The 115343-nt window shown below is 70.4% G+C and carries 100 protein-coding genes and 1 pseudogene (2 of these 101 only partly in view); 51 read left to right on the plus strand and 50 right to left on the minus strand.

Annotated features, from left to right (window positions below; genetic code table 11):
* The 3 genes in view from IC605_RS06500 to IC605_RS06510 are tightly spaced (each overlapping or abutting the next) and all read left to right on the plus strand, a layout consistent with a single transcriptional unit that may run on beyond the window.
* On the plus strand, positions 1 to 388 hold the 3' end of the coding sequence (locus tag IC605_RS06500; RefSeq protein ID WP_216320629.1) for an LLM class flavin-dependent oxidoreductase. It extends 734 nt beyond the left edge of the window; 388 of the gene's 1122 nt are visible here — the last part of the coding sequence; its start codon lies beyond the left edge, outside the window; its stop codon occupies positions 386 to 388.
* Complete coding sequence (locus tag IC605_RS06505; protein ID WP_216320630.1) at positions 385 to 984, plus strand: NADPH-dependent FMN reductase; 600 nt, start codon at positions 385 to 387, stop codon at positions 982 to 984. Before IC605_RS06500 ends, IC605_RS06505 begins: the two co-directional genes overlap by 4 nt.
* On the plus strand, positions 981 to 3377 hold the full coding sequence (locus IC605_RS06510; protein ID WP_216320633.1) for a beta-glucosidase: 2397 nt from the start codon (positions 981 to 983) through the stop codon (positions 3375 to 3377). Before IC605_RS06505 ends, IC605_RS06510 begins: the two co-directional genes overlap by 4 nt.
* A 17-nt stretch (positions 3378 to 3394) precedes the next feature.
* Here IC605_RS06510 and IC605_RS06515 read toward each other — a convergent pair whose 3' ends face one another.
* Complete coding sequence (locus IC605_RS06515; RefSeq protein ID WP_216320635.1) at positions 3395 to 4081, minus strand: GntR family transcriptional regulator; 687 nt, start codon at positions 4079 to 4081, stop codon at positions 3395 to 3397.
* A gap of 210 nt (positions 4082 to 4291) precedes the next feature.
* Between IC605_RS06515 and IC605_RS06520 the strand changes: the two genes are divergently transcribed.
* From IC605_RS06520 to IC605_RS06590, 15 genes are all read left to right on the plus strand, one after another.
* Entirely contained in the window at positions 4292 to 5539 is a 1248-nt protein-coding gene (locus tag IC605_RS06520) for an ABC transporter substrate-binding protein (RefSeq protein WP_216320639.1), read from the plus strand.
* Between the two features lie 73 nt (positions 5540 to 5612).
* Positions 5613 to 6554 carry a carbohydrate ABC transporter permease gene (locus IC605_RS24475; protein ID WP_216320641.1) on the plus strand — a complete coding sequence of 314 codons (942 nt, stop codon included), beginning with the start codon at positions 5613 to 5615 and terminating at the stop codon, positions 6552 to 6554.
* Positions 6551 to 7375, plus strand: a complete 825-nt coding sequence (locus IC605_RS06530; protein WP_216320644.1) for a carbohydrate ABC transporter permease — start codon at positions 6551 to 6553, stop codon at positions 7373 to 7375. The genes IC605_RS24475 and IC605_RS06530 overlap by 4 nt, the downstream gene beginning before the upstream one ends.
* A gap of 83 nt (positions 7376 to 7458) precedes the next feature.
* Positions 7459 to 8463, plus strand: a complete 1005-nt coding sequence (locus tag IC605_RS06535; RefSeq protein ID WP_216320647.1) for a sugar phosphate isomerase/epimerase family protein — start codon at positions 7459 to 7461, stop codon at positions 8461 to 8463.
* Positions 8456 to 8851, plus strand: coding sequence for a C-glycoside deglycosidase beta subunit domain-containing protein (locus IC605_RS06540; RefSeq protein WP_216320650.1), 396 nt, complete (start codon positions 8456 to 8458; stop codon positions 8849 to 8851). Before IC605_RS06535 ends, IC605_RS06540 begins: the two co-directional genes overlap by 8 nt.
* Positions 8848 to 10395, plus strand: a complete 1548-nt coding sequence (locus tag IC605_RS25355) for a GMC oxidoreductase (protein ID WP_216320652.1) — start codon at positions 8848 to 8850, stop codon at positions 10393 to 10395. Before IC605_RS06540 ends, IC605_RS25355 begins: the two co-directional genes overlap by 4 nt.
* Positions 10396 to 10496: 101 nt before the next feature.
* On the plus strand, positions 10497 to 11528 hold the full coding sequence (locus IC605_RS06550) for a VOC family protein (protein WP_216320654.1): 1032 nt from the start codon (positions 10497 to 10499) through the stop codon (positions 11526 to 11528).
* Positions 11529 to 11537: 9 nt separating this feature from the next.
* On the plus strand, positions 11538 to 12296 hold the full coding sequence (locus tag IC605_RS06555) for a cyclase family protein (RefSeq protein WP_216320656.1): 759 nt from the start codon (positions 11538 to 11540) through the stop codon (positions 12294 to 12296).
* Positions 12297 to 12367: 71 nt separating this feature from the next.
* Positions 12368 to 13369 carry a fumarylacetoacetate hydrolase family protein gene (locus tag IC605_RS06560; protein ID WP_216320658.1) on the plus strand — a complete coding sequence of 334 codons (1002 nt, stop codon included), beginning with the start codon at positions 12368 to 12370 and terminating at the stop codon, positions 13367 to 13369.
* Positions 13370 to 13371: 2 nt separating this feature from the next.
* Positions 13372 to 14529 (plus strand): alpha/beta hydrolase family protein, encoded by a 1158-nt coding sequence (locus IC605_RS06565; protein ID WP_216320659.1) that lies wholly within the window; start codon positions 13372 to 13374, stop codon positions 14527 to 14529.
* Positions 14530 to 14543: 14 nt separating this feature from the next.
* Positions 14544 to 15671, plus strand: coding sequence for an FAD-dependent oxidoreductase (locus tag IC605_RS06570; protein ID WP_216320661.1), 1128 nt, complete (start codon positions 14544 to 14546; stop codon positions 15669 to 15671).
* The gene (locus tag IC605_RS06575; RefSeq protein WP_216320662.1) at positions 15668 to 16687 is read left to right on the plus strand and encodes an SMP-30/gluconolactonase/LRE family protein; all 1020 of its coding nucleotides are present in this window, start codon (positions 15668 to 15670) and stop codon (positions 16685 to 16687) included. The genes IC605_RS06570 and IC605_RS06575 overlap by 4 nt, the downstream gene beginning before the upstream one ends.
* Entirely contained in the window at positions 16680 to 17456 is a 777-nt protein-coding gene (locus IC605_RS06580) for an SDR family NAD(P)-dependent oxidoreductase (protein WP_216320664.1), read from the plus strand. The genes IC605_RS06575 and IC605_RS06580 overlap by 8 nt, the downstream gene beginning before the upstream one ends.
* The gene (locus tag IC605_RS06585) at positions 17453 to 18370 is read left to right on the plus strand and encodes an NAD-dependent epimerase/dehydratase family protein (RefSeq protein WP_216320666.1); all 918 of its coding nucleotides are present in this window, start codon (positions 17453 to 17455) and stop codon (positions 18368 to 18370) included. The genes IC605_RS06580 and IC605_RS06585 overlap by 4 nt, the downstream gene beginning before the upstream one ends.
* A gap of 267 nt (positions 18371 to 18637) precedes the next feature.
* On the plus strand, positions 18638 to 19117 hold the full coding sequence (locus IC605_RS06590; protein ID WP_216320668.1) for a hypothetical protein: 480 nt from the start codon (positions 18638 to 18640) through the stop codon (positions 19115 to 19117).
* A gap of 78 nt (positions 19118 to 19195) precedes the next feature.
* Here the strand turns inward: IC605_RS06590 and IC605_RS06595 are convergent, their stop codons facing one another.
* The gene (locus tag IC605_RS06595; RefSeq protein WP_216320670.1) at positions 19196 to 19870 is read right to left on the minus strand and encodes a hypothetical protein; all 675 of its coding nucleotides are present in this window, start codon (positions 19868 to 19870) and stop codon (positions 19196 to 19198) included.
* Between the two features lie 267 nt (positions 19871 to 20137).
* Between IC605_RS06595 and IC605_RS06600 the strand changes: the two genes are divergently transcribed.
* From IC605_RS06600 to IC605_RS06615, 4 genes are all read left to right on the plus strand, one after another.
* Entirely contained in the window at positions 20138 to 20701 is a 564-nt protein-coding gene (locus IC605_RS06600) for a tetratricopeptide repeat protein (protein ID WP_246580501.1), read from the plus strand.
* Entirely contained in the window at positions 20698 to 22050 is a 1353-nt protein-coding gene (locus IC605_RS06605) for an O-antigen ligase family protein (RefSeq protein WP_216320672.1), read from the plus strand. The genes IC605_RS06600 and IC605_RS06605 overlap by 4 nt, the downstream gene beginning before the upstream one ends.
* Before the next feature lie 697 nt (positions 22051 to 22747).
* The gene (locus tag IC605_RS06610) at positions 22748 to 23107 is read left to right on the plus strand and encodes a replication initiator protein A (RefSeq protein ID WP_216320675.1); all 360 of its coding nucleotides are present in this window, start codon (positions 22748 to 22750) and stop codon (positions 23105 to 23107) included.
* Between the two features lie 3 nt (positions 23108 to 23110).
* Positions 23111 to 24043, plus strand: coding sequence for a plasmid replication initiator protein (locus IC605_RS06615; RefSeq protein ID WP_216320678.1), 933 nt, complete (start codon positions 23111 to 23113; stop codon positions 24041 to 24043).
* Between the two features lie 167 nt (positions 24044 to 24210).
* Here the strand turns inward: IC605_RS06615 and IC605_RS06620 are convergent, their stop codons facing one another.
* From IC605_RS06620 to IC605_RS06700, 17 genes are all read right to left on the minus strand, one after another.
* Complete coding sequence (locus IC605_RS06620; protein WP_216320680.1) at positions 24211 to 25425, minus strand: glycosyltransferase family 4 protein; 1215 nt, start codon at positions 25423 to 25425, stop codon at positions 24211 to 24213.
* Positions 25422 to 26390 carry a glycosyltransferase gene (locus IC605_RS06625; RefSeq protein WP_216320682.1) on the minus strand — a complete coding sequence of 323 codons (969 nt, stop codon included), beginning with the start codon at positions 26388 to 26390 and terminating at the stop codon, positions 25422 to 25424. The genes IC605_RS06620 and IC605_RS06625 overlap by 4 nt, the downstream gene beginning before the upstream one ends.
* Positions 26391 to 26644: 254 nt before the next feature.
* Positions 26645 to 27610 (minus strand): D-glucuronyl C5-epimerase family protein, encoded by a 966-nt coding sequence (locus IC605_RS06630; protein WP_216320684.1) that lies wholly within the window; start codon positions 27608 to 27610, stop codon positions 26645 to 26647.
* Positions 27597 to 28772 carry a glycosyltransferase gene (locus tag IC605_RS06635; protein ID WP_216320686.1) on the minus strand — a complete coding sequence of 392 codons (1176 nt, stop codon included), beginning with the start codon at positions 28770 to 28772 and terminating at the stop codon, positions 27597 to 27599. Before IC605_RS06635 ends, IC605_RS06630 begins: the two co-directional genes overlap by 14 nt.
* Positions 28729 to 30108: an O-antigen ligase family protein gene (locus tag IC605_RS06640; protein ID WP_216320688.1), complete on the minus strand. Its 1380-nt coding sequence runs from the start codon at positions 30106 to 30108 to the stop codon at positions 28729 to 28731. The genes IC605_RS06635 and IC605_RS06640 overlap by 44 nt, the downstream gene beginning before the upstream one ends.
* Positions 30105 to 31418 (minus strand): lipopolysaccharide biosynthesis protein, encoded by a 1314-nt coding sequence (locus IC605_RS06645; protein ID WP_281416214.1) that lies wholly within the window; start codon positions 31416 to 31418, stop codon positions 30105 to 30107. The genes IC605_RS06640 and IC605_RS06645 overlap by 4 nt, the downstream gene beginning before the upstream one ends.
* 12 nt (positions 31419 to 31430) lie before the next feature.
* Entirely contained in the window at positions 31431 to 32558 is a 1128-nt protein-coding gene (locus tag IC605_RS06650) for a DegT/DnrJ/EryC1/StrS family aminotransferase (protein WP_216320693.1), read from the minus strand.
* The gene (locus IC605_RS06655) at positions 32555 to 33133 is read right to left on the minus strand and encodes an acyltransferase (protein ID WP_216320696.1); all 579 of its coding nucleotides are present in this window, start codon (positions 33131 to 33133) and stop codon (positions 32555 to 32557) included. Before IC605_RS06655 ends, IC605_RS06650 begins: the two co-directional genes overlap by 4 nt.
* Before the next feature lies 1 nt (position 33134).
* The gene (locus IC605_RS06660) at positions 33135 to 34073 is read right to left on the minus strand and encodes a Gfo/Idh/MocA family oxidoreductase (protein WP_216320699.1); all 939 of its coding nucleotides are present in this window, start codon (positions 34071 to 34073) and stop codon (positions 33135 to 33137) included.
* On the minus strand, positions 34070 to 35395 hold the full coding sequence (locus IC605_RS06665; RefSeq protein ID WP_216320703.1) for a nucleotide sugar dehydrogenase: 1326 nt from the start codon (positions 35393 to 35395) through the stop codon (positions 34070 to 34072). Before IC605_RS06665 ends, IC605_RS06660 begins: the two co-directional genes overlap by 4 nt.
* A gap of 34 nt (positions 35396 to 35429) precedes the next feature.
* Entirely contained in the window at positions 35430 to 36620 is a 1191-nt protein-coding gene (locus IC605_RS06670) for an exopolysaccharide biosynthesis polyprenyl glycosylphosphotransferase (protein ID WP_343216533.1), read from the minus strand.
* Positions 36621 to 37115: 495 nt separating this feature from the next.
* Entirely contained in the window at positions 37116 to 37298 is a 183-nt protein-coding gene (locus IC605_RS06675) for a hypothetical protein (RefSeq protein WP_216320705.1), read from the minus strand.
* A gap of 80 nt (positions 37299 to 37378) precedes the next feature.
* Complete coding sequence (locus IC605_RS06680; protein ID WP_216320708.1) at positions 37379 to 37630, minus strand: hypothetical protein; 252 nt, start codon at positions 37628 to 37630, stop codon at positions 37379 to 37381.
* A 192-nt stretch (positions 37631 to 37822) separates the two neighbouring features.
* Positions 37823 to 39496, minus strand: coding sequence for a thiol reductant ABC exporter subunit CydC (gene cydC, locus IC605_RS06685; RefSeq protein ID WP_216320710.1), 1674 nt, complete (start codon positions 39494 to 39496; stop codon positions 37823 to 37825).
* Entirely contained in the window at positions 39493 to 41139 is a 1647-nt protein-coding gene (gene cydD, locus IC605_RS06690) for a thiol reductant ABC exporter subunit CydD (protein ID WP_343216527.1), read from the minus strand. The genes cydC and cydD overlap by 4 nt, the downstream gene beginning before the upstream one ends.
* Positions 41140 to 41141: 2 nt before the next feature.
* A complete protein-coding gene (gene cydB, locus IC605_RS06695) occupies positions 41142 to 42179 on the minus strand; it encodes a cytochrome d ubiquinol oxidase subunit II (protein ID WP_216320712.1) in 1038 nt (345 codons plus the stop codon).
* Positions 42180 to 42274: 95 nt separating this feature from the next.
* On the minus strand, positions 42275 to 43705 hold the full coding sequence (locus IC605_RS06700) for a cytochrome ubiquinol oxidase subunit I (protein WP_216320714.1): 1431 nt from the start codon (positions 43703 to 43705) through the stop codon (positions 42275 to 42277).
* 461 nt (positions 43706 to 44166) lie between these two features.
* Between IC605_RS06700 and IC605_RS06705 the strand changes: the two genes are divergently transcribed.
* Complete coding sequence (locus IC605_RS06705) at positions 44167 to 44574, plus strand: DUF1622 domain-containing protein (RefSeq protein WP_216320716.1); 408 nt, start codon at positions 44167 to 44169, stop codon at positions 44572 to 44574.
* A complete protein-coding gene (locus IC605_RS06710) occupies positions 44561 to 44923 on the plus strand; it encodes a DUF1622 domain-containing protein (protein ID WP_216320719.1) in 363 nt (120 codons plus the stop codon). The genes IC605_RS06705 and IC605_RS06710 overlap by 14 nt, the downstream gene beginning before the upstream one ends.
* A gap of 651 nt (positions 44924 to 45574) precedes the next feature.
* On the opposite strand, the gene IC605_RS06715 is transcribed toward IC605_RS06710, so the two are convergent.
* From IC605_RS06715 to IC605_RS06785, 15 genes are all read right to left on the minus strand, one after another.
* The gene (locus IC605_RS06715; protein ID WP_216320722.1) at positions 45575 to 46375 is read right to left on the minus strand and encodes a class I SAM-dependent methyltransferase; all 801 of its coding nucleotides are present in this window, start codon (positions 46373 to 46375) and stop codon (positions 45575 to 45577) included.
* 26 nt (positions 46376 to 46401) lie between these two features.
* Complete coding sequence (locus IC605_RS06720) at positions 46402 to 47823, minus strand: FAD-binding oxidoreductase (protein ID WP_216320724.1); 1422 nt, start codon at positions 47821 to 47823, stop codon at positions 46402 to 46404.
* Between the two features lie 218 nt (positions 47824 to 48041).
* Positions 48042 to 48860 carry a methyltransferase domain-containing protein gene (locus tag IC605_RS06725; RefSeq protein WP_216320728.1) on the minus strand — a complete coding sequence of 273 codons (819 nt, stop codon included), beginning with the start codon at positions 48858 to 48860 and terminating at the stop codon, positions 48042 to 48044.
* A 26-nt stretch (positions 48861 to 48886) separates the two neighbouring features.
* Positions 48887 to 50290, minus strand: coding sequence for an aminotransferase class V-fold PLP-dependent enzyme (locus IC605_RS06730; protein ID WP_216320731.1), 1404 nt, complete (start codon positions 50288 to 50290; stop codon positions 48887 to 48889).
* On the minus strand, positions 50287 to 50556 hold the full coding sequence (locus IC605_RS06735; RefSeq protein ID WP_216320735.1) for a hypothetical protein: 270 nt from the start codon (positions 50554 to 50556) through the stop codon (positions 50287 to 50289). The genes IC605_RS06730 and IC605_RS06735 overlap by 4 nt, the downstream gene beginning before the upstream one ends.
* A 4-nt stretch (positions 50557 to 50560) precedes the next feature.
* Positions 50561 to 53611 (minus strand): Calx-beta domain-containing protein, encoded by a 3051-nt coding sequence (locus IC605_RS06740; protein WP_216320738.1) that lies wholly within the window; start codon positions 53609 to 53611, stop codon positions 50561 to 50563.
* A gap of 100 nt (positions 53612 to 53711) precedes the next feature.
* On the minus strand, positions 53712 to 54071 hold the full coding sequence (locus IC605_RS06745; protein ID WP_216320741.1) for a hypothetical protein: 360 nt from the start codon (positions 54069 to 54071) through the stop codon (positions 53712 to 53714).
* A 181-nt stretch (positions 54072 to 54252) separates the two neighbouring features.
* Complete coding sequence (locus IC605_RS06750; protein ID WP_216320743.1) at positions 54253 to 54495, minus strand: hypothetical protein; 243 nt, start codon at positions 54493 to 54495, stop codon at positions 54253 to 54255.
* Between the two features lie 94 nt (positions 54496 to 54589).
* On the minus strand, positions 54590 to 58069 hold the full coding sequence (locus tag IC605_RS06755) for an ATP-binding protein (RefSeq protein WP_216320746.1): 3480 nt from the start codon (positions 58067 to 58069) through the stop codon (positions 54590 to 54592).
* A gap of 355 nt (positions 58070 to 58424) precedes the next feature.
* Positions 58425 to 59177 (minus strand): SDR family NAD(P)-dependent oxidoreductase, encoded by a 753-nt coding sequence (locus IC605_RS06760; RefSeq protein ID WP_216320749.1) that lies wholly within the window; start codon positions 59175 to 59177, stop codon positions 58425 to 58427.
* Positions 59174 to 60199: a LacI family DNA-binding transcriptional regulator gene (locus IC605_RS06765; protein ID WP_216320752.1), complete on the minus strand. Its 1026-nt coding sequence runs from the start codon at positions 60197 to 60199 to the stop codon at positions 59174 to 59176. The genes IC605_RS06760 and IC605_RS06765 overlap by 4 nt, the downstream gene beginning before the upstream one ends.
* Positions 60200 to 60244: 45 nt before the next feature.
* Positions 60245 to 61543, minus strand: coding sequence for a histidinol dehydrogenase (hisD, locus tag IC605_RS06770; RefSeq protein ID WP_216320755.1), 1299 nt, complete (start codon positions 61541 to 61543; stop codon positions 60245 to 60247).
* Between the two features lie 40 nt (positions 61544 to 61583).
* Positions 61584 to 62381 carry an HpcH/HpaI aldolase family protein gene (locus IC605_RS06775; RefSeq protein ID WP_216320758.1) on the minus strand — a complete coding sequence of 266 codons (798 nt, stop codon included), beginning with the start codon at positions 62379 to 62381 and terminating at the stop codon, positions 61584 to 61586.
* The gene (locus IC605_RS06780; RefSeq protein WP_216320761.1) at positions 62374 to 63045 is read right to left on the minus strand and encodes an alpha/beta fold hydrolase; all 672 of its coding nucleotides are present in this window, start codon (positions 63043 to 63045) and stop codon (positions 62374 to 62376) included. Before IC605_RS06780 ends, IC605_RS06775 begins: the two co-directional genes overlap by 8 nt.
* A 4-nt stretch (positions 63046 to 63049) precedes the next feature.
* Positions 63050 to 63661: a cupin domain-containing protein gene (locus IC605_RS06785; protein WP_216320763.1), complete on the minus strand. Its 612-nt coding sequence runs from the start codon at positions 63659 to 63661 to the stop codon at positions 63050 to 63052.
* A 600-nt stretch (positions 63662 to 64261) separates the two neighbouring features.
* On the opposite strand from IC605_RS06785, the gene IC605_RS06790 reads away from it, so the two are divergent.
* The 21 genes and pseudogenes from IC605_RS06790 to IC605_RS06890 all read left to right on the plus strand — a co-directional run bounded on the left by IC605_RS06790 (position 64262) and on the right by IC605_RS06890 (position 92794).
* Positions 64262 to 65629, plus strand: coding sequence for an ABC transporter substrate-binding protein (locus tag IC605_RS06790; protein ID WP_216320766.1), 1368 nt, complete (start codon positions 64262 to 64264; stop codon positions 65627 to 65629).
* A 79-nt stretch (positions 65630 to 65708) separates the two neighbouring features.
* Positions 65709 to 66647, plus strand: a complete 939-nt coding sequence (locus tag IC605_RS06795) for a carbohydrate ABC transporter permease (RefSeq protein WP_216320769.1) — start codon at positions 65709 to 65711, stop codon at positions 66645 to 66647.
* Positions 66647 to 67498 (plus strand): carbohydrate ABC transporter permease, encoded by an 852-nt coding sequence (locus IC605_RS06800; RefSeq protein ID WP_216320771.1) that lies wholly within the window; start codon positions 66647 to 66649, stop codon positions 67496 to 67498. Before IC605_RS06795 ends, IC605_RS06800 begins: the two co-directional genes overlap by 1 nt.
* 112 nt (positions 67499 to 67610) lie before the next feature.
* Positions 67611 to 68693, plus strand: coding sequence for a nuclear transport factor 2 family protein (locus IC605_RS06805; protein WP_216320774.1), 1083 nt, complete (start codon positions 67611 to 67613; stop codon positions 68691 to 68693).
* Entirely contained in the window at positions 68690 to 69787 is a 1098-nt protein-coding gene (locus tag IC605_RS06810; RefSeq protein WP_343216528.1) for an ester cyclase, read from the plus strand. Before IC605_RS06805 ends, IC605_RS06810 begins: the two co-directional genes overlap by 4 nt.
* Before the next feature lie 52 nt (positions 69788 to 69839).
* Complete coding sequence (locus tag IC605_RS06815) at positions 69840 to 70859, plus strand: ester cyclase (RefSeq protein ID WP_216320777.1); 1020 nt, start codon at positions 69840 to 69842, stop codon at positions 70857 to 70859.
* A gap of 10 nt (positions 70860 to 70869) precedes the next feature.
* Complete coding sequence (hisD, locus tag IC605_RS06820) at positions 70870 to 72153, plus strand: histidinol dehydrogenase (RefSeq protein WP_216320779.1); 1284 nt, start codon at positions 70870 to 70872, stop codon at positions 72151 to 72153.
* Complete coding sequence (locus tag IC605_RS06825) at positions 72153 to 73058, plus strand: carbon-nitrogen hydrolase family protein (protein WP_246580503.1); 906 nt, start codon at positions 72153 to 72155, stop codon at positions 73056 to 73058. The genes hisD (IC605_RS06820) and IC605_RS06825 overlap by 1 nt, the downstream gene beginning before the upstream one ends.
* A 58-nt stretch (positions 73059 to 73116) precedes the next feature.
* Positions 73117 to 74241, plus strand: coding sequence for a nuclear transport factor 2 family protein (locus IC605_RS06830; protein WP_343216529.1), 1125 nt, complete (start codon positions 73117 to 73119; stop codon positions 74239 to 74241).
* A gap of 8 nt (positions 74242 to 74249) precedes the next feature.
* Positions 74250 to 75425, plus strand: coding sequence for an N-methyl-L-tryptophan oxidase (solA, locus tag IC605_RS06835; RefSeq protein WP_216320782.1), 1176 nt, complete (start codon positions 74250 to 74252; stop codon positions 75423 to 75425).
* 70 nt (positions 75426 to 75495) lie between these two features.
* Positions 75496 to 76878 (plus strand): annotated as a pseudogene (locus IC605_RS06840) (ethanolamine ammonia-lyase subunit EutB).
* Positions 76875 to 77678, plus strand: coding sequence for an ethanolamine ammonia-lyase subunit EutC (gene eutC, locus IC605_RS06845; protein WP_216320785.1), 804 nt, complete (start codon positions 76875 to 76877; stop codon positions 77676 to 77678). Before IC605_RS06840 ends, eutC begins: the two are co-directional and overlap by 4 nt.
* A gap of 562 nt (positions 77679 to 78240) precedes the next feature.
* Positions 78241 to 78546, plus strand: coding sequence for a hypothetical protein (locus tag IC605_RS06850; RefSeq protein ID WP_216320788.1), 306 nt, complete (start codon positions 78241 to 78243; stop codon positions 78544 to 78546).
* A gap of 116 nt (positions 78547 to 78662) precedes the next feature.
* Positions 78663 to 80177 carry a hypothetical protein gene (locus IC605_RS06855; protein WP_216320792.1) on the plus strand — a complete coding sequence of 505 codons (1515 nt, stop codon included), beginning with the start codon at positions 78663 to 78665 and terminating at the stop codon, positions 80175 to 80177.
* A gap of 419 nt (positions 80178 to 80596) precedes the next feature.
* The gene (locus IC605_RS06860) at positions 80597 to 81322 is read left to right on the plus strand and encodes an SDR family oxidoreductase (RefSeq protein WP_216320795.1); all 726 of its coding nucleotides are present in this window, start codon (positions 80597 to 80599) and stop codon (positions 81320 to 81322) included.
* 1049 nt (positions 81323 to 82371) lie between these two features.
* Positions 82372 to 82860, plus strand: a complete 489-nt coding sequence (locus IC605_RS06865) for a hypothetical protein (protein ID WP_216320798.1) — start codon at positions 82372 to 82374, stop codon at positions 82858 to 82860.
* Between the two features lie 186 nt (positions 82861 to 83046).
* A complete protein-coding gene (locus IC605_RS06870; protein ID WP_216320802.1) occupies positions 83047 to 84570 on the plus strand; it encodes a DUF11 domain-containing protein in 1524 nt (507 codons plus the stop codon).
* Positions 84571 to 84644: 74 nt separating this feature from the next.
* A complete protein-coding gene (locus IC605_RS06875; RefSeq protein WP_216320805.1) occupies positions 84645 to 86066 on the plus strand; it encodes a DUF11 domain-containing protein in 1422 nt (473 codons plus the stop codon).
* An 85-nt stretch (positions 86067 to 86151) separates the two neighbouring features.
* A complete protein-coding gene (locus IC605_RS06880; protein WP_216320809.1) occupies positions 86152 to 87990 on the plus strand; it encodes a DUF7507 domain-containing protein in 1839 nt (612 codons plus the stop codon).
* Positions 87981 to 91172, plus strand: coding sequence for a hypothetical protein (locus tag IC605_RS06885; protein ID WP_216320812.1), 3192 nt, complete (start codon positions 87981 to 87983; stop codon positions 91170 to 91172). The genes IC605_RS06880 and IC605_RS06885 overlap by 10 nt, the downstream gene beginning before the upstream one ends.
* Positions 91169 to 92794 carry a DUF7933 domain-containing protein gene (locus IC605_RS06890; protein WP_216320815.1) on the plus strand — a complete coding sequence of 542 codons (1626 nt, stop codon included), beginning with the start codon at positions 91169 to 91171 and terminating at the stop codon, positions 92792 to 92794. The genes IC605_RS06885 and IC605_RS06890 overlap by 4 nt, the downstream gene beginning before the upstream one ends.
* Before the next feature lie 96 nt (positions 92795 to 92890).
* Here the strand turns inward: IC605_RS06890 and IC605_RS06895 are convergent, their stop codons facing one another.
* Positions 92891 to 93118, minus strand: coding sequence for a hypothetical protein (locus IC605_RS06895; RefSeq protein ID WP_216320818.1), 228 nt, complete (start codon positions 93116 to 93118; stop codon positions 92891 to 92893).
* A gap of 59 nt (positions 93119 to 93177) precedes the next feature.
* Positions 93178 to 94344 carry a S8 family serine peptidase gene (locus tag IC605_RS06900; protein ID WP_216320821.1) on the minus strand — a complete coding sequence of 389 codons (1167 nt, stop codon included), beginning with the start codon at positions 94342 to 94344 and terminating at the stop codon, positions 93178 to 93180.
* A gap of 604 nt (positions 94345 to 94948) precedes the next feature.
* Between IC605_RS06900 and IC605_RS06905 the strand changes: the two genes are divergently transcribed.
* On the plus strand, positions 94949 to 95836 hold the full coding sequence (locus IC605_RS06905) for a diacylglycerol/lipid kinase family protein (protein WP_216320824.1): 888 nt from the start codon (positions 94949 to 94951) through the stop codon (positions 95834 to 95836).
* A gap of 167 nt (positions 95837 to 96003) precedes the next feature.
* Here IC605_RS06905 and IC605_RS06910 read toward each other — a convergent pair whose 3' ends face one another.
* Positions 96004 to 97407 carry an alpha/beta hydrolase family protein gene (locus IC605_RS06910; protein WP_216320827.1) on the minus strand — a complete coding sequence of 468 codons (1404 nt, stop codon included), beginning with the start codon at positions 97405 to 97407 and terminating at the stop codon, positions 96004 to 96006.
* A 175-nt stretch (positions 97408 to 97582) separates the two neighbouring features.
* On the opposite strand from IC605_RS06910, the gene IC605_RS06915 reads away from it, so the two are divergent.
* The 3 genes from IC605_RS06915 to IC605_RS06925 all read left to right on the plus strand — a co-directional run bounded on the left by IC605_RS06915 (position 97583) and on the right by IC605_RS06925 (position 101073).
* Positions 97583 to 98701 (plus strand): glycosyltransferase family 2 protein, encoded by a 1119-nt coding sequence (locus IC605_RS06915; protein ID WP_216320831.1) that lies wholly within the window; start codon positions 97583 to 97585, stop codon positions 98699 to 98701.
* A gap of 253 nt (positions 98702 to 98954) precedes the next feature.
* A complete protein-coding gene (gene dgt, locus IC605_RS06920) occupies positions 98955 to 100226 on the plus strand; it encodes a dGTP triphosphohydrolase (protein WP_216320834.1) in 1272 nt (423 codons plus the stop codon).
* 76 nt (positions 100227 to 100302) lie between these two features.
* Entirely contained in the window at positions 100303 to 101073 is a 771-nt protein-coding gene (locus IC605_RS06925; RefSeq protein WP_216320837.1) for a RusA family crossover junction endodeoxyribonuclease, read from the plus strand.
* A gap of 338 nt (positions 101074 to 101411) precedes the next feature.
* Here the strand turns inward: IC605_RS06925 and IC605_RS06930 are convergent, their stop codons facing one another.
* Entirely contained in the window at positions 101412 to 102398 is a 987-nt protein-coding gene (locus IC605_RS06930; RefSeq protein WP_216320840.1) for an acetylxylan esterase, read from the minus strand.
* A gap of 112 nt (positions 102399 to 102510) precedes the next feature.
* Here IC605_RS06930 and IC605_RS06935 point away from each other — a divergent pair, with 112 nt between their 5' ends.
* On the plus strand, positions 102511 to 103023 hold the full coding sequence (locus tag IC605_RS06935) for a hypothetical protein (RefSeq protein WP_216320843.1): 513 nt from the start codon (positions 102511 to 102513) through the stop codon (positions 103021 to 103023).
* 135 nt (positions 103024 to 103158) lie between these two features.
* On the opposite strand, the gene IC605_RS06940 is transcribed toward IC605_RS06935, so the two are convergent.
* From IC605_RS06940 to IC605_RS06950, 4 genes are all read right to left on the minus strand, one after another.
* Positions 103159 to 104199: a GAF domain-containing protein gene (locus tag IC605_RS06940; RefSeq protein WP_216320847.1), complete on the minus strand. Its 1041-nt coding sequence runs from the start codon at positions 104197 to 104199 to the stop codon at positions 103159 to 103161.
* Entirely contained in the window at positions 104196 to 104321 is a 126-nt protein-coding gene (locus IC605_RS25020) for a hypothetical protein (protein WP_281416216.1), read from the minus strand. The genes IC605_RS06940 and IC605_RS25020 overlap by 4 nt, the downstream gene beginning before the upstream one ends.
* Complete coding sequence (locus IC605_RS06945; RefSeq protein ID WP_216320850.1) at positions 104318 to 106609, minus strand: PAS domain-containing sensor histidine kinase; 2292 nt, start codon at positions 106607 to 106609, stop codon at positions 104318 to 104320. The genes IC605_RS25020 and IC605_RS06945 overlap by 4 nt, the downstream gene beginning before the upstream one ends.
* A 173-nt stretch (positions 106610 to 106782) precedes the next feature.
* Positions 106783 to 107634, minus strand: coding sequence for a CBS domain-containing protein (locus IC605_RS06950; protein ID WP_216320853.1), 852 nt, complete (start codon positions 107632 to 107634; stop codon positions 106783 to 106785).
* A 333-nt stretch (positions 107635 to 107967) separates the two neighbouring features.
* Here IC605_RS06950 and IC605_RS06955 point away from each other — a divergent pair, with 333 nt between their 5' ends.
* Positions 107968 to 108159 (plus strand): hypothetical protein, encoded by a 192-nt coding sequence (locus tag IC605_RS06955; protein ID WP_216320857.1) that lies wholly within the window; start codon positions 107968 to 107970, stop codon positions 108157 to 108159.
* Positions 108160 to 108198: 39 nt separating this feature from the next.
* On the opposite strand, the gene IC605_RS06960 is transcribed toward IC605_RS06955, so the two are convergent.
* The 8 genes in view from IC605_RS06960 to IC605_RS06995 are tightly spaced (at most 55 nt apart) and all read right to left on the minus strand, a layout consistent with a single transcriptional unit that may run on beyond the window.
* The gene (locus IC605_RS06960) at positions 108199 to 109077 is read right to left on the minus strand and encodes a hypothetical protein (protein WP_216320859.1); all 879 of its coding nucleotides are present in this window, start codon (positions 109075 to 109077) and stop codon (positions 108199 to 108201) included.
* Positions 109078 to 109132: 55 nt separating this feature from the next.
* Entirely contained in the window at positions 109133 to 110002 is an 870-nt protein-coding gene (locus IC605_RS06965; protein WP_216320863.1) for a hypothetical protein, read from the minus strand.
* A 54-nt stretch (positions 110003 to 110056) separates the two neighbouring features.
* On the minus strand, positions 110057 to 111253 hold the full coding sequence (locus tag IC605_RS06970) for a DegT/DnrJ/EryC1/StrS family aminotransferase (protein WP_216320866.1): 1197 nt from the start codon (positions 111251 to 111253) through the stop codon (positions 110057 to 110059).
* 45 nt (positions 111254 to 111298) lie between these two features.
* Positions 111299 to 112351, minus strand: a complete 1053-nt coding sequence (locus IC605_RS06975) for a GNAT family N-acetyltransferase (protein ID WP_216320869.1) — start codon at positions 112349 to 112351, stop codon at positions 111299 to 111301.
* 50 nt (positions 112352 to 112401) lie between these two features.
* Complete coding sequence (locus tag IC605_RS06980; protein ID WP_216320872.1) at positions 112402 to 113238, minus strand: formyltransferase family protein; 837 nt, start codon at positions 113236 to 113238, stop codon at positions 112402 to 112404.
* A complete protein-coding gene (locus IC605_RS06985) occupies positions 113235 to 113840 on the minus strand; it encodes a sugar transferase (RefSeq protein ID WP_216320875.1) in 606 nt (201 codons plus the stop codon). The genes IC605_RS06980 and IC605_RS06985 overlap by 4 nt, the downstream gene beginning before the upstream one ends.
* On the minus strand, positions 113837 to 114961 hold the full coding sequence (locus IC605_RS06990; protein ID WP_216320878.1) for a glycosyltransferase family 4 protein: 1125 nt from the start codon (positions 114959 to 114961) through the stop codon (positions 113837 to 113839). Before IC605_RS06990 ends, IC605_RS06985 begins: the two co-directional genes overlap by 4 nt.
* A protein-coding gene (locus tag IC605_RS06995; protein ID WP_216320881.1) for an NAD-dependent epimerase crosses the window boundary here: on the minus strand, positions 114958 to 115343 show its end. It continues 649 nt past the right edge of the window; 386 of the gene's 1035 nt are visible here — the last part of the coding sequence; its start codon lies beyond the right edge, outside the window; the stop codon is at positions 114958 to 114960. Before IC605_RS06995 ends, IC605_RS06990 begins: the two co-directional genes overlap by 4 nt.

Here is a 115343-nt window from a genome sequence, read left to right on the forward strand (position 1 = left end):
CACCTACCAGTGCGTGCATGTCGCCGAGACGGACGAGCAGGCGCGTGAGGAACTGGAGGTGATTCTGAGGGGCTACCAGGCGGCCATCGACCGCGAGATGGTCTACAACAAGCGCGCCGAGGAGATCAGCGACGTGAAAATCCACGGAACGCCGGACGCCCTGAGCGAGGACTGGATCGGGACGTGGTGCCTGTACGGCAGCCCGGAGACGGTGCGGGCGCACCTTCAGGAGTACCGGGACCTCGGGATCGGCAACGTGTTGATGGGCTTTACCAACGGGCCGCTGACCGACGAGCGTTTGCGGCTGGGGCGGCAGTCCATGCGGCTGTTCGCCGAGCGGGTCATGCCGCACTTCAAGGCGCAGGAGCGGGTCGGAGTCGGCGCGTGACCGCCCCGTTCATCGTGGGGATCGGCGGCACCACCCGGCCCGGCTCCAGCGGCGAGAAGGCGCTCAGGGTGACGTTGGGACACGCCGAGCGGGCGGGAGCGCGCACGCAGCTCTTCGGCGGGGCCGAACTCGCCGGGCTGCCCCTCTACGCCCCCGAGAAGCCGGAGCGCAACGCCGCCGAGGTCGCGCTCGTCGAGGCCGTGCGGCAGGCGGACGGCCTTCTCATCGCCACCCCCGGGTATCACGGGGGCGTCTCGGGGCTGGTGAAAAACGCGCTCGACCTGCTCGAAGACCTGCGGGGGGACGAGCGGCCCTACCTCGACGGGCGGGCGGTGGGGTGTGTCGTGGTGGCGGCGGGCTGGCAGGGGTGCGGGGTGACGCTGAGCGCCCTGCGCGACATCGTGCACGCCCTGCGCGGCTGGCCGACGCCGCTGGGCGTGACGATCAACACGGTCGCCGTGCAGGCCTTCGCCCCCGGCGGGGAGTGCACCGATCCGGCCACCGACGCCGGGCTCGCCACGCTCGCGGGTCAGGTCCTGCACTTCGCGCGGGCGACCGTTTCCCTGCGTGGGCCGACGGCGGGGGTGCCCGCGTGACCGCCGGGCCGCCGCCCGTGCCGTGGACGCTGGACGAGGCGGCCACCCTCACCGCCGGGGCGGACCTGTGGTCGACGCCTGCCCTGCCCGACCGCGGCGTCCTGCCCGTGCGGATGGTGGACGGCCCGATGGGGGTCGCCAGCCCCCACATCGACGAGCGGGACGTGTCGCTGCTGATGCCCTGCGGCACGGCCCTGGCGGCGTCCTGGGATGTCGGCCTGGCCCACCGCGTCGGCGAGGTGGTGGCCGCCGAGTGTCATCGCCGGGGGGTGCAGGCGATCCTCGGCCCGAACCTGAACCTGCCCCGCAGTCCGCTGGCGGGCCGGGCCTTCGAGACGTACTCGGAAGACCCCTTCCTGACGGGGGCCGTCGGCGCCGCCTGGATTTCCGGGGTGCAGTCGCGCGGGGTCTCCGCCGTCGCCAAACATGTCGTCGGCAACGACTCCGAGACGCAGCGGCACTCCATGAACTCGGTGATGGACGAGCGGACCCTGCGCGAGGTGTACCTGAAGCCCTTCGAGCTGGCGGCCCAGGCGGGCGTCCGGGCGATGATGATGGCCTACAACCGGGTGAACGGGGTGCCCTGTGCCGAGCAGGGGCACGTCATGGGCATCCTCCGCAAGGACCTCGGGTGGAACGGCGTGCTGATGTCCGACTGGTTCGGTGTGCAAGGCGGCGCGCGCAGCCTGAACGCGGGTCTGGACCTGGAGATGCCCGGCCCGCCGCGTCAGATGGGGCCTCAAGTCGCGGAACTCGTCGGGCAGGGCCGGGTGTCCGGGGAACGGGTCGTGGAGGCGGCGCGGCGCGTGGCGACCTGGGCGGGGCAGGTGGACCGCTCGCCCCGGCCGAGCGAACTGGACCCCCAGGCGGTGCTGACCGAGGCCGCCGCCGCCGGGTTCGTCCTCCTGAAGAACGAGGGCGCGGCCCTGCCCCTGCGGGCGGACCGGCCCCTCGCGGTCATCGGCCCGAACGCGGCGGTCCCCTGCTACCAGGGCGCGACCTTCGCCCGGATCGCCCTCGCCGAGGACGTGCCCACCCCCCTGGAGGCGCTGCGGCAGGGCTTCGGCGAGGTGACCTACGAGGATGGGGTCGCCCCGGAATACCGCCTGCCGCCGCTCTGGGCCCTGCCGATCACGGCGGACGGCGGGGAACGGGGCCTGACGGTGGAGTACGTCCCCGGCACGGACGCGGGCGCGGAGCCCACCTTCCGCGAGGTGCGGCGGACCTCCACCCTGGTCTGGTTCGCCGGGATGCCGGGGGGGCTGGCGACCGGGCAGCCCGGCACCGTGCGGGCGCGAACCCGGCTGAGGCCCGTCCTCAGCGGCACTTACCGCCTCTTCTACGGCGGGACGGGGGACGTGACGTTCCTCGTGAACGGGGTCGAGCGTGGCCGCCGTCCCTCCCCGGTCGTGTCGGGGGACGTGATGGGTCACCTCCTGCGCGGCGAGGCGGATCACCTCGATCTGGACCTCACGGCCGGGGAGGAGGTCAGGCTGGAGTACGTGATGACCTTCGGGCCCGCCCGCGCCCAGGGGCTGTGGTACGGGGCCCGGCCGCCCGGGGTGCCGGACCTGCTCGCCCGCGCCGAGAGGCTGGCGGCCCGCTCGGAACAGGTGGTGCTGGTGGTGGGAGAGACCGCCGACTCCGGCGTGGAGAGCCGCGACCGCACGACGACGCGGCTGCCGGAGGCCCAGGTGGACCTGATCCGCCGCGTCTGCGCTGCCCACCCGGGCACGGTCGTGGTGGTGAACGCGGCCCACGCCGTGGACACGAGCTGGGCGGCCCAGGCCGCCGCCGTGCTGCACGTCTGGTTTCCGGGGCAGGGCTTCGGGGTGGCGCTGGCCGAGGTCCTCGCGGGCCTGCGGGAGCCGGGGGGACGCCTGCCCGTCACCTTCGCGCGGCGGGAGGCCGACTACCCCGCCTTCGACCTCACCCCGGACGCCCAGGGGGACCTCCGGTACGAGGAGGGCGTGCTGATCGGCTACCGCTCCTTCGCCGCTCATGGGACCGCGCCCGCCTTCCCGCTCGGGCACGGGCTGGGTTACGCGGAGTTCGAGTACGGCGAGGTGAACGTGCGGCCGCAAGCCGACGGAGCTCTTCAGGTGGCCGTGCCCGTCACCAACACCTCGGGCCGTGAAGGGAAAGAGGTGGTGCAGGCGTACCTCGAACAGCCGGAGTTCGAGGGCGTTCCCGCGCATCCCGAACTCGCGGCCTTCGCGGCGACCGTCGTGCCCGCCGGGGAGACGCGGACCGTGACCCTGACCATCCCCGCCCACGCCCTGCGCCGCTGGTCGGAGGCGGAGGGGCGGTGGGTCACGCCGCCAGGGCCGCGGACAGTGAAGGTGGGGCGCTCAATTCAGGACATCCGCTGGACGGGGCACCTCTCCCCCTGAGGGCTCGCCCCGCTTCCTCAGCCCCGGCGTGCCTGTGCCTTTGTAGCCGGGTGCGCCGCCTCTTCGGTGTCCATCAGGTCGGCGATCTTGAGGCCGGTGCTCAGGATGTGATGGTGCATCTCCCGCCCGGCGTCCCCGGCCTTCCCGGCGCGCATCAGCCCCACGAGGCGCCCGTGTTCCACGTTGCCCGAGAGGCTGTAGTTGGTGCTCTCCAGGTGCTTGTGGAGGTAGTGCTGCACCCGGTAGCGCAGGTCGCGGATTTGCGCCGCGAGGTGCGGGCGCCCGGCCCGGTCGTAGATGATCCGGTGAAACTCCATGTTGTTCTGCGAGAAGCGCGCCATGTCAAACTGCCCCTCCGGGTGCTCCATCTCCGCGACGAGGGCCTCCAGGCGGGCGAAGTCCCCGGCGGTGAGGTGCGGCACCGCCTTGACCGTCGCGAGCTCCTCCAGCACGGCCCGCATCTCGTAGATCTCGCGGATTTCATCGGCGGAAAAGCGGGTGACCTGGGCCCCCCGGTGCGGCTGGATGGTCACGAGCCCCTCGGATTCCAGGGTGCTCAGCGCCTCCCGGATGGGCATGGTGCTGACCTCGAAGCGCGCGGCGAGTTCTTCCAGCCTTAGGCGCTCGCCCGGCCCGAAGGTGCCGCGCACGATCTCGTCGCGCAGCACGTTCACGAGCGAGGTCTTGACCGTCCTGGGAAACATGGGGCCAATCTACCACCAGATTTGATCATATATCTCTAGGTGGGTGGACCCGGGTCACGACTTGCAAAAAATCAGAACGTGGATTATGTTTGATCAAACATCAAAGACGAGCAGTCGGAGCGGGCTCAAGGCCCGCCCCGGGGTGACCTTCGGCCCACGTCGGCCCGGTGTCTCCCACGCCCCCCGTTCTCCCGCGCCGGAGGTTCAGCCATGAAACGCACCCTCGCCCTGCTCTCCCTGACCGCGCTGCTCTCCTCACCCGCCCTCGCCCAGAGCGGCGAACTGCGCCTCATCGCCCAGGCGAGCGAGCAGGGCAACCCCACCATGCAGGCCCTGGTGGACGCCTTTATGAAGAAGTACCCGAACGTCAAGGTGCGGACCGAGTTCTTCCCCATCGGCACCGGGTACCCGCAGGTGCTGCGCACCCAGCTTCAGGGTGGGAACGCGCCGGACCTCTTCTATGTCACGGCCGGGTCGGGCGGGCAGGTCTCCGTGCTGCCCTTTCTGGAGGCGGGCTACGTGGCCGACCTGAGCAAACGCCCCTGGGCGCGGACGGTCATTCCCACCGCCTCGCGGGGCCTGTACTGGAAGGGCAACCAGCTCGCCGCCGTGCCCCTGGGGATGACGCCCATCGCCGCCGTGTACAACGCCGACCTGCTGGGGCAGTTGGGCGTGAGCGCCCCGAAGACGATGCCCGAACTGCTCAAGACCTGCGCGGCCATCCGGGCCAAGGGCAAGAGCATGTTCGCGCTGGCGGGCGCCAACCCGCAGAACGCGGGTCTGCTGGCCGCCACGCTGGCCGAGAACTACGTGCTGGGCAGCGATCCCCAGTGGAACGCCAAGCGCGCGGCGGGCAAGGTGACGTTTGCCGGAACGCCGAGCTGGAAACGCGCTCTGCAAGCCCTGCTCGACATGCAGAAGGCGGGCTGCTTCATCCCCGGCGTCGAGGGGGCCGACCTGCCCCAGGCCGCCCCGGCGCTGGCGAACGGGCAGGCCCTTGCCTTCGTGATTCCCACCGGCGCGATCTCGGCGCTGAGGGGCATCAACCCGAAGCTCAACCTGGGTGCGTTCGTGCTCCCCGGGCCGACCGCCGCGAGCACCGTCATCGCCGTGTCGCCGACGGACGCCATCGCGGTGTCCAAGAACTCGAAAAACCTCCCGGCGGCGCTGGCGTTTGCCGACTTTATCGCCACGGGCGGGGGCTCGGAGCTCTACACCAAGGCGACCGGGGACATTTCCACCCAGCAGGCCGCGACGGGCCGGAACCTGCCCCCCGAGCTGGCGGGCCTTGCCCCGGCCCTGGCGCGCAAGAACCGCGTCTTCTCGCTTATCCAGATCGAGTGGAACAACCCGCAGGTCTACACCACCCTGGGTGAGGGCGTGCAGGGCCTGCTGACCGGGCAGCTCACGGTGGACGCGCTGCTCGCCCGCATGGACGCGGCCTGGAACCGGAAGTAGACCGAGGGGGCGGAGTGCGGTGCCTGGCCCCGCTTTCTCCCAGGACGAGGTTCAGCCCACCGGAGGACTTCCCGTGACCAGTCAGCATTCCCGCGACGTTCAGAGGGTGGCCCGCTCGGCCAGCGAGCGCCAGCGGCCCACCCCACCCCGCCACGTGCCCCCCTGGGCCTGGGCCGTCCCGGCCGTCATCCTGGTGTTCCTGGCCCGCTACGTCGCGGCGGTGGCGGGCGGCTGGTACGCCTTCACCGACTGGAACGGGCTGACGCCGAGCGCCACCTTCACCGGGCTGGCGAACTTCCGGCAGGTATTCGCCGACGAGGGGGCCCGCGGCGCCCTGCTGAACACCGTCAAGTTCGCCGCCTGCTTCGTCGTCCTCACCAACCTGGTCGGGCTGTTCCTGGCGGTCGCGCTCAATCAGCACCTGCGGACGCGCTACCTGCTGCGCACCGCCTTCTTCGCCCCGGTGGTGATGAGCCAGCTCGCCACGGCCTTTATCTGGCGCTTCCTGTTCGACTACTCGGGGCCGGTCAACGGGGTGCTCGGGGCGCTGGGGCTGGAGTCCCTCAAGAAGACCTGGCTCGCCAACCCCACGTGGTCGTTCTGGGCGGTGGTCGTCGTGCTCGTGTGGCAGTTCTCCGGGTTGGCGATGGTGATCCTGCTCGCGGGCCTCCAGGGCATCCCGCAGGAGGTCGAGGAGGCTGCCGAGATCGACGGGGCGTCCTCCTGGCAGCGCCTCACGCGCGTCACCCTGCCGCTGCTGGCGCCCGCCCTCGCCATCAGCGTCCAGCTCTCGGTGATCTCGGGGCTGGCGATCTTCGATCAGGTCATGGCGCTGACGGGCGGCGGGCCGCTGGGCGCGACCGAGACGCTGGCGACCCAGGTGTACAAGCAGACCTTCGTGTTCGGGCGCTACGGCTACGGCACGGCGCTCGCCCTGCTGCTCACGGTCCTGATCGCCACGGCGGCCATCATCCAGCAGCTCACCACCCGCGCCGTCGAGCGGAGGAACGCATGAGGAGCCGCCAACGTGGCCTGCTGGCCCGCGAACTCGGGCTGTGGGTCCTCGCCCTGGTCTGGAGCATCCCCTTCTTCTTCCTGGTCGTGGTGTCGGTCAAGCCCACCGCCGAACTGTTCACCTCGGCCCTCACGCTGCCCAGCCGCATCGACCTGAGCAGCTACACCGGGGCGTGGCAGCGCGGCAACCTGGGGCAGGCCCTCCTGAGCAGCGTCGTCATCACGGGCGGCAGCGTGTTCGGGATCGTGGCGCTGAGCTCGGTCGCGGCCTACACGCTCGCGCGGCGGCAGGGCAGCCTCGCCGTCGTCATGGGCCTGCTCTTCCTGATCGGGATCGTGCTGCCCTCGCAACTGGGCCTGATCCCGATCTACTCGCTGTTCAAGCGGCTGGGCCTGCTGGGCACCTACACCGGGCTGATCTTGCTCAACGTCTCCACCTGGCTGCCGCTGGCGATCTTCCTGTACACCGGCTTCCTGCGCCAGCTCTCGCACGAGTACGAGGAGGCCGCGCAGATCGACGGCGCGAGCGTCTGGTACACCTTCCGGCGGGTGGTCTTTCCGCTGCTGCGCCCGGTGACGGGCACGGTGGTGATCCTCTCGGGCATCCTGATCTGGAACGACTTCTTCAACCCGCTGATCTTCCTGAGCGGCACCGGGAAGTCGCCCCTGCCGGTGGCGGTGTACTCGTTCGTCGGCAACTACGCGACCCAGTGGAACTACGTCTTCGCGGCGGTGGCGATTGCCCTCGTGCCCGCGCTGCTGTTTTTCATCTTCGCGCAGCGGCAACTGATTCAGGGCTTCTCGGGCGGCGTGAAGGGGTAGGGACGTTCCCGGTCCCTGAGCCGATCTCGACACCTCACCACGTTTCGGGCAGGGCTCCACGCCTGCTTCCAGGAGGACGTTGCATGACACAGCCAGCACAGATCAAACGCGGCGTGAGCCTCTACAGCTTTCAAGAAGAGTTCTTCCTGCGGAAGATGACCCTCGAAGATTGCGTCGCCGCCTGCGCGAGGATGGGCGCCTACGGCATCGAGACGCTGGCCGAGCAGATGATGCCGGGCTTCCCCCACCTCGACGACGCCTTCTACGACGGCTGGCACGCGATGATGGCGAAGTACGGCACCGTGCCCGTCTGCCACGACATGTTCCTCGACACGAAGCGGTTCAAGGGCCGCACCCTGACGCTCGACGAGCAGGTGGAGTCGGTCGTGCGGGACCTCAAGCACGCGAGTCGACTGGGCTGCACCGTCATGCGGGTGCTGGTGTTCGTGACGCCCGAGGTGCTGGAACGCTGCGTGCCCTATGCCGAGCAGTACGGCGTGCGGATGGGGCTGGAGGTCCACGCGCCCCTGCACTTCGACCACCCCTGGATTCTGCGGCACCTGGAGAACATGGAGCGCGTCGGCTCGCCCCTGCTGGGCTTCGTGCCGGACATGGGCATCTTCACCGATCACTACCCGCCCGTGATGATCGGCCGCTTCCTGCGGCAGGGGGCGACGCCCGAGATCGCCGAGCACATCCGGCGGGAGTACGACCGCCGCACCCTCGCCGAGTACGTCATCAACGACGTGCGGGAGATGGGCGGCAACCGCGTCGATATTGCGATGGCCGAGGTCCTGCGCCACAACCTGTGGTCGAATCCCCGGCACCTCCTGGAGCACATGGACCGCATCTTCCACGTCCACGCCAAGTTCTACGAGATGGACGAGAACGACCAGGAGACGAGCCTGGGGTACGAGCAGGTCATCCCGATTCTGAGGCAGGGCGGCTTCTCGGGCTACCTCGCCAGCGAGTACGAGGGCAACCGCCACATTCAGGACGCCTTCGAGGTGGACAGCGTGGAGCAGGTGCGCCGCCACCAGCGGATGCTCGCCCGCCTGATCGGCGAGCGGGAGGTGCAGCATGTTTGACCGCTACATCGTCGTGGAGGACACGCTGAGGAACGTGGTGGAGGGCGGCGATGTCGTCGGCGTGCAGTTCGGCGCGCGGCTGCCGTACTACCGGGGGCTGGGGCTGTCCATGATCGAGGCGGTGGACGTGACCCTGGGCGGCGAGCCCGTCCCGGTGGAGGACGTGTCGGTCACGCTGGGTGGCCGGACCTATCCCGTGCGCGAGATGGATCACGAGCCGGAAGCCGTCTGGAACTTCGGCGAGGTGGGCACGGTGACGGTCAGGAAGCCGGGCGGATTGCCAGAAGGCGAACATTCAGTCGGCGTCCTCTTCCGCCTGCGCGTCTCCTACCTGCCCATGATGCTGACCGGCCAGGACCGCAAGACCCTCCCGCTGGTGGGGACGTGACGGGCCCACTCGAAACCGACGTGCTCATCGTCGGCAGCGGTCCGATAGGTGCAACCTTCGCCCGGGTGCTGTCGGAACGTTCCCCGCAGACCCGCGTGCTGCTGATCGACGCCGGGCCGCAGCTCACCGCCCGCCCCGGCCTGCACGTCAAGAATATCCCCGACCCCGCCGAGCGCGAGCGGGCGCAGGTGCGCTCCCAGGGGCCGACCCAGTACAGCTACGGCACCCCGACACCGGCACAGCGGGCCGAGGCGGGGGAGGAGGCGGGCGGGGGGGCCCCCACGCGGCCCGGCCTGCTCGCCCGCCCCGGCACCTTCCTGCTCGGCAGCCCGGAGATGCCCGCCGCCGCCCTGTCCACCAACGTGGGCGGGATGGGGGCACACTGGACCTGCGCCTGCCCCCCGCCCGGAAATACGGAGCGCATCGACTTCATTCCCGAAAAGGAGTGGCAGGCGGCGCTGGACCAGGCCAACCGCATCCTCGGCGTGACACAACAGGCCTACCCCGACACCGACGCGGCTCGGGCGATCCGCCGGGCGCTGATGGACGCCTTCGGGGAGAGGTTGTCCCCCGAGCGGCCCGTCCAGCCCATGCCCCTCGCGGCGCGGATGGAGGGCGGCGAGCGGCGCTGGGCGGGCGTGGACGTGGTGCTGGGTCCGCTGGCGGAGGAAGGGCACGGCGCGAAGTTCACCCTCCGGTCGGAGACCCTCTGCCGCCTCCTCCTCGTGGACGGCGACCGCGTGACGGGCGCGGTCCTCGAACACCTCCCCACGGGAGAGCGGGATGAGGTGCGGGCGCGGGTGGTCGTGGTGGCCGCCGACTCGCTGCGGACCCCGCAACTGCTGTGGGCGTCGGGCATCCGGCCCCCGGCGCTCGGGCACTACCTCAACGACCAGCCGCAGGTGCTCGGCGCGGTGCAACTGAACCCGGCCCTCCTGCCCGAGCATCCGGGACCGGCGGCGGGCGGCGTGTCCTGGGTTCCGTTCCACTCGCCGGGGCACCCCTACCACGGCCAGGTGATGGAGCTGGAGGCCTCCCCCATCCCCATTCCCGTGGAGCACGACACCGGCACACCCGTCGTCGGCCTGGGCTGGTTTTGCGCGAAGGAGGTGCGCCGCGAGGACCACGTGGCCTTCTCAGAGAGCGAGACGGACCACCTGGGTCTCCCCCGCATGACGGTCCACCACACCCTGACCCCCGCCGACGAGGCCGTGATCGAGGGGGCGCGCGCCGAGATCGAACTCGCGACCCGCGCGTTGGGCCGCCCGCTGACGAACGACCGGCCCTTCCTGCTGCCCTCCGGCAGTTCCCTGCACTACCAGGGCACCGTCCGCATGGGCGAGCGCGACGACGGGGAGTCCGTGTGCGACGGCCACTCGCGGGTCTGGGGCTACCGGAACCTCTTCGTCGGGGGCAACGGCGTCATCCCGACCTCGACCGCCTGCAACCCCACGGTCACCAGCGTGGCCCTCGCCGTCCGGGCCTGCGACGGCATCACCGCCCTGCTGGCCGAGCGTTCGGGGGAGCGCGTCGGAGCGGGCTGACCGGCAAGAGGGGTTGCGCCCGCCCTGCTCACGTGTCATATTTGATCAAACATCAAAGATAAGTCAGTATGGTGGGCGGAGCCCCACCGGAGAGGACGATCATGATCCAGTTGCTGTCTCACCTCGCCCACCTGGAAGTCACCACCCCCGACCTCGACGCCTCGGTGCGGTTCTACGAGGAGCAGATGGGGATGCGCGAAGTGGAGCGGGACGGCGATTCCGTGTTCCTGCGCTGCTGGGGCGACTACTACACCTACAGCCTCGTCGTGACGAAGGGCGAGCAGGCCGGCCTCGCCCACATGGCCTGGCGCACGAGCAGCGCAGAGGGATTGCAGGAGGCCGTGCGGCGCATCGAGGCCGCCGGCGTGCAGGGCGAGTGGCGCGAGGCCGGGCACCGCCACGGGCGGGCCTACCGCTTCACTGGCCCCTACGGGCACGTCATGGAGCTGTTCTGGGAGGTCGAGAAGCACCGGGCCGAGGGCCAGCACCAGTCCCAGTACCCCGACCGGCCCTCCCGGCGCACGAACCACGGGGTCGCCCCCCGCTTCCTCGACCACGTGACGGTCGCGGCGAGCGACGTGAAGGGCTTTGCGCGGTGGTACAGCGAGACGCTGGGTTTCCGCATCATGGCGTATACCTCGCTCGACCACGCGCCCGTCACGGTGTTCAGCGTGCTCACGACCAACGAGAAGTCCCACGACCTCGGCGTGGTGCTCGACGGCTCGGGCGTGCCGGGCCGGGTGAACCACATCGCCTTCTGGGTGGACACCCGGGAAGAGCACCTTGTCGCCGCCGACGTGCTGCTGGAGAACGGCACCCCCATCGAGTATGGCCCCTCGATCCACGGCATCGGCGAGCAGACCTACCTGTACTTCCGCGAGCCGAGCGGGCTGCGCGTCGAGCTGAATACGGGCGGCTACCGCAACTACGTGCCCGACTGGGAGCCCTACGACTGGAAGCCCGCGCAGGGGAGCAACAGCCTGTACCGCAACTCCGCCATGCCCATGAGCATGACCGAGAGCTTCCCGCCCGCCCCCGGCCCCAGCGCGACCGAGGAGGGGGCCCTCCCCGGCACCGAGGACGACCTCGCCCGGGAACTCGCCAACCCCTACGGCGCGCACGGTCGCGGCTAAGCCTTCCCCATGCGCGTCATCGATCTGTCCGTCCCCATTCAGCCCTCGCCGCCCGGCGTGCCCGAGTTCCAGCGGGTGAGCATCACCTACAGCGGCAACGCGCAGGGCGGCGCCGAGATCGAGCAGATGTTCGGCGTTCCCCGCGACCTGCTGCGAGGCGGAGAGGGCTGGGCGACCGAGACCTTCACCAACTTCGGCACCCACTCCAGCACTCACGTGGACGCGCCGCTGCACTACAACTCGACCATTCAGGGTGAGCCCGCGCAGAGCATCGACCAACTGCCGCTGGAGTGGTTCTTCGCGCCCGGCGTGGTGCTCGACTTCCGGCACAAGGCGGACGGGGACGCGGTGACGGCCCAGGAAGTGCGGGCGGAACTCTCCCGCGTCGGCCACACGTTGGAGGAACGCGACATCGTGCTCATCCGCACCGGGCGCGACGAGTTCTACGGCCAACCCGACTACTGGCTGCGCGGGCCCGGGGTGAGTGCCGACGCGACCCGCTGGCTCTTCGCGCAGGGCGTCCGGGTGATGGGCATCGACGCCTGGGGCTGGGACGCGCCGCTGGACAAGCAGGCCGCCGCCGCCCGCGAGGGGAACGCCCCCGGCGTCTTCTGGGCCGCCCATCAGGTGGACCTGCCCTACTCGCAGATCGAACGGCTCGCCAACCTCGGCGCGCTGCCCTCCACCGGCTTCCAGGTGGCCTGCTTCCCGCTGCGGCTGGTCGGTGGGAGTGCCGCGCCCGCCCGGGTCGTCGCCATCCTGAACTGAGCTGTTCGACGTCCGGGGCCGCTGGCCGTCCCCCCGGACGCCACGGCCCCTCTCCTTCCCCTGGAGTCCCCATGCGTATCGCCCGAATCTCCCTTTCCACCCCCGACGGACCCCAGGCACGGATCGTCGTCCAGGAGGGCGAGCAGGCCCCCCTGGTGGACGTGCGCCGCCACTACGGCCTGAGTTTGCAGCGCCGGGGCGCCACCCCACAGGCCGCCCTCGACCTCGCCCGCCTGGTCGTGCCGGGCAGCCTCGCCGCCGCCCTGACGCACGGCGACCTCTTCCTCGACGTTCTGCGTGCCGCCGCCCACGACACGGGCGGGGACGCCGTGGCCGGAGAAGGTTCTCTCCTCTCCCCCATCGACCCCGCCACCTTCCGGGACTTCCTCGCCTTCGAGGAGCACATCGTCAACGCGTCGGCCCGCAGCGGCGGCACCGTCGATCCCGTGGTGTACGAACTGCCCATCTCCTACCTCGGGAGTGCGCCCGCCTTCATCGGCCCGGACGCCACCATGCCGTGGCCGACGTACGCGCAGTCGCGGATGGACTACGAACTCGAACTCGGCATCGTGATCGTGCGGGGCGGGCGCAACATCCTTCCCACCCAGGCGGACGCACACATCCTCGGCTTCACGGTCCTGAACGACTTCTCGGCGCGCGACATCCAGCTTCGGGAGATGAGGGGCCGCCTGGGGCCGAGCAAGGGCAAGCACTTCGCCTCCGCCTGCGGCCCGGTGATCGTCACGCCGGACGAACTCGATCCCCACGACCTGCGTATGACCGCTCGGGTGAACGGCGAGGTCTGGTCGCAGGGCAGCACCTCGACCCTGATGTGGACGGTGCAGGAGATGGTCGCGTGGGCCAGCGCGAGTGAGCCTCTGGTGGCGGGGTCCCTGCTCGGCAGCGGCACGGTCGGGCGCGGCTGCGGCATGGAACTCGGGCGGGAAGTGAAGCCCGGCGACGTGGTGGAACTCGACATCGAGGGCATCGGCGTGCTGCGCAACCGCATCGGCCACCCCGACGGGCAGGGCTGGACGCCGACCCGCCGCACACCCCGTCTCACCGAGGTCTGAGCATGTTCGAGTACTTCCCCAAGAACTACGTCTGGAACCTCGCCCTCAACCTGGCGATGGAGATGGGCGCCAGGATCGGCGAACTCGACGAGATGTGCCGCCCCCTGCTGGAGGTCTCCCAGCGCGGCGACGACGAGGGCACACGGATGTTCCTTCAGTCCTGGGAGCACATGGGCGACAAGCTGATCGGTCAGGCGCGGGAGGACGAGGCGAGGGGCCGACTGATCAGCGCCGGGACCAAGCTGGGCCGCGCCGCGGTCTACCTCCTCACCGCCGAGCGGATGCAGGCCCGGGACTACGAGCCGAGGAAGGCGCTCTACGCCAAGTTTCAGGACTGCTTTCAGCGCGGCGTGAGGCTGGCCCACGAGAACTGCGAGCGGGTCGAGATTCCCTACGAGGGGGCTCATCTCGCCGGTCTGTACACGAGGGCGGAGGGCGTCTCGGGTCCCGCTCCCCTCCTCGTGCAGGTCAACGGCCTGGACAGCACGAAGGAGATGCTCTACCGCGTCGGATTGCCACAGCATCTGGCGAAGCGGGGCATCTCTTCTTTGTGCCTCGACCAACCGGGCACCGGGGAAGCCCTGCGCCTGCACGGCCTGACCGCCCGCCACGACTCGGAGGCGTGGGCGAGCAAGGTCGTGGACTACCTGGAGACGCGGGACGACATCGACCCCAAGCGGATCGGGTTGCAGGGCGTGTCGCTGGGCGGCTATTACGCGCCGCGTGCGGTGGCTTTCGAGCCCCGCTTTGCCCTCGGCGCCGTGTGGGGGGCGAACCACAACTGGGGAGAGGTCCAACTCGCCCGCCTGAACCGTGAGGGCGAGCGTCCGGTGCCGCACTACTGGGAGCACGTGCAGTGGGTGTGGGGCGCGGGCAGCATGGACGAGTTCATGGCGCTGATTCCCAAGATCACGCTGGACGGCGTACTGGACCGCATCCGGGTCCCCTTCCTCGTCACGCACGGGGAGCAGGACCGCCAGATTCCGCTGAAGTACGCTCATCAGACCTACGAGCAATTGGTGAACAGCCCCGACAAGGAACTGAAGGTGTTCACCGAGAAGGAAGGCGGAGTGCAACACAGCAGCGTGGACAACAGCGCCTACGGGCTGGACTACATCTCGGATTGGGTGGCCGAGCGCTTGGGCGGGCACGTCACCTGAGAGGAGCGGGGGACATGAGTGAGGTCAGGAAGGTCTTGATCGTGGGCGGGGGCATCGCCGGGCTGGTGCTCGCCTCCATGCTGCGTGACCGCGGCATCGGCGTGGACATGGTGGAGATGAACCGGGCGTGGAATGCCTACGGGGTGGGCATCATCCAGCAGGGCAACGTGGTGCGGGCGATGGCGCAGGCGGGGCTGCTCGACCGCTACCTGAGCGCGGGCTTCCCCTTCGAGGACGTGGAGTTCTACAGCCCCGACGGGGTGAGGCGGGCCCGCATTCCCGGCGAGCGGCTGGCCGGGGCCGAGTACCCCGCCAACATGGGCGTGCGCCGCTCGACCCTGCACGAGACGCTGAAGGAGGCCGCGCTGGAAAAGGGGACGGACGTGCGGCTGGGCGTGACCGTAGAGGACTTCGACCAGCACGAGGGGCATGTGGACGTGACCTTCACCGACGGCGAGGCGGGGCGCTACGACCTCGTGGTCGGCGCGGACGGGGCGTACTCGAAGGTCCGGACGCTGCTGTTCGGGGACCGCTACCGCCCGCAGTTCGTCGGCCAGTCGGTGTGGCGGCACAACTTTCCGCGCAGGCCGGAGGACGACGCCCTCCAGACCTACCGGGACACCCAGGGGAACTCGGCGGGCGTCGTGCCGCTCTCGCAAGACCTCGTGTACCTGTACGTGACCACCAAGGAGCCGGGGAACCCCTTTCACCCGAAGGAGGAGCTGGCGAAATTGATGCGCGACCGCCTCGGGCAGTTCGTCGGGCGCGTCGCCGAGTTGCGGGAACAGATCACGGACCCGGCAGAGGTGGTCTACCGCCCGATGGAGGTGACCTTTATCGAGGAGGACTGGTTCAGGGGCCGGGTGCTCCTCATCGGGGACGCCGCGCACACCACCACGCCGCACATGGGTCAGGGGGCGGGGATGGCGATTGAGGACGCCGTGGTGCTGAGTACCCTGCTGGAAAAGGATCAGCCCCTGGGGCAGACGCTGCGGGAGTTCATGGACCGCCGCTTTGCCCGCGCCAAGTACATTCAGGACCAGTCGCTGATGATCTGCCGCGCCGAGATGGAGAACGACCACACCCTGAACCACCCCAAGGTGATCGGGGAGATGCTGCACTACACCGCTCAGCCCATATGAGCAACCCCCTCAGGGGCTGGCAGGTCCGGCGGGGGGACATCGGCTTTCTCGGGCGCGACCTGCAAAGGCCCGAGTGCATCCTGGCGGAAAAGGACGGCACGGTCTGGACGGCAGATGGGCGGGGCGACGTGATGCGGCTGGGCAGCGGTGGAGAGCAGCGGCTCATCCTGCCCCAGTCCGCGGGCGTGACCTCCCAGGACTTCGAGACGCGCTACGTGCAGGCCCGGGGCTCCCTGCCGAACGGGCTGGCCTTCACGCCGGAGGGCGACTTTATCGTCGCCAACTGGGGCACGGACGTCATCGAGATCATGTCGCGCTCGGGAGAGGTGCGGACGGTCTGCGCGGAGATCGGCGGGCAGCCGCTCGGCAAGGCGAACTTCCCGCTGCGGGACTCGAAAGGACGTATCTGGTTCAGCGTGACCACCCGCGAGCAGCCGTGGACGAACCAGCTCAACTCCCGGGCGAACGACGGCTACGTGGCGCTGATCGACGAGCGCGGCGCCCGCATCGTGGCGGACGGCTTTTGCGGCACGAACGAGATTCGCCTGGGCGCGGACGAGGAGTGGCTGTACGTGGTGGAGAGCACCGGGCGGCGCATCTCGCGTCTGCGGGTTCAGCCCGACGGGTCGCTGACGGGCCGGGAGGTCTACGGGCCCGACGATCTGGGCGGCCACCCGGACGGCTTCGCCTTCGACGCGCACGGCAACCTCTGGATCACGCTGATCTTCGCCGACCGGCTGGTGGCCCTCACTCCCGAAGGAGAGCTGCTGACCCTGCTGGACGACGGCGACGCGGCGGCGAACGCGGCCTACGAGCGGGCGTTCGCGGCCCGCCAGGTCACCCCCGAGGTGATGGCGGCCAACCACGGCACCCTCTGCCCCTGGATGGCGAGCCTGACCTTCGGCGGGCCGGACCTGCGCACCGTGTACCTCGGCAGCCTGCGGGGCACCACGGTCCCCTTCTTCCGCAGCCCGGTCCCCGGCGCCCCGATGATCCACTGGGGGGACCGTGCCTGACCTCTTCAGCCTGCGGGGCCAGGTCGCCCTGATCACCGGCGGTTCGAGCGGCATCGGCCGGGCCACCGCGCGGGCGATGGGGGAAGCGGGCGCGGCGGTCGTCGTGTCCTCCGAGGACGAGGCGGCCTGCCGGGAGACGGCGCGGGACCTTCAGGGCCAGGGCATCGAGGCCCAAGCGATGCCCTGCGACGTGCGGAACCGGGCTGGTCTGGCCGAACTGGTGGCCGGGACCGTCCGTCACTTCGGGGGGCTCGACGCCGTGGTGCACGCCGCAGGGGTCGCGCCGCACGCCGGGCCGATGGGGGAAGCCACCGAGGACGAGTGGGCGCTGACCATGCGGGTCAACCTGGAAGCGGCGTGGCACCTCTCCACGCTGGTCCGGGGCCCCCTGTTCGCCCGGGGGAGCGGCAGCGTCACCTTCGTCTCCAGCATCGCGGGGGTGCGCGGCAACCGCTCGCTGAGCGTGTACGGCGTGTCCAAGGCGGGAGTCACGCAACTCGCGCGCAACCTCGCCGTCGAGTGGGGCCCGCAGCACATCCGCGTCAACAGCGTCTCGCCGGGGCTGATTCGCACGGCCTTCGCCCGCCCGATGCTGGAGCGCCCGGAGGTGATGGAACGGCGCCTGGCCCTGACCCCTTTGCGGCGGGGAGGGGAAGTCCACGAGGTGGCGGGCGTCGTGGTCATGCTGGCCTCCCGGGCAGGGGCCTTCATCACCGGGCAAAACCTCATCGTGGACGGCGGCACGACGGTCGGGGACGGGAACCCATGACGCGGTACCTCATCACAGGAGCCGCCGGGTTCGTCGGCCGGAACCTCGGGCACGCCCTGCTGGCCCGGATGAGCCCGGAGGATAGGCTGACCCTGCTCGACCGCGAGGTCCCGTCCCCACCCCCAGGGGCGCGGGTGATCGAGGGCGACCTGAGTGAGGCCGCCGGGCTGGAGGCCGCCCTGGCGGCGAGGCCGGAGGTGGTCTTTCACCTCGCCAGCGTGCCGGGGGCCCTCGCCGAGCGGGAGTACGCGCTGGGGCGGCGGGTGAACGTGGACGCCACGCTGGACCTGTTTCAGGGGCTGGCAGACGCCCCGCGGCCCCCCACGGTGGTGTACGCCAGCAGCGTCGCCGTGTACGGGGCCCTCGGAACGTCGCCCGTGGACGGCCGGACTCCCCTGCGCCCGCAGCTCAGCTACGGCACCCACAAGCGCATGATGGAACTCGCGCTGGAGGACCTCTCCCGGCGGGGTGAGCTGGTCGGGGTGGCCCTGCGTCTCCCGGGACTCGTGGCCCGCCCGGGAGAGGGTTCCGGGTTCGGCTCGGCGTTCATGGGTGACCTGATCCGCTCCCTCTCGGCCGGGGCGCCGTCCATCTGCCCGGTGTCGCCGGACGCCACCGCGTGGTGGATGTCGGCCTCCTGCGCGGCGTGGAATCTCCTGCACGCCGCCTCCCTGGGAACGTCCGGCACGTTCACGCTGCCCGCCCTGCATCTGTCCGTGGCGCAGGTCGTCTCGGCCCTCTGCGACCTGTTCGGGGAGGACCGCCGGGCTCTGGTAAGGTACGAGCCGCTGGAGTCCACCGAGGCCGTCTTCGGGCGCTTCCCCCCCTTGCAGACTCCAGAAGCGCAGGCGCTGGGCTTTCGGCACGACGGCAGCGCGGCGCAGCTCGTCCAGGCGGCGTTGGCGGCGCGCTGACCATGCAGCGTGACGGGAAGTGCGAGGTCGCCCACCCTGCGGCATTCGACACTCCGGGTGCGGTGGAAGGAGTCGGGATGCCCGTCGGCCGGTGCGGCGCAAGAAAGCTCACGGGCCGGATGGAGATCGAGACGGGACACCCGGGGCTTCTCCGAAACAGGCCGGCCTTCACCCAGAGGGGGGGGGCGTGTAAAAAACTTGTGAGCGTCGTGAGGGGAGACTCCCTAGGATCAGTGAGGGCGCCCCTCGCTTTTTCAAAGGAGCCGAATGAACAAGCTTTCCCTGGTCCTTGCCGCCACCGCCACCGCCTCCGTCTTCGCCACCTCTGCCGCCGCCCAGACCTCGCAGGTCAGCGGGTACACCACCCTGATCGCCATCGGCCAGGCCCGGGGCATCCAGCCGCCCCTGACCGTCGCCCGGTTGCAGAAGGTGCAGCCGAACACCGCCGCCGCCCGATTGATCGGCGAGAAGCTGCGGATTTCGCCCGCCGCCCTCGCGGGCCTGCTGCGGTACGGCAACACCCTCGCCCCCACCACGCTCGTCACCCAGGCCGTGCTGGAATCGGCGACGGGCAAGACCCTCTTCGAGAGCGCCGTCGCCGGTCTGATCAAGCAAAACCCCAGCCTCGCCGTCAACAACCAGCAGAGCCTCAACTCCCTGCTCGGCGACCCCGCCGCCCTCGCCGCCGCCAACCAGGCCGCCCTCGCCGCCGGACAGCCCGTCACGCCCCGTGGCGGCGGGAACTGACCTCCGCCCACCAGCAGGCCACTTGAAAAGGGAGGGGACGCGCCACGAACGCGTCCCCTCCCCTCTTGTGCCTGAATCTTACTTCGCCAGAGCACGCTCCAGCACGGTCCGCACCGCTCCGAGGGGCGCGGCCTGCTGGGCACCCGGGGCGCGGCCCTGCACCAGCGCCTGCGCGGTCTGGAGGGCCTGCGCCTTAACCTGCTGGGTGCCGAGCTTGGATTCGGTGTTGACCTGCACGAAGGCGAAGGTCGCCGCCTGTCCGGTGCCCGCCGCACCGATCCACGAGCCCTGGCCGCTGATCGTCGCCTGGTTGTTGGTCTTCTCGACGCGGCCGTTCGTGTCGATCATCCAGAAGCGGGTGGAGGTGCTGCCTTCCGGCACCATGCCGATGGTGAGCTGCGCGGTCCCCGAGGCGCTGGCCGATCCGATCAATCCGGTGCCCTGCTCGTCGTCCTTCGCGCAGTCGCTCTGCACGCACCAGGCCATGAAGCCGCCGCCCGCGTTCTTGATGCTGGCGTCCGAATATTTGGTCGTGATGCTCGCCACCCCGTACCGCTTGCTGCCGTCGGCGAGGACCGCCACGAAGACCCAGTCCCCCCGGTAGGGAATGCGGGCGTCGCTCGACTGGGTCACGCTCGCGTCGGGGTTGTAGGGGTAGGACGTGTCGGGCGTGACCGTCCCGCCTCCGCCTCCGCCGCCTCCACAGGCGGTCAGGCCCAGCAGCAGGGCTCCCAGCAGAAAAGCTCTTTTCATCTCTCTTCCTCCTCTTGCAACATGCGGGCCGAATGGGCAAAACGGGGCGCCTCCACATTCGTCTCGGCCCGAGACGGAACGTGAATGGAAAGAGGTGGAATTCTGAACCGTCGTCCGTGGTGAAGATCAGAGGGGGTGTGGGCTACCTCATGAAGATCATCGTCGGAATGGGGATTCTTCGCCGTCAAAAATTTCTCTCTGCCCTCGGCGCGCGCTCTTTACAATGGCGGCACGCTGACCGCTTCACCCGGTCGCGCGTCTTCATTTATGACCAGAACCTTATCCCTCCCCTGGTATGTCTGCGTGCCCCTGGTCTTGCCGCTCGCCTTTCCCATCCGGGGGGCCCTCACCGACCTGCGGGCCGGGCAGCTCGCCCGCGAGGCACAGGCGCGTCAGGACCTCGCCCTGTTCGACGAGGCGCAGGCGCTGCGGCGGCGGGCGGCCCTTCTCAGCCCGGGGGACGCGGGGCTGCACCTGGACGTCGCCGAGGGGGCGCGGGGCCTGTGGTACTTCCGCGAGACCCCGGCCCTCGGGCGGGAGGCGGACGCGGCCTTCAGTCGGGCGGCGGCGCTGAGCCCGCACTGGCCCGTGCCGCACTACGAACACGCCCGGATGTACGCCTTCAAGGGCCAGCACGAACGCGCCCTGAGCCTGCTGGCCCCGGCCCTCGACCTCGATCCCAACAACGCCGGGTACTGGCTGGAGCGTGCCCGCTCGCTGGAGGCGCTGCGCCGCCTGGAGCCCGCCCGGCAGGCCTACGAGCGGTGCTGGGCCATCGACACGGTTCGGGAGTGCGAGGCGGCCCTGAAGCGGCTGGGAGGAGCCTCGTGAGGCCCCGACTCGCCACGGGCCTGGAGGGACTGGCGCTGGCCCTCGCCTGTCTCACCCTGGCCTGGGGCCCGCTCGCGCAGGGCAGCACCTTCGGGTGGGGCCTGCGCGGGCTGACCCTGCTGGGAAGCGTCACCCTCGCCGTCACGCTCGTGGCGCTGGGTGTTCGGGGACAGGTGCGCGCCTCGAACCCCGGGTGGCTCGCCCTGGCGCTGGCCTTCCTCGCCTGGGTCTGGGCGAGCACGGGCTGGGCGCCGTACAAGTGGGAGGCCTACCGCTGGGCGGGCGTGTGGACGGCGGTGATCGGCATGGCGGTCAGCCTGCACCTCCTGGCGACGACCCGGGCGCGGCAGGCGGTCGTCCTGACGGTCATGGTCCTGACGGGCGTCGCCGCGCTGGCGCTCGCGTACCTGCAAACGCGGGGCGTGTTCGTGCCGGGTTTCGAGTATTACCCGGGGGCCGGACCCAACCTCGTGACGGGTCCCTACTTCAACCCCAGCCACTTCAGCGGCTTCCTGATCCCGGTCGCGGCCCTGCTGACGAGCCTGATCCTGTTGACGCGCCCGCACCTGCACACGCTGGCCCTCGCCGGGCTGCTGGCCGCATTGCACTGGCTGAACCTCAAGACGGACGCCAGCAGCATTCCGGCTGTATTCCTCGCCACCGCCCTGCCTTTTCTTGTCTGGGTGTGGACGAAGTGCAGATGGGTTGGGGCGACCCTGACAGGGCTGGCTCTGGGTACGGCCGTTTTCGGCGGTGTGTTTTTCCTGTCTCCCCAAGGCCAAGCACTGTTCGCCCAGCACAAAAGCCAGATCGGTCTGGCAAATAGCTGGCAGCGTTTCGTCGTCGTACGACAGGCGGTGTGGCGGTACGGCGAGGACATGTGGCAGCAGCACCCGCTGACAGGGACAGGTGTGGGACAGTTCCTCGTCGAAGCGCCCAGGTATCGCGCGGTAGAGCGCGTTGTCGGCACAGGAATGGATGCCAAGGCTGTCAACTACGCCCACAGCGATTACCTTCAACTTCTCGCAGAACTCGGTGTGATCGGCTTGGGCCTCTTCTCGGCTGTGCTGCTGACCCCTTTTCTGCGCCCGCGAAACGCGCGCTCTTTTCTCCTCTGGCCGTCCGCCCTGATCGCCCTGGCCTTCGCCAGCGTGTACGACGGGCACCTGACTGTCCTACCCGGCACCTTTCTGACAGCTTTCGGGCTGCTGGCCCTTGCCGCGACAACGACAACCCGCAAACCTCGTGCCTGCTCGTCGCTTCATAGGGTTCCGGTACATGCTCGCCCGTCCGCACGGGGTAACTTGACGGGGGCTGAGGAGGCAATTCTCCATGTCGACGAGCGCTGAGCACTGAAGAAGACTCATTCTGGGCCAAAGCCTCTTGGCTCGTAACAGAGAGGACATCACGACACCCTGGGCCGTGCCCCTGCCCAACACAGGCCAGATCTTGGGCGGTGGATAACCCACACCAACGGCCTCTTCTATTCACCGAGCCTGGAAAGCGGCCTCCCGAAGGGTGAGTCCGCCCCTCCGACTGATACCAAAACGTCACGTTGGAGCAAAAGATTGTGCGACATGCCCGATGACCGGGCGGGCCATCCTGCGCTCCAGTAATCAGTCCTCCGCTTGGGGCTCGGAGGTGATCAGGAGGGTGGTTGTGAGACTCCCAGCCGTGCCAGCCCAGCATCACCCAGTGATCTCTGGATCGGGCAGCTCGCTGCGCCCGTTCTCTTCCACACTTTTCCCGCGACTTCTCCACACTTTCCCCGCGCCATTGACACCTTTCCCCCGTCCCCGTACCACACTTCTCCCGCGGTAACACGACACTTTTCCCGCGCCATAGTCGCGAGTCAGCCTGGGATAGTGCGGGAAAAGTGTGGCATTTGAGCGGGACAACTGTGGACATCGGGCGGGAAAAGTATGGTTCTTTTGCGGGGAAAATGTGGGATTTTGGCGGGGAAAGAGTGGTACTGAAATCGAGAAACAGCGTCCCAGACGATCATGGGGTATGCCCTTGATTGATCATCAGTTCAACCCTTTGTCTTTGACCTTACTTACAATCAAGGACGTGGACGATCCACGGATCAGTGAATTGGACCTCGCCCGGGCGGGGATCGTCTCGGCCTCGCAGCCCGCGCCCCGGGAGCGCGAGTGGCTGGCGCACTTTGAGGCCAACGGCGTGCGCTATGCGGTCTCTGGACATTCCCATCGCGGGCGGCCCTTCGGAGTGGACGGCGACATCCTGCTGGCTTTGCAGACCCTCTTTTTCAAGGCGGGCTGCCCAGACAGCAACCGCATCCGGGTGCCTCCCAGCGTGCTGCTGGGCATGGTCAACCTCTCGCGCTCGGCCAAGGACTACGTGCGACTGCGGGAAGGGCTGTTGCGGCTCGCCTCGGTGCGCTAGGAGATGTCGGCCACCTGGGGCGGCATCAACACGCGGCGTGAGAGCCGCACGACCTCCACCGGCATCATTTCCGACCTGTGGCTCGACGACGACATGGGGACCGAGGACTTCGTGGGGGTACAGGTGAGCGCCGACTCTCTGGTGGACGTGGCCTTTACGATCACATTCGCCTCCTTGATCCGCGACGGGCTATACCAAATCCTCGACGGAGACCTGATGGCGAGACTCGGGAGCAGCCCCAGCCGGGCGCTGTACCGGGCACTGGCCGCCCACCGCATTCGCGGTGACCACCTGGCCCAGGTAATGCGAGTCAATCTGCGCGAGTGGACTGTCGCGTGCGGGCTGAGTGAACGTACCGACGCAGCGCTAGGCACCCTGGAGGCCTCGCACGAACGCTTGATCAACGAGGGCTACCTGGAGGTCGTCGAGGACGAAGGACGGGGCGCGGCCCGCAGCCTGACGTACCGTTTCCGCGCCGCCTCCCACCCCGAGCAGGTGCGTGAACTCACCTTACGCGGCGTAGTCCCGGCGGTGGCGGCTTCAGTGTCGGCTGACCACCCCGAACGAATCATGCCAGCCATCCAGGCAGTAGAGCACCGGGTGCAGGGCGGGTGGAAGCCGCGCTCGCTCTCGGCGGCCATCGTCGACGCGATCAAAAATCCGCAGAAGTGGGAATACGCACCTCAGGAACCGCTCCCCTCACCTCGGAAGGAACGGGCCCCCCGGCCCGCGCCCGCCCAGGAGACGGCGGCCGATCCCCGGGGGGCGGTGGCGGTGATGCTTAAGCTCAAGCTCAAGCGCGACCCCTCACCCCTGGCGCAGGAGGCGCTGGCGACCCTCTCACCGGAAGGGGTAGCGGCGCTGGTCGCAGCGGTGAAGCGCCCAGGCCCCGAGGCCCTGGAGTTGGCGGTGGGCATCCTGGGTACACCCCTGTAAGGCATGGGCTGGTCGAGACAACCGGCGACCGGGAAGATGGGGAGCTGCCCAAGACGTTCTGGTGATCTATCTGAAGGAACGCAGCAATTTGTCTGAGGGAGTGGGAGTGCCAGCGTCCCAGTTCGCCATACGCGTAGGGATTCTCAAATTAGAAGGACGTTATGCTGTTACGACCTTCTCGTCGCAGTTTGCAGCACCTGTTCGAGACGAGCGGCAAGGGCAATGAGGCTGTAATTCTCCTCCACAAATCTACGGCCACGCCAGCCCATCTCAGCCCGCTCCTGCGGCGTTGCCTTGGCGAGCGCCATGACTCCTTCTGCCATCTGCACAGCATTCTCAGGCTCCACGGTAATTCCAGCCAGCACATCGGCGACAGGATTGTTTGGCGTGTTACTTCCAAAGACGACCGGCCGAGCACAAGCCAGGTAATCATATAGCTTGTTGAAACTTATGCCATGTTGATAAAGGTTAATGTTTCGCATAGTTACAATGAAAGCGTCCGCTTTGACGAGTTCTTCGTAAATACAATTCTTTGACACCGGGCCCATAAAAGTTAAATTGGTGATATTTTCGCTCGAAGCTCGTGCCTCAAGACGTCGACGCTCGGGCCCATCACCGTAGAACACAAATTCAACGTCTCTCTGTTCACGCTCACAGACAATTTTTGCTGCGTCAAGAATAGAATCAAGTCCATTTGCAAGCCCATGTGTTCCCGCGTAGACCACCCGGAAAGACTTTCCCTCAACAACCCCTTCCGAAGGAAGAACGTCGTCTAGCGAAACACCATTCGAAACCCACGTCACCCGACCCTTCTTTCCACCACGCTGCTCGATATAATTCACCGCTCCAGGAAGCAACGTGACGATCTGATCGGCTGTCGAGTACAGATGACGCTCAACTACACGCAAAGCATGGACGAGCGGGTGTCCCTCCGACACGTTCCCAAGGTCAATCAGGGACTGCGGCCAGAGATCGCGAATCTCCAGGACGAAGGGCACGCGCAGCGAGTACGCCCTCCACCGCGCCGCCAAAGCACCAAACAGGTGAGGGCTGGAGCCCAGGATCACGTCAGGTTTGCCCAGGCGGTGAGTCTCTCGCAGCACACGCCACGCGAACACCGCCATGTTCACCATCCGCGCTTTGGAGTTCCCCTTGTACGGGGGTGTTCGTAGCCAGAAGAACCGGACCCCATCGGTCATCTCGAACTTCCACAGTGCCCGGCCTTGAAGCCGTGTCTCTCTCTGTGTCACATGGTCGAAGCTCGAAGCGATGATGGTGACGTCGTGTCCCTTTTCCACCAGCGCTTTCGCGAAGGAGAAGTGCCGGGTGATCCCCGCCTGCTCCGGCGGAATCGCGTACTGGTTGACCATCCAAATTTTCATGTCGTGTTCTTCCCGTGTGATGCTTGCGTGGTCGGAGACATTTCCTGCCACAAGGCTTCGAGGCGATCTACGACGCGGGCAATGGAAAATCGACCGACGACTGCTTCTCGTCCCGCGCGACCCAACGCTCGTCGCGTGGAAGGCTCGGTGTGTAAGCTTCTCAAAGCGTCCGCCAGCGCGAGGGCATCTGCTGGCGGAACGAGTACCCCTGCTCCACCGTCCAGCAGTTCCGGAATGCCCCCCGTTCGCGTCGATACCACAGGCAGCCCGTGAGCCATCGCCTCCATCAGCGACACGGGGATTCCCTCGTGCAGCCCTCCGCCGAGGTCCAAGCTAGGTAAGACGACCACGTCCACCTCGCCCTCCTGGTACAGCCGCAACAACTGCTCGTGGGGCAGTTGACCCATGAAGCGCACGCGGTCGTTCAACTGCAAATGTGTTGCCTGCTCACGCAAAGCATTCTCCAGTTCACCCTGGCCCGCCAACCACAGTTCCACGGGCTCGTCCTGCAGAAGGGCCATCGCTTCCAACAGGTACCGATGGCCTTTCACAGGCAGCAGGTTCGCAGGGCAAAGCACCCGCATCTTGTGGCGCTGATGGTCCTCTGCGGGAAGTTCGTCGGGGAGAACGGCACCCATGTGAAGCACCTGTGCTCGATCCTGTGCACGGAAGTTGCGTTCCAGCGCCAGCCGAAGGCTGCTCTCCGAGATGAAACGCACGAACAGCGCGTGCTGGGCCTTGCGCATGAGCAGGTTGTTCTCAACGACATCCCAACGATGCGCCGTGAAGCTCCACGGTACGCCAGAGACCTCACTCGCCACCATGCCCATGCTGGCGGTCGTGGCAGCCCAATGAACGTGAATATGTTCGACTCCCAGTCGTCTTACCTCACGAGCGATCCACAGACCTTTAGGCAGCACACTCAAATTCTTGGCAAAATGCCTTGGCTGGAGGGTCCATAACAAGCGAAAAGCTCTTAGAGACGCCCCAGGAGATCGGACAAACTCTGCTATCGCGCCACAGAAGATATGCCTGTCAAGCAACCGGGGCAATAGACAATGGGAAAGCAATTTGTGCACATCTGTATGCATGAACTTGCCACGTCCATGTAAAGGCACGACCCAGACCTGATACCCCCGCTTTATCAACTCAGCCAACTCCGGCAGGACAAAGGCTTCTCCGGGACCGTAGGGTAAGGACGTTGTCACGTAAAGAATATTCAATGGACCACCACGGCGGGGGGCTTGATTAACTTTTGATAGAGTTTAACAACCATTGCTCGCGTTTTGTTTGGGGTCGAAGACGCATAGCTTTCGAAAAGCAGACGCGCTCTTCTGAAGTTCGCCTCGTGTTCCGGGAATGATAATTCAAGAGCACTCAGTTGGGCAATATGAAGTTGGTGATAAAATGGACTTGCAACCTTCCCCGTCAAATCATAATACGACCAATAGCTCATTTCATACTTAGGTAGTAACTTTACAAGTGTTGAAATAGACTCCTTCAACATCATCCTTGCGTCCGGATGATCAGTCACCATCAATAGGTCTCTTAATCCAAATAGAGCAAAAATCCAGCCGTTCAAAACCCCATCAGTCTGTAGACGCGGGAACTCTTCTAAGATAACTCCTTCCGGCACCTTTCGCGCTACTCCACCTTCTGAAACCTCGATTAACATGGGTCGAACAGCCTCCTCTGCTGCACGTAGAAAACGGACATCACAGCTCAGAGAGTATGCTCGAACAAGTACCGAAATTCCTTCTCCTTGAGTCATGGCTGAGTAGAGGGAAGGAAAGCTCATGTGTAACAACGGCCAGATTGTCCAGCCTCCATGGGCATCTTGAGTCTTCAATGCCCACAACGCGAGTTTAAGAAACTCGTTCTCATGGTGTTCTCGCTGATGCTCTCTACTGAGCATCTGATCCCAGTGACCCAAGGCCTTCTGGAATAACGTGGTCGGAAATAGAATAAGTTCTCCGTGGGCGTCAACTAACGGGAAGCCCTGCTCACTCCTGGGGCCCTGCCACTCAGTCTTTGCTTTCATATCATTGAAATAGCCTGCTAACTTATGAGATTCAAACTGACTTCCCAAACTTTGCGGGGCATGCCAATAGCTTCTTCCCATCAGCATTTTTCTCCAATGTTTAAGCATTGGAGGAAGGATTTTAACCATATCACCGTTGCTCATAGAGAGTTAGATACCTTTCGGTCATTTTTGCGACGCTGAATCTTCGGGAAGACGTGCGTGCAGCCTGACCCATTCGGGTCCTCAACTCTTCACTCTGCCCTAAACGGAGCATAGATTCCGAAAAGGCCTCGACGTCTCCAGCGGCCACCAGCAGGCCCGTTTCCTCTGAGACAACGAGTTCCGGCACTCCACCCACATCTGTCGAAATGGCGGGGAGCCCAGCGGCGAGAGCCTCCATAACGGACAGAGGATGGCCTTCCCAATCTGAGGACATGACAAAGACGTCGGAGGCGGCCAGCACATCGGCGACGTCACTCCGGACGCCCAAAAGACGCACCCGTCCCCCCAGTCTCTTCTCGGCGACCTTCCTCTCCAGTTCAGGACGCAGTTCGCCTTCTCCAGCGATGAGCAGTTGCGCCTGCGGAAGGGCATCGGCCACCCGGGAAAAGGCCTCCAGGAGCAAGGCGTGGTTCTTCTGGACGGTGAGACGTCCCACGGCGACGAAGAGGATTCGGTCGTCCGCAATCCCTTCCCGCTCACGCCAGGACAAGCGCACACCATTAACCACGCCGAATGAAGTGAGGTCGATCCCATTGGGAATTAACGGCACCTCCCGCAGTCCATAAAGCGTGCGAACACTCCTAGCGACCTCTCCAGCAATTGCAACGGGAACTACCCCTGCTGCGAATGCGGCGCGGTGAACCACTCGTCCGACACGGTCCACCTCCTTGTGCGCAACGTTATGTACGGTGTGGACCCATCTGCGCTTTGATATAGGGAGATGAGGCAGAAGATAGCGCAACACATATCTATGGGTATGAATTACGTCCGGCTGCCATTGCCCAAGCTCCTTTCCTAAAGAGCGGAACATCTTGCCGTCGAATCCCGCACTTTTTGAAAGATACACACTATCAATTCCCCCCGCATCCAGAGCAACTTCGTTCATCGTACTCTTCCGATCATAGAGACTGATCACCTTCACGTTTACGCCCAGATACGCTAGAGAAATGGACAACTGAGTAACCATACGCTCAGCGCCCCCAACACCTAGATCAGGAACAACTTGTAACACTCTCATGAAAATATCCTTCGTATGAGCATAATTTTCTCCTAAGTCCTTAGACAGCTTGCCTTCGCAGAGGAAGTTGTCGATAAGATTCATTGCATATTGACAGAGAAATTACGCTACCCAGCAATAAGAAAGGTAGCTTTGAATATTCCCAAGAGAGCGTACTACCCATTACAAAATAAACCAACAGGCTGACGAGGCAAGCGGTCGCCATCTGACTTCTTTGAGATAAGCTATAGGCCGTGCGTATAGCTTTAAATAAAATCGCTACAAATAATACCAAGCCAACTACCCCTAACTCCGCCAGGATAGATAAAAACATGTTGTGTGCCACAGCTCCTCCAGGACGGAGAAAATCAAGGTGAGCGGCAGCAAGAGAATACTCAGGAGATAGGACGGCAAAATTTCCAGCACCAACGCCCAACCAAGGGTAGTGGGCGACCATTTGTAGCCCTCCCTGCCAGATTCCCAACCTGCCTGCCCAGGTATCCGCGCTCTGATAGTTCGACAGGGTCGAATAGCGGTCCACGAGCGGCGCGGTTACCTCGGGCCAGGCACTAAGCACGCCCACGACCAGCGCCACGAGGAGGGCATAGGGCAGCAACGTCCTTGCCAGTACACGTGTTCCTGAGAAAGTCAGGATGATTGCCGAGAGTAGGGGAGCCGCAGCAAGTGCTATCAGGCCCGTACGAGACTGAGTGAGGAGTGCGCCGATCAACAGGACTGCGACGAGAATCCACCTCAGGGTCCCGAAGCGCCGGAACACCCCGCCGTAGCTCAGAAAGGCAGCCAGGATCAGGACCAGCCCGGCGAACTCGTTGGGGTCTTCACTCGCGGCTGTGAACCGCCCGACGGCCGCTCCGCCCGCTGCGGCGGCGCCGACGACAGCGGCGACTCCCGAGAGGATTCCCACGAGCCACATTCGTTTGATCAAGCGTGCCTCAAGTGCCGCGACCATGATGAAGAGCAGCAAGACGCCCAGGAAGGTGATCGACCGCTGTAGTGCGACTCCTGGATTCACCGCCCACAACATTGAGATGCAAGACCACGCCACGAGCGTGAGCAGCAGCAAAGTGAGCTTCCGCTGCATAACCTGAACCAGTTTCTCGCGAACGGACGCCGTTCTCAGCGCCTTGAAGATCAAGGACACGAAGGTGACTCCCGTCAATAGCTTCATGCCGTCTCGAAATCCACCGACGATGAAGGACGCCTCGAAGGGCAACATGGCAACGAGCAGGAAGAGGCCCAATTCCCAGCGCCACATCACCAGTCCAAAACTTACGGCGCTAGCCAGCAGGAGTAAAAGCACGAGAGAGTCCACACCTTGCTGAGCCACGACGAAGAGCACCAGCAACAAGGGCAGCAGGCCAATGAAGGCCATGTGGAACAGGCGAACATTCCCACTGTGCGGCAATCTGACAAAGCTCATTCCTTCATCTCCTTGGCCCCTTCGGCCTTCGCCTCCAGACGGCTCACGAGGAAGTACAGGACCACTTCTCCCAAAATCTGGGTTACTGCCAGGGCAGCGGCGGCCCACAGCGGCGTGGGGGGAACCGTGAGGAGGAGAGCGAGCAGCACCACCAATCTCCCTATGTTGACGGCGGCGTCGTACTGTGGCTGCTCGTGTGCATGCAGAAGCGTGTTGAAGATGCCCAGGTACATTCCGGTGAGCGTCGTTATGCTCAAGATGAGGAGCACGGGAATAGAGGCGCGGTAGGGCTCCCCGAGGAGAACGAGGGCGGCAGCGGCTACGACTGGAGTCGCGATGGCCATCAACACGGCGTACCTGGGTAGGAAGCCCCGAACCTGCTTCCGGAAACGCGCCCGTTCTTGAGCGGTCGATAACCCGCTCGCCCTGGGAAGCATCACCAGCCGCACCGCGTCGTTGAGCAGCGAGAACGCCGCCAGGAAGGTCAGCGCGGCGCTGTACGTACCTACCTCGGCCGTCGTCGCCCGATGCTCTAGCACAAACTGGGGAAGGCGCGATAGTGCGACAAAACTCGAGGCAGAGACGCCGACCCAGCCGCCATAGCGCCACAACGCCCGGAGCACCTGTCCCTCGCCCGGCTGTGAGCGGAGCAGGACCGGTCCAAGTGGCACCGCAGAGTTACCCAGCAAGGAGTGACCCAACACGAACAGTGCCAGGGGCAGGACATACAAGGCAAGCAGGGTAGTCGTGGCTGTAACACCCGAGAAATGAAACAAGACCAGGGCGCTCACCCCCCGGAGCAAGGCATAGAGGAATGTGTTCTTCTCGATAGCCCTGTACTCCTGCCGGGCCTGTTCGGCGGCCCTTAGAGTCGCCCACAGGCTCAGCAGACCTCCAGAGACGGCTGAGAGCACCAGCAGACTTCCTGTCCCAGCCAACGTAGGAAACACCGCCGAATTCAGGAACGGCGTGAAGACCAGGGCGAGCATCACCATGGCGAGCGCAAGCACCGTCTTGACGCGCAGCACGGGAACAACAGACGCCTCAATCGGACCTCGGATGGCGGCAATCGGCTTCTGATGGTGCTTGACCAGAGCGGTGCTGAGTCCGAAGTCGTAAACGAGCGGCAACAACATGACGATGCTGAGCGCCAGTCCCACCTTTCCGAACTCGACTGGACCGAGGGCGCGTGCCGCGAACAGGGTCACGGCCAAGGAAACCAGGTTGTTTATGACATTCGCCGATACGAGCCGGAGAATGGTGCCGAGGAATCCCGAAGGGTCCTTCCTAGCAGTACGCAGACTCTCCATGTCGTAGCGCGTTCAGTCCACGTTCGCCGGGCGCAGTGCGTTCTTGAGTGCTGCCTTAACCTGCACCTGCTCAACCCGGCCCAAGCACGGTCCTATGGGCAGGCTCAGCACCTGTCCCGCCGCCAGTGCGCTTTGCGGCTGTACGGAGTACTTCTCCTCATAAATCGGCAACTGATCCTGCGGCACCGGGTAATACACCATCGTCCCAATCCCCTGCTCCTCCAGCCGCTTCTGCACCTCGTCCCGGTCGGCGTCCGTCAGGCGGATCGTGTACTGGTGGAACACATGCCCCTCGCTCAGCTCCGGCGTCACGATGCCCGACACGTCCCTGAGCAGTTCGTTGTACGTCGCGGCCACGCGGCGGCGGCCCTCGTTCCAGCGGTCGATGTGCGGCAGCTTCACCCGCAGGATCGCTGCCTGAATGGTGTCGAGCCTGGAGTTGTACCCCAGCATCTCGTTGTGGTACTTCTTCCGCGAGCCGTGCGCCCGCAGCATCCGCGCCAGCTCCGCCACGTCGTCGTCGTCCGTGACCAGCAGGCCGCCGTCACCGAACGCGCCGAGGTTCTTGCTCGGGAAGAACGAGTAGGCGCCGACGTTCCCGATGGTGCCCGTCTGCTTGCCCCTGTACCGCGCGCCGAACGACTGGGCGCAGTCCTCGATCACGAGGAGACCGTGCTCCTCGGCAATCGCCATGATCTCGTCCATCTCGCACGGGTTGCCGTACAGGTGGACGGGCATGATCGCCCGGGTGCGGGGCGTGATGTGCCTGCGAACCTCTGCCGGGTCGATGTTGTACGTCTTCGGGTCGATGTCGGCAAAAACCGGGGTCGCCCCCACGCTGCTGATGCTCTCGGCGGTGGCGAAGAAGGTGAAGGGCGTGGTGATGACCTCATCACCGGAGCCGATGCCCAGGGCGCGCAGGCCGATGATCAGGGCGTCGGTGCCCGAGTTGACGCCCACCGCGTGCTTCACGCCGAGGTAGGCGGCGACCTCCTCCTCGAAGGCGAGGACGTCCGGCCCCATGATGAAGTGCCCCGAGCGCATGACCCGCTGAACGGCGGCGTTGAGTTCGTCCCACAGCTCGTCGATCTCCGGGGAGAGGTCGAGGATGGGAATCCGGGTGAGTTCGGTGCTCGTCACGCGATTCTCCTGACTTCGGCGTCACTGATCTTCTGGTAGGTGTGGCCTGTGCTGTCGGTGACGGTGTCGCCCCCGCTGAAGTCGAGGGGGTCGCCGCTGGCGCTCATCCAGCCGACCTGACGTGCGGGAACGCCCGCGACGACCGCGTACGCGGGCACGTCCCTCGTCACCACGGCGCCCGCCGCCACGAAGGCTCCCTCGTGCAGCGTCACGCCGCAGACGACCGTCGCGTTGGCGCCGATGCTAGCGCCCCGCCCCACCCGGGTGACGGCGTAGTCGGCGCTGGTGTTGCGCGGAAACTCGCTGCGCGGCGTGCGGACGTTGGTGAAGACCATGCTCGGCCCGCAAAAGACGTAGTCTTCCAGCACCACGCCCTCGTAGACGCTCACGTTGTTCTGAATCTTCACGCCGTTCCCGATGGTGACGTTGCCCGCGACGTACACGTTCTGCCCCAGCGAGCAGCGCTCACCGATCACGGCGCCCGGCATGACGTGGCTGAAGTGCCACACCCTCGTGCCCTCGCCCAGCGTGGCTCCCTCGTCCACGTAGGCGCTCTCGTGCTTCCACCACCCCATCTCAGGCCCTCAGGAAGCGGTGGCCCGTCCCGGAGGTGGGCGAGACGAGCGCGGCGTGGCGAATGCGGGCGACGGTGGCGATGGCCTCGTAGGTGTCGTCCAGGCCGAAGCCCTGGCCCGCGAGGGTCCGGCGGTAGACCTCGGTGTGCAGGTCGGTGAAGCCCTCGCTGAACTCGACCTCCTGGCCGTCGATGGTGATCGAGCGGTAGGTGCGCTGTCCCCTCGCACTCACTTCCCCCGGCAGGTAGGTCGGGTCGATGGAGAGAAACCAGCGCACGCGGGCGCGTTCGAGTTCGAGGTAGCCCGCGCAGACGGTGTCGGTGCGCTGGTGGACCTCGACGTGCTCGATGGGACCGAACATCCAGGCGAGCATGTCGTAGAAATGCACGCCGATGTTGGTGGCGAGCCCGCCGCTCTGCTCCACCCGGCCCTTCCAGCTCCGCAGGTACCAGGTGCCCCGGCTGGTGATGTACGAGAGGTCCACGTCCCGCTTGCCGCCCCGCTCGCCGCCGAGTTGCCCTTTGAGGGTCTCCAGCGCGGCGTGGGCCCGCAGTTGCAGGATCGTCCACACGCGCCCGCCGGTCTCGGCCTCCACCTCCTTGAGCGCGGTGATGTCCTCCGGGTGGAGGACGATGGGCTTCTCGCACAGGGCGTCGGCCCCGGCCCGCAGGGACAGGCGGATATGCGCGTCGTGCAGGTAGTTGGGGCTGCAAATGCTCACGTAGTCCACCCCCTCGCCCCGGCGGCGCGCGTCGTGGAGGTAGCGCTCGAAAATCTCGGGCTGGGTGAAGAACTCGGCCTGGGGGAAGTACGAGTCGAGGATGCCGACGGAATCGAAAGGGTCGAGGGCCGCGGCCAGGGTGCTCCCCGTATCCTGGATGGCCTTCAGGTGGCGGGGCGCGATGTAGCCGGAAGCGCCGGTCAGGGCGAAGCGACTCACAGGAGGGTGACCTTCTCGCTGGCAAGGCCCCGGGTGGCGTAGCGGGTGTCCAGAACCGCCTGCGCCTTCTCGACCACCCGGGCATAGTCCACGTCACTGTGCCGCGTCGTGATGATGACCAGGTCTGTGCCCTCCAGTACCTCGTCCGTCAGGTCGACGCTGCACGCCCGCACGCCGTGCTCGTTGATCTCCGGCGTCCAGGTGTCGTGGAAGGACACGTCCACCCCGGCGCGACTCAGCAGCTTGTGCACCTCCAGGGCGGGCGACTCCCGGTAGTCGTCGAGGTCTCCCTTGTAGGCCATGCCGAGCAGGAGCACCCGGGAGCCGTTCAGGGCCTTGCGCGCGCCGTTGAGCACCCGCGCGGCCTTGTCCACCACGAACTCGGGCATCTTGCGGTTGGTCTCCCCGGCGAGCGCGATGAAGTGGGTCTGGAAGTTGTACTCGCGCGCCTTCCACTCCAGGTAGTGGGGGTCGAGCGGGATGCAGTGCCCGCCCACCCCGGGGCCCGGGTAGAAGGGCATGATGCCGAAGGGCTTGGTGAAGGCGGCGTCGAGCACCTCCCACACGCTGATCCCCATCCGGTCGCACAGCAGGGCGATCTCGTTGGCGAGCGCGATGTTCACGGCCCGGAAGGTGTTCTCGTAGACCTTGACCATCTCGGCGGCCTTGGCGCTGCTGACCGGCACGACGTGTTCGATGGTCTGGCGGTAGAACGTGAGGGCCACGTCCAGGCTCGCGGGATCGTGGCCGCCCACCACCTTGTTCGTGTTCTTGGTGGTGTAGCGGGCGTTGCCCGGGTCGACCCGCTCCGGCGAGTGCGCCAGGAAGAAGTCCACCCCGGCCCGCAATCCGGTCGCCTCCAGAATAGGCTTCATGACCTCCTCGGTGGTGCCGGGGTAGGTGGTGCTCTCCAGGCTCACGAGCTGCCCCGGGCGCAGGTGGCGCGCGATCTCGGCGGTGACGTGGCGCACGTAGCTCAGGTCGGGGCTGAGGTTGCTGTCCAGCGGCGTGGGAACGCAGATGACGATCACGTCAAGGTCGGCGACCACCCCGAAATCGGTGGTCGTGGTGACGAGCCCGCGCGCGACGACCTCCTGCAATTCCTCGGCCTTGACGTCACCGATGTAATTCTCACCGCGCGCCACCATGTCGGTCCGCCTCGGGTTGCGGTCGATGCCGGTGACGTGAAAGCCCACCTTGGCCTTCTCGACGAGGAAGGGCAGCCCCACGTAGCCCAGCCCGACGACGCCGATTCTGGCCGTCCGCCTCTGAATGGTGCCGATCAATGTGCTGGCGTGGCTCACTTCAAGAACGTTCGTCATAACAACCTCGGAGAAAAACCTGGAACAGGGCTGCTCAGCGCGCGCCGAAGCCCGTCATGATCGTCCACAGCGTTTTGGCGACGATGCGGGCGTCCAGCCAGAAGGAGAAGTTCTTGATGTAGTACAGGTCGTATCGGAGCTTCTCCAGCGTCTCGTCGGCCCCGGCGGCGTAGCCGTGGGTGACCTGGGCCCAGCCGGTGATGCCGGGCTTGACCCAGTGCCGCACCGCGTACAGGTGGAGGTCGCGCTCGAACTGCTCCACGAACGTCTGCTGCTCGGGGCGCGGGCCGATGACGCTCATGTCGCCGCGCAGCACGTTCCAGAACTGCGGCAGCTCGTCCAGCCGGAACTTGCGCAGCCAGCGGCCCAGCCGGGTCACCCGCAGGTCCCCGCAGGTGGCGAAGGCGGCCCCGTGGCGCTCGGAGTCCCGCTTCATCGTGCGGAACTTGGCGATTCGGAAGGGCCGACCGTGCCGACCGACGCGCCACTGCCAGAAGAGCACCGGGCGCCCCGCGTCGAGCGCCACCAGCACCGCCACGACGAGCAGCAGCGGCAGCAGCAGCGGCAGGGCCAGTAGCACGGCCACCACGTCGAACCCGCGTTTGAGGGCGGCGTAGGTGTCGTCGAAGTCGGCCTGGTCGAGCCGGGCCGTGTGCAGGTGTTCGAGCGCGACCCGGCCGTGCAGTTCCTCGCCGAGCGCGGCGGGCGTCCAGACGGGCATCCCGGCGGTCTGCGCGTGGAGGATCAGTTCGAGCCACCCCGGGTGGGCGGCGGTCGCGGGGTCGACCACCAGCGCGTCCACCTCGCGCAGCCGCACGTCCTGCGGCGTGGCGAGCGACACGTACTGGACGCTCCCGTGCCGGGGCAGCGCCTGGCGCGCGCCGGAATACACCCCGATCCGGACGGGCGGCGTGCGGCGCCGGAAGGTCAGGCGGGTCAGGGTCATCACCGCCCCCCACAGGAGCGGCAGCGACACGAACCCCACCGGCGGGAACGCGACCTGCGAGACCCACAGGAACCCCAGGGCCAGCCCGGCGGCGAGCAGGGGCGTGGATACCGCCCGCGCGTAGGGGTCCAGCGCGAGCGCCGGGCGCGTCTCCCGGGTCAGCGTCCAGGCCGTCCAGGTCGCCAGCCACCACAGGCCCATCACCGTCCAGAACTGATCCGGGGCATAGAGCAGCGCCCACAGCAGGCTCAATCCCGCGGCGGTGCCCAGGTCGATCACCGTCAAAGACGTCAGGAGACTCAGCCGTTGCCGGGTATGTTGTGAGGGATGCAGTCTGCTGATCAAGGCGACCTCTGGAAAGAACTTGACAAAGCGGCAAGGCGCCGAGCCTCAAGCGACTGAGCGAGGATCACGACTCCAGGGAGCTGATGCTGAGAAGAGAGGTTTTTTACAAAGAACAGACGGTCCTTTTCACGTGGGACGCCGCTCTTAATATGGGGGTATAGTAAAGCCGAACTGGCTTCGGTGCACACGAAAACTTCATATCCACCCCCCTATCAGCCCTTGCTCGTGCCGGAGGCGAGCTACACCCCTCCCCCAAAGCTTTAACAGTCTCTGACGGTCCCTCTTACGGTTCTCTGACACGTTCGGTACCGCCCGGTGGCACGGGGCGAGTCCGGACCGCTTTCCCCCGGAACGGGCCGACGTGGGGTGCTCAGCCTCGCGGCGGGCACGTCATTCCCCGGCGCCACTCTCCCCCGCCGGGTCCCCGACTCACTCCACGTACAGCGCCCTGGGCCCGCCCCGGACGACGTGGTACGCCCGCACCTCCAGCCGCCGCTCACGCAGGCCGATGACCAGGAACACGTCGTCCTCGCTGACGAGTGCCCGGCGGTGGGCTTCCTCCCACAGCACCAGGCCTTCTTCCTCCGTGTGGGCGCGGCCGTCGGCGTACATTACCCAGTTGCCGATCCAGTCCAGTGAGGTTCGGAGTCGTTTCGGAGTGCGTCCACCGCGAAGGGGTCGCCTTCGGGCAGCTACCAACTGTAGCTGGCCGGAAGGACGTGGGCCAGGTGGAGCGTCTCCCCGGTCCGTGTGCCGACGAGAAGCCCGCCCCGGCCCTGACCGGTGGCGGCCAGGAGCCGACGCAGAAGGCCGCGGACCTCGCGGGGGCAGACGAGCGTCTCCAGCGGCCTGGGCAGCGTCCCGCCGGGCAGGTCGAGGGGAGGGGTGAGGCCCAGCGGGCGGCGGTGGAGCCGGGTCGTCAGCAGATGGTGCGGCTGCGTCATGCCTGCACCCGCTGCACCGCGTGAATCTCGGTGGACGCGAACAGGACGCGCGCCGACCCGTTGGTCTCGTCGTACAGGTCGAGGCCGAGGCGACGGTCACGAGGACCAGGACACTCTGCGTATCGACCTCCCGGAGGCCCAGTCCCTGGGCACCCGGTTCGGTCAGCCGCCTCACCTGACCCCAGCAGCGCTTCACCGGGAAGCGTCGCCGGGGCGCCGGGGTGGGTCAGCGCCGTGGTCCAGCGTCACCCGCCGCCACCCCGGGCCGAGGAGGTCGGGCTGGTGGGTGACGAGGAGAACCCCACGTTCCGGGGCACGCTCCTCCACCGCACGCAGGAGCCGCCGGGCATTCGCGGGATCGAGGTGGGCGGTGGGCTCGTCCAGCAGGAGCAGGGGGGCAGGGCGCAGCAGGGCGCGGGCGACCGAGAGCCGCGCCCGCTCGCCCGCCGAGAGCCGTGCCCCGTGCTCGCCCACCCAGCCGGAGAGTCCCCCCGGCAGCCGCGCGAGCAGGCCGTCCATTCCGAGCCCGGAGAGTAAGGCGAGCAGGTCTGCGTCCCGCGCGGCCGGGTCCCCGATGTGCAGGTTCTCGCGCAGGGTGCCGCCCAGCACCTCCGCCTGCTGGGGGGCCCAGGCGAAGCGGGCGCGCAGGTCTTCCAGGCGCAGCGCGCGCAGGTCCACCCCGTCCAGGGTGACCCGCCCGCCCGTGGGGTCATGGAAGCGCAGGGCGAGGCCGAGCAGGGTGCTCTTCCCGGCGCCGGAGGGCCCGACGAGGGCGACCCGCTCCCCGGGTCGGACGGTGAGGTTCACGCCCCGCAGCACGTCCGTCGCCAGCCCCGGGTAGCGGAAGCTCACGTCCTCAAGGCGCAGGGTGGGGTCAGACGGCACGTCCTGCGGGTGGTCGGGGTCCTCCACGGCGGGGCGCAGGTTGCGCAGGCCGTCCACCCGTTCGGTGGCGGCACACAGCGCCCCGTGCGCGGCCCACGCGGCCCCGAGGTTTCCGACCGCCTCGAAGCTGGCGAGCAGGCCCAGCGCCGAGGCGGCGAGGAGGGGCCCCCCCGTCTCGCCCCGCGCCACCCCCTCCCCGACGAGGAGCAGGGCGGCGATCAGCCCGGCGCCGCCGAGGGCGTCACGCAGGGCGTTCGCGGCGCCCGTCACCCGGGCCCGCCGCGTCTCCGCCGCCTCCAGCGTGGAGAGAAGCCCGGCGAAGTGCCGCTGCGCCGCCGGGCGTCCGCCCCCCGTCAACAGGTCGGGCAGACCGTGGAGGGCCTCAAGGGTCGCGGCCCCCAGCTCGGCGCGGGCGGCGTTCCCCACACGCCCGGCTGGGGTGGCGGCGCGGACGGCGAGGGCAGGCAGCACCACCCCGGCCAGCCCGAACAGCCCCAGAGTGGCGAGGGCCAGGGGCGGCGACACGAACCACAGCAGGGCCACCGTCACGAGCGCGACCGTGAGCGCCACGAGCGTCGGGGCGAAGAGGCGCAGGTAGACGCCCTGCAATTCGTCCACGTCCCTTCTGACCCGCCCCAGGAGGTCGCCGCCGCGCACCCCCACGAGGGCGGCGGGCGCGACCCGGGCGAGGTGGGCCGCGGCCTCCCCCCGCACCCGCCCGATGAGCCGGAAGGTGAGGTCGTGCGAGACGAGCCGCTCGCCGTACCGCAGCGCCGCCCGCGAGAGGCCGAACAGCCGCACGGACGTGATCAGGGGCAGCAGCACCAGCAGCGACTCGGGCCTCAGCGCCGCCCCCGAGATCAGCGCCCCCGACACGGCCAGGAGGCCCACCGAGGCCAGAACCGTCCCCGCCCCGAGCGCGACCGAGCCGAGCGTCCGGGCCCGGCCCCCACCCCGCACAGAGCGCCACAGGCCGCTCACGCCCGCTCCCCCGCGAGGTCGCGCACCCGCCCGCCTTCCAGTTCGACCGTCTGATCGTGCCCCCCATGCAGCGCCGCGCGGTGCGAGATCGTGAGGACCGTGCGGCCCGCGCCCAGCCGTTCCAGGGCGCCTTTGACCTCGCCCTCGCTCCCCGCGTCGAGCTGGGAGGTCGGCTCATCGAGGATGAGCACCTCCGCGCCTCGCAGGAAGGCGCGGGCGAGGGCGAGGCGCAGACGCTCACCACCACTCAGGCGGGCCCCCTCCGCCCCGATGTCAGTGTCGTAGCCGTTCGGCAGCCGGGAGATGAAGTCGTGGGCGTCCGCCGCGAGGGCAGCCTCCTCGACCTCCTCCCAGGTCGCTTCGGGCCTCCCCAGGCGAATGTTCTCGCGCACCGTGCCGGGGAAGAGGTAGGGCCGTTCGGGCACGTAGGCAAGGCGCTCCCGCCACGCCGCCGGATCGAGGTCGGAGAGGGGCACGCCGCTGACTCGCACCTCCCCGCCCGTGGGGGGGACGAAGCCCAGCAGCAGCCGCGCCACGCTCGTCTTGCCCGCGCCGCTCTCACCGACGAGTAGCGTGCGCGAGCCGGGGGACAGGGTGAGGGTCACGCCCTGGAGGGCCGTTCTCTCCCCGTACCGCAGGGTCACGTCCCGGACCTCAATGCTCAGCGGCCCCGCCGGAACCGGGAGGGTGCCCCGCCCCGGCGCCTCCTCGCCCAACACGGCAAAAATCCGCTCCCCCGCCGCCCGCGCCTCCAGGCTGGCGTGATGATCGGCCCCCAGGGCGCGCAGAGGGGCGAAGAACTCGGGGGTGAGGAGCAAGACGAACAAGGCCCGCTCGAAGGGTATCTGCCCCTCGAACAGCCGCACGCCGACCGTCACGGCCACGAGGGCGGTGCTCAGCGTCGCGCCGAACTCCAGCACGAAGCCCGAGAGAAAGGCGCTTCGCAGCACGCTCAGCGTCACCCGGCGGTAGGCGTCATCGGCCTCCCGGAGCGCCGCCAGCCGTTCAGGGGCGCGCCCGAAGACCACCAGCGTCGGCAGGGCCCGCAGGGTCTCCACGAAAGACGCGCTGAGGCGGCCCAGCGTGAGCCACTGCGCCTTCGAGGCGCGGTCGGCCATCGTCCCCACCAGCCACAACAGCACGACGATGACGGGCCCGGTGAACAGCAGGATCAGCCCGCTGAGGGGATCGAGAAACAGCACCGTCAGCGCGAGCAGGGGCGCGAGGGTGGCGGCGAAGACCGAGCCCGGCACGAAGCGGCCCACGAAGCCCTCCAGCCGCTCGGCGCCCTCGGTGACGAGTTCGGTGAGTTCGCCCGCCCGCTCCCCCGAGGCGTGGACGGGGCCGAGGTCGAGGAGGTGGGTGAGGAGCCGCCCGCGCACCTCGCGCTTGACCCCGGCGGCGGAGCGGGCGGCGAGCACGTCCCGCACGCCGACGAGGGCCGAGCGGGTGAGCCACACCAGGGCCAGCGCCACGAAGGCGGAGGACAGGACGGCGGGAGCCTGCCCCTCCAGGAAGACGCCGTTCACGGTCCGCGCCACGAGCGCCCACTGCGCCAGCACGCACACGAACGTCACGAGGGCCAGCCCGGCGCAGGTGAGCCGGAGGAGCCGGACCTCCGGAAGCCGCGTCAGGGGCCGCACGCTCAGTCGTACCCCTTGTTCAGCCCGCCCTCGTCGGGACGGACGCGCTCGCGAAAGACGTAGTAGTTCCAGATCTGGTACCCGATGATCAGCGGCAAGAAGATTGCGCCCACCCAGGTCATCAGCACCAGGGTGTAGGGCTGGCTGGCACTCTCCCGCAGCCCCAGGCTGTACGCGGGGTCGAGGGTGGAGGGCAGCACGACCCCCCGGGTATAGAGCGCGATAAAGACCGTGACCGTGGAAAAGACGATGGTCAGGCTGCTCATCAGGAAGGCGAACACGTCGAGCCCGCGCGTCAGGCCGTACCAGATGCTCCCCAGGGTCAGCCCGGCGGCCAGGGGAAAGAGCCAGGGCAGCACGCCGAAGGAGACGAACAGCCCCTCGGTCACGTACCCCATGACCACGAAGGCCAGGATGGCGACCGTGGCGAGGGCGCCCCAGAACAGGGCGGCGGCGCGGGCCCGGCGGTAGAGGTCGGTGTCCCGGTGCAGCCGCAGCAGCAAGAAGTTCGCCCCGTGCAGCGTGAAGAGCAGCAGCGTGGCAAGCCCCCCCACCACCGAGAAGGGGGTAAACACGTCCGCGAAGCTGCCCAGCACCCGCTCGTCCGCGTTCACGGGCAGGCCCTCGATCAGTTTCGCCATCGTCAGGCCCCAGAAAAAGGACGGAAGCAGGCTGCCGAGAAACGACGTCCAGTCCCAGAAGTTGCGCCACCGCTGCTGGTCCACCTGATTGCGGTACTCGAAGGACACGCCGCGCATCAGGAGAGACAGCAGGATGATCACGAACACCGGGTACAGCCCGGAAAAGAGGGTCCCGTACCACACCGGGAACGTCGAGAACATGACCCCCGCCGCCGCGATGGCCCACACCTCGTTGCCGTCCCAGAAGGGACCGATGGTGCCCACCAGCGCCCGCTCCTCGGCCTCGGTTTTCGCCAGGAGGGGCCGCAGGATGTCCACCCCGAAGTCGAAGCCCTCCAGAAAGAAGTACAGGGTGAAGGTCAGCGCGATCAGCCAGAACCACAGGGTCACGAGGTCCACGTCGGTATGCCTCCTTCGGAGGGGAGCCTTCAGCCGTCAGCTTTCAGCCTCTGGTTCTTGCTGACGGCTGAAAGCTGAGAGCTGACCGCTTCCACTCAATTCCTCCGCTCGTAGTCCTGAAAACCGGGGCCGCCGTAGTTGGGGGGGGGGGCGGCGAGCATCTGCGCTTCGGGCGTGTGGTGGATGCCCGCCCGCGCCGTCACGGTGAGCAGGTAGAGGTCGAGGCCAATCAGGGTGAGGTACACGACCCACAGGCCGACGAGGCCGATCAACACCTCGGTGGAGGAGTTGGCGCTGACCCCCTCCCGGGTGGTGAGCAGGCCGTATACCATAAAGGGCTGACGGCCCATCTCGGTCGTGATCCAGCCGCAGAAGTTGGCGACCCAGGGCAGCGGGACGGTGAAGAGCAGCAGGCGCAGGTACCAGCGGGTATCGTCGAGCCCGGCCCGTTTGCGCCACCACAGGAACAGACCCCCGAAGGCGGCCAGGAGGAGGACCATTCCCAGCCCCACCATGATGCGGAAGTTCCAGTAGACCCAGGTGACGGGCGGGATGTAGTCGCCGGGGCCGTAGAGCCGCTCGTAGCGTTCCTGAAGGGGAATCATGCCCTCGTAACGGCCGTAGAGGCTGTTGTAGGCGAGGATGGAGCCCAGGTAGGGAAGCTCGACGTTGAAGTCGTTACGCCGCTCCCGCTCGTTGATCAGGGCGACCGCCGACCACGGGGCGGGCGAGGTCGAGGTCTCCCACTGGGCCTCCATCGCGGCGAACTTCATGGGCTGGTCGTAGCGCGCGACCTGCGCCGCGCGGTGCCCGCTCGTGGCGGAGAAGACGGTCCCGATGGCCCCGAAGACCAGCCCGATCCGCAAGGAGCGCGAGAAGACCTCCACGTCCTGCTTCCTGAGCAGGTGGTAGGCGCTCACGCCCAGGACCAGGAAGGCCGCGACCGTCCACGCCGAGCCCTGCACGTGGAGGAAGTACAGCCACGCCTTGTAGTTGAAGACGACCGCCGGGAAGCTCGTCAGGAAGGCCTGGTCGCCCACCACCTCGTAGCCGACGGGGTGGTGCATCCAGCCGTTGGCGAGCACGATCCAGAAGGCGCTGATCTGGGTGCCGACCGCGACGAGCCAGATGCTCGCCAGGCGGATCGCGGGGCGCAACCGGTCTTTCCCGAACCACCACAGGGCGATGAAGGTGCTCTCCAGGAAAAAAGCCATCAGCACCTCCAGCGCGAGCGGCACGCCGAAGATGTTGCCCACGAACTTGGAGTACTGGCTCCAGTTCATCCCGAACTGGAATTCCTGCACGATGCCCGTCACCACGCCCACCGCGAAGTTGATCAGGAAGAGGTGCCCGAAGAAGTTCGTCATGTTCGCGTAGACGTGCGCCCGGTCCTTGCGGACGAAGGCGAAGGTCTCCATCACCGCGATCAGGAAGGCCAGCCCCACCGTGAGGGACACGAAGAAGAAGTGGAAGATGCTGGTGGACGCGAACTGGAAGCGCGATAAGCCGAGAACGTCGAAATCCATGTCCACCTCGGGGCAGGACGGGCGGGGCAGGGGGAGGACGCGGACGCAGGCCGGGTGAGCGCACCGTATCAGGACGCGGCTCCCGGGGAAGGCCCACGCGTCTTCATCCGGGCCCCACTTTATAGGCCCGAGCACGTCTCGGGGCGGGGTCGCCAGCCTGGGAGGAGAGAAGTGGCGTGGGTGCTGCCCCTTCCAGCAGATGTGGACCGTAGCCGAACATTGGCGTGGACTTCGCCCCCCGGCACGTCGGGCGGCCCCGTCCACAGGGGGGCTTGCCGTGGCCCACGCCGGGTGGGAGGCGGGGGTTGGTTGTCTCTTAAAGTGCCGTTTCGCCCGCCGGGACGGCGCCTAGACTCCTGGAGAATCTGAGGGGGCCGGGTCCCGACCGACTTCAGCTTCGACCCCGGCGGGCGGCGGGATGGCTGGAGGCCGGGTCACCTGTCGGGGGACGGAGGAGACCTGTGGAAGAGCTTTTCAAACAGTTCACGTCCTACCTCGCCTCCGGGGTCGAGGGCGCCGCCGCCGTCATCATCGCCTTCGCGGCGGTCGAGGCGACGTGGCGCGCCCTCCAAGTGTTCTTCGCCCGCCCCGCTGAGCCCGACGAGGCCAAGGAGGGGGTGCGGCTGCGGCTGGCGCGCTGGCTGGCCGTCGCGCTGGAGTTCGAGCTGGCCGCCGACATCCTGCGCACCGCCGTCGCGCCGTCGTGGAACGAGATCGGCAAGCTCGCCGCCATCGCCGCCCTGCGGACCATCCTGAACTACTTCCTGCAAAAGGAGATCGAGCAGAACTCCCAGCGGCAGCGCGCGGTGAGCGGCCCCAGCCCCCTGCAAGGCCAGGCCGCGCCGGGGTCTGCCGATGTTCGGCGCTGAGGTTCTGACGCCGCGCACCCTCGCCCTCCTCGTCGAGCTGGCCGGGAGCCTGTACCTGCTCGGCTACGTCGGGGCCGCCCTCCTCGCCCTGCTGCGCGGCCCGCCCGCGTCCCGGCTGGAGCACGCCCGTCTCCTCATCGCCGACGGCGTGATCGCCTCGCTGAGCTTCAAGGTCGCCGCCACCCTCCTCAAGATCCTGGAGGTGCAGACCTGGAACCAGATCGGCCTCTTCGCCGCCACGCTCGCCCTGCGCACGCTCCTCAAGCGCTTTTTCACCTGGGAGCGCAGACAGCTCACGCGGGGACAGGGGATGGTGGCGGCCCCGGTTCCGCCGCCCCCACCGGGATAAGCCCCAGGGGCTCTCCGGGAGAACGGACCGGACCCGCGTCAGTGCCGCGCGCTGTCCACCGGCCCGCCCAGCTTGACCTCCCGGCGCGTCCCACCGCTGCGGCCTGCCAGACCGGCCAGACCCAGCAGTCCCCAGGGGAAACGGGCGTTCTCCTCGGCCCGAACGACGGTGAGGTTCCCCGCCGGGATGTCGTCCTCATTTCCCGGGATGCCGCCGCTTTCCGCTGGTGTGGTGACGGCGTTGTTCTCGACGCCCGGCGCCCGCGTCCGTCTGGGCGGTTGCCGTCGCCGACAGGGAGACGAGAGCCAGGGCGAGCGCGATTTTCTGAATGATGGAATTTATGGGTCCTCCTCCCGCGGAATTCGCGGACGCCATCCTGATGCACAAGACCCTATGCAGCCGGGCCGTGGTGGCGGTGGAAAAAGCCCGGAGGCCGTGGGCGGGATGGGCTTCTCCCGCGCCTTCAGGCTGGAGCGGCCGGTGCGGGATGTCCACGGCGCAGCGTTCCACCCCTTCCCCGAAAAGGCGCAGCACCTCTTCACGGGACGCCTGGCGTTGGGGTTGGGGTTGGCCCCCGTGCCGCACACACCATTCGTGGACCACACCGTCCGCGCCGGGATGACGTGGGGGCGCCTCAACCGGGAACTGCCTTCAGGCGCGCACGGTGCCCTTGACACCCCAGGCGCGCACGGCCAGCAAGATCTCGCCGTCCGGTCCGGTGGGCAGCGCCGCGCGGACGGCCTCCTTGATCCGCTCGCGCACCTCCGGGTCCAGCCCCGCGCAGTATTTCGGCGCCGAGCCCGTTCCGCCCAGAAAGGGGGACCAGTACGCCTCGAAGCTGGCAAAGGCCGCCGGGATGTCCAGGGCCGTCACCTCCACATCCACGGGCCCCGCCGCCTCGAAGGCCTCGCGGAGGGGTCCGGGGCGGCAGATGGGCGCGTTCACCCCGTCGTCGAACGCGGCCGAGCCCGGGTCGATGGGTCGGGCGGCGTCGAAAAAGGAGCGCATGATCTGCATGTGCCCCGCGTAGTCCCAGACGTAGAGGGCCACCTGTCCGCCGGGGCGCACGAGGCGCACCATCTCGCGCAGCGCCCGGCCCGGGTCCCGCACGAAGTTCAGGACGAGGCCGCTGACCGCGTGGTCGAATACGCCGGGGGGCAGGTGGGTGTCGGCGGCGTCCCCGACCCGGAACGTCGCCCCGGGGACCTGCGCGGCGGCGTACTCCAGAAACCCCCCGGCGGTATCGAGGCCGAGCACGCTCCCCGGCTGGCAGGCGCGGATGATCCCGGCGCTGAGGCTGCCGGTGCCGCAGCCCAGGTCCACCCAGTCCCGGTGCGGCTCCGGCGCCAGCCAGTCCAGAAACAGCGGGGCCACCCTCCGGCTCCAGCGGCCCATGTACCCCTCGTACGCCTCGGCGGCGCTCCACAGACCCCGGTCCCCTGCGTCGGCCATCCCACGTCCCCCTTCCTGGTCTGGGCCTAACCGCCCGCCGCGTGCCCCGCCCGCAGGTGGAAGAGGCCCCCGGGATCGTAACGGCGTCTCACCGCCTCCAGCCGTGCCAGGTGGTCACCGTGCGCGGCGTCCGGCCCGTCGGCGTCCTCCTCGAAGCCGGGGAAGTTCAGGTACGTGCCGCCCGGCGAGAAGGGGCTGAACGCCTCCACGCACCGCCGGGCCCAGGTGACGTTCGCCTCACGCGAGGCCGCGTCCCCCTCCTCCCAGTTGGCCTCGACGCCCAGCAGATACGGCGCGCCCCGGTGGGGATAGGCGGTGGCGTCCGGGGCGATGCGGTCGATGGCGCCCCCCAGGTGCCACAGGTCCACGGTCGAGAGCGGTGAAAGACTCGCCGCCGCGAAATCGAGGGCGCAGCGCAGGGCCTCGTCGGGGAGGCCCCGCAGGTAGGCGGACTTCCAGTAGTAGCGCCGCCCGGCCGGGTAGTCCTCGTCGAAGGCGCGCTGCACCTCCACGAAGGGCTGCCGGGCGCTGAAGTCGGCGATGGGGCGGGTGATCTCCCGCAGGGGACGCAGGGCCGCCTCGCCCCCCTCCGGGTCGCCCGCGGACATCGCCGCGAGGAGCACGAAGGGCTGGCCGTGGGCCTCCGGCGGGAAGACCTCCGCCTCCGGCAGCGTCCCGCAGATGGCGAAGGAGCTGACCTCATCGGGGGCCGAGGCGGCGAACTCCCGGTAGGCGCGCAGAACGTCCAGCCCGCTCGACGCCGGGTAGAACACCATCGCGAACATGACCTCGGGCCCGACCGGCTGGAGATCGAACTCGAAGGCCGTGACCACGCCGAAGGCGCCCCCACCCCCCCGCAATGCCCAGTACAGGTCGGGGTGTTCGCTGGCGTCCGCGCGCACCACCTCGCCCCCGGCCGTGACGACCTCGAACGCCCGAATGTGGTCGCAACTCAGACCGAAGCGGCGGCGCAACCAGCCCAGCCCGCCGCCCAGGGTCAGCCCGGCCACGCCGGTGTCGGACACCACGCCACCCGGAGCGGCGAGCCCGTGGGCCTGGGTCGCCGCGTCCACCTCCGCCCAGGTCGCGCCACCCCCCACGCGCGCCGTGCGGGCCCGGGGATCGACCGTCACCCCCCGCATCAGGCAGAGGTCCACCACCACGCCCCCCTCGCACAGCGCCCCCCCGGCGACGTTGTGGCCGCCGCCGCGCACGCTCAGCGGGAGGTGGTGATCCCGCGCAAACCGCACCGCCCGGGTCACGTCCGCCGTGTCCCGCGGCTGGAGGATCAACGCGGGGTATTTGTCGATCACGCCGTTCCACACGCGCCGCGCCTGCTCGTAGGTGCCGCTGCCCGGCGCGAGCAACGAACCGCGAAAGCCGGACGCGAGGGCCGCGACCTCCTCGGGCTTCAGGACGGCGGGCGGGCCGGACTCCGGAGCAGTCATGGACACCTCCTGGCGGGGGTCGACCCCACGGGAGCGCGGGGAACCGGACGACCAACGGGGACCCTCGGCACCCGGAACAGGACAGCCGCTGTCAGCAACACCAATGAGCGGGTGCCCGAGTCCCCCCAGTGTACGCCCGCAGGCCGCCGCACCGGACCTGGGACACTTATCGTCCCGGGGTGAACTGGGACCCGAAGCGGCAGAGCACCCTCCCCCCCTCAAAGGGCCCGCCGTCCCCAGGCCCCTGCCAACGCGGGCGGCAGCACCACGGATCCTGTCGCCCGGGTGGCGGCGTCGATGCGCTCCGCGAGGGTCTCGATCCCGATCTGCTCGGCGGTCGCCAGGCCCAGCGCCATGATCTGCGGGGCCACCGCGCGCACCACGCCGCCCAGCAGCGCGGGCCCGCGCGGATCGTCGGGGGCGAGGTATCCCTGGACGCCGAAGGTCTGCACGTCCACGAGGCCTGCCCCCGCCAGCAGCGGGGCCAGCCGCGTCCCGATAGTCGGATTCGCGCCCGCGCTGCGGAACGCGGCGTCCACCCACCCCAGCGCCTGGGTCACCAGCGGCACGGGCGGGTCGGCGCGCGACGAGCCCAGGTCGAAATCGAGCACGAGCATCAGGCCACCGGGGCGCAGCGCGGTCCGTTGGTGCCTCAGCGCGGCCCCCGCGTCATGCAGGTGAAACAGGATCAGGCGGCCGACCACCACGTCGAAGGGCTCGGCGTCCCGCCAGCTCCTCACGTCGCCCTCCACGAACGTCACCTGCGGACGGTCACGGGCTCGCTCGCGGGCCACGTCGAGGAGTCTCGCGCTGGTGTCGAGGCCGACCACCTGTCCCCCGGGGCCGACGAGTTCGGCGACGAGCCCCGCCACGTGGCCGAGCCCGGTGCCGAGGTCGAGCACCCGCATCCCCGGCCCGATCCCCGCCGCCCGCAGCAGCAGGCGGGTTGCGGCCTCGATGGAGGCGGCCTGACCGTCCAGGCGGGCGATTTCCTGTTCACTCGATCCGAGCACGTAGGATGGGGCAGTCTGTGTCATGGTGATTCTCCTGATGGACTGGTCGTTCATGAGGGGCTCCCGATCTGCTGTGGGTGGGGCGTGACGGAGCGGGCCGCTGGTTCCCCGCGCGGCCGACGCCTTCCGGCGATCACGCGTCCCAGCACGTCCACCGCGTAGTCGACCTCTTCCGGCGTGTTGTAGAGGGCAAAGCTCAGGCGGCAGCTCGCCGTCAGCCCCAGCGCGCGGTGGGCGAGCGCCGCGCAGTGACAGCCCGCGCGCGACTCCACCCCGGCCTCGTTCAGCGCCCGCGCCAGGTCGTGCGGGTCGTGCCCGGCGACGTTGAAGGCGACCAGCGAGGTGCGGCGGGCCGGGTCGCGTGGTCCGTAGACCGTGAGGCCGGGAAGGGCGGCGAGCCGGTCGAGCGCCCGCGCCGTCAGCTCCCGGTTCCAGGCGGCCACGCGGTTCATCGCGCTCCGGACGGTTTCCGGCTCGATGGGCCGCTCGGTCTGGAAGTACGTCGCCCGTTCCGGCGTCTGCGCGAGGTCCAGCAGCAAGCGCAGCGCCTGGGCCGAGACGACGGCCCCCAGGATGTTGGGCGTGCCCGCCGCGTATTTCCAGGGCAGCGGGCCGTACTCGACCCGGTCGGCGGACACCCGCCCCTCGGCGATCATGTCCCCGCCGTACAGGAACGGCAGCGAGGACTCCAGCAGGTGTTCCCGGGCGCAGAGCACGCCGACGCCGAAGGGGGCCAGCAGCTTGTGGAAGGAGAAGGCAAGGTAGTCGGCCCCCAGCGCCTGCACGTCGGTAAAGGTGCCCGGCACGAGTTGCGCACCGTCCACGAGCAGGTATGAGCGCTCCTCGCCGTTCGGTTGCGCGTACCCGCTCGCATCGGCCAGCGCGCGGACGGCGGCCAGCGGTGGGCGGGTCCCCAGGAAGTTGGACGCCCCGGTGCAGCACACCAGCTTGGTCCGCGCGTCGATCAGCGAGGCCAGGTGCGCCAGGTCGAGTTCGCCGGTGTCCGGATCGAAGCGCGCCAGCCTGTACTCCACCCGCCGCCCGAACCTGGGGAGGAGGTCGCGGCACAGCGCGTACCACGGCACGAAGTTCGAGTTGTGCTCCAGCGTGGTCGTGACGACGTTGTCGCCGTCGCGGAACTCGGTCAGCAGCGAGTACATCACGGCGTTGATGGCCTCGGTGGTGTTGCGGTACAGGGCGACACAGCGGCGACCCGGCGCGTTCAGAAATCGCGCCACGGTGTCGTGGGCGTCCTCGAAGAGCCGCGTCATGGCCTGCGAGGCGCTCGACTGCCCCCGGTGGACGTTCTCGTAGCCAGGCGCGAGCGAGCGGTACAGCTCCGTCAGCTCGCGCGGCGGCTGGGTGCTGGCCGCGTTGTTGGTGACGATCCGGCCCCGCTCCGGAAAGTCGAAGTGCGCGCGGACGGCGGCGATGTCCCACGGTTGACCGCTCATGAGGGGCCCTCCGGTGTGGTGGGTGGCCCGATCTGGAGGCGGCGTCCGTCGCGCCGCACCTGGGCCAGGCGGTAGAGGTTGGTCGGCAGCAACAGCGCGTGCAGCAGCAGAATCGGGTGGAGACCCGCCCGCACGGCGTAGACGATGAAGGCCAGGTTGCTCGTGATCGCCAGCAGGCGCAGGGGCACCATGCCCCGCGTGCAGAAGGTCGCCAGCACCAGGGCCGAGGCCAGGTAGCCGAGAAGATCGACGCTGGCGCTGCTCATGGGTTCAGGGGTTGACCCGGGCAAGGGCGTACCCGATGCCGGAGGTGGTCTGCGCGAAGCCGCCGAGCACGATCTTGCCGCCAGGCTGCACGGCCACGTTCTCGGCGCTGGCGTCGAAGCTGGAGATGCGGAAGCTCGTCTTGCCCGTCCCGAGGAACCCCGTATCCGGCGTGCCGTCGGCGTTGAGGCGGGCCAGGGCGAACTGGGTCCCGTTGGCCGTCCCGGACACGAGGATTTTTCCGTCCTGCTGCAAGGCGACCGCTGCTGCGGCGTCGCGCCCCGTGGTGAACGCGGTGAAGGCCGACCCGGCGGTGCCGAAGCCCGGGTCCGGGCTGCCGTCGGCGTTGAGCCGCCGCACGGCGAACCGCGCCGCGTTCGTGACCGTGCCGGTTCGCTCGCTGCCCACCAGGACGAACCGGCCGTCCGGCTGAAGCGCCAGCCCGGCCCCGAGCGCCGCGCCCGTGAGGGTCAACTTGCCGCCCGCCCCGAAGCTGGAATCCAGGCTGCCGCCTGCGGTGTAGCGGGCCATGCCGGTCAACCCATCCGGGCTGAAGGGATCACCGCTGACCACGATGGCGCCATTGGGCTGGATCACGATGTTGCGCGCCACGTCCGGCGCACCCGCGAGGTCGGTGGTGACCACCCCGGCGCTGCCGAAGCTGGCGTCGAGGCTTCCGTCCGGGTTGTAACGCGCGAGCCTGAAGTCCTCGCCCACCGTATCGTCGCCCGCCACCACGATTTTTCCGTCAGGCTGAAGCGCGACCGCGAAGGCGCGACCGCTGACACCCGTCGTCACCTTGCCGCCCGCGCCAAAGGATGGGTCGGGGCTGCCGTCGGCGTTGTACCGCGCGAGCGCGAAGGAGAAGGGCAGGCCGACCCGGGTGTAACCGACCACCACGATCTTGCCGTCGGGCTGGAGAGCGAGCCCGTTCGCCACCTCCTGCACGATGCCGCCGGGGATCAGGTCGGTGGTGACTGTCCCGCCCGTGCCGAAGGATGGATCGAGGTTGCCGCCTGGGTTGTAGCGGGCCAGCACGAAGGCGTCGGTCCTGCCGCCGACCATCACGATCTTGCCGTCACTTTGCAGGGCCATCGCGGTCTCGTCGCCGCCGAAGGGGGTCGTGACCTTGCCCCCCGTCCCGAAGCCCGGGTCGAGGAAGCCGTCCGGGTCGGGCGGGGGCGGCGGCGCGTCGTCGTCGGTGAGCGTGAGCACCGTGCTGGTCTGGCTCCCCAACGCGGCACACCCGCCGGGCTGCGAGAGGGTCAGGTTCACGGTCCTCGCGGCTTCACCACCCACCGTGTTCGGAAGGCCGAGGACCTCGACAAAGCGTTCGGCGGTATCGCCGTCGCCGAAGAACACGCTGGCGTTCAGCGGCGCGTAATCGGTCCCGGCGCGGGCCGACCCGTCACCGGTGCGGACGGTGGCGGTCACGGCTCCCCGGCCGCCGCCCGTGCGCGTCACGGTGATAACGGGGGTCGTGCTGCCCTCGGCGGTCTCGAAGCTTGGGGCGCCGAACTGGAGGACGCCCGCCGCCGGGTCCGGGCCGGGTCCGGGGACGCAGGGGGCAGGTTCCACGGGCACCTCGGGCCCCTCCTCGACCTCCTCGGGGGCGGTAGCCTCCAGTCCGGTCGCGTTCAGCACCGTTCCGCCGATCTGCTGAGGGTCTCTGAGGTAGGCGGCGGCGTAGGTCGGAAACTCGTTGCCGCCCGCTCCCGAGACCCCGACCCCCGCCCGGTTGTAGGCCGTGGCGAAGACCGTGCTGCTCAGGGTGAACGTCTCTCCAACGTCGACCGAGGAGAGGTCCACGCTGACCGTGCGCGGCGACACGAGTTCCACGAGGGCGATCTCGGGGAAGCCGTTGGGGTCCGGCTTGAAGGTGCCCGTGAACTTGCCCTCGTCCCAGAGCGGGAGGGTCGAGAACGCGCCGTTCCAGGCCGTGACGTCCCAGGCCGTGAGAGCGCCCCGGACATTGGCTCCCTGGAGCGCGACGCCACTTCTCACCCCCCAGAACCGTTGCAGCTCCCCCTTCTTCACGGCGGTGACGATCAAGGTCACCTCACTCTTGATCAGGTCGCAGGCGAAGGCCAGGTGGTGGGCCGGGCACGGCCTGCTCAGGACGCCGTTGGTGTCCCGCCCGACCAGGACGATGCTGCTCACGGTGAAGGTGAGGGTCGCGTCCTGCGCGCGCTTGATGAAGGTCTGCTTCTGGTTGAGCCTCGTGCGGCTGCCGATGGGGTCGCCCGGGATGCCCACGTTCCCTGTGGGCGCCTCGGTGTACGCGGAATAGGTCCTGCCGCTCTCCGAGGAGAACACCTCGCCCGAGGCCCGGCCATCCGGCGGAAACTCGGCGGCGAAGCCCGGCGGCAGCTCGATTTCGAGAAGGTCAGGTGCCAGGCCGTAGTCGTGCAGGTCGAAGAGGGCGCCGCCGGTCTGCGGTTGCGGCTCGTCCGGCGGGATGGGGGACGAGTCCAGCGCGTCACCCCTCAGTTCGGTGAAACTCCAACTGCGCGACGGCGGGAACCGTTGCAGGGGCGGGACGACGACCTGAGCAGACGAAAAACCCGTCACGAGCCCGCTGACGCTGTTCGCCCCGAAGGTCGCTCCGGCCACCCGTTCCCACTGGTTCTGCGCGTTGGTCTTGTACAGCTCCGGGGTGCTCCCGGCGGGCACGGACGCGGGATTGAAGGGCAGCGTCATCGTCACCGGCACGGCGAACGTGGTGCCGTGCGGCGTGAACGCGAACATCGGGCCGGAGGGTGTCAATCCACTGGGCAGCGGGGGCGCCCCCGCCGAGGTCTGCTCGATGGCGATGGCGGTGGCCGTGCCCAGCGCGCCGGGCGGGATCACGACGCCCGCGCCGCCGGGACCGACCACCGATCCGCCCGCCGGACCGATGGTCGCCGTCACGGGCGCAGACGGTGGGGCGTCGCCGCAGGCCGTCAGGGCGGCGAGGACGAGCGTGACGCCGATGTGCGCTCTGTAGCTGCGGGTGGGGCTGGGGGCGGCGCCCGAGCGGAACCCCGCCGGGTCGTCCATCCCTGTGCGGATGTGCATTTCAGTTCTCCTTGAGCGTGAGGGCGACGAGGGGCAGGCCGCCCCCGCGTGGGCTGGACCGGAGGGGGCCGGGGTCCGCGCGCCCCCCCCGGCCCCTGCCCTACTCGGCGACGCGCTGGTACCAGATCGCCACGTCGTGGAAGGTGAGTTCGCCGCCCCCGTTCTCGAAGCGGAACTGGACGGTATTCCTTCCAACGTTCACGAGGCCAGCGTCGATCATTTCCAGCATGCTGCGGGGCTCGGAGCTGCTCAGGGTGGCGGAGTCCACCACGGTGTCGTTGATGTCGACCTCGTACTCCTTGGCGCTGCCGCTGCTGGGGCTGACCATGTAGGCCAGCACCAACGAGCTGTTGCCGTAGAAGTCCTCCGGCAGGGTGAATTCAAGCTCCTTTTCGCCGTTCTCGCTCAGGGTGCTGCCGCTGTCCAACAAGACCTGATAGTCCGCCAACGTCTGAGACATGGTGTGCTCCTCGTGCCTGCTCCGGGGGACAGTTCCGCCCGGTCCGGGTGACTTCCGCTCGACCGACATCTGACGCCCGCTTCTCGATTCCACCTCCCTGGGTGCCCCACGGTGCCGGGGCTCTGTGCTGATGGCGCCCACCGCTCTCCCGTCGGGAGCGAGGTGAACTCCGCGCCAGCCCTCAGCGCAGGCCCCGTCCCGTCACCAGCCCCTCGACAAACGCCGTCAGGTCGCCCAGGCTCTGAAACTCACGGGGCCGCAGGGGGTGACCCTCGGGAGTCACGCCCTCCAGCCGCGCCGTCCAGGCCCGGTCGGGAACCGCCACCGGCACGCGGAGGTCGAGCCGGAAGGTCGGGGGCTCCCCGGCGGGCGGGGTGGAGTCGGTGGGGGCGATCTGGGGGTGACGGGGCTTCGGTGTGGACATGCGCTCACCTCGCCTCGACCTTAGGGGGAGGGCCGTTCCCGCTCCGTTCCCGGAACAGGCCGGGAGCGTTCCCGCTGGCTGTTTCCGCCCCGAGTCAGGACAGGTGCAGACCGGGCTGGAAGCGGCCGAGCAGCCCCGCGCGCTTCCCCGGGCGCCCTTCCAGACTCCGCGCGAGCGCCGCCAGCAGGGTTCCGGCCAGGGCGCGCACCTCGGCCGGGTCGTGCCCGGCGGCGTCCAGCGCGCGAACGACAGTGGCGGCCAGCTCCAGCCGGTCGGTGGGGGCGGCGCCCTCCAGGGTCAGGGCGGTGCGGGCGCGGGCGAGCAGGTCGGCCGGAACCTCTCCCCGGGTCAGGTGGGCTCCGAGCCCCACGTCCAGGGCGCGCGGCACCAGGGGCGGCGGCAGGTCCAGGGCGCCGAGCTGCCGCAGGGCGCCCTCCCCGTCCCCGTTCAGGGCCAGCGCGCGGGCGAGTTCGGTGGCGTGCGCGGCGCGGTCCACGTAGGGAGCGTGGTCGAGGTCGGGCGTGGCGCGCAGGCGGTCGAGGGCGCGGGCGGGCTGGCCCTCCATCAGATCGAGGCGCGCGGCGGCGGTCTCGCGCGCGGCCCGGTACAGCCGCAGCGTCAGCCCGTCCGAGGTCTCGTCCAGCGCGCGCACGGCCTCCAGTTCGGCCCGCGCGGCGGGCAGGTCGCCGCACTCGGTCAGCAGCCCGGCGAGCGTGAGCCGCGCCTCGGCGACGGCCGGGTCGGCGCCGGACGCTCCCAGGTGCTCAAAGGCACCGAGGGCGGCATTGACCGCCCCGAGGGCCTCGCCGATCTCCCCCCGAAGACGCCACGCCTCCGCGCTCAGGCCCGTCAGGACGGCCTCCAGCCTGAGGTACTGCCCCGCCGAGAGCCGGAGCACCGAGCCGATGTCCTCCCGCGCGGCGTCCGGCTCACCCAGGGCGAGCAGCAGCGAGGCGCGGTGGCGCAGGACCCAGGTCAGCGCGCTCCAGTCCCTGCGCTCCAGGGCACGCGCCGCCACCCGGTCGAACGTCACGCGCGCGGCCCCGAACCGGCCCTCCAGGGTCCCCAGGTGGGCCTGCCAGTTCAGGGCGTAGATCGACGACAGGCCGGTCGCCGTGTCCAACCGCCCCAGGACCTGCCCGTTGTGGAACGCCGCGCGCTCGAAATCCCCGCAGGCGAGGCAGGCGCTCGTCAGGCCATTCTCCATATCCTCGGTGGAGACGATGGTCTCGGCGTCCCCTGCAGTCTGCTGCAACTCTAAAGCCTGGGTGAAGTCATCCAGCGCCTGCGCGGAGCGCCCCAGCCGCATCCGGGCGTGCCCCCTGAGGTACAGGGCGTGGGCCCGGAAGGCGCCGGGCAGACCGGGCAGCGCGAGCATCCGCTCCGCCTCGGCGGCCAGCTCGGCGGCCTGCCCGCGAAACAGGTAGAACAGGCCGCGCACGCCGCAGACCTCCGCGAGCCGGTCCGGGTCGCCGGAACGCCCGGCCAGACCCTCCAGGCGGTCGAGGTGCCGGGCGTAGGTCTCGGCGTCCGTCACCGAGCGCATGAACCACAGCCGCCTGCGTTCCAGAGACCAGCGCCGCGTGTCGCCTTGCTCGTATTCGAGCATCCGTTCGGTGTAGGCCAGCGCCTCGTGGTTGGCGAACACCTGACCCGCGTTGACCGTGGCCTGCTCGAGGTACGGCAGGGCGTCCTGTCCCCGGCCCGCGCGTTCGAGGTGGTGGGCGACCCGTTCGGGAGGGGCCTGAAGGTGCGCGAGCTGCCCGGCCAGTGTGGCGTGCAGGGCCCGCCGCCGCTCGGGGCCCAGCGACTCGTCCAGGGTGCGCCGCAGCAGCTCGTGCCGGAAGCGCAGGCCGGTCGGCTCCGTCTCCAGGAGGCCCGCCCGGCACGCCCCCTCCAATGCGTCGAGGCGCGAGAAGGTGTCCGCCTCCAGCCCGGCGAGCCAGGCACTCTCGAAACGCTCGCCGATCAGGGAGGCCGCCGCGAGCAGGTGCCGGGTGAGGGGCTGGAGCCGCGCGACCCGCGCGAGAACGGTGTCGCGCAGGGTCTCCGGGATGGGCAGCTCGGCGTAGTCCCGGGTCGCGTCGTCGTAGGGCGTGGCCCAGCCGCCGCCTTCCGCCCGCAGCTCGCCCGTCTCGAACAGGCCGCGCAGCAACTCCAGCAGGTACAGGGGATGACCGCTCGTGGCGGCGTAGAGGCGCCGGGCGAAGAGGGTCCCGCCCCCCGCGCCCGAGAGGGCCTGAATTAAGGCCAGCACGTCGGGCTCCGCGAGGGTCCCGATGGCGTGAGTGGCGCACAGGCCGCCCTCGCGCAGGGTCTCCAGCAACCGGCGGGCCCCCTCGGCGGTGCCCAGCTCGTGGGGCCGGGCCGTGGCGAGCAGGCGGCCTCCCTGCGCGCGCCGGACGAGCCCGGCGACGAGTTCCAGGCTGCCCTCGTCGAACCAGTGCAGGTCGTCGAGTATCAAGGTGGCGCCCCCCAGCGCGTCCAGCACGGCCCGCGTCAGCCCCTCGAGGAAGCGGGCGCGGCCATGCGCCTCGCCGGGCGGGAGCGTGGCCCCCGGGGCGCACTCGGGCACGAGGCGGGCGGCCTCCAGACGCCAGACCTCCGCGAGCGCGTCGGCCTTCCAGCCTTCCGAGAGGGCCGAGCGCAGGAGCCCGGCGAAGGGGGCGAAGGGCGTCCGGGCCGCCTCCTCGCGTCCCCGGGCGACCAGGAAGGGGCCGCGCGTGCGGGCGAACTCGGTGGCGAGCCGGGTCTTGCCCACGCCGGGTTCCCCGAGGATCACCGCCAGGGGCACGGTCAGCGCGCTCAGGTGCCGCCAACTGGCCTCCCGCCCGACGAGCGGGGCGTGGAGCAGGTCGGCGGGCACGGCGGGCGGGGCGAACCGGGCCGGAGGGTGCCGGGCACGCGCGGCCAGCTCCCCCGTCGCCGGTTCGGGGGCGAGGCCCAGCCCGGCCGTGAGGTGCCGCAGGTGCTCGTAGCGTCTGAGCGCCCCGGCGCGGTCACCGAGCGCGAGGTGGTAACGCATCGCGTCACGGGTCGCGGCCTCGTCGAACTCGTCGAGGGCGAGCGCGCGCTGCACGAGGTCGAGGGCCCCGCGAACGTCCCCCCGCGCCTCGTGCCCGGCGGCCAGCCCGGTCAGCGCGGCCCGCTGCCGCTCCGCAACCTGGGAGCGCCGCGCTTCCAGCCACGCCGTCCACGCTTCCGAGTCAAACTCCAGGCCGTCCAGCAGCACGCCGCTGCCCAGGGCCTGGGCCTGCCCGAAGTCGCCTGCGGCCACCAGCCGCGCCAGCTCCAGGGCGTCCACCCGGCTCACCCGCAACGCCAGCAGGGGTCCACGGGTGTCCAGGCACGGCTCCAGCGGGGTGCGGCGCAGCCGGTGCAGGGTCTTGCGGAGGTTCTGCCGCGCGCCGTCCTCGCCCAGTTCTCCCCACAGCAGCTCGGCGAGCTCCTCGCGGGAGGTTGGCCCGTCGAGCGCCAGGACGGCGACCAGGGCCCGGGTCTTGCGCGTGCCCAGATCGACCTCGGCGCCGTCCACGCGCAGCGTGCAGCGCCCCAGGACCTCTACCTCCAGCATGATCGCCACCCCGCTGTGTGCCGCTGCCCGGTGCGGCGCGACCCGGCGTCCGTGAACTCCCTGTCCTCGACCAGTATGTCAGACCACTTCCCGGGGCCGCATCCGTGAGCTGGCCTCACCGCACCCCCCTGCCTGAACCGGCCACCGAGCAGCCCGACTCCCTGTCCGGCTCTGGCGGCTCAGCTTCCAGCGGGCGGACCGTCCGGACGGGTGACCGAGGTTCAGACCACCCGCTCGACCTGTGGGGACCCCACAAGCGGTTCGTGGGAAAAAGGCCCCCGGCTCGCCCGGCCGACGCTGCCGGGTCCGCGACGGGACGGTCGCCCAGCGCCGAATTGGCCCTGGTTGCCGGACTTCAGCCCAGTGGGCGTCCGCCGTCCACCGGAAGAATGCAGCCGGTGCTGAAGGTGAGGTGTGTGACGGCGGCAAGCACGGCACGGGCGACCTCCTCGGGTCGGGCGATGCGGCCCAGCGGCGTGCGGGCGGTCTGGGCGGCGATCAGCTCGGTGGGCATCCGCTGGGCGTACTCGCCGTCCACCCAGCCGGGCGAGACGCTGAGCACCCGGATATCCGGCGCCAGCGCCCGGCCCAGGCTGCGGGTCAGCGAGTCGAGCGCGGCCTTGCTGGCACAGTAGGCGACGTTGCTGCCCAGCCCCGTCTGCCCCGCGACCGAGCTGATGTTGACGACCAGCCCGCCCTCTCCCTCCCGCAACAGCGGCGCGAAGGCCCGCACGCAAGCAAAGGCGCCGCGCACGTTCACCCGCAAGATGGTGTCGATCCACTCGTCGGTCAGGCCGTCCAAGTCCGCGTGCGGCACCGGCGTGGTCACCCCGGCATTGTTGACGAGCAGGTCGAGGCGGCCCTCACGCGCACGCACGCCCTCGGCGGCGGTCCCCAGCGTGGCGCTGTCGTCCACCCGGGTGAGCAGGGCGCGGTGTGCGCCCCTCCCCGGCAGGCGGGCCGCCAGCGCCGCCGCCCGCGCCTCGCCGCCCGCGTACCCGACCAGCACGGTGGCGCCCGCCCCGGCCAGCACCTCGCAGATCGCCGTCCCGATGCCGCCCGCCCCGCCGGTGACGAGGGCCACCCGTCCGCCCAGTTCGCCCGTCACGGCGGGGCCCCCCGCACGGTGCCGCGCCAGATCAGTTCGCCGGGGTGCAGGCGGGGGCCACCGTCCGGCCGTGGGTCGTCGAGCACGCGCAGGGCGTCCTCGATCATGGCCTCCAACGGCTGGCGGATGGTGGTGAGCTGGTACGCCACCCGCCCGGCCTCCTGAATGCCGTCGAACCCGATCACGCTGACCTCCTCGGGCACCCGGCGGCCCAGCAGGCGCAGGGCGTCCAATACCCCGATGGCAACGATGTCGTTGGCGCCGAAGATGGCGTCCGGTCGCTCCCCCGCCGCGTGCAGGTCGAGGGTCGCCTGCACCCCCCAGTCGTACTGAAAGGCGCGGGCGGGCGCGGCGACCGGGCTCAGGCCCGCCTCCGCCAGCCACCCGGCAAAACCCCGCAGGCGGTCCTGATGGGTGGACGTGTCGGGGTCGCCGCCGACGAAGGCGAGCCTGCGCGCCCCGCTGCCGTACAGAAGCTGTGCGGCCAGCCGTCCCCCGGCGTGGTTGTCGCAGGCGACCGAGAGCAGGTCGTGGCCGGGCAGACGCCGGTTGAACAGCAGCACCGGGACGCCGCCCCGGGCCACGTCCCCCAGGGTGGGCGGGGTGCTGGTCAGGCGCGTCGGGAAGACGATGGCGGCCTCGATCTGGTAGGCCCGCGCGGCGTCGAGCGTCTCCTGCACGTCGCGCCGGGCGTCGTGGGTGAGGAGCAGGGCCCGCTGCCCGCGCGCCTCCAGCGCCTGCGCCATCTGCGAGAGCGCCTGCGGGTAGAAGGGGTTGTGCAAGTCGCCCACGATCAGGGCCACGATCCCGCTGCGCCGGGTGGAGAGGCTGCGGGCAATCGCGTTGGGGTGGTAGCCCAGCCGCTCGGCGGCCTCCAGCACGCGGCGGCGCGTCTGGGGGCTGATGCGCGCTCCCGGCGTAAAGGCCCGCGACACCGCCGACTGGGACACGCCCGCCTCACGCGACACGTCGATGGACGTGACACGCCGGGGCGGGGCGGGAAGAGTCGGGGGCTGGGTCATGGGCTGTTCAGGATAGGGGGTGGGGCAGCGTCGCCGGGACAACTCTCAAGGAACTGCGGTCACGGGGACCGCCTCGCCGTACCGCTCGACCCGCAGGTCGGCCTGGCGCTGGTGACCTGCGAAGCCCTCCACACCGCAGATCACCGAGCAGTGTCTCCCGACGACCGCGCTGGCCCCCGCGGTCGCCCGCTGGTAGGTGACGGTCTTGAGGAACTTGCCGACCCACAGCCCCCCGGTGTAGCGCGCCGCGCGCCCCGTCGGCAGGATGTGGTTCGTGCCGATGGCCTTGTCGCCGTAGGCCACGTTCGTCTCCGGCCCGAGGAACAGCGAGCCGTAGTTGGTCATGTGCTCCAGGAAGTAGTTCGGGTCGCGGGTCAGCACCTGCACATGCTCGGAGGCGATCTCGTCGGCCAGGCGCACCATCTCCTCGTCCGAGTCGGCGAGGATGATCTGGCCGTAGTCGCGCCACGCCTGCCCGGCAACGTCCGCCGTCCTCAGCACGCCGAGTTGCCGCTCGATCTCGGGGACCACCGCCCGCGCCAGCGTCTCGGAGGTGGTCAGCAGCACCGCCGGGCTGTTCGGCCCGTGTTCGGCCTGCCCCAGCAGGTCGGTGGCGACCATCTCGGCGTCGGCGGAATCGTCGGCGATGACCAGGGTCTCGGTCGGCCCCGCGAGGAGGTCGATGCCCACCTGGCCGAACAGTTGCCGCTTGGCTTCCGCTACGTAGGCGTTGCCGGGCCCGACGAGCATGTCCACCGCCCCAATGCTCCCTGTCCCCAGCGCGAGCGCGGCGAGGGCCTGCACGCCGCCCATGATGTAGATCTCGTCGGCCCCGGCGAGGTGCATCGTCGCCACCGTGGCGGGGTAGGGCTGCCCGGCCTTGGGCGGGGTCACGGCGGCCACCCGGGAGACGCCCGCGACCTTCGCCGTCGCCACGCTCATGATGGCGCTGGCGACCATCGGATAGCGCCCGCCCGGCACGTAGCAGGCCACGCTGCCCACCGGCAGGACCCGGTGCCCCAGCGTCACGCCCGGCAGCGTCTCGACCTCCACGTCCTGAATGGAGGCACGCTGCGCCCGGGCGAAACGTTGCACCTGCTCCAGCGCGAAGCGGATGGACTCCAGGTGCTCGTCCGGCACCTGGGCGACCAGAGCCTCTATCTCGGCCTCGCTCAGCCGGAAGGACGGCGGATTCCACCCGTCGAACCGCTCCGAGAGTTCCCGCAGGGCCTCGTCGCCGCTGGCGCGAACGTCCTCGATGATGCCACGCACCGTCCCCTCGACCTCGGCGTGGACTTGGAGTTGGGTCTGGGCGCTCATGCCGGGTTTCAGGGTGCGGGCCATCGGGGCTCTCCTCTCGGGATGGGTGGCGGTCGGCTGGAGGTCAAGAGCTGGCTGGGGATGTGGACAGGACCTCCTGACCGCGCAGCTCCCGCACCACGGCGCGGGCCGCTCCCCCGAGCAGGGCGAGGTCGGACCCGGCGGTCACGAAGCGGTAACCAAGGTCCACCGCCGCACGGGCGAGGTCGGCGCCGGGCGTGAAGATGCCGGGGATGAGGCCAAGGCGCAGGGTGGCTTCGGCGATGCGGGCGACGACCGGGGCGACCTCGCCGTGCCGGAAGTCCAGGGAGGCGCGGCCCGTGAGGCTCAAACTCAGGTCCCCCGGACCGACGTACACGCCGCTGAGGCCGGGCGTGCCCAGGATGGCGTCGAGATTCTGGACGGCCTGCGCCGTCTCGATCATGGCGAACACCAGCGTCTCCCGGTCGGCGCGCTCCCCGTAGTCCTCGCCGTACACCAGCCGGGCGCGGGTGGGGCCGAAGCTGCGCCCGCCCTGCGGCGCGTACCGGCAGGCGTGGACGAGGGCGCGGGCCTGCGCGGGCGTGTCGATCATGGGGCAGATCACCCCGGCGGCCCCGGCGTCCAGGGCCCGCATCAGGTCGGGCGGGTGCAGCCAGGGCACGCGCACGAGCGGCGCGGCGGGCGTGCCCGCGATGGCCTCCAGCGTGGCGACGAGCCCGCCGTCCCCGATCAGGCCGTGTTGCAGGTCCACCGTCAGGCTGTCGTACCCCGCGCGGCCCATCACCTCCGCGCTCACCCCGCCGGGGAGGTGCAGCCAGCCATTGAGCACGGTCTCCCCGGCGAAGAGACGGCCCTGAAGGCGTGAGAGGGCGTCAGGCATGAGCCACCGTGTTGAGCGTGTCTGAGACGGCATCCGGAGCATCCAACGGAAGGTAATGCCCCGCTTCCGGAACGATGCGGACGGAGGCATGGGGGGCGAACGAGCGCAGGTCTTCCGCGAGGCGAGGCGGCGTGACGGTATCCTCCGCGCCGACGAGCAGCGTCAGCGGCCCGGTGAAGCGGGCGACATCGGCGCGGCTGTCCGGGCGGGACCGCAGGAGGCCGAGCTGTTCCAGGTAGACCTCCGGCCCCACCCGCCGCGCCATCTCCAGCACAGCCCCGCGATTGGGACCTGCGCCGCCCGCCAGGGCTTCCGCCACCTCCCCGAAGTGCCCGGCGCGAACCTGGCGTTCGTGGGCCGCCCACGTCTCCAACTGAAGCGGCGTGGGCGCGTGCGGGTTGGCGCCCAGCAGGGTGAGACGGGCGAGCCTCTCCGGGGCCCGGCGCAGCACCTCGAAGGCGACGATGGCCCCCAGCGAGAAGCCCACGAGGTGCACCCTCCCTCCGGTCGGCAGCGTAGCCAGAACGCGTGCGGCGGCCTCCGGCAGCGAGTCGCCACGCACCATGTCGAGCAGGCACGCCCCCTTCGGCAGGGCCACACCCGCCCACAGCGCCGCGTCACACAGCGTGCCCGGCACCAACACCGCTCGCGGCTCGCCGGTCACGGCGCTACTCGTCCCCGAACTGCCGGCGCATCTGCCCTTCGAGTTCCGCGAAGTTCCCCGGCTTGATCATCTTGCCCCGTTCGTCGGCCTCGAAGCCGTGCTCGCGCGCCTTGCGGATGACCTCGGGCGCCCAATAGGGGTCCTTGCCCCCGTAGACCTCGTGCTTTTCCAGCACCGCGAAAATCCAGCTTTCGCCCTCGTCCACGGCCTCGAAGCCGCGCCAGAGCCGGGGCGGCAACGTCACGTAGTCGAATTCCCCCAGGATCGTCTCGCCATCCACCCGGTCCTCGTGCTCGCCCCAGTAAAAGCGCCAGCGGCCCCGCAGCGGCAGGAAGGACTCGATGTAGTCGTGGGTGTGGTAGGCGGGCCCGTTGCCCTGCCGGGCGCGGACCATACCGATCTGAAAGCCGTGGGGCGTGGTGATCAAGGGCGCGTAGGCGTCGTTCTCCGAGGCCGTGTCGCCGATGATCGCGTAATTGTGCCGCTGGTGCCCGGGAATGATGCTGTCGATAAACATCAGCGGCACGGCGCGCGGCTTCAGGTCGGCAAATCGCACCACGTTGCCGGTCATCGCCCCGAGGTCCTCGGCGGGTCTGGTGTTCGGGCTGGAAGTCATGCGGACTCCTGGGGGAAGAGAGAGGGCACCGTGTCGACGGGACTTCGGGAAAACCAGCTCGGGGCGGGGACAAGGGCCGTGGACCGTCGCTCACCGGCGGCGACAGATTGCATACGTATGCGCACCGTACTCCCGAGGTCGAGCGCCGTCAAGGAGGGGCGGGGAGGAGTCCCGGTTCGTCGCCTCCCTGGCGGAGCGGGCGTAGGGCACACGGGGCGAATTTCTGGAAAACATCCACCGGCACACCACCTATCGGGAACAGCGAGAAGGCAGCGGTCAACATGCTGTCCCGCTGTTTTACCTGCGACCGCAGAATCGGGGGCAGCTCCAGGAGAGTGAAACTGTGAAGGACTTGACAAATTCTCACGGCCGTGCTTACGATGTGCGCATACGTATGCAAAGGTAGAGGAGGTGCATCGTTCGCCCGTCGCCGGTCGTTCCCTGGGCGCGGCGATCCTGGCAGAGCCGTCCTGAGACCTGCGATTTGCCCTGACCCCCGTGGCCGACCGGCTGCCCGGCGACCTCCGCCGAAGCTCAGACGCGGCGCCGCCTTTGTCCGCATCCTGTTTCCGGTCACGACCAAGCGAGGAGAGACGACAGATGGACCATGCACGAAAGGCAGTTCGGCAGCGGGTAGGCCTGGCCCTCGGTCTGACTGGGGTGATGGGGTTCGGGTCGCTGGCGGTTCAGGCTCAGAGCGCGACCACCTACGGTCTGAAACCCGGCAAGCCCTACGCCGGGACCCAACTGAGGTTCTTGATCTGTTGCGCCACGGCCGGGCAGTTCGCCCAGATGATCAAGCTCACCGGCGAGGGCAGCGAGTTCCAGCGGCTGACCGGCATCACGGTCAAGTGGGACAACACCCCCTACGAGGCGTTGCAGCAAAAGATTCTGGTGGAGGCCACCACGGGCAGCACCTATGACGTGGTGGCCTGGGTGGACGCCTGGGGCGAGGCCTTCAAGTCGCAGCTCCTGCCTCTGAACAGCCGGATCGCGGCGGACAAGATCAACATGCGGGATTACCCGGGCGCCTATGTCGAGGCGTCCTCGGACGCGGCGGGCAACGTCGTCGGGCTGCCCTTTCGCGGCCACCCGCTGGTGCTGTTTTACCGCAAGGACATCTTCGACGAGCTCAAGCTGCCGGTCCCTAAAACGTGGCAGGACGTGATCCGGACAGCGACCACCATCCAGCAGCGCAAGCCGGGCATGACGGGGCTGTCCACGATGTACGGGGTGCGCTCCGGGCAAAACCTGTTCAACTGGGTCAGCATGGTGTGGGGCAACGGCGCCGACCTCCTCGACAAACAGGGACGCCCGGTCTTCAACGGCCCCAGGGGCGTGCAGGCCACCCAGGTCTATATCGACATCCTCCGCAAGAACAAGGTGACCAACCCCGCCGCCACGACCTTTGCGGAGCCGGAGTCCTCCACCGAGATCCTCCAGGGCCGGGCCGCCATGTGGGTCGGCTGGTGGTGGTACTGGGCCCGCTTCTCCGACCCCAAGGCGGTGACCCCGGCCGTGCTGAACAACATCGGCTTTGCGGCGGCGCCGGGCTGGGCGGGCGGCAAGACCCAGAACTACGCCCTGATCTGGCCGCTGGGGATCTTCAAGAACTCCAAGAACCCCGACGCCGCCTGGGAATTCGTCAAGTACGTCACCAACACCGACGTGCAGAAGAAGGTGGCCGCCAACCGCTCCGTTCTCGCCGAGGCGGACAACACCATCGTGACTTTCTCGGGCATGAACGACGCCAGGGTCAACGCGGCCAACGGCGGGATCCCCCGGGTCGGCGCCCAGGTCCTGCGGACCGCCCGCACCCTGCCGCAGGTCAAGACCTGGGCCGAGATTCAGAGCGTGCTGGAGATCGGCATCAACGAGATGGCGACGGGCGCCGCCGTCAAGCCCACCCTCGACCGCATGGCCCGCGACGTGGACGCCATTCAGAAGCGCGCCGGTTACTACAAGTAGAGCCGCAGGCCGGGCCTGCTTCACCCGGGGGAGGCCCGCCACCAGGCGCTGGCCTCCCTCCGCCGCCGAGGTGCCCCGTATGGCTGTGCCCCAGACCACCTCCACCGTTCCCGCCGCCGCCCCGCCGCGCGCCGCGTCCCGCAAGTCCCGCCGCAGCGGCGGCCTGCGCTGGACAATGCTCCTGCCCGCCCTGCTGGTGATCGGCGCGACCGTCCTCTACCCGCTGCTGGCGTCCTTTCTCACCTCCTTCCGCGACTGGCGCCTGATCTACTCGCCCACCCCCGGCCCCTTCGTGGGCCTGAGCAACTACACGCGGGCGCTGACCGACGCGGGCTTTCTCAACAGCCTGGGGGTCAGCGGGCTGTACACACTGATCTCGGTCACGCTGACCCTGTGCATCGGCCTGGGCATCGCGCTGCTGCTGTCCAAGCCCACGCGGCTGAATATCTTCGCGCGCACGCTGCTGATCTTTCCCTTCGCGGTGGCGCCGGTCCTCAAGGGCTACAGTTGGCGCTTCATGCTCAACCCCGAGTACGGCGTCTACGCCAAGGGCATCGGCGAGGTCTTTCCGCCCCTGAAGGGCTACCTGTGGCTGGGCAACGAGTTCAGCGCCCTGCTCGCCATCGCGTTCTCGGAGATCTGGGGCTGGGCGCCCCTCTTCGCCCTGATGTTCATCGGCGCGCTGGGCGCCATTCCCTCGGAGGTGAACGAGGCCGCGCGGGTGGACGGCGCCTCGGCCTTCCAGGTCTTTCGCCGGATCACCCTGCCCCTGCTGGCCCCGGTGATCTACGTCGTGGCGCTGCTCAAGATCATCTCGGCCCTCAAGATGTTCGACCAGGTGGCGATCATGACGGCGGGCGGGCCGGGCGACTCCACCCAGACGCTGTATTTCTACGTCTACCAGGTGGCCTTCCGCAACCTCGACCTGGGCTACGCCTCGGCGGTGTCGTACATCCTCGTGCTGATCATGGCGCTCTTTTCGACCCTGTACGTCCGCAAGTTGCTGAGGGGAGACTGATGCAGGGCACCCTTGGGCTCACCGATCCCGCCCGTGGCCGCAAACGCCTTGTGGCCGCCGCCGAGGTGCTGGGTACGCTGGCCGTGATCTTTTTCGTGGCGTTTCCGCTGGTGTGGATGATCCTGGCGGCCTTCAAGACCGAACTCGACGTGTACTCCACCCGGCTTTTCTTCCAGCCCACGCTGGACAACTTCCGGGCGATCTTCGCCAACCCGATCCTGCTGGGCTCGCACCTGTGGGTCAGCGCGCTGGTGTCGTTCCTGACCGTGGCGCTCACCGTCCCGCTGGGGGCGGCGGCCTCCTACGTCCTGTCGCGCCACCGCTTTCGGGGCCGCGACACGCTCTTTTTGCTGATCCTGGTGACCCAGTTCGTCCCGGCGGTCGTGGTGGCGATTCCCTTTTTCACGCTGTTCCGCACGCTGGGACTGATCGACACGCCCTGGGCGCTGGTGATCGTGTACCTGTCCTTTACCCTGTCCTACGCGATCTGGATGCTGCGCGGCTTTTTCGACGCGCTGCCGGTGGAGATCGAGGAGGCGTCCTTTATCGACGGCTGCAACGAACTCCAGACCCTGCGGTACGTGACGCTGCCGCTGGTGTTGCCGGGGCTGCTCGTCGCGGCGGTCTTCGCCTTTATCTCGGCGTGGAACGAGTTCTTCTTCGCGCTGATCCTGACGCGCTCCGAGTCGCTCACCCTGCCGGTCGCCATGCAGACCATCTCCGGCCCGCGCGGCCCGATGTGGGAGCAGGTCGCGGCGGCGGGGCTGGTCGTCATGGTGCCCATCCTGGTGATGTCGTTTTTCATCCGCCGGTACTTCGTCGAGGGCATCACCGTGGGGGCCGTGAAGTGAGGGGAGGGGCCGTGTCCCGGGGTCCGGGCCGCCAGTCATGAGCCGGACCACCTCTCCCCGCCAACCCACTGCGCCGAACTCCAAATCTTCCACCCGCCGAACGAGGAAGCGTATGACCGATGCCCTGCCCCTCCCCCCCGTGTTCGACTTCGCCGACCACCCCGACATCGCCGACTTCGAGCGGGCCGCCGACACCGGAAGACGGCAACCGCTCGCGGGCTTCGACCCGGACTACACCGATATTGTCGACTACATCGTCCGCTGCACCCACAAGATCTGGGAGGAGAAGGGCGTCGGCCTGATCTACACCCACTACGGCCACAACGCGCTCGTGCACTACTCCAGCGGGATCATGTACGGGCGCGAGGGCATGGTGGTCAATACCCTCCAGCGTCAGGCCGCCTACGCCGACCGCCGTGCCTACGCGGACGACGTGATCTGGAGCGGCGACGAGCAGGGCGGCTTCTACACCTCCCACCGGGTGTCGAGCATGGGCACGAACACCGGGTACACCGAGTTTGGGCCGCCGACCGGGCGCAAGATTCAGCGGTGGGGCTTCGCCGACTGCTTCAGCGTGCGGAACCGAATCGTCGAGGAATGGCTGATGAGCGACGCCATCACCGAGCTGCGCCAGATGGGATACGACCCCGTGCGGCTGGCCCACGCCTCGGTGCTGCCCTGGAGCCCGCACACCCACGGCGAGGTGGACCGCCTGCCGACGGGGCAACAGGCGCCGGAGTTCCATGACGTGCCCAAGGCGGAGGACAATCCGCAGGCCTTTGTCCGCGCCGTCCTGCAAAACCTCTGGAACGCCCGTCTCGTCAACATGGTGCGGGCCCACTACGCTCCGGGGCATGTGGCCTTCGTGCCCGACTCGCGCAAGCTGTACGGGTACGGGGACTACGAGAACTTCGTCATCACGTTGATGGCATGCTTCCCCGACCTGGCGCTGACCATCGACCACCAGTGCGCGCTGGGTGACGAGCGGCGGGGGTACCGGGTCGCCACGCGCTTCACATTGCAAGGGACGCACGAGGGGTACGGGCCCTACGGTGCCCCGACTGGACGGCGCATCTTCCTGATCGGCGGCTCGCACCACCTCGTCCGGGGAGGCAAGGTCGTTCAGGAGTGGACGCTGTTCGATGAATTCGCGCTGCTCAAGCAACTGTACGGGCGCGTGGAAGGACCGGCGTGACCAACTCGACCGATCAAGCGTTCGAGCGCCGCAGCATCGAGGAGTACATGGCGCAGGCCGGAACGGGCCGCCGCCAGGAGCTGCGCGGCTTCGAGGCCGACTACACCGACATCGTGGATTACATCATCCGGTGCACGCACAAAATCTGGGAGGAAAAGGCCGTCGGCCTGATCTACACCCACTACGCCCACAACGCCATCGTGCATACGGCAAACGGCACCGTCTACGGGCGCGAGGCGGTGGTGCGCAACACCCTCCAGAACCAGGCGATGTGGGGCGACCTGCGCGCCTATGCCGACGACGTGATCTGGACGGGAGACGACCGGCAGGGCTTCTACACTTCGCACCGGGTCTTCGACACTGGCACCCACAGCGGGTACAGCGAGTTCGGGCCGCCGACAGGTCGCAAGATTCAACGCTGGGGCATCGCCGACTGCTTCATCCTGGAAAACCGGATCGTCGAGGAGTGGGTCACGCACGACGGCAGCGCGGAGTTGCGCTGCATGGGGCTGGACCCGTTGGCCGTGGCGAGGCGGATGGTGCTGGAGGCCGAGCCGTACACGCATGGTGAGGTGGACCGGCTGCCGACGGGGCAACGGGCGCCGGAGTTCCATGACGTGCCTAAGGCGGAGGACAATCCGCAGGCCTTTGTCCGCGCCGTCCTGCAAAACCTCTGGAACGCCCGCCTCGTCAACATGGTTCGCGCCCACTATTCACCGGGCCATGTTGCGTTCGTCCCTGGAAACCGGAAGCTGTACGGGTACGGCGATTACGAGAACTTCGTCATTACTCTGTTCGCCTGCTTCCCCGACCTGGCGCTGACGATTGACCACCAGTGCGCGCTTCCGGCCTCCGGTGGCTACCGGGTCGCCACGCGCTTTACGTTACAAGGGACGCATGAGGGATACGGGCCCTACGGCGCCCCGACAGGCCGCCGCTTCACCCTGCTCGGCATGAGCCACCACATCATCCGGGACGGCAAGGTCACCCAGGAATGGACGGTGTTCGACGAGTTCGTCTTGCTCAAGCAACTCTACGCGCGGAGAGGGGGTCTCGGTGTCAGCGGACCAGATTTCATCGAAGCCAGCCCCTGAGCCCGAGGAACGTGCCCGGCTCACGGTGGAGGAGCGCGACCTAGGGCCCCAGATGGCTCCAGTCGTGGCCGGGCGGCGGCAGAGCTTAGAAGGTTTCGACGCCGACTACACCGACATCGTAGACTACATCATCCGGTGCACGCACAAAATCTGGGAGGACAAGGCCGTCGGCCTGATCTACACCCACTACGCGCACAACACCCCGGTCCACCTCTCGGACGCCGAATACTACGGGCGTGATCAGGTGGTCGAGAACACCGTGCGGACGCTGGCGGCCTTTCCCGACCTGCGCCTCTTCGGCGACGAGGTGATCTGGAGCGGCAACGACCGGGACGGGTTTCACTCCTCGCACCGGGTCACCTGGAGCGGGCACAACCTCGGCCACAGCATCTACGGGCTGCCGACAGGGAGGCGGGTGCAGCGCCGCGAGATCGCCCACTGCGTCGTGCGCCGAAACCGCATCGTGGAGGAGTGGGTCGTCCACGACGAGACCGCCCTGATCCGCCAACTCGGGCTGGATGAGGTCGAGCTGGCCCGCACCCTCGCGCGGAGGGAGGCGGAACTGGGGTGGCCGGGCCACGGTACGCTCGTCGGCGAGGTGCCCCGGCTGCCCGGCCAGGGACACCCGCCCGTCCACCTCGACGGCGACCCGCGTGACCCGGACGCGCTGCCCGGCCTGCTCTACGGGCTGGTCTGGAATGCTCGGATGCTCAACTACCTGACCGAGTATTACGCGCCGGGCGCCGTGGTGTGGGTGCCGGGAAATCGCCGCCTGGAGGGGCACGGCGACCTGACCGCCTACGTGCTGGGGCTGCTGGCGGCCTTTCCCGACGGGGCGATGAGCGTGGATCATGTCGCCTGGATCGGCAGCGAGGCGCAGGGGTACAGGGTGGCCGCGCGCTGGACCTTCCAGGGCACCCACGGCGGGCCCGGACCCTACGGCCCCCCCACCGGGCGGCGGGTGCGGGTGCTGGGGATCAGCCACTTCGAGGTGCGCGGCGGGCGCATCGAGCGCGAGTACATGGTCTGGGACGAGTTCGCCCTGCTCAAGCAGGTGCACCGGCCCGGGTGAAAGGACCCCAATGGAGTATTTCAAGCAGGCCGCCCCCCAAGCTCCTTCTGTCAATCAGGAAATCCGCGATACGGTCTCCTCCATCCTCTCCGACGTGGAGCGCGAGGGCCTGGCCGCCGTCCGCCGCTACAGCGAGCGATTCGACGGCCACAGCCCGGAGTCGTTCCGCATGACGCCCGAGGAGATCAGCCGGGTCACCTCGGAGGTTGAAGATTCCGTGGCCCGCGCCATCGACTTCAGCCTGGAACAGGTGCGGAACTTTGCCGGGTTGCAGCGCCGGACGCTGGTGGACTTCGAGGCGGAGACGCTGCCCGGCGTGACCATCGGGCAAAAGCAGATTCCGGTGAACGCGGTGGGCGCCTATATTCCCGGCGGGCGCTACCCCATCACGGCAGCCCCGGCAATGACGATTGGGGTGCCGAAAGCGGCGGGCGTGGCGCGGGTGGTGGCCTGCGCCCCCGTGCAGCGCGGGACCGGGCGCATCAACCCCGAGCAGCTCTACGGCATCGTGCAGAGTGGAGCTGACGAGGTGTACACCATCGGCGGGGCGCAGGCGATGGCGGCGATGGCCTTCGGGATGGAGGGCAGCCCGCCCCTGGAGGCGGTGGACATGATCGTCGGTGCGGGCAACGCCTACGTGGCGGAGGCCAAGCGCCAGCTCTTCGGGGTGGTGGGCATCGACCTGCTCGCCGGGCCGACCGAAATCTGCATCCTGGCCGACGACTCCGCCGACCCGGAACTCGTGGCCGCCGACCTGCTGGCCCAGGCCGAGCACGGGGTCAACTCGCAGTCGGTCCTGATCACGACCTCGCGGGACCTGGTGGAGGCCGTTACGCGCGAGATCGAGCGGCAACTCGCCGCCTTGCCCACCGCCGACGCCGCCGGGCCCTCGTGGCGTGACTACGGCGAGATCATCCTGGTCGAGTCCGACGAGGAGATGGCGCGGGTCTCCGACCGGGTGGCCTCCGAGCACCTGGAAGTGCAGACCCGCGACCCCGATTGGTTCCTCGCGCGGCTGACCAACTACGGCTCACTCTTCCTGGGGCGGAATGCCGCCGTGGCCTACGCGGACAAGGGCATCGGCACGAACCATGTGCTGCCCACCAGCCGGGCAGCCCGCTACACCGGCGGCCTGTGGGTGGGCAAGTTCATCAAGACCGTGACCTGGCAGCGGGTTGGGGACGCCGCGAACGCGACGGTCGCCCCGCCCTTCATCACCATGGCCGACACCGAGGGGATGGTCGGCCATGCGGACTCCATGCGGCTGAGACTTCGCGGGGCGTCAGGGGACTGATGAGGGCCCTGCCGCTGGCCGCCGTGCAGGAGGCCCCGTGCCCGGTGGCCGCGCCAGTGGGTGTGTTCGCCGGGCACGTGCAGGGGCTCATGGCGGCCTTCCCGCAGACCCGGCTGGTCGTCTACCCCGAACTCCACCTGTTCGGGACCGTTGGGCCCCTGAAACGGGAGCTGCTGCTGGACGTGGCCGAGCCACTCAGCGGCCCGCGTATGAGGGCCCTGGGAGACCTGGCGGGCGACCTGGGCGTGTGGCTCCTTCCGGGCAGCGTGTGCGAGCGGGGCCCGGGGGGCGAACTGTTCAACACCGCCGTCGTCCTCTCGCCGGAGGGGCGACTCGCCGCGTCGTACCGCAAGGTTTTTCCCTGGCGACCCTACGAGCCCTTCGACCCGGGAGACCGCTTCGTGACCTTCGACCTGCCGGGGGTCGGGCGGGCTGGGTTTTCCATCTGCTACGACGCCTGGTTCCCCGAAGTCGCCCGGCACCTTGCCTGGATGGGCGCGGAGGTCGTGCTCAACCTCGTGAAGACGACGACCTGCGACCGGACCCAGGAGGTGATCCTGGCGCGGGCGAACGCCATCGTCAATCAGGTGTTCGTGGTGAGCGTGAACTGCGCGGGCCCGGTCGGAACGGGGCGCAGCCTGATCGTGGACCCGGAAGGGATGGTCCGGGCCGAGACGGTTGGGGCTGAGCAGACCGTCCTGACCGACGTGCTCGACCTCGACCACATTCCGCGCGTTCGGCAGTACGGCACGGTGGGGCTGACCCGCCCCTGGGAGCAATTCCGGCCCGGCGACCCACCGCTGCCGCTGCCGCTGTACGGGGGAAGGATCGACCCGGAACAGTGGCATCCCGACCGGCGCCCCGCAGCGGAGGAGGTTCAGGTGGTCGAGGGACGTGCCGAGTGAACGGGGCGGGCCCTCTCTCCCGACCTCGGCTCGACCGCGCCCCCAACGGAGGAACGCCGTGACCCAGGAGCCCAACCCCATGTTCGACTTCGCCGACCACCCGGACATCGCCGATTTCGCCGCCGCAGCGAACACGGAGCGGCGTCAGGACCTCGGGAATTTCGACCCCGACTACGTGGACATCGTGGACTACATCGTGCGCTGCACCCACAAGATCTGGGAGGAGCGCGCGGTCCACCTCATCCACACGCACTACACCCATAACGCGCGGGTGCATACCTCGGGCGGCCTCACGACCTACGGCTCGGCGGCGGTCGTCCGCAACACCCTGCGCAGTCAGGCGGCCTACAGCGGCTCGCGCTCGTTTGCCGACGACGTGCTCTGGGGCGGCAACGCGGCGGACGGCTTCTACACCTCCCACCGCATCTTCACGGTGGGGGTCAACACCGGCGACACCGATCACGGCCCCCCCACCGGACGCCGCATCGGGCGCTGGATCATCGCCGACTGCAAGATCAGGGACAACCGCATCTACGAGGAGTGGCTGGTGAGCGACCACAGCGCCGAGTTGCGCCAGCTCGGCTATGACCCGCTGCATCTTGCTCGGACGAGCGCGCCCGTGCAGCCGCTTCCGCCCGGCGACCCCACCGGAGAGGACGGACAGTATCCGCCCACCATCCTCGCGCTGCCCTCCCCTACCGAGCCAGAGGCGTTCGTGCGCGCCCTGCTGCACAACCTGTGGAACGCAAGGATGCTCAACCTCGTGCGCGCCTGCTATGCCCCGGGGCACGTCGCCTGGGTGCCGGGAGGGCGGCAACTGTACGGACAAGGCGACTACGAGGGGTTCGTGCTCGGGCTGATGGCGCAGTTCTCCGATCTGCGGCTGAGCGTGGACCACGTGTGTGTGCTGGGCAGTGCCGAGCGCGGCCACCGCGTCGCCACCCGCTGGACGATGCAGGGCACGCACGACGGCCCCGGGCGGTACGGACGGCCCACCGGGCGGCGGGTCCGAATGCTGGGGATCACGCACCACGAGCTTCAGGGCGGGCTGATCCGTCAGGAGTGGACCCTGTTCGACGAGTTCGCGCTGCTCAGGCAGCTTCATGCCCCGCTGGCGACGGAGCACGCGCCGGACGTGGCCCAGCTTGCGCCGTCGGCCACCGAGGAACCGACCCTGCCGTGAGGAGACACATGGACAGGGCCTGCGACTGCATTGTGCTCGGGGCGGGGGGTGTGGGGGCGAGCGCCGCCTATCACCTCGCGCGGCGGGGGCGCCGGGTGTTGCTGCTCGACCAGTTCACCATCCCGCACGACCGGGGCTCCAGCCACGGCCACTCGCGCATCTTCCGCCTCGCGTACGATCACCCCGACTACGTTCACCTCGCCCGCCGCGCGTTGGAGCTGTGGCGCGAACTGGAGGAAGTCTCCGGGCAAACCCTGCTGACCCTCACGGGTGGCCTCGACCTCGGCCCCGGAGAGGTGCCGGGCCTGCGGGCCGTCGAACGCAGCCTTCGTGGGGCGGGCGCGGAGATGGAACTCCTGGATGCCGGGGAGTTGATGCGCCGTTTCCCCCAGTGGCGCGTCCCGGACGACTGGCGGGCCGTCTACTCGCCCGACGCGGGCATCGTCAACCCCACGCAGACCGTCGAACGGCTCGTGGCCCTGGCCCGTTCGGAGGGGGCCACCGTGCTGGAGGACACCCCGGCGCTGGACCTCGACCTCGCCGACCCGGAGGCGCCGGTCGTCCACACGACGCGCGGAGCTTTTGGCTGCCGCCGCCTCATCGTCGCTGCGGGCGCCTGGCTGCCGGTGCTCGTGCCGGACCTCACGCCGACCCTGCGCGTCACGCTGGAGACGACGGCCTTCTTCCGGGCGCGGAACCTAGGTGCCTTCCAGCCTTCCCGCTTCCCGGTGTTCATCGGGCACGCGCGGCCCGGGGAGGCGGAAGTGTACGGTTTCCCGGCCTTCGGGCTGCCCGGAGTGAAGATCGCCGAGCACATGCAGGGCCCGGCCACGACCGCCCGGACCCGGAGCTTCGAGGTGGACGGCAAAACCCTCGCGCGGCTGGGAGCCTACCTGGAGCGCCATCTCCCCGGGGCGGCGGGCGCGGTGATGCAGGCCACCACCTGCCTGTACACGACGACTCCGACCGAGGACTTTCTGCTCGACACGCACGACGCCGTGGTTCCGGACGGCTCGCCCTCGGTGCTGCTCGCCTCGCCGTGCAGCGGCCACGGGTTCAAGTTCGTGCCCGCCCTTGGTGAACTGATGGCCGACTGGGTGGACGGGGTGCCCCACCCACTGCACTTCGGGCGCTTCCGGGCGGGGCGGGCGCTGGCTCAGGGGCGGGCGATCTCAGCGGGATAATGACGAGGGGACGAGGGCGACGCACCCTGCACCCTCCTCGCGCCGCCTATGAGGCTTCCCGGGAGACGCCATGTCCTACTCCATCACGCTGGGCCACCGGCACTACACCTTCGCGGACCTCCGGAGCGTGCTCGCCTGCGCCACCCCGGCCCGCTCAGGCGACGAGCTGGCGGGGTTGGCCGCCACGACCGCACACGAACGGGTGGCCGCCCGGTACGTCCTCGCCGGACTGCCCCTGCGCCTTTTCCTCGAAGAGCCCCTCATCCCCTACGAGGCCGACGAGGTGACCCGGCTGATCGTGGACACCCACGACGCGGCGGCCTTCGCACCCGTGGCGGGGCTGACGGTGGGCGAGTTCCGCGACTGGCTGCTGAGCGAGGAGGCGACCCCGGAGGTCCTGAGCGCCCTCTCCCCTGGCCTCACCCCCGAGATGGTCGCCGCCGTGAGCAAATTGATGCGCAACCAGGACCTGATTCTCGTCGCGCGCAAGTGCCGGGTGGTCACCGCCTTTCGCACCACGCTGGGGCTGCCGGGCCACTTCTCGATGCGGCTGCAACCCAACCACCCCACCGACGATCCCCGGGGCATCCTGGCCTCCACCATCGACGGGCTGATGTTCGGGATCGGGGACGCGGTGATCGGCGTCAATCCGGCGCTCGACAGCGTGGCCTCGACGGTCCGGTTGCTGCACCTTCTCGACGACCTGAGGACCGGCCTGGAACTTCCCGCCCAGAGTTGCGTGCTCGCCCACATCACGGCGCAGATTGCGGCGGTGGAGGCGGGAGCGCCCCTCGACCTGATGTTCCAGTCGGTCGCAGGGACGCAGGCGGCGAACGCGGGCTTCGGGGTGGACCTGGCCCTCTTGCGGGAGGGGCACGACGCCGCGCGGTCGCTGAACCGCGGCACCGTCGGGCACAACGTCATGTACTTCGAGACCGGACAGGGAAGCGCCCTCTCCGCGAACGCGCACCACGGGGTCGATCAGCAGACCTGCGAGGCGCGGGCTTACGCGGTGTGCCGCGCGTTCTCGCCTCTGATCGTGAACACGGTGGTGGGCTTTATCGGGCCCGAATACCTGTACGACGGCAAGCAGATCGTCCGCGCGGGGCTCGAAGACCATTTTTGCGGCAAGCTCCTCGGGCTGCCGATGGGCTGCGACGTGTGCTAGACCAACCACGCCGAGGCCGACCAGGACGATATGGACACGCTGCTCACGCTGCTGGCGTCGGCGGGGCTGACCTTCGCCATCGGGGTGCCGGGGGCCGACGACATCATGCTGAACTACCAGTCCACGAGCTTCCACGACGCCTGGTACGTCCGCCAGCTCTTCGGCCTGAAGCCCGCGCCCGAGTTCGGGGAGTGGCTGGAGCGCCTGGGGATCGCGCGGGGGGAACGGCTCCTCCCACCCGACCCGGCCAGGACGCGGCGTCTGCTGAGCTGGGGTGACCCGTGAGCGGAGACCGGAACCCTGTCGTCACCCCCTCGCCGTGGGAGGAGTTGCGCGCCCACACCCGGGCCCGCATCGCGCTGGGCCGGGCCGGGCACAGCCTGCCCACCCGCGAGGTGCTGGCCTTCGGCGAGGCGCACGCCGGCGCCCGGGACGCCATCCACACCCCGGTGGATTTTGCTGGGGTGGAGGCCGTGCTGACGGGGGCCGGGGTGCCGCACCTCCACCTACAAACTGAGGCGGACAGCCGCGCAACTTACCTGCGCCGCCCCGACCTGGGGCGAACGGTGGGAGAGGCGGCGCTGGACCTTCTGCGCCCGCACGCCGGAACGTATGACGTGGCCCTCGTCGTCGGCGACGGGCTCAGCGCCTCCGCCGTCCGGGAGAGCGCGCCGCCCTTTCTGCGGGCGCTGCTGCCTGAACTCGCGGGCTACCGCCTCGCGCCCGTGATCCTCGTGCAGTTTGCCCGGGTGGCCGCCGCCGACCCCATCGGGCAGGGGCTGGGCGCCCGCCTGACCCTGATGGTGCTGGGAGAACGGCCCGGGCTGCTCACCCCCGAGAGCCTGGGCGTGTACCTCACCTACGGGCCCCGGCCGGGCCGCCTGGACGCCGAACGCAACTGCGTCAGCAACGTCCACGCGGGCGGCCTGGAGGCGGCGGTGGCGGCCCGCGCCACGCGGCAGCTCGTGCAGGCCAGCCTGGGGCAGGAACTCAGCGGCGTGAGGCTGCGCACGGAAGCGGCGCTGCCGAGGGGACCGGAGGAGACGGCGGACGCTCTCCCATTCCCGGAATCGTCCGGCCCGTGACCGCTCGGCGGACCGAACCCCTCCTGCGACCTGTGGCCGCCCGCATTCCCGACCTGCGCGCGGCGCCGTCTGCCCCGCACGGTCCGCTTCATAACGACCGGTTTTCTCCCACACCCGATCACGGGCCACGGATGTACGCCGTGGCGGTCGGAACAAGGCCCACCTGAACCCCTGCACGTCCGTCACGCTGCCACGGGCCGACGTTCGGGGGTGGCGCCCACCCGGAGGCTGCCCCCAGCGCGGCCCTCATGGGGCCCGCCCCCACGCACCGACCAGCGCCATCAGCATCACGGACCCCGTTGCCCGGGTGGCGACGGCGACACAGGGTCTCGATTCCGATCTGATCGGCCGTCGCCAGGCCAGCAGAGCTGATCCGCGGGGCCATCGGGCGGCGTTCCCGCTGGCCGACTCGGCTCCGCTTCGGGGCCCTGCCCCCCCCGCCGTGAACGGCCTGTTCACGCCCGGGACACCGGCGGGCGCCTAGCCTGAGCGCACTCCGCCCCCGGCCAGAAGGTGACTGGGGAAAGCGGCGGGAGACCACGAGCGTGGAAGGGAGCACAGCATGATCAGGACGAAGCACATCACGAGCGGAGGCTGGCGGACCGTGGAATCCTTCTGGAACGCCCAGGGAACGGCGTTCTTCCGGGCCCCCGCCGGGGCGAGGATCAAGGTCCGGTACGGCGTCGGGTTCCTGGGATTCGACGGCCAGGAGCAGGGGCTGGACGGTCAGAGCATCAAGAAACTCAAGGTGGGCACCGGCTCCATCGCGCGCGCCCGGATGCAGGTCAAGGTCTCGCAGAGCACGGACATCACCTATGACGTGTATCCGGGCGGGGTCGCGGTGACCACCCCGGACTTCCAGTTCTAGGCGCCGGATTCCTCCCGGGAGACGGCTGCCGAACGCCCCGGTGACGGGTGCTCCCCGGCCATCCGACCCGCCGACTCGTCAGGACCACCGCCCGGCTGCGGTGAGGAGGAATGCCGATGAAGGGTCCACGCACCGCGCTCGCCCTGCTGAGCCTCACGCTGCTGGCGGGGGGCTCCGGGCTGGCCTTCGACACCGGCCACCACGCCGACCTGACCCGCGAGGTTCTGGGCGAATTCGGGATGAACGACACCGCGATCCGGGTCGCGCAGGTCGAGAACTGGCTGGTGGACTACTACTCGTCGAGCCCTACCGCCTTCGGGGAGGTCGAGCGGGCCGCCGCCAAGCTCCACGCCGACAACCTGTTCTCGCGGGAGGCGGTCACGAACTACTGGGACCGCTACACCACGAACGCCCGCAGCGCCTTCCGGGAGGCCGCGCGCACCGGCAACGCCCGGCAGGTGCTGGCCCTGCTGGGGATGAGCCTGCACACGGTGCAGGATTTCTACTCGCATTCCAACTGGGCGGAGCTGCACCTGCCTCCCGCCGGGGTGGACTACGCCACCGTCACGTGGTTCGACGCCTCCGCCGCGCAGCGCGAAGGGGTGAAGACGGGCAAGGCGAGCACGAGCGGCGACACCACCCAGACCCCGCACGGCGGGTACATCTCCGGCATGAACCACGATTCTTACGTCCGCCCGAACTGGGATCGCGCCTACGTCCTCGCCTACGCGGGCGAGCGGCAGTGGGTCAATCAGGTGCGGGCCTGGGTGAGCGAGGTCGACCCGGCGGTGTGGGAGAGGGCCCGGACGCTGACCCTGGAGGGCAAGTACCTCAGCCGCCTGAACAGCGACCACGACGCGATGTACCGCATCTCCGAGTGGGTGAAGTCGGGCGGCGAGGACGGGCACTGGAAGGGCAACGGCAGCGGCGCGAGGTCGGACTTCCTGGCCTACTCGGCGGCGTGGGTGGCGTTCACGCTCGACTCGGTGTTCGTGGAGGACTTCAAGGACCGCCGGTGGCACGGGCTCCTCGCGGGCGGGCGGGGCGACGCCCTCGACCTGAATGTGAACGCGCCTCCCCCGGCGCCCGCCCCGGCCGTCGCCCGCCTCGCCCTGAACAAGCGGGCCGTCCTCCTCAGGACGGTGGCGGCCCGCGACCTGAACGGCGCCGACCGGACCCTGGGCCTGGGGGGCGACGCGGACCTGTACGCGCGGGTCAGCGTGAACAACCAGGAGTTCGTCGAGGCGATGCAGCTCGACCGCGAGTCGATCCGCCCGGCCTGGACCACCCTGCGGTTCGTGGACGCCGACCTCCCGGTGGTGGCCGTCCACTACGAGCTGTGGGACGAGGACGGCCCGGGGCGCGGCGACGACGAGCATCTGGACGTGCATCCCGACGGGCGCTTCAAGAACCTGGACTTCTTCTACAACATGAACACTCGCCGCCTGGGCGGCATCGGCATCGACGGGGTGTTCGACTCCCCCGCCCGCCCCCTCGTCACGCGGGGCACCGCCGACGACCGCGCCCGGCTGACCCTGTTCGTGACGACGAAGACGCTGGCCCGGACCCCCGTGCGCCGCCCTCCCGGCGATGGGCCCCTGCCCCTGCCTCCCCTGCGGGAGACCCGCTAGCTGCCCTGTGGGTCGGTGGCCCCCCCGGCCGAGATCACGAGGACGCGGCGCTCCGCGCTCACCGGGGACAGCATCCCGAGACAGGCGGCCAGACGGTCCGGGGAAGGACACGGCCCTTCACGGCGCCGCGCGTGGGCTTCCTACACCCTGGGTCTCAAGGCGGCGGATGGGCGTCGGAGGAGCGTGGTGGGGCACCGCAGACCTCCTGACCTGCCGCCCGAACCGCCTCTCCCCACCTGCGGGCTTCGCTGGCCCTGGATATGACATACGTCTTGACCCGGCCCTCCCGACGCGTGCGGCCAGGCCGGGGGGCGGATGCAGGAACGCTCCCTCCGGGCCTTCGCGTTCCTGGCCCGGCTGATCCGGCGCGGGGCAACGGCGGGCGCCACCCCCCGCGCTCCCAACGGGTACAGTTCCGCATGGACATCAAAGACAGGGTTGTGTTGATCACGGGCGCCTCCTCAGGAATCGGGCGGGCCGCCGCCGAGCTGTTCACCGCCCAGGGAGCGCGGGTCGCGCTGGCCGCCCGTTCCGCCGGGGCGCTGGAGGACCTCGCGGCGCGGCTGCCCGGCTCGCTCGCCGTCCCCACCGACGTGACCCGCGAGGAGGACGTGCGCCGGATGGTGGCCCGCACCCACGAGCACTACGGGCGCCTCGACGTGCTGGTGAACAACGCCGGGCGCGGGATGCGCGCGGGCGTGGCCGAGGTGGGGTTGCAGGACCTGCGCGACCTGCTGGAACTCAACGTGGTCAGCGTGGTCAACGCCACGCAGCAGGTCGTGCCGATCATGCGGGCGCAGGGCGGCGGAATGATCGTGAACATCAGCTCGGGGACGACGAAAACCCTGATTCCCGGCATGGGGCTGTATTCGGGAACCAAGCACGTGGTCAACCACCTCTCGGACATCGCCCGGCTCGAACTCGCGCCCCTGGGCATCCGGGTCAGCACGGTCTACCCCACCCGGACGGCGACCGACTTCGGCTTCAACTCGGTGGGCATTCGGCCCGGCGAGGGCGAGGCCTACGCACAGGGGGATTCCGCCGAGTCCGTGGCGGGCCTGATTCTGGAGGCGGTGCGGACGGAGGCGCCGGAGGTCATGGCCGAGGCGGTGCGGCGGATGGTTGCCCAGACCTCCCGGAAGTGAGGGCCGCCCCGACGACTGCCCCTTGACGGGGCGGCCCCTCGCGTTCACCCGACCTCTCCGGCTTCAACGTGCCGGAGGGTGTGGTCGCGGGGACGCTTCAGGACCGCGTGAACGGCTCTGCACCTGCGGCCAGACGGGGGACCCGCACGGCCTGGGCGAGCCGCCGGGTGGACCTGACCCCCACCCGGCCCGGCCGTTGCGGGCATCCCCTGCCCGGCTGGCGCCGCCCGCGTGGTTCGCGGGGACGGCCAGGAGGCCGCGCCAGGCGAACCCGGCGCCCTGATCCTGACCGGGCCCTCTCCTCGCCCCGGGCGACCACGCGCGCGGACGCCGTGATGGACGACATCAGCACAAAGTTCCCCGCCGGGACGAGCCGCAGGACACCCTGCCACACGACGTAAGGCGCGAGGCTCCGCGCGTCCGCCACCTGGCGACCTCTGGGGGAATACCTGCCCCAAGAAACCCGCAGGATCGGCAGGAGAACGCGAGGAACGACCGGAGGAGGTGCACGCGCGGCGGGAGTTCCGAACACCTGACCCCCCACGTGCTCGTCAAGGCTTCCCAACGCGCCGAACGCGTCCGGGGGAATTCCGGTTGTGGGCGTGTGCAGTGGTGCCCGACATGTGCGAGCGGCGCCATAGGCGGGGAACCGGGCCGGACGGAGAGAACAACAGGGCGCCGGTCAGGTCCCGCCGCTGGGGCAATTTGCGTGACCGACCCGCATGGCCCCGTATGGCCCCTCGTGCGAGAGAAAGCCTGGCGACCCCAGCGGCAGCCCGGCCAGCACGCTCGGGACCAGCCGGACGGGCGGTGATTGACGCGCAGGGCCAGGTGCGGAGCAACCACCGCAGGCGCTGGCGGTGGGATCGTCCTCCGGCTGTGACCTGACCCACATGCCACGACGCCACCGTGACACTCCTGTCAGAGACCATCCCCTAGGGTTCTTCTTGGCATGAAGCTTCCATGAAGGCACGGGAGTCGAGGTGCCGCTCCCAGTGCACCGCCGGCCTCCCGGTCTTCGCCTTTCGTCGCTTCGTCGGAGGAACACCATGAATGTCTCTCTTACCGCCCCCCTCATCCTCACGCTGGTCGGTGCCAGTCTCGCCGCCGCCGCGCCGGGCACGCCTCCCAAGCCCACCCTGACCGTTCAGCGTGTGGTGACGGTCGCGGTCGAGGGCAAGTCGGCGGAACGGCTGGAAGCGGTGGCGACCACCCGCCCGGGGGACCTGCTTCAGGCGAGCAGCGTCTTCTCGCTCAGCGGCAAGGAAAAGGGCGCGCGCTTCACCGTGCCTGTTCCCGCCAACACGACCTTCGTGCCCGGCAGCGTCCGGGCGAGTGCGGGCGTGCGCGTGACCTACGCCCTGAACCCGGCCGGACCCTTCTCCGCGACGCCGCTGAAAACGATTACGGTGCAGGAAAACGGCAAGGCGGTCACGAAGGAAGTGCCTGCCCCGCAAAACGAGTACCGCGCCGTGCGCTACGACCTCACCGGCCTGTCGGGCACCGTGACGGTCGGGCACCGCATCCGGGTGAACTGAGGCCCCCTCGCCGGGGGGCATCCAGCCTCCGGACGTCCAGACGACCAGACCGGCACTTCACCCCGGGAACGCCTTGAACCAAGGCAGAAAGGCAGCGCCTGACCGCGCTGGTGGGGCCTTCCCTCTCCTGCTGGGCGCCCAGGGCGCACTCCCCGGCAGGCGTCTCCCGCCCCACACTCCCCTTCGATGAAAAAGCTCCTCGCCACCACCCTGGCCCTCGCCGCGTTCTCCGTGTTCTCCCAGGGACTCGCCGTGGGCACCGCGGCCAACACCGCGATCTCCAACACCGGCTATCTCGACCTCACCGACGGGGTGACGACCACCACCCTCACCTCCACGCCCGTCGTCGTCAACGTGACGCAGGTGTACGGGATCACCATCACGCCCGACGGCACCACCACCGCGCCCGGCCAGAACGTCACCCTCTTCCCCGGGCAGACCGGCATCCTGACCTACACGCTGACGAACACCGGCAACGGCACCGACTCCTTCAACGTGGCCGCCGCCACCGCCAACGCCACCGCGCAGGGCGCCAGTATCCTGGGCGTCTACCTCGACAACCCTACGACGGGCACGGTCGGCAGCTACGACGCGGGCGACACGCTCGTGACCTCGGTCGCCAGCCTCGCCGCCGACGCCGCGCGCACCCTCTTCGTGCGCTACAGCCTGCCGAGCGGCACGACGGGCGGCAGCGCCTCGGGCGCCGCGCACCAGCTCAACCTCAGCGGCACGTCGGCGGGCGACACCACCAAGACCGACACCAACAACGTCGGGCAGTTCACGGTGGGCCGCGTCATCGACCTGACGCTGAGCTCAACCCAGACGAAGACCGTCGCGCCGAACGGGACCGTCACCTTCACCGACACGCTGACGAACACCGGCAACACCACGCTCACCGCCGCCGACATCACGGCGACCGTCACGGCCGCCGCCACGAACGCGGCGGGCGCGAGCATCACCAACGGCTTTACCACGACCTACACGGTGGTGAACGGGGCCACCACCGTCTCGGGGAGCAACCTCGACACCCTGATCGACAGCGCGGTCGGCGCGGGGCTTGCGGCGGGGAGCAGCCTGACGATCACCGTGAATGTCGCGGCGCCGAGCGCGCCGAACGACCGCGACCAGCAGGCCCTCTCGATCACCGCCTTCAGCCCCACCACCGGCACGGGCGTGACCAACAACGCCCCCAGCACCGACACGCAGGGGCAGATCGTCAACACCGCCGTCGTGACGCGCGGGGTGGGCAGCGTGACGAAGACCGTGGCCCTGTGCAGCTCCGCGAGCAGTTGCCCGGCCCGCACCGCCGCGACCGCCGGCCCGATCAGCGCCAAGCCCGGCGAGTACGTCGTGTACTACCTCGAGGCGACCAACACCGGCACGGGCACCCTGACGAACGTCCGCCTGCGCGACGTCCTGCCCTCGGACTTCGTGCCCACCAGCGTCGGCGCCACCACCAGCCTCACGGGCGGCACCCTGAAGTTCAGCACCGACGGCACGGCCTGGGCCAGCGACGTGACCACCCTGGGCACGCTGACGGGCGGAAGCTCCACCCTGCACGTGGCGGTGGAAAACGGCGGCGTGGCGACCACCATCACCACCGCCGACACCTTCACGGCGGGCAGCACCCTGCGCCTGCGCATCGTGGGGTACATCCGCACCGGCGCCACCACCGGCGGCACGGTCACCCGCGACGACAGCGGTCTGTAAGCCGTCTGTAAGGCCCTGCCCACTACCTTAAGCCCCGTTCAACGCCACTCTTCCCGCCCCCTGACAGGAGAACCATGAAGAAACTGCTCATCACCGCCCTGCTCGCCGCCGCCTCCGGCGCCCTCGCCGTCGGCGCCCCGGCCGGCAGCACCATCCAGAACATCGGTGTCTTCGAATTCACCGACGTGGGCGGCACCACCACCTCCACGCCCACCACGCCGGTGAACGTCACCGTCAGCCAGCAGTTCGACCCGAACGTGCGCCAGGACGGCACGGTCAGCAACGTGGGGCAGACCGTGACCGCGCTGCCCGGCCAGACCGCCACCCTGACCTACGACGTCGAGAACCTCGGCAACGGCACCGACACCCTCAATCTGACCGTCACCGACGCCCAGACCGGGGCCCCGCTCGCCGCGACGATCTACCTGGACAACGGCGACGGTACGTATGGCGTGGGCGACACCGCCGTGACCAGCCTTCCGAACATGGCCGCCGATGAGCTGCGCCGCGTCTTCGTGGTGTACACCGTCCCGGCAGGCGCGCCCGGCAACCAGCAGACCTACGTCAACCTCACCGCGACCTCGGCGGGCGACCCCACCCAGACCGACAACAACAACGTCGGCCTGATCACGGCCATGAGCATCCTCTCCCTCACGCTGGACGGGGACAACACCGTCAGCGTCACCCCGACGGGCACCGTCACAGCCACCCACACCCTGACGAACACCGGCAACGCGACCCTCGACGCGAGCACGCTCGTCGCCACGAGCACGCTGACCGACCCGAACTCGGCGAGCGGCGGCGTGACCTACACCGTCACCAACAGCGCCACCGGCGCCTCGGTCAGCAACGCCAGCTTCCAGACGGCGCTGCGGAACGCGGGGAATCTGCCCGCGGGCGAGACCTACACCATCGTGGTGACCTACACGGGCGCGGCGGGCGCGACGAACGGCCAGTCGTTCACCAACCTGCTCACGGTGTACAGCAACGCGACCGACACCACCGGCTTCGACAACCGCGTGGAACAGGGCCAGGCCGTCAGCGACACCGACACCGTGACCGTCAACCGCGGGGTGGCGAGCGTCTCCAAGACCGTGGACAACTGCGGCGCGGACGCCCTTTGCCAGACCGCCCCGGTGCTGAACTCCACGACCGCCAAGCCCGGCGAGTACCTGCGCTACACCGTCACGGTCACCAACACGGGCGGCTCGGCGCTGCGCTTCCCCACCCTGCGCGACTACGTGCCCGCGAACACGACCTTCAAGTCGGTCACCGGCACCTCCACCCAGTCGGGCACCGTCCTCTACAGCAACAACCGCACCACCTGGTCCGCAGGCGCCCCGAGCGCGCTGGCGACCAGCACGACGAGCGCCTCGGGCCCCTTCGTGTACGTCGGCCTGGACAGCAGCAACGACGCCAGCGTGGACGCGGGCGACAGCCTCGCCCCCGGCCAGACCCTGCGCCTCGTGATCACGGTGCAGGTGCGCAACAACTAAGCCCCACCAAGTCCCTCTTTCCCCACGCGGGCAGGGTCGCGGCGCCGGTTCTCCGCCCCCTGCCCCGTTCCACGACCGGAGACCCATGAAACGCCCCCACCTGCTGCTTGCGCCCCTGCTGCTCTCGGCCGGAACCCCCGCCGGAAGCGTCATCGAGAATGTCGGCGTCTATGAGGACGCCTCGGGCCGGGTCGAGAGCCGGGTCACGGTCACCGTCGCCCCGGTCTGCTCGGCGAGCCTGACGCCGGGCCGCACGGACCGCAGCACGCACGTGGGCGAGGCCGTCACCGCCGCCTATCTCCTCACGAACACCGGCAACACCCCCGCCACCTTCCCGCTGGGCCTCACCCCCCGGCAGGAGGGGGCCCCCGCCTTCGCGGTCGTGGCCGACCTCAACGGCAACGGGCTGCCCGACGACGCCCCCGTGGACTCGGTCACCCTCGCGCCGGACGGGCAGCTTACCCTGCTCGTGAGCACCACTCCGGCGCGCCCGGGGGTCAGCAGCACCACCCTGATCACGGGGTGTGACGGCGACCTCACGGCCACCCTGACCGTCACCGCCAGCATCGGCGCCCCCGGGGTCAGCAAGACGGTGGACGGGGACGGGGCCGCCGAGGTGGGGGACCTCGTGCGCTACACGGTCACCGTCACCAACCCCGAGGGGATCGAGATGCCGGACGTGCTGGTCGAGGACACCCTCAGCCCGGCGCTGGAGTTCGTCGCGGTCGAGGGCGCCCCGGCGGCCAGCGCCACCCCGCTCCCGGGCGGGCAGACGCGCGTGGCCTGGCGGCAGTCCCTGGCGCCGGGCGAGCGCCGCGTCTACACCCTGGTGGCGCGCGTGCGCGGGGAGGTCGCCGACGACACCGAGGTCACGAACGTCGCCACCGCGACCGGCGAGGGGGGCAGCAACACCTCCACGCCGCCCGCCGTCGTGCGGGTCTTCACCTCGCGGATTCTCGTGACCAAGGCGGTGAGCACGGCGGTGGTCGATCCGGGCGGCACCGTCACCTACACGGTCACCGTCACCAACCCCGCCGACACCACCCTCAGCGAGACGGTGATTCAGGACACGCCCGACCCCCGGATGGAGGTGCTGCCGGGAACGGTGCGGGTGAACGGACAGGCGGTGGCGGCCACCCTGGCGGGCGGCGTGCTGACGGTCCCGGTCGGCACCCTCGCCCCGCACTCGGGCGCCACGATCACCTACGACGCCCGGCTGCCGCTGGTGGGCGACGGCACGCCCCTGAACAACGCCGCGCAGGCGCGGGCCCGGGGCCGCCAGGGCACGGTGATGGCCGACGTGAAGAGCAACGTCGCCAACGCCAAGGTGACCCTGCGCAGGAGCCTGAGCGGCTCGGGCAACGATCTCGTGGGGCGGGTCTTCGTGGACGTGGACGGCAACGCCCGCTACACGTCCGGGACCGACCGCCCGTTGCCCCGCGCCCGGGTGCTCCTCGCCGGGGGGCGCGAGGCGCTGACCGACGCGGCCGGGCTGTACTCCTTCAAGAACGTCGTCCCCGGCCTGAACGCCGTGCGGCTCGATCCGCGCAGCGTGCCGTACACCCCCGCCCCCGCGGCCGCCGCGCCGCAGTTCTCGGCCCCCGGCAGCGCCACCGTGCAGGTCACGGCCCTGACGGTGCTCGACTTCCCGTTGCAACCGAACCGGCTGGGCTTTGGCGCCGGGGCCGAGCTGCGCCTCGCCGGAAGCACCCATACCTTCACCCCGCGCGCCCCCGACGCCGGGTGGGACGTCGCCAGCCGCTCGGAGGCCGGGGCCTGCGTGCGCCTCGGCGAGGCCCAGGCCGGGCGGGTGGTCCGCCTCCCGGCGGGCGTGACCGTCACCACGCCGCTGCCCAGCCCCCATCCCGCCGCCACCCGCCGCCCGCTCAGCCTGCCCCCCGTGGAGGAGATCCCGTGCCCCTGAAACGCGCCCCGCTCAGCCTCACGTTGCTCCTGGCCCTCGGGTGGGCCGGGGCACAGGGCGCGGCCCCGACCCCACCGAGCGCCGAACCCGGCAGCGCGGCGGCTCCCGCCCCCACGTCGGCAGGGCGCCTGACCTTCACCTTCACGCTCCCCGCGCGCGTCCAGAGCGCCCTGATCAGCCTGCCGCTGGGGGAGCGGGTCCTGCCCGGCAGCACGCGGGTGAACGGCCAGCCCGCCGCCGACCCGGCCGTCAGCCCCGAGGGCCTGACCCAGTGGAACGTGCCCGGCGGCACGGTGGCCCTCAGCTTCGAGGTGCCGGGGGACCTTCCCGCGTCCCTGACGCCCGGCGTCGCCGTGCAATACGACACCGGCCTGACGGAGACCCTGGAGGGCGGCGCCCCCTACCGCACCCTCCCGCCCCGGGCGGCCCCGGCCGCGGTGCGGGACGGCCTGATTCTCAGCCCCGCGCAGGGCGCGGGCGTGCGCGGGCGCAGCAGCGTGGGCGTCACCGTGCGCACCCCGCTCAACGCGGACGTGACCCTGCGGGTGAACGGCGAGGAGGTGCCGCAGGCGCGCGTGGGCCGGCGCACCGACGACTCCGCGCGGGGGGAGACGACCCGCGAGTTCATCGGCGTGCCGCTGCGGCCCGGCGAGAACACGATTACCGCCGTGGCCGGGGACGTGCGCGACGAGGTGCGGGTGCGCGCCGCCGACGTGGCGCAGGGCGCCGTGCTGCGGGACGTGGTGGCCCGCGCAGACGGCTTCACGCCGATCACGGCCACGGTCGAGGTCCAGGACGCCGCCGGGGAGCGGACCGTGCTCCCCTTCGTCACCGTCGAGGACCCCGGACGCCTGACCCTCGCCACGCCGGACGCCGACCCCAGCCAGTCGGGGATGCAGCTCCGGGTGGTGGACGGGCAGGCCGAGGTGCGCTTCTCGCCGCTCAGCGGCCCGCTGGACACCCGGCTGGTCCTCGACGTGAACGGGCACCGGGTCGAGCTGCCCCTCACGGTGGCGGCCGACCAGCACCGCACCCTGATCGCGGCGGGCGCGGCGACCCTGAACAGCGCGGGCGAGGGCACGCTGGAGGCGCGCGGCACGCTGGAGGCCCCGGTCGGGCCGGGCCAGCTCACCGTCAACCTCGACAGCGCCGGGGCGCACACGGACACCCCGGAGTACACCCGCTACCCCTCGCTGGGCGACCAGAGCGAGGAAAGGCGTCCCCTGGAGGCGGACGGCCTGCTCGCGGCGCGCTACGACCACCCCGGCTTCACCGCGACCTACGCGCGCCTCTCCGCGCAGGACCCGGTGTTCGGGCGCCCGGACGGCGGCGACGCCCTGAACGTCCGCACGAACGGGGACACGCGCGTCACCGCCTACCTCGCCCCCTACGCGGGAAACACCCACGAGGCGGCGCTGCCGCTGAACGGGACGCGGGTGTCGCGCCTCCCGGCCGACATCGACCCCCAGCGCGCCCGCCTCTTCCTGCGCGTCACGGTGGACGGCGTGACGACCGAGCGTGAACTCGTGCGCGGGGTCGACTTCGTGACCGACGAGGCGGGCGTGGTGACCTTCCCGCGCGCGGTCGTGGCGCAGCCGGACGTGAACACCACCGTCAGCCTGATCGCGCGCGGTCCCGGGCTGGACGGGGAGATTGACCCCGGCGCCCAGGTCGCCGTGACGCGCGAGTTCCGGGCGGGCGAGGCGCGGCTCACCGCGGGCGCGGGCGTCCATGCGAGCCGCGAGGACCTCACGGTCGGGGCCCGGCTCCAGGTCGAGGACCTCACCGGGCCGAACACGCTGGGCGCCGACCTGCTCGTCGCGGTCGCGGCGGGCGGCACCCGCGCCCGGCTGGAGGCGGGCGGCGTGACCTTCGGCACCCGCTGGAGTGCCCTCGCCACCCACGAGACCGAGGGGTACGCCGGGGTGGACGCCACCGGCACCTCCGGCCAGAGCGCCGCCTTGGCCGCCGCCCGGCCGCTCACGAAAACCTTCGGGGTCGGGGCGAGCCTGCGCTACCTGCGGGACGCGAGCGGCACGGGGCTGCGCGCCGGGCTCGACGCCATCTACACCCCCTCGGACGCGCAGGCCTACACGCTCGGCGTCTTCACGGGCACGGGCACCTTGGCGGGCACGGGGCTCAGCGCAGGCGCCCGCCTGACCCGGGGCCCCTGGACGGCGCAGCTCGCCGCCCAGCAGGCCTTTGACACCGGCAACGGCCAGTACAGCGCCGCGCTGCTGCGCCGCCTGCCGCTTCCCGCGCCGGTCGCCACGGCGGGCACCGAACTCGCCGCCGGGGTGCGCCTCTCGGCCCGGCGCCAGGACGGCGACTTCTCCGTGAGCACCGCCGCCGTGCTCACCGGGCGCAGCGGCCCCTACACCGCCAGCCTGGAGTACGCCCTGCCCACCACCCCGGCCGCTGAGGGCGAGGCGCGCGGCAGCGTGCAGGCGACCTGGACCCTGCGCCCCGGCGTGAACCTCGGCGCGCAACTGGGGGCCGGGCCCACCGGGCAGCAGGCCAGCCTGGACGCCCGGGTGAACACGGACCGCACCGTCGCCACGGCGGGCGTGGACCTCGGGCGCAACGTGCAAAGCGGGGAGGGCCGCCTGGCGGGCGCGCTGCGCTTCTCGGTCAGCCACACCCTGCGGGCCGGGGACCGCCCGGTGGGCGTCACCGCCGATGGCCTGAGCGTGTTCGGCGCGGGCGGGGGCGGGCACCGGTACGGCGCCGGGTTCACCTACCGCGGCGAGGAGGTCCAGGTCGCCGCCTACGCCCGCCTGCGCGCCGGGACCCTGACGAGCACCGGGGAGGGCACCGAGCTGATGGCCGAGGTCAGCGCCACCCGCAACCGGGTCCGGGCCCAGGACCGCGTGCAGCTCGCCCTGCGGGCCGTGCCGGGTGACGCGGACGGCCTCGCGGCCCAGGCGGTCCTCGCCACCCGCTACTGGCTGAACGACCGCTTGGGCGTGGGGGCCGCCTACCGGGGGCTGTTCCAGCCGTCGCTGGGCCGCGGCGAGCACGCCTTCGGGGTGGAGGGGACCTACCGCGTGATGCCGGAGGCAGCCCTGACCCTCGGGTACAACTTCGGCGGCTTCACGCCGATCACCGCCGAGCCGACCAAGGCCGGAGCCTACCTGCGACTTGAATTCATGATCGACGAACTGACCGGAGACCGCCGATGAAGCGAATGTTCCTGCGGCTGCTGAGCCTGGCCGCGTGCGTGTCGGGAGGGGGGCTGGCGGCGAGCGGGTGCACGAGCGTGTATGCCCTGACCTCCACGGGCATCAACTGGGTCGACGCGGTGTCGGGCGTGGTGTCGGGCACGTACAATACCAACTTCACCGCCATCAACGGCGCGGCCCTCAATCCGGTGACAGGGCAACTGTTTTTCATCGACCGCAGCACCGCGACGACGAACACGCTCTACCGCTACAACCCGCAGACGCCCACGGTCGCTCCCGTCCAGATCGCGGCGATTGCGATTCCCACCCGCACGGGGGGCCCGGCGAGTCCCGTGAACGTTGGGGCGAGCTTCGACAACTCCACCGGAACGCCGAAACTATTCCTGCTTTACAACAACTACGTGCTGCAAGAAGTTAACCCGTCTACCGGCGCGGTCGTACGCAATATCGACATCAACCTCGGGGGTGGTCCGACGAACACGACGGGCGCGAACACCAACGGCGACATCGTGTTTGTCGGGAGCACACTCTACGCCCTACTTGACGGCACCCAGAACAATACGCCTGGCATGTTCTACGCTAACTTCGGCACGGTGCCCGCCACCGGCACGACCGCCTTGACGAGTACTTCCGCCGTGCGAATCACCTCGGGCGGAACGAACGTAGCCACCGGCACCTACAACGGCATCTCCTATGACCCGGTGACGGCGCGCACGGTATTGAGTGCGGGCGGCGCCAGCGGCGGCACCGTCTTGCTGAACACGGGCAGCGGAGCCGTCACTGCGCTCAGCACCACCGCGAACCTCACCGACATGACCGACTGCGGCAACACGCCGGACCCGCCTACCATTGCCAAGAGCTTCAATTCCGCCACCGTGTTGGTTAACCAGAACAGCCGCGTCACCCTGACCTTCGGCAACACCAATCCCACCCCCTTCTATCTGCGCAGTGCCGTCACGGACACTCTGCCCAACGGAGTCGTCGTCGCCAGCACGCCCAACGCCTCGACCACCTGCCTATCGAGCACGGGGGGAGTGGCAAGCTTCACGGCGGCGGCGGGCAGCGGCAGCGTGACCCTGGCGTCGGGTACCAGCATCCCCGGCGGCGGCTGTACATTGAGCTTCGACGTGACCGCTAACACGACCGGCAGCAAGGTGAACACCATCCTGGCGGGAAACGTGCTGAGCACGGCGGGCACCAACGCTGCTGCGGGCACCGCCACCCTGACCGTCAACGCTCCCGTCACCGGCACTATCAGGAAGGATCAGCGCAACGTCACCCAGGGCGGCACCTTGAACACCACCGCCGTGAACGCCAGGCCGGGCGAGACGGTCGAATACTGCCTGACCGCCGCCCACGCGGGGAGCGGCTACGCCGACGCTACGGTCGCCACCTTGCGAGACGTCATCCCCTCCCCGCTCGTTCCCCTGACGAACAGCTACGGCACCGGCCAGGACGTCCGGATCACCCGCAACGCGGGCACGACGTACACCTACGCCACCCTCGCCAGCGACACCGACACCGCGACCTACACCTCCGGCACCCGGACCCTCGCCGTGAATATCCTGCCCTTCACGGCCGGGACCACGGTCGAGGCGTGCTTTCAGGCCAGGGTTCCCTGACCACGAGGGGCCTGCCGGGGGAGTCGGGGTGCAGGCCCCGGTTCCCCAGGCCCTTTTCTCCCGCCGACCCGCCCAGGTCAGGACCCGGCCGCCGGGTCAGATGGCGCGCATGACGCCGATCTCCTTCACCGCCCGGACGCCTTCGAGGGCCCGCACGCGTTCGAGCCCTTCGGGGTCCACCTCGGCCCTCACCAGGCCGAAGCGCCGCAGGTGCCGGGCGTCGATCTGCCTGGCCCCCGCCGCCTCCAGCGTGCGGATGAGCCCCTCCTCGCCCGCCGGGTCACTCGTGGCCTCCCGCGTCAGCGTGATGTGCACAGGCGTCATGTCGGACCTCCTGGGTCCAGTGTACGCACCCTGGCCCCCCGTGCCGTGAGCCTGACCCGTCAGGGCGCCTGCACGACCCCCGCGCCCCCGTCCTCGCGGGACAGGGTGGGGACCGGGCGGGCCGTCCTCACCAGGCGGTCCCAGAGGGCCCGGCCCGTCAGCCCCGGGTCGCCCTGGGCGTGCAGGGCCGCCACCCCCGCCACGTGCGGGGTCGCCATGCTCGTGCCGCTGACGCGCCGGTACCCCTGCCCCCGCCACGCGGAGAGGATGCCGACCCCAGGAGCGGCGAGGTCCACCGCGCCGATGCCGTCCACGTCGCCGCAGGAGAAGCCCGCCACCCGGTCGCGGCCATCCACGGCGGCGACGCCCAGGACGGACGGGCACGCGGCGGGGTGGCCGACGGGGGCGACGTGGCGGGGCCGGTCGCTCTCGTTGCCCACGGCGGCCACCAGCAGCACGCCGCGCTCGAGCAGCCGGGCCGCCACCACCTCGAAGGTCTCGTCGGCGGGCTCCCCGGCGGCGCGGGGCGAACCGAGGCTGAGCGAGATCACGTCGGCCCCCTGGTCCTCGGCCCAGGCCACGGCGTCGATGATCCCGTCGTCCGCGCCCCGCCCCTGGCGGTTCAGGGCCTTGGCGACGAGCAGCGTCACGTCCGGGGCGACCCCGTAGCGCACCCCCACCCCCGGGGACGCGCGGCCCGCGACCACCCCCGCGCAGTGCGTGCCGTGCCCGTGGCCGTCGTCCGCCGTGGGCTCCTCCGGCACGAAGCTGACCGCGTTGCCCGGCAAGACCGTGAGGTCCGGGTGCGCGAGGTCCACGCCCGTGTCGATCACCGCGACCTTGACCCCGGCGCCGGTCGGGCCGCCCTCCCTCACGCCGATCTGGATCAGGGCCGTCTCGGTCGCCTGTTCCCGCGGCCCGGGTTCGGCGACCTCGGGCGGGTCGGGCAGGGCGCGGGTCCTGTTCGGCGTGACGGAGAGCACGGCCTCGCTCGCGCGCAGGGCCCCGGCCTGTTCGGGGGTCAGCGCGGCGGTGGCGACGCCAAGCGTGGTGTACACGCGCACGTGTACGTCGTTCACGGGGCTGAGCACCGTGCGGGTGGCGCGCACCTGCACGTCGGGCACGGGCGGCACGCCCAGCACGCGGACGAGCAACTCGACGTTCTCGGGCACGGTGTCGCGGAAGACGATGACGTGGGTGGGCTGTTCACGCAACAGGGGGTCCATGTCAGGAAAGGGTACCCGGAGAGGGGCGGATGAGCCCCGTGTCCGCCCGCGCAGGCCACCCCCGTGAGTGACAGCGCGGGGCGCGGCGGCCCGGGAGCGTGGCGACGTGGGACACCTTTGGGCCGTTCGGAGGCCCGGGCTCGTCCTGAAAGCCCACTTCCGGCCGTTTCGTGATGGGACACCTTTGGGCTGTTTTTGAAAAACACCGTCTGAGACGATCTACGACGGTGGGATACTTTTGGGCCGACAGGATGGGATACCTTTGGGCCGAGTTACCTCTTTTTAACGTTCTGGCGCGTAAAAACCTTTTCTTGGGACTTCCAGAGTCACATTTGGGACAGCTTTGGGCCGCACCCCCTGAAAAAAGGGGATACCTTTGGGCCGTTTTGGAGGAAACCGCTCGTCCAGTCCGCCAGATGCGACTCGCTCTGTTGTTTTCTCTTATCCTTCCAGGCAGGGAAACAACCTGCATGGACCGGAAAAAACCCCTACGACCTCTCCTCCTCACCGGGCGCAACCTGGACCGCCTGGGTTTTTTCAGCATCCAGACGCACCTTCTGTTGGAGCCCGTGACGCCCCGGGCACCGGCCAGGAGAGGCCAGCCGTGACCCCGGGTGACCTCAAGCTGCTGGTGAATATCAACGCCCGCCGGGGCCGGGAGTCGGTGAGACCGGCGGTGGAGGCCCTGGCCGCCGCCGGGCTGCGGGTCACGGCGCTGGTGGTCAGCGACCCCCGGGCGGCGGAAGACCTCCTGCGCGCCGAGGTCGAGCGTGGCGCCCCCTGGGTGGTCGTGGGGGGCGGCGACGGCACGCTCTCGCACGCGGCGAACCTCCTGGCGGGGACGGACACGGCCCTGGGCGTGTTGCCGCTCGGCACCGGGAACACCTTCGCGCGCAGCGTGGGCGTGCCCCTCGACCTCGCCGGGGCCGCGCGGGTGGTCGCGCAGGGGCAGACGACGGCGGTCGATGTCGGGCGGGTCAACGGGCGGGTGTTTCTCAACAGCGTGGCGCTCGGGCTCTCGGCGCAGATCGCCCGCAGCCTGGACGGCGACCTCAAGCGCCGCCTGGGCCTGCTGGCCTGGCCCGCCGTGGGGGCGCGGGTGCTGGCGCGCCACCACGCACTCGACCTCACCCTCACCTACGCCGGGGGCACCCTGCGGCTGCACACCCACCAACTGCTCGTGGCGAACGGGCGGTACGTGGCCGGGCCCCTGCGCGCGGCGCCGGACGCCTCGGTGGCGGACCGGCAGCTCGACGTGCTCGTCTTCGGCAAGGGGCGGCTCGCCAGCCTGCTGCGGGCGGGCGTCGGCTGGACGCTCGGCGACCCGGCCCTGCGCTTTTCCACGGACGACCTGCGCGTGCGGACGCGGCGCGGCCGGGAATGGATCAGCGTGGACGGCGACGTGACGCTCGCCACCGCCCTGCACCTGCGGGTCGAGGCCGGGGCCCTGCGGGTGCGGGTCCCCAGGGGCTTCGACGCCCGGCGGGTCTGAGGCCGACCGGCCCGGAGTCCGGACCCTCCGGATGACCCCGCGGAGGTCGTCCACGGGTCGGAGCCTTCCCTGCCCGTGGTCCGTCGGTCACCGCGCCCGACGTGCCCGCGCACCTGGGCCACGAGGGGCCGTCCTTCCGGGAGGCGCCGGGCGCGGCCGACCCGACCTCACCGGGGCGGGAGGTGGTACAGCTCGATCCCGAGCGCGCTGCGGGCCGGAAATCCCTTCCAGTACGTGTCGTCCTGCTTCGGCGTGCCGTCGGGGTTGCGGCTGTACTTCCCGTCCCCGGCGACGGGCGTGGGCACGTTCAGGTACGCGGCGGCCCCGGCGTCTCCCTTGAGGCGGCTGTTCAGGAAGGCCGTCACGAAGTGCGCGTTGAGGTCTTGCAGGCGCTCCATGTCCCAGGCGGGCTCGGCGTAGTGGGCGTACTCCTCGGGGCTTTTCAGGCTCGCCGCCGGGGGCGGGTTGGGCGCGACGTTGTGGCGGGCGTTCTGGTAGACGAGCATGAAACGGTCGGCGTTCACCGCGTTCTCGAAAAGCGACTTCACCCCGCCCGCGTAGCCCGACACGTCGTCGTGGTCGCCCACGATGAACAGGGTCGGCACCCGCAGGCCGCCCAGCCCGGCGGCGTCCCAGAAGCCGAAGCTGGCCGCGTTGTTGATCCCCGCCGCGCGCGCGGCAGCGTCCCCGCCCCAGGGCGCGAAGGCCACGACTGCCTTGAGGCGCGGATCGACCCGGTAGGCCCCCACCGCCCGGGAGGCGAGCGCCCCGCCCGGCACAAACCCGAGAACCTGGGAGGCGAAGCCCGCCCCCGCGAAGTTGAGCGCCCCGTAGCCCCCCATGCTGTAGCCCACCACCGCCGTGTTGTTCGCGTCCACCAGCCCGCGCAGGAAGCTGTTCCCCGCCGTGGAGAGGGCCGCAAGGGCGTCGAGCACCGCCTGGTCGTCGGGCGCGCGGTTGAGCAGCGTGCTGGCAAAGGCCACCTTGTCGGCGTGGGTGCTGTCGGTGTGGTCGATGGAGGCGACGACGTACCCCTTGCTCGCCAGGTTCTCGGCGAGGCGGCTCATCAGGTAGCGACTCCCTGGGTAACCGTGCGAGAAGATGACGAGCGGGTACGGACCACCCTGGGCGGTGGGCGCGGCGCCCCGCGTGGCCCGGCCCGGGAAGGTGAAGGGCACCACGGGCCGCTGCGGGTTGCCGGGCCCGCTCCCCAGCGCGTCGCGGTACTCGGTGGTCTGCGCCTGCCCGGCGGCCAGGGCGGCGGGGTACCACACCTCCACGGTGAGCGGGCGGTCGTAGCGCGGCAGGGGACTGGGCGCCGGGGACGCACCCCCTTGGGTCTGGGCCGTCGCCCGCGCGATGTCCGGCACGTCCCGCCGCACGAGCGTCAGGGTCCGCACCCCCACCGCGTGCGGGCCGCGCGCACTCAGCTCGGGCGCGTCCGGGCGGGGGCCGCCGGGGGCAACCGGGCCGGAGGCGGTGGGCGCGGCGGACTGGGCCAGGGCCCCGCCGCCCAGGGCGAGCAGCGAGGACAGGGCCAGCAGACAGGAACGCGGGGACAAGGCGGGCATGGGTGGACCTCCGGGAGGGGCGAGGGGAGGAGCGGGCCGGGGCGGGCCGACTCGGCCGACGAGGCCAGCGGGACTCGGCCGCCGGTCTGCGGGTGGGTTGCAGGTGCCCGGGCAGCATACACCGGCCCTGGGGCGACCCGGGAACTTCGTCGGCCCGGCCCGGGTACGATCACCCATGTCGCCTTCCCGGGTCGCCCGCCCCCTCGCCACGCTGCTGGCCCTGGCCTCGGGGGCGTGGGCCCCCCTCGCCTGGCGGCGGGTCCGCGCCTTCACCCCGCTGCTGCCCGGCGACGCGCCCGGCGAGGTCAGCGTCATCATCCCCGCCCGCGACGAGGCCGGAAACATCGGCCCCTGCGCGCGGGGCTGGCTGGCCCAGACCCACCCGCCGCAGGAGGTCATCGTGGTGGACGACGGCTCGGCGGACGGCACCGCCGAGGAGGCCCGGGGCGTGCCTGGCGCCCGCCTGCGCGTCCTGTCGGCGCCCCCGCTGCCGCCGGGGTGGGCGGGCAAGGTCCACGCCCTGCACGTCGGGGCTCAGGAGGCGCGGGGCGAGTGGCTGCTCTTCACCGACGCCGACATGCGCGCCCGGCCGCCGCTGCTGGCCCGCGCCCTGGCGACGGCGCGGCACCACGGGTTCGATCTCGTCACCTGCTCGGGCACCCAGGCCCGCCCCACCCTGGCCTGGCGGATGCTGTGGCCGGTCGGCGGCCTGCTGGTGATGGCGGCCAGCGCCCCCGACGGGCGGGCGCGGTACGCGCTGGGCGTCGGGCATTTCCTGCTGGTGCGCCGCGCGGCCTTCGAGGCGGTGGGCGGCTGGGCCAGCCTGCGGGCCTCGGTGGGCGAGGACGTGGACTTCGCCACCCGCCTGCGCGACCACGGCTCCCGGGTCGCCGCCGTGGAGGGGGAGGGGCTGCTCCACACCGCCAGCCTGGCGAACGCCCCCGAACTGCTGGCGAGCTTTCGCAAGAGCTTCTACGGCTCGGCCATCGTGAGCACCCCGCAACTGCTGACGGGCGGGCTGTGGCTGCTCGCCCTCGGGGGCCTGCCGCCCGTGCTGGCCGCCCTCGGCCTGCGGCGGCGGGACCGCGCCCTGACCGCCTGGGCACTCGCGGCCTGGGGCCTCCAGGCCCTGGGGCGCCGGCTCTTCGACCACCGCCTGGGGGTGCCCGCCGCCTACGCGCTCACCGCCCCGCCCGCCTGGGCCGCCTACGGGGGAATGCTGCTCGACGCCGGGTTGCGCCGGGTCACCCGCCGCCCCGCCCTCTGGAAGGGCCGCGACCGGCCCGCGGGCTGAACGTTCGCGGGTACGGGGCCGCCCGACCCCCCGTACCCGCGAACGTTCAGCCCGGTCCGGAGACGGTGGGTGCTCCCGGGCGTGCTCGCCCTGCTGGGCGCCCTTTCCCTCGCCCACGCCCCCTGCGCCGGCAGCTTGTCCCGCGCCGGGGTGGGGTGGTGCCCGGCGGCGGGGACGGCGCCCATGCCCGTCGCCTGCGTGCCCCGCCCATAGGGGGGCAGGCGGGCCGAAGGGGGCGGCGCTATCCTGGGGCGTGCCCGTCACCGCCCTGTACAACTGGTTTAACGCGCACGACACCGAGCGGCGTTACCTCAGCGAGGCGACCGGGGCGGAGGGCGACCGCCGCGATCCCTACGAGCGCGACCGGGCGCGCATCATCCACTCCAGCGCCTTTCGCCGCCTCCAGGGCAAGAGCCAGATTTTCGCGGCGGGGTGGTCGGGCTTCTTGCGCACCCGGGTCACGCACGCGATGGAGGTCGCGCAGATCGCCCGCGCCATCGCCACCAACCACGGCCTGCCGGGCGGGCTCGCCGAGGCGGCGGCGCTCGCGCACGACCTCGGGCACCCCCCCTTCGGGCACAACGGGGAGGAGGCCCTGAACGCCTGCATGCGCCCCTACGGCGGCTTCGAAGGCAACGCGCAGACCTACCGCATCCTGACCCGGCTCGAACCCCTCACCACCCGGCACCCGGGCGTGAACGTCACGCGGGCGACGCTGCTGGGCGTGCTGAAGTACCCCGGCGGGCGCGGCGGGGTGCCCGCGATGTATGAGGACGACGCCCGGCTCGACGGCGGCTGGCTGTACGGGGAGACGGCGCTCGGCGACGACCACCTCCCGCGCAGCGTGATCTGCCAGATCATGGACTGGGCGGACGACATCGCCTACAGCCTGCACGACCTGGAGGACGGCATCCGCAGCGGCCTGCTCTCGCACCACGCGCTCGTGACGGGCGAGGCGGTCTGCCGGGTGACCGAGCGGGCGCGGCGGGCCCACGGGGAACTCGACGAGGCGTTCGTGGGGCCGGTACTGCGCCTTTTGCACGCCCGGCTCGACGACGGGGCGAGCATCGCGCCCGCCACCGCCCGGGTGCGCGAGGTGGAGGCGGCGTATGTGAACCGCTTCGTGACGGCCACCCGGATCGAGGCGCACGGCACGCCGCACAGCGCCTTCGACCTCACGCTCGCGCTGCCGCCGGAGGTGCGGCTGGAGTGCGCGGTCCTCAAGGCGATCACGCAAGAACTCATCTTGCGCGACCAGCGCACCGGGGTCTACGCCCGGCAGGCCACCGGCACGGTCACCGACCTCTTCGGCCTGCTGCTGGAGACGGCGGTGGGTGACCTCGACGACGTGCGCGCGGCCGTGCTGCCCCGCGAGGTGCGCGCGAGCCTGCTGCACAGCGCCTCGGAAGCGGCCCGCGCCCGGATCGTGTGCGACTTCATCGCCGACATGACGGACGCGCAGGCCACCCAGTACCACCAGCGCCTCTTCGGCGCCCCGCAGAGTTCGCCCTTCGCGCCGCTGTAGGACCGGGCGCAACCTGCCGCGCTTTCCAACCCAGGTCCCTGAAAGGTCGGCGGGAGGCTGCTAGGGTGGGGCCGCCTTGACCCGCCGTGCGAAGACCCCCTCCACCCCCGCGTCCGCCCCCCCCGAGCCCGTCACCTTCGTCGTCCCCGCCCTGGTGACGTGGGGGCGCAGCGGCGGGCGGCCCGACCCCACCGCGCCGCGCCGGGCGAAGCTGGTGGGCTACTACACCCGGGGCGCGACCCCCAACCACACGCGGCTGCGCGAGTACCTGGCCTGGAAGGATCACGTCCGCGCCCACGCGCCCCCCGCCCTGCGGCGGCTGCGCCCGGTGGACGAGGCGAGCCGGGTGAGGCTCGACGTGGTGTGCTACTTCGCCAACCGCACCCACGCCGACCCGGAGAACGTGAGAAAGGCGCTGGTGGACGCCCTGTTCCCGGGAGGCGACAAGTGGGTCTACGGCGCCCACGACCACCCGCGCTACGACGCCGCGCGTCCCCGCGTGGAGGTGACCGTCACCCTCTTCGCGGGGGCCGCAGCGGTCAAGGCCCGACCGTCCCCTTCCGCGCCAGAGGCCGCCCCGGTCCCGCCGAAAAAGGAAACGCCACCCCGCCCGGTCACACCGGCCGTGACGGCACGCCAGGGGAAAACCGCCCAGCCGCCGAAGAAGACCCCGCCAACACCCTCCGGCCGTGCGGACACGGGGCGCGGGACGCAGAAGGGCGCCGGGAAGAAGACCCCGGCCCCCCCCCGGCGCCCGGGGCTGTGGGAGACCCTGGAGGCGTGGGCCGCCCGCCTGAGCGGCCAGCCGGAGAGGGAAACCGGACGACCGGGCACGCGCCGCAAGTAGGGAGGGCCCTCTTCGCGCATTCAAACCTGATTCCAACCTCCTCCCCGCTACGCTGGGGGCAGTTCCCCGAGCCCAGGAGGAAGGCATGAGCGTCGCCGACCACACCCCGCTGACCCAGGACCGACCTCCCGGCCGACGTCCGAACCGTTCCCGTCACGCGCGGGCTCGGGGCTAGGGGACGGGCGAGTGGGGGCCTTTCTCCCGACGCGCCGGGGGCAGCCGCCGTGGCCCCGGGTCCCACGGTGTGTACACGGGGAGGCGGGGGCCAGGTGCTCCCGCCTTCTCGTCGGTCGGCGAGGACGCAGGCGGGGCGACCCCCCTCCCCCCATCCGATGGGGTCAGGCGGGGCGGCCTCCCTGTCCGAAGACGTCTTGCAGGAAGGCGAGTTTCTCGAGGTCGTGGTGGCCCTGGCCGCCCTCGTGGCGGTTGAAGGGGAACTCGACGATGCGTTTCTCACCCGCGTAGTGGTTGTAGGCGGCGTAGACGGTGCTCGGCGGGCACACGTCGTCCATCAGGGCCACGCTGAACAGGGCCCGGGCCCGGGCGCGCGCCGCGAAGTGCATCCCGTCGAGGTGCGCGAGGGTGCGCCTGACCTCGGGGAGGGCGTCCCGGTGGACGCGCAGGTAGCCCGCGACCTCGGCATAGGGCGGGGAGTCGGTGAGGCGAATCGCCCGCTCGAAATGGCACAGGAAGGGCACGTCGGGCAGGCACGCGGCGACCCCCGGGACCAGCCCGGCGGCGACGAGGGCGAGGCCGCCACCCTGGCTGGTCCCGGTGACGGCCACGCACGAGGGGTCAATCCCGGGGTGGGCCAGGGCGGTCTCCACGGCGCGCACGGCGTCGGTGTAGAGCCGGCGGTAATAGGAGGTGTGGGGGTCGCGGATGCCCTGGGTCAGGAAACCCGGAGAGTGGGGCTCGCCGCCCGCCCCGGGGTCGGGGGTGTCGCCCCGGCGCCAGCCGCCGCCCTGGCCGCGCGTGTCCATGACGAGGTGGGCGTACCCCGCCGAGGCGTAGAGCAGCCACTCATGCGCCGAGCCCCGCCCGCCCCCGTACCCCAGGAACTCGACCACGCACGGCACCCGGTCCTCGCGCCGCCGGGGCAGGACCAGCCAGGCCCGGACGGGCGAGCCCCCCGCCCCGCCGAACGTCACGTCGAACGCCTCGACGGTGGCGAGGGGCACGTCCGCCGCCTCGAAGCGTGGCCCGGGCGCCGCGGCGCGGGCCTCCTCCAGCGTCCGGGTCCAGAAGGCGCCGAACCCGGGCGGCTCCTCGCGCTCGGGGCAGTAGGTGCGCAGTTCGCTTTCGGGCAGGTCGAAGAGGGCCACGCCCCCCATTTTGCCCGGTGGCGCCGGGGCCGGGCCCGCGGTACCCTCCCCCGGAGATGTGAGACGTGAGAAACCTCCTAGCATTTCATGAACCTTCACGGGAAGATAAGCCATGACCCATCGCCCGCTCTTCTCCAGCCCCCGGCCGACGTCGAGCGGCCGCGTCATGGTGACCGTGCTCGTGACCGCAGGGGTGCTGTACGTGCTGTCGCCGGCGGCCCGCCCGGGCGTGTGCGCGGCGGTGCCTGTGCTGCTCGCCATGCTGCCCGCCGCGCTGGCCGGGGCCGTGTGCCGGGTAGCCCTCGACCTGCTGGAGGGGCCGCGCGGCGGCGGGGCGCGCGAGCCGTGGCCGCTTTTCCTGAGCGCCCTGCTCCTGCTCGGCGCGGTGGGCTGGATGGTGGGCAACGGCTGGCGTCTGGTGGAGACCGCGCCCCTGGCGGGCGGCGTCTGGGAGGGGGTGCTCGCCCTGCTGCTGCCGCTGGCCGCCCTGGGGGCCGTGGTGCTCGCCGCGCGGGCGGGCTACCGCGACGGGGCCGAGCAGACGCTCAGCCTCGGCGACCTGCGGCGGGAGCGCGTGTGGAGCCCGGTGCCGGTGACCCGCCCTCCCCAGAGAAAGGCCCGCTGACCGGGACCGGGCGACCCGGCTCCCCGAGTCACCGGCCCGGAGAGGAGGCCCCGCCCGGTCCGGCGGGGCCTGTGCTGTTGTGCCGGGCGCCTCTCCGGCGAGCGGGGCGACGCCTCCCCCGTTCCGGCCCGCGGTCTAGGCCGGGGCCCGCTCCGCGCGCTCGAAGGCGACCCGCACGCTGCTCGCCGCCGCCTCCAGAAGCTGGCGGTCGGCGGCGCTCCACGGCCGGGGACGCAAGCGGGCCGCGAGGTACACGTGGGGCACGTCGTCCACCCGCCCCAGGGGCAGGGCGGCGACCGTCCGCACGCCGAGGTCCGCCAAGGGGCCCCCCGTCAGGTCGTCCACGAAAAGGGGCGCCCCGCGGCTCAGCACCCGCTCGGTGAGGCTGCCCGGCGGCACCCCCTGGCGGGCGGTGTGCAGCAGGGCGCCGGGCACCCCGGGGGCGTGCCAGACCGTGCGGGCGGCCACCCGGCCCTCCCCGGCGGCGGCGAGCGCCACCCAGTCGAGCCCCGCCTGCCGCGCGACGTGCTCGGCCGTGAGCCGCGCCGCCTCGACCGGCAGGAGGTCGACCTCCAGCGAGGCGAGCAAGACGGCGAGCGTCTCGGTGTGCGCCCGGTTCTCGGTGAGGTCGCGCAGGGCCCGCTCGCGCACGGCGACCTCGCGCTCGAGCTCGCGGCGGGTGCGGCGCAATTCCAGCTCGTCCACGACCATCGCCGCGAGTTCACGCAGCACGGCCCGGTCCTCCCCGCGCAGCTCGCGCGGCTCCGGGCTCACCACGCACAGCGTGCCCAGGCGGTCCCCGTCGGGCGTGATCAGGGGCGCTCCCGCGTAGAGGTGGATGTGGGGCGCGCCCGTCACCATCGGGTGGTCCCGGAAGCGCGGGTCCTCGTGGGCGTTCTCGACGACCGTCACGTCATCCGAGAGGATCGTCCAGGCGCAAAAGGAATGCTCGCGCGGGGCCTCGGTGCTCCCGGTGCCGTGGATCGCCTTGCCCCACTGGCGGTGCTCGTCCACGAAGTTGACGATGGCGATGGGCACCCGCAGCGTCCGCGCGGCGACGCGCACGATCCGGTCGAAGGCCTCCTCGGGCAGGGTGTCGAGCACCTCGTAGCGCCACAGCGCCCGGAGGCGCTCGCGCTCGTTCGCGGGGAGGGGGGGGTGCAGGCTCCGGGTCACCGGTCTCCCCACTCTAGCGGGCACAGCGTGATGCGGGCCGTGATCCCGCCCCCCGGCGTCCAGATCGGGCCCGGTGCCCCCGTGCCGCGCGGCGCGGGCGCCCGCCCACCCGCAGAGGTCACACCTCCCGGACGGCGGGTAGGAGAAGGTGGAAGGTGGTGCCCGCGCCGGGGGTGCTCTCGGCCCAGATGCGGCCCCCGTGCCCCTCGACGATCTTCTGGCAGATGGCGAGCCCCAGCCCGGTGCCCTCGTAGCGGTCGCGGGTGTGCAGGCGCTGGAACATCCCGAAGATGCGCTTCAGGTACGCCTGCTCCATCCCGATGCCGTTGTCGGCGACCCGCACGTGCCAGTGCCCGCCCTCCCGCTCGGCGAGGACGCGGACCAGCGGGGGCACGTCCGGGCGGCGGAACTTCAGCGCGTTGCCGATCAGGTTCTGGAAGACCTGGGCGAGCTGCCGCGCGTCCCCGGAGACGGTGGGCAGCTCGTCCGCCTCCACCCGGGCGCCCGCGCCGCGCACCGCCGCGCCCAGGGCCTCCAGCGCGTCTCCCACGGCCCCGGCGAGGGGCACGGGCCGCGGCGCGGGTGACCCGGCGCCCAGGCTGGCGTAGGCCAGGAGGTCGTCCACCAGGGTCTTCATGCGGGTGGCCCCGCCCGTGATGAAGCCCAGGTAGCGCCGGGCGCCCCCGGGCAGGTCTTCGCCGTACTTGCGCTCGAGCAGCCCGGCGTAGCTCACGACCGTGCGCAGCGGCTCTTGCAGGTCGTGGGCGGCCACGAAGGCGAACTGTTCGAGGTCGCGGTTGCTGCGCGCGAGTTCCTCGTTCGAGCGCCGCAGCGCCGCCTCGGCCTCCTGCCTCTCGGTCACGTCCCGGAAGGTCACGACGACCCCCTCCGTCTCCCCCGAGGCCCCCCGCAACGGGGTGGTGGTGTACTCGACCGGGAAACTCGTGCCGTCCTTGCGCCAGAAGACCTCCCCGTCCACCCGCCGGACCCGCCCGTCCACCCGCGCCGCCTGGATCGGGCAGGCCTCCTCGGGGTACGGGGTGCCGTCCGCCCGGGCGTGGTGGATGAGGGCGTGCTGGGGCCGGCCCAGCATCTCCTCCAGCCCGAACCCCGTCAGGGCGAGCGCGGCGGGGTTGGCGAAGGTCGTGTGCCCGCGCAGGTCGAGGCCGAAGATGCCCTCCCCGGCCGAGTCGAGGATCTGGCGGTTGAGGGCCTCGAGCCGGGCGTTGCGGTCCGAGAGGGCCCGCTCGGCGGCCTTGCGGTCGCTCAGGTCGAGGACGTAGGCGACCAGCGCGTCCCCGGGAGCGCCCGCCCGGGTCACGGCCACGAGGACGGGCAGCCGGGTGCCGTCCGCAAGCAGGTATTCCTTCTCGTAGGGGTCGCTGTGGCCGCGCTCCCGGGCCTGACGGATCGCGCGCTCGTCGGCCGGAAGCCACTCGGGCGGGGTGAGGGAGAGCCAGTTGACCCGCCCGGCCGCGAAGTCCTCGCGGGGAGCGCGGATCAGGCGCAAAAAGGCGTCGTTCACGTACGGGAGCCGCCCCGCCGCGTCCCCGATCACCACGCCGATGGGGTTGGCGTCGGCGAGGCGGCGAAAATGCGCCTCGCTCTCGCGCAGCCGGGTCTCGGCGCGAACCTGCTCGGTCACGTCGCGGCTGGATTCGAGCACCGCGAACTCGCCGGGACGGTCTCCCGGCAGCAGGACGTGGCGCGAGTCCACGACGACCTCCCGCCCACCTTTCGTCGTGTGGGTCAGTCTCCCGCGCCACTCGCCGCGTTCGCGCAGCCGCGCCCCGAAGGCCGCCGCATCCAGGCCGTCCCCCCACCGGGTGCCCAGCAGCGTGTGGGGGACCTGCCCGAGCGCCTCCGCCCGGGAAAAGCCGTACAGCTCCTCGGCGGCGCGGTTCCAGAAGGTGACGCCGCCGCCCAGGGTCCAGACGACCACCGCGTCGTTCGTCAGCTCCAGCAGCTCGGCCTGGTGCCGGGCGGTCTCCTCGGCCTGGCGGTGGCGGGTGAGGTCGCGCGAGACGGCGAAGAGCCGCTCGACCCTTCCGTCGGCGCCGCGCACCGGGCCGACCGTGACCTCCCACCACTTCGGGGTGCCCCGGAAGGTGGGGCAGTACCCCTCGAAGCGCCCGGTCCGCCCCTCCCGCGCGGCGGCGACGGCGGCTTCCAGGGCGGGCCGGGTCTCCTCGGGCCAGAGGGAGGGCCACAGGACGTGCTCGCACACCTGGAAGTCGTCGAGCTCCATCACCTGCCGCCCGCCCTCGTTCATGTCGAGCAGGTGCGCGCCGAGGTCGAGGACTTTAATGCAGTCGGCGCTCGCGTCCACGATCTGACGCAGCAGCGCGAGGTCTTCGGGGCCCACGTCCATGCCGTCGCGGGTGGCCGGGCGATCTGCGGGGGAAGACACGGGCTCATGCTAGAGCGTTTCTTGGGGAAGCGGGGTCTCCCCGCCCCCACCCCGCCCCGCCAGAGTAAGGTGGAGGGGTCCCAACCACAACCGATCCGGTGAAGTCGGAGGGTAGCCCCGGTCCACGGGCGGGCGGACCGGGGTCTTCTACGCCGGACATCGGGGGCCGGGCGTCAGGCGGGGGCCTCCTCCTCCCCGCGCCAGTCGCCCAGGACGGTGCTCAGCACGTCGCTCACCGTCACGACGCCGAGCAGCACGCCGTCCTCGCCGATCACCGGCAGCCCGTAGACCTCCGCCTCCAGCATCCGCTCCATCGCGCGGTGCATCGGGGCACTCCCCAGGACGTACCCGCTCGGCGGGCGCATCAGGTCGCGCACCGAGCGGCCCGCCAGGACCGGCGGAGCTTCCGGGGCGCTCCCCACGTGGTCCAGTTCCTCCCGCTCGGCCTCGGCCTCCAGGTCGCGGGCGTGGACCACCCCGACGAGGTGTTCGCCCTCCAGCACGGGCAGGACGTGCCGCCCCGTCTCGCGCAGGCGCCGCAGGGCCTCTTCGGCCGGCACCTGCGCCGTCACGGTCAGGACCTCCCGCTTCATATGCTGGGCCACGCTGCCCCAGGTCAGGCGCGGGCGGCGCACCTCGGCGCGCAGCACGTCTTTGCGGGTGAGCATCCCCGCCAGCGTCCCGTTCTTGTCCAGCACCGGCAGGCCGCCCACCCGCCCCGCCAGCATCCGGGCGACCGCCGGGCGCAGGTCCTCGCCCACGCGGGCGGTGAGGACGGGCGAGTGCATCACGTCCTGCACGCGCATCCTCCCCACCTGCGCGGTGAAGGCCCAGGGGTCGCGCAGCCGGGGCAGCCCGCGCCGCACGTCCCCGGCGGTCACGATGCCCACGAGGCGGCCCCCGTGCAGCACGGGCAGGCGCCGCAGGCCGAGGCGATCCATCTTCACCACGGCGGCGGGCAGGGGCTCGTGGGCGGGGACGCTCACCACCTGGGGACTCTTGACCTCCGCGACCGTCACGCTCATCGTCTGCGCCTCCTGGGGGAAGGCTCGGGCGGCGGCATTACGGGAGCGTTACCCCGCCCGGCCCCCCGAGCATACAGAGGGCCGGCCGGAAGCTTCGGGCGCTCTCCCGGCACCCCCTCCGGGGAAGGACAGGGGGGGCCGCAGGTGAACGGGTGGAAAGCGCCGGAACCGGTTTCGCGCTACCATCTGCGGCGCCTTTCGCCCCCGACCCCACCGGACGGGGCGCAGGCCCCACGCGGGGCGCCCGTCCCCGACGCCCACCTCTCCCCTCCCCCGCCCCGCGCCGGGGCTGAACCCTGCGAACGACCCATGCCCAGACACTCCCCGCCGAAGATGCCCAGATACACCGACGAGATTCCCGAGGGGCTGGCGACGGCCGATCAGCTCCGGGCCCAGGGCCTGAAGCCCGGCACCACCGCGCCGGTCGCCCTGCTGGAGTACAGGGGGCCGGGCCGCAGCGGCGTCTGCGGCCTGTTCGAGCGCGCGGCGGCGCGGCCAGCCGGGGGACGGGACGGTGTGGCCTGAGCCTGCTTTCCGGCCGGATGACGGAAGCCGGGCGGTTTCCTAGGACCCTGGCCCGGAGGGAGCCCGACCCGGGGCCTGGCCGGTCAGCCGGTAAAACGCGTGGGGGCGCCAACGCCGCACCACCGCCCGGGCGGGCGGCAGCATGTGCCAGCGGACCGGCAAGTGATCCACCACCAGGCCCATCGTCCGCTTGAACAGCATCAGGGAGGCGTGTTCCGGGGTCTCCAGCCCGTTGACGAAGGTGTGGACGCCGGGCGTGCGGCGGCACAGCATCGCCACCTCGAAGTTCAGCAGGGTGGGGAGGTTGCTCGGCAAGGCCCACGAGGCGTAGTAGACCTCCCCGGCGTACGCCACCCCGTCCACGACGTACGCGTCCCCGTACCCCCCGAGCCGCCCGTCGATCAACCCCGCCAGCACGCACCAGTGCCGCCCCCGGGCGTAGTGCCGCAGCTTGTCCGCGTAGGCTGCGCGGGAGGGCGGGGCCCGGTGCCCCGTGCGCGCGAGACTGTCCCGGACGAGCTCGTGGCCCTGCTCAGCGAGCAGCCCCAGGTCGGTCAGTTGCACCAGACGCACCCGCTGGCGGGCCCCCCGCAGGCAACTGCGCCGCCGCCGCTGGAGACTGAACTCGTCGTAGCGGGCGAGGTCGGGCGGGCGAATGATCGGGAGCGTCCCGTTGGCGGCGCCCGCGTCCCCGGGGCGCAGCACCGCCCGGTGCCCCCAGCCCCAGGGGGGCGCCGCCCGCGCCTCGTCCAGACTCAGGCGGCGGAGCAGATGTACGGGCTGGTAAAAGCCCCGGGCGCCCACCTGCTCCCAGTGCACCCCGCCGCGCAGCACGACCTGCGCCCCCTCGGCGCGGCGCGCGGCGGCGAATTCGGCCTCCGTGACGGACACGAGGGCGGCCTCGGCGATGTCCCTCATCGCTTCTCCTTCAGCCCGCCGGACCCCGCGGGGGGGCCATCTTGCGGGCCGTGACCTAGAGCGTCGGCCGGGGCGGCGCGGCCTGCCCGATCAGCCGGTAGTACGAGTTGGGGCGCCGACTCTGGACCAGGGCCCGCACGGGGGGCAGCATGTGCCAGCGCAGCGGCAGGTGGTCCACGACGAACCCCATCGCCCGCTTGAACTGCATGACCCGGGGGGCCTCGGGGGTCTCCAGCCCGCTCACGTAGGTGTGGACGCCCGGGGTGCGGCGGGCCAGCATGACGAATTCGAAATTCAGCAGGGTGGCGATGTTGCTGGGCACCGCCCACGCGGCGGAGTAGCTGTCCTGAGCGTACGCCACCCCGTCCACGACGTACCCGTCGATGTAGCCCCCCAGCCGCCCGTCGATCAGCCCCGCGAGCACGCACCAGTGCCGTCCCCGGTCGTATCGCCGCAGGCCGCTCAGGTACGCCTCCCGGGAGGGCGGGGCGCGGTGCCCGGTGCGGGTGAGGGTGTCGGTGACGACCGCGTGGCCCTCCTCGGCGAGCCGCTCCGAGCCCGTGAGCTGCACCACGCGCACCTGCTGGCGGGCCCCCCGCAGGTAGTTGCGCCGCCGCCGCTGAAGGCTGACCTCGTCGTAGCGGGCCAGGTCGGGCGGGCGAACGACGGGCAGGGTGCCGTTGGCGGCGCCCGCGTCCTCGGGGCGCAGCACCGCCCGGTGGCCCCAGGACCAGCGCGGCGCCGCCCGCGCCTCGTCCAGACTCAGGCGGCGGAGCAGATGCACGGGCTGGTAAAAGCCCGGCGCGCCCATCCGCACCCAGGCCACCCCGCCCTGGAACACCACCCGCGCGCCCTCGGCCCGGCGGGCAGCGGCGAGTTCGGCCTCCGTGACGGGGACGAATGCGGCCTCGGCCAACTCTCTCATCGTTCCTCCTCATGGGCCGGGGCTCCTGGCGGCCCGGCGATTGGCGACGGCGGCCTAGCGGCTGGCCTCCCGCACGACGCCCTCCACCACGTCGGCGACCTGCTCCAGGTCCTCCGGCGTGAGGGTCGGGTGCACGGGGAACATCAGGGAGGTCTCGCCGAGGTCCCGGGCGACGGGGAGGCGGGTGCGCGGACCCAGCCCGGCCCGCACGAAGGCCTGTTCGAGGTAGATCTCCGAACACGACCCGCTGAAGCACGGCACCCCGCGCGCCGTGACCTCGGTCATGAGGCGGTCGCGCGACCAGCCCCCTTGCAGGCGATCCGGGCGCACGTAGGCGTAGAACTTGTACTGCGCGTGCTCCATCCCGGCGGGGACCTCGGGCACGCGCAGGGCGTCCAGGGCCCGGAAACGCCGCGCGAGCACCGCCGCGTTCTCCCGGCGCCGCCGCGACCACTCGGGCAGCTTGCGCAGTTGCAGGCGACCGATGGCGGCCTGCACCTCCAGCATCCGCCAGTTGGTGCCGAACGACTCGTGCAGCCAGCGGAAGCCCGGCGGGTGCTCGCGCTCGTACACCGCCGCATAGCTCTTGCCGTGGTCCTTAAACGCCCACGCCTTTTTCCACACGTCCTCGTCGTTCGTGACGATCAGGCCGCCCTCGCCGCCCGTCGTGATGATCTTGTCCTGGCAGAACGAAAAGCAGCCCACGTCGCCGAAGGTGCCCACCGGGCGGCCCCGGTAGGTCGCCCCGTGCGCCTGGGCGCAGTCCTCGATCACGAACAGCCCGTGCTCGCGCGCCAGGTCGAGGATCGGGCCCATCTCGCAGGGCCAGCCCGCGAGGTGCACGGCGATGATCGCCCGGGTGCGCGGCGTGATCACCCGCGCGACGGTCTCGGCGGTCAGGTTGCCGCTGTCCGGGTCCACGTCGGCGAGGACGGGCACGGCGCCGCGCATCACCGCCGCGCTCGCCGAGGCGATAAAGGTGCGCGGCGTCGTGACCACCTCGTCCCCCGCGCCCACCCCGAGGGCGTACAGCGCCAGTTCGAGCGCCACCGTCCCGTTGTGCAGCGCGACCGCGTGGCGCATCCCCAGCGCCCCGGCGTACTCCCGCTCGAACTCCCGGCCCTCGGTGCCGGTCCAGTAGTTCACCCGGCCGGAGGCGAGCACCCGCGTCACCGCCTGGGTCTCGTCTTCCCCGAAGGAGGGCCACGGGGCGAACGGCCGCTCGGTCCTGTTCCTGGTGCTGGCTGTCATAAGACCTCCCCTCGTCTTTCCCTGCGACCCTTCCGACCCTGCCGCTCACAGGGAGACGGACGGCCGGACCGGGCGGCGGTAGCCCGGAAAGAACCCCGCGCCCCCGCTCGGTACCCCCCGGCGCTCACACAGGGCGCGGTACCGCGGCCCGTCCACCACCCATTTCCACAGCCGAAAGACGTGAAACCGCTTGGAAAAGCCCGCCTTGAAATGGAAGAGCGAGTCCTCCTCTCCGCCCAGGCCGCCGCCGAGATGAAACACCCCGGCCCGGCGTTCCCCCGCCCACAGCCGCACCGTGTCGAACAGCAGCTTCGTGGGCGCCAGCCTCAGGAACTCACAGCGGGTGCCGCCGAGGTGGTACTGAACGATGCCCCGCGAGCGGGTAAAGATTCCGGCGCAGATCATCCGCCCCTCCAGAAAGCAGCCGAACAGGTGGGCCTCGTAGTCCCCGGCCCCGAACAGGCGGTCGAAGTAGCGCCGGTCGAAGAAGTAGCCCGGGCCCGCCCCGACCCGCCGCATGGTGTCGTGGTAGATCTCCATGAAGTCGTCGGTGAACCCCCCGGGCGAGATCTCGCGGCACTCCACCCCCGCCCGCCTCAGGCGGTTGATGCCCGTCCGGTGGTTTTCCCGGTAGAGCGAGCGCTGCCGCTCCGGGGACGTGGACAGGTCGATGGAGACCGTCCGGCCCACGTCATGGACCTCGCCCAGCCCCGCGAGCACGTGGTGGTTGTTCAGCAGGGGATGGAGCCGCGAGAAGACGGCGACCACCCGCTGGTCGGTGAAGAAGTCCGTCAGGTCGGCGTGGAAGCGCGCGTGGTCCCGGTCCGTCAGGCGCTCGAAATTCGCCACCGGACCGGCGTAGCCGTACACCGAGGTCACGTCACGCCAGTCGGGGCGTCCCGCCCCCGGCGGGTCCACCGGGCGCAGGAGGACCGGCAGCAGGATGCGCGACTCGCCCTCCCCCGAGCACAGGAGGTAGCCCTGTTCGCCCTCCTGAAGCACGTTCTCGGTGTAATCGGCGGTGTGGTACACGTCGTACTCGACCGTGGAGAGCGCCGCTCTCCAGGCCGCCTTGTCGCTCAGGCCGATCACCTGCATGGACCGTTCCTCAACGCCCTTTCCGGGGCCGGGCGCCTGACCTGCCCATCCTACTTCGTCCCGGCCTTCGAGGCGCTGGGCTGGAGGGCGGGCCTGCGCCCGGCCCCCGCGCCCGCCCGCCCGGACGCGGCGGGAAGCTGGTAGGTCTGCCCGTCCTCCACCAGCGACTGCAAGATCGCGTCGTTCACGAGGGTGTACTTGACCCCGCCGATCTCGATGTAGGCCCCGGTGTAGGGGGGAAACCAGAAGGCGCGGACCTTGCGCCCCACGTCGTCACCCTCCTCCACCCGTTTCATCGCCTCCATCTGGGCCCGCGAGACGTACCGGCCACCCTCGTTGCTCTCGGAGGGGAGCAGGCCGAACCTCAGCACCCGCCTCATCACCTTTTTGTAGAGCGCGAGCATGAACGCCTGGCTCTTGGCCTCCAGGGTGAGGGCCGTCTCCTCCTCGGAGTCGATGCTGAAGGAAAACCGCTCGATGATCCGGCCCGTGTCGATGCCCCGGTCGATGTAGTGGGCGGTCACCGACCACGCGTCGAGGGCGTCGAGGATCGCCAGGTTGTACCCGGCCGTTCCCTTGTACTCGGGCAGCGGGGCGGGGTGAAAGTTGACGATCCCGGAGCGGGGGTGGCCCAGCAGCGGGGGCTTGATCTTTTTCCAGTAGACGAACGAGACGGCCACGTCGAGGTCCAGCAGGCCGTCCCCGATCAACCGGCAGACCTCCTCGAGGCTGAACAGCGGAAGGCCGAGCCCGGCGGCGACGGCGGCGGTGGGCGAGTTGGCAATGTGGGAGTCCGTGACCACCCCGACGACCTCGAAGCCGTTCGCCACCGACCACTCCAGGGCCCGCGCGGCGGCCGGTTTGCGGCCCATAAACAGCATCTTCATCGCTCACTCCCCCGGAAATACTCCATCGTGGCCTGCCCCTCCTGAGAGATGCCCTCGCGCCGCAGCACCTGGCGCACCGTCCGGCCCAGAATCCGGAGGTCGAGCCGCAGGCTGGGGTGATCGACGTACCAGACGTCCAGCCGGAAGCGCTCCTCCCACGATATGGCGTTGCGGCCGTTGACCTGGGCCCAGCCGGTGAGGCCGGGTCGCACCTCGTGGCGGCGGGCCTGTTCGGGCGTGTAGCGGTCCAGGTATTCCATCAGCAGGGGACGCGGCCCCACCAGACTCATGTCCCCCCGCAAGACGTTGAACAGCTCGGGCAGCTCGTCGAGCGAGGTGGCCCGCAGGCGGCGCCCGAAGGCGGTGAGGCGCTCGCCGTCGGGCAGCGGGCGGCCCCCCGCGCCCGTGGCCTCGCGCATGGTGCGGAACTTGTACAGGGTGAAGGGTCGGCCGTGCAGGCCGGGACGCCGCTGCCGGAAGAGGACGGGCGGGCCCAGGTGGCGGCGCACGAGCAGCGCCACGGCGGCCAGGACCGGGGAGAGCACGATCAGCCCCAGGGCCGAGCCCACGAGGTCGAACCCGCGCTTGAGCCGGGCCCTCATGCCAGCTCGAAGGCCCGCAACATCTGGGCATTGACGAGGTGCACGTCGTAGCGTGCGCGCACGAGGTCGAGGCTGGCCTGTCCCATCCGCCCGGCGAGCGCGGGGTCCTCCAGGAAGCGCGCCATCGCCCCCGCGAGCGCCGCCGCGTCGCCGGGGGGCACCAGGAAGCCGTTGACGCCCTCCACCACGGTCTCGCGGCAGCCTGGCGTGTCGGAGGTGATGATCGCCCGGCCGGTCGCCATCGCCTCCAGGACGGTGCGCGGCACCCCCTCGCCGTACGCCGACGGGAGCACGAACACGTGGCACCCCGCCAGGTGCGGGCGTACGTCGGCGGCTTCCCCGAGGTACTCCACGGCGCCCTCGGCTCGCCAGGCGTCGAGGGTGGCGCGGCCGATCCCCGAGGGGTTGGTGTCGAGCGGCCCCACCAGCACGAAGCGCGCCCGGTGCCTCCCCGCGAGCCGCCGGGCCGCCTCGACGTACTCGGGCACCCCCTTCGCCCGCAGGAGCCGCGCCACGAGCAGGAACGTCACGTCCCCCCCGGGCAGCGGGGCGGCGCGGTAGTGCGCGAGGTCCACCCCCGAGCCGTCCACCAGCCGGGCGCGTCCCGGGGCCACCACGCGGGCCGAGGTGAACAGGGCGCGGTCGTCGCGGTTCTGGAAGATGGTGGCCCGGTTGAGCCGCAGCGCCCCGCCGTACAGCCCCAGGATCAGCCGCCTGAGCAGCCGGGGGCGCCGACCCGGCGCGGTAAAGGCGTAGCCGAGGCCGGTCACCATCGAGTAGACGCGGCGCACCCCCGCCGCCCGCGCGGCGAAGGACCCGAAGATCACCGGCTTGACCGTGTAGGCGAACACGAGGTCGGGGCGCTCCTGCCGGATCACCCGGTAGAGCCCCGCCGCCCCGCGCAGGTCCTGCCAGGGGTTGAGCCCGTTGCGCCGGAAGGGCACGGCGCGGTAGCGCACCCCCAGCCGCGCCAGCCCGTCCGCCGTGGCCGCGTCGCGCTCGGGCGCCACCGCCACGACCTCGTGGCCGCGCGCCACCAGCGTCCGCAGCAGGGGGCCCCGGAAGTTGAGGAGGGAGGGGGCGTACCCCGCGATCACCAGCACCTTCTCGGGGCCGCTCATGGCGCCCGGCCCCCCGCCAGCGCGGGCACCCCGTAGAACTCGCGGTACCACTCGACGAAGCGGCCGATCCCGACCGCCAGCGGCGTGGCGGGCTGGACCCCGAGGTCGCGCACGAGGTGCTCCACGTCGGCGAAGGTGGCGGGCACGTCGCCGGGCTGCATGGGGAGGAGCCGCAGGCTCGCGCGCAGGCCAAGCGCGCGCTCCAGGGTGGCGATCAGGTCGGTCAGCTCGACGGGCTGATGGTTGCCCACGTTGTACAGGCGGTAGGGCGCCCGGCTGGTGGCGGGGTCCGGGTGCTCGCCCGACCACGCGGGGTCCGGCGCGGCGGGCCGGCGGGCGACCCGCGCGACCCCCTCCACCACGTCGTCGATGTAGGTGAAGT

Origin of the sequence: Deinococcus aestuarii (genome assembly GCF_018863415.1) — a bacterium.
Taxonomy (GTDB): Bacteria; Deinococcota; Deinococci; order Deinococcales; family Deinococcaceae; genus Deinococcus; species Deinococcus aestuarii.

What these genes read in the sequence shown, in the direction of transcription:
- IC605_RS06515 (WP_216320635.1), bottom strand. Translation starts at nt 4,081, where the DNA reads ATGTTTCCCAGGACGGTCAAGACCTCGCTCGTGAACGTGCTGCGCGAC.
- IC605_RS06520 (WP_216320639.1), top strand. Translation starts at nt 4,292, where the DNA reads ATGAAACGCACCCTCGCCCTGCTCTCCCTGACCGCGCTGCTCTCCTCA.
- IC605_RS06530 (WP_216320644.1), top strand. Translation starts at nt 6,551, where the DNA reads ATGAGGAGCCGCCAACGTGGCCTGCTGGCCCGCGAACTCGGGCTGTGG.
- IC605_RS06535 (WP_216320647.1), top strand. Translation starts at nt 7,459, where the DNA reads ATGACACAGCCAGCACAGATCAAACGCGGCGTGAGCCTCTACAGCTTT.
- IC605_RS06540 (WP_216320650.1), top strand. Translation starts at nt 8,456, where the DNA reads ATGTTTGACCGCTACATCGTCGTGGAGGACACGCTGAGGAACGTGGTG.
- IC605_RS06550 (WP_216320654.1), top strand. Translation starts at nt 10,497, where the DNA reads ATGATCCAGTTGCTGTCTCACCTCGCCCACCTGGAAGTCACCACCCCC.
- IC605_RS06555 (WP_216320656.1), top strand. Translation starts at nt 11,538, where the DNA reads ATGCGCGTCATCGATCTGTCCGTCCCCATTCAGCCCTCGCCGCCCGGC.
- IC605_RS06560 (WP_216320658.1), top strand. Translation starts at nt 12,368, where the DNA reads ATGCGTATCGCCCGAATCTCCCTTTCCACCCCCGACGGACCCCAGGCA.
- IC605_RS06565 (WP_216320659.1), top strand. Translation starts at nt 13,372, where the DNA reads ATGTTCGAGTACTTCCCCAAGAACTACGTCTGGAACCTCGCCCTCAAC.
- IC605_RS06570 (WP_216320661.1), top strand. Translation starts at nt 14,544, where the DNA reads ATGAGTGAGGTCAGGAAGGTCTTGATCGTGGGCGGGGGCATCGCCGGG.
- IC605_RS06575 (WP_216320662.1), top strand. Translation starts at nt 15,668, where the DNA reads ATGAGCAACCCCCTCAGGGGCTGGCAGGTCCGGCGGGGGGACATCGGC.
- IC605_RS06585 (WP_216320666.1), top strand. Translation starts at nt 17,453, where the DNA reads ATGACGCGGTACCTCATCACAGGAGCCGCCGGGTTCGTCGGCCGGAAC.
- IC605_RS06590 (WP_216320668.1), top strand. Translation starts at nt 18,638, where the DNA reads ATGAACAAGCTTTCCCTGGTCCTTGCCGCCACCGCCACCGCCTCCGTC.
- IC605_RS06595 (WP_216320670.1), bottom strand. Translation starts at nt 19,870, where the DNA reads ATGAAAAGAGCTTTTCTGCTGGGAGCCCTGCTGCTGGGCCTGACCGCC.
- IC605_RS06600 (WP_246580501.1), top strand. Translation starts at nt 20,138, where the DNA reads ATGACCAGAACCTTATCCCTCCCCTGGTATGTCTGCGTGCCCCTGGTC.
- IC605_RS06615 (WP_216320678.1), top strand. Translation starts at nt 23,111, where the DNA reads ATGTCGGCCACCTGGGGCGGCATCAACACGCGGCGTGAGAGCCGCACG.
- IC605_RS06620 (WP_216320680.1), bottom strand. Translation starts at nt 25,425, where the DNA reads ATGAAAATTTGGATGGTCAACCAGTACGCGATTCCGCCGGAGCAGGCG.
- IC605_RS06630 (WP_216320684.1), bottom strand. Translation starts at nt 27,610, where the DNA reads ATGAGCAACGGTGATATGGTTAAAATCCTTCCTCCAATGCTTAAACAT.
- IC605_RS06635 (WP_216320686.1), bottom strand. Translation starts at nt 28,772, where the DNA reads ATGAATCTTATCGACAACTTCCTCTGCGAAGGCAAGCTGTCTAAGGAC.
- IC605_RS06640 (WP_216320688.1), bottom strand. Translation starts at nt 30,108, where the DNA reads ATGAGCTTTGTCAGATTGCCGCACAGTGGGAATGTTCGCCTGTTCCAC.
- IC605_RS06645 (WP_281416214.1), bottom strand. Translation starts at nt 31,418, where the DNA reads ATGGAGAGTCTGCGTACTGCTAGGAAGGACCCTTCGGGATTCCTCGGC.
- IC605_RS06655 (WP_216320696.1), bottom strand. Translation starts at nt 33,133, where the DNA reads ATGGGGTGGTGGAAGCACGAGAGCGCCTACGTGGACGAGGGAGCCACG.
- IC605_RS06665 (WP_216320703.1), bottom strand. Translation starts at nt 35,395, where the DNA reads ATGACGAACGTTCTTGAAGTGAGCCACGCCAGCACATTGATCGGCACC.
- IC605_RS06675 (WP_216320705.1), bottom strand. Translation starts at nt 37,298, where the DNA reads ATGTACGCCGACGGCCGCGCCCACACGGAGGAAGAAGGCCTGGTGCTG.
- IC605_RS06680 (WP_216320708.1), bottom strand. Translation starts at nt 37,630, where the DNA reads ATGACGCAGCCGCACCATCTGCTGACGACCCGGCTCCACCGCCGCCCG.
- IC605_RS06700 (WP_216320714.1), bottom strand. Translation starts at nt 43,705, where the DNA reads ATGGATTTCGACGTTCTCGGCTTATCGCGCTTCCAGTTCGCGTCCACC.
- IC605_RS06710 (WP_216320719.1), top strand. Translation starts at nt 44,561, where the DNA reads ATGTTCGGCGCTGAGGTTCTGACGCCGCGCACCCTCGCCCTCCTCGTC.
- IC605_RS06715 (WP_216320722.1), bottom strand. Translation starts at nt 46,375, where the DNA reads ATGGCCGACGCAGGGGACCGGGGTCTGTGGAGCGCCGCCGAGGCGTAC.
- IC605_RS06720 (WP_216320724.1), bottom strand. Translation starts at nt 47,823, where the DNA reads ATGACTGCTCCGGAGTCCGGCCCGCCCGCCGTCCTGAAGCCCGAGGAG.
- IC605_RS06725 (WP_216320728.1), bottom strand. Translation starts at nt 48,860, where the DNA reads ATGACACAGACTGCCCCATCCTACGTGCTCGGATCGAGTGAACAGGAA.
- IC605_RS06730 (WP_216320731.1), bottom strand. Translation starts at nt 50,290, where the DNA reads ATGAGCGGTCAACCGTGGGACATCGCCGCCGTCCGCGCGCACTTCGAC.
- IC605_RS06735 (WP_216320735.1), bottom strand. Translation starts at nt 50,556, where the DNA reads ATGAGCAGCGCCAGCGTCGATCTTCTCGGCTACCTGGCCTCGGCCCTG.
- IC605_RS06740 (WP_216320738.1), bottom strand. Translation starts at nt 53,611, where the DNA reads ATGCACATCCGCACAGGGATGGACGACCCGGCGGGGTTCCGCTCGGGC.
- IC605_RS06745 (WP_216320741.1), bottom strand. Translation starts at nt 54,071, where the DNA reads ATGTCTCAGACGTTGGCGGACTATCAGGTCTTGTTGGACAGCGGCAGC.
- IC605_RS06750 (WP_216320743.1), bottom strand. Translation starts at nt 54,495, where the DNA reads ATGTCCACACCGAAGCCCCGTCACCCCCAGATCGCCCCCACCGACTCC.
- IC605_RS06755 (WP_216320746.1), bottom strand. Translation starts at nt 58,069, where the DNA reads ATGCTGGAGGTAGAGGTCCTGGGGCGCTGCACGCTGCGCGTGGACGGC.
- IC605_RS06765 (WP_216320752.1), bottom strand. Translation starts at nt 60,199, where the DNA reads ATGACCCAGCCCCCGACTCTTCCCGCCCCGCCCCGGCGTGTCACGTCC.
- hisD (WP_216320755.1), bottom strand. Translation starts at nt 61,543, where the DNA reads ATGGCCCGCACCCTGAAACCCGGCATGAGCGCCCAGACCCAACTCCAA.
- IC605_RS06775 (WP_216320758.1), bottom strand. Translation starts at nt 62,381, where the DNA reads ATGCCTGACGCCCTCTCACGCCTTCAGGGCCGTCTCTTCGCCGGGGAG.
- IC605_RS06785 (WP_216320763.1), bottom strand. Translation starts at nt 63,661, where the DNA reads ATGACTTCCAGCCCGAACACCAGACCCGCCGAGGACCTCGGGGCGATG.
- IC605_RS06790 (WP_216320766.1), top strand. Translation starts at nt 64,262, where the DNA reads ATGGACCATGCACGAAAGGCAGTTCGGCAGCGGGTAGGCCTGGCCCTC.
- IC605_RS06795 (WP_216320769.1), top strand. Translation starts at nt 65,709, where the DNA reads ATGGCTGTGCCCCAGACCACCTCCACCGTTCCCGCCGCCGCCCCGCCG.
- IC605_RS06800 (WP_216320771.1), top strand. Translation starts at nt 66,647, where the DNA reads ATGCAGGGCACCCTTGGGCTCACCGATCCCGCCCGTGGCCGCAAACGC.
- IC605_RS06805 (WP_216320774.1), top strand. Translation starts at nt 67,611, where the DNA reads ATGACCGATGCCCTGCCCCTCCCCCCCGTGTTCGACTTCGCCGACCAC.
- IC605_RS06815 (WP_216320777.1), top strand. Translation starts at nt 69,840, where the DNA reads ATGGCTCCAGTCGTGGCCGGGCGGCGGCAGAGCTTAGAAGGTTTCGAC.
- hisD (WP_216320779.1), top strand. Translation starts at nt 70,870, where the DNA reads ATGGAGTATTTCAAGCAGGCCGCCCCCCAAGCTCCTTCTGTCAATCAG.
- IC605_RS06825 (WP_246580503.1), top strand. Translation starts at nt 72,153, where the DNA reads ATGAGGGCCCTGCCGCTGGCCGCCGTGCAGGAGGCCCCGTGCCCGGTG.
- solA (WP_216320782.1), top strand. Translation starts at nt 74,250, where the DNA reads ATGGACAGGGCCTGCGACTGCATTGTGCTCGGGGCGGGGGGTGTGGGG.
- IC605_RS06850 (WP_216320788.1), top strand. Translation starts at nt 78,241, where the DNA reads ATGATCAGGACGAAGCACATCACGAGCGGAGGCTGGCGGACCGTGGAA.
- IC605_RS06855 (WP_216320792.1), top strand. Translation starts at nt 78,663, where the DNA reads ATGAAGGGTCCACGCACCGCGCTCGCCCTGCTGAGCCTCACGCTGCTG.
- IC605_RS06860 (WP_216320795.1), top strand. Translation starts at nt 80,597, where the DNA reads ATGGACATCAAAGACAGGGTTGTGTTGATCACGGGCGCCTCCTCAGGA.
- IC605_RS06865 (WP_216320798.1), top strand. Translation starts at nt 82,372, where the DNA reads ATGAATGTCTCTCTTACCGCCCCCCTCATCCTCACGCTGGTCGGTGCC.
- IC605_RS06870 (WP_216320802.1), top strand. Translation starts at nt 83,047, where the DNA reads ATGAAAAAGCTCCTCGCCACCACCCTGGCCCTCGCCGCGTTCTCCGTG.
- IC605_RS06875 (WP_216320805.1), top strand. Translation starts at nt 84,645, where the DNA reads ATGAAGAAACTGCTCATCACCGCCCTGCTCGCCGCCGCCTCCGGCGCC.
- IC605_RS06880 (WP_216320809.1), top strand. Translation starts at nt 86,152, where the DNA reads ATGAAACGCCCCCACCTGCTGCTTGCGCCCCTGCTGCTCTCGGCCGGA.
- IC605_RS06890 (WP_216320815.1), top strand. Translation starts at nt 91,169, where the DNA reads ATGAAGCGAATGTTCCTGCGGCTGCTGAGCCTGGCCGCGTGCGTGTCG.
- IC605_RS06895 (WP_216320818.1), bottom strand. Translation starts at nt 93,118, where the DNA reads ATGACGCCTGTGCACATCACGCTGACGCGGGAGGCCACGAGTGACCCG.
- IC605_RS06900 (WP_216320821.1), bottom strand. Translation starts at nt 94,344, where the DNA reads ATGGACCCCCTGTTGCGTGAACAGCCCACCCACGTCATCGTCTTCCGC.
- IC605_RS06910 (WP_216320827.1), bottom strand. Translation starts at nt 97,407, where the DNA reads ATGCCCGCCTTGTCCCCGCGTTCCTGTCTGCTGGCCCTGTCCTCGCTG.
- IC605_RS06915 (WP_216320831.1), top strand. Translation starts at nt 97,583, where the DNA reads ATGTCGCCTTCCCGGGTCGCCCGCCCCCTCGCCACGCTGCTGGCCCTG.
- IC605_RS06935 (WP_216320843.1), top strand. Translation starts at nt 102,511, where the DNA reads ATGACCCATCGCCCGCTCTTCTCCAGCCCCCGGCCGACGTCGAGCGGC.
- IC605_RS06950 (WP_216320853.1), bottom strand. Translation starts at nt 107,634, where the DNA reads ATGAGCGTGACGGTCGCGGAGGTCAAGAGTCCCCAGGTGGTGAGCGTC.
- IC605_RS06955 (WP_216320857.1), top strand. Translation starts at nt 107,968, where the DNA reads ATGCCCAGATACACCGACGAGATTCCCGAGGGGCTGGCGACGGCCGAT.
- IC605_RS06960 (WP_216320859.1), bottom strand. Translation starts at nt 109,077, where the DNA reads ATGAGGGACATCGCCGAGGCCGCCCTCGTGTCCGTCACGGAGGCCGAA.
- IC605_RS06965 (WP_216320863.1), bottom strand. Translation starts at nt 110,002, where the DNA reads ATGAGAGAGTTGGCCGAGGCCGCATTCGTCCCCGTCACGGAGGCCGAA.
- IC605_RS06970 (WP_216320866.1), bottom strand. Translation starts at nt 111,253, where the DNA reads ATGACAGCCAGCACCAGGAACAGGACCGAGCGGCCGTTCGCCCCGTGG.
- IC605_RS06975 (WP_216320869.1), bottom strand. Translation starts at nt 112,351, where the DNA reads ATGCAGGTGATCGGCCTGAGCGACAAGGCGGCCTGGAGAGCGGCGCTC.
- IC605_RS06980 (WP_216320872.1), bottom strand. Translation starts at nt 113,238, where the DNA reads ATGAAGATGCTGTTTATGGGCCGCAAACCGGCCGCCGCGCGGGCCCTG.
- IC605_RS06985 (WP_216320875.1), bottom strand. Translation starts at nt 113,840, where the DNA reads ATGAGGGCCCGGCTCAAGCGCGGGTTCGACCTCGTGGGCTCGGCCCTG.
- IC605_RS06990 (WP_216320878.1), bottom strand. Translation starts at nt 114,961, where the DNA reads ATGAGCGGCCCCGAGAAGGTGCTGGTGATCGCGGGGTACGCCCCCTCC.